Below are 115343 nucleotides of genomic sequence, written 5' to 3' on the forward strand. Positions count from 1 at the left end.
CGGATGGCCACAAGCATGGGTGCGCGTGCACTGGGCCTGGATCGCGTCACCGGAACACTCGAAGCAGGAAAGTCCGCCGACCTGATCGCGGTGCGAACCGACACGCCCAGAATGACGCCGCTGCTCACGGGACCGTTGCTCAATCTTCACCACAACGTAGTACACGCGGTGCAGGGCGGGGATGTCGATCTGACGATGGTGGACGGCCGCATCCTCGTCGACAACGGGCAATTGCAAAGTGCGGACCTGCGTACGCTGATCGATCGTGTCAATCGGCTCACGCCGGGTCTCTTCGAGCGCCGCAGCCGATGGCTTGCAAGCTACGGTGCCGTCAATGCGCTCGGCCGCACAGCAGACGCTCGATGAACGCAAAGTCAAGGAATGCGATGACGCAGGTATTGAACTGACGCAACGCCTCAGCGCATGGGCGACCATTGCCGACGAATAGCCGCGACGGCGTGGGAAATGCTTAAGCTGAGCATTTGCATCGACTGGCCGATACGGACTTCTTCGTCAGTAAGTCGGCGGCGTCACCGCACTAATGATCTCGGCATCGGAATCGCCGACATTGCGAAAACGATGTGGCTCCTGGCTATCGAAGTAGTAGCCGTCGCCGGTGCGCAATACCTTCGTCTCGACGCCGACAGTCACCTCGACTTCGCCGCGCAGAACGATACCGGCTTCCTGCGCGCGATGCGAGAATGCTTCGCCCGTATCGGCACCTGACTTGTAGGTTTCCCGGAGCATGAGAATCGCGCGGTTCGGGTGATTGACACCGAGCATCCGATACGAAATGGAATCGGTGTCGCCGATTTCCACCAGATCGGCCGCCGAGTAAAACGGGGAATACGGCAGCGTTGTCTGAAGTCCGTCGAAAAAGCCGACTAGCGTCGTTCCCAACGCATCCAGCATCGCCGAAAGCGTGTCGACGGCCGGACTGGTCTTGTCCCGCTCGATCAGCGAAATCGTGGCGTGGGACACCCCGGAGCGGGCCGCGAGCTCCCGCACGGTGAGTTTTCTGCGGTTGCGTAACTGCTTCAGGTGCGGGCCTAGTTGCGGCATGTCGGATCTCCTTTCGTCAGCGCAGCATTCTACTGTCGTGCGTGCTCTACGAGAGGAGTTACATCTGCGAGAAGGCCGTGGTGCCGCGGCCATCTCCGTGCACGGTGCGGACTTTGCACCGTGCCGTCCTAGGCTATCGAATTGCGTTCGGGGTCCTGCCCTGAACCGACAGAGTAGTCTCGCTGCGCCGTTGCAGATAAAGCCCCGTCGCCACCAGAATCGCCGTCAGCACGGCCGTCGACGCCAGTTCGCCGCGGAATCCCGGGAAAATCGCCATGGTCACGAACACGCCCAAAATAAAGACGATCGTCAGAATGGTCAGGTACGGAAAGAACCACATCTTGACTTCGAGCGGCTTGCCTTGCGCGAGCAGTTCCCGTCGCATGAACAGTTGCGTCACCGCGATCACGAGGTACATCAACAGGGCAATCGCGCCGCTCGTGGCGAGCAGGAATTCGAACAGCGCCTTGGGCAGCAGGTAATTCGCGGCGAGTGCGGCGAGCGCGACGGCAGCCGTGCAGTAGATCGCATAACGCGGCACGCCTCGCCGGCTTGTGTTCGCGAGGAGGGCGGGGGCGTCGCCGCGCGTCGACAGCGAATACACCATCCGCGATGCCGTGTAGATCGCCGAATTGAGGCAACTGACGACGGCAACGAGTACCACCACGCTCATGATCTGCGGTGCGCCGGGGATGTTCATCGCGCTGAGCGCCGCTTGATACGAGCCTTTCAACAGCCCGGGCGCGTCCCAGGGAACGAGGCAGATCACGACCAGCATCGAGCCGATGTAGAACAGCGAGAGCCGCCAGATCACCGCGCGGATCGCCTTCTTGATGTTGCGACGCGGCTCCGCAGATTCGGCGGCCGCGATGGTCACGACTTCAGTGCCCTGGAAGCTGAACATCGCCGTCAGTAACGCCGCGACGACTGCGACGTAGCCCTTGGGGAAGAATCCGCCGTGTCCGAGGAGATTCGACCAGCCGTGCGTCGACGAGAACGGCAGCAGGCCGAAAATCGCGAGCGTGCCCAATATGATGAACAGCACGATCGACGCGACCTTGATGATCGACAGCACGTACTCGAGCTCGCCGAAATTGTCGACGCTCATGCAGTTGGCGGCGACGAGTGCGAGCGTGATCGCGAATGCCGTGATCCACCCCGGCACGCCGAGCCACGAGCCGAGAATGTTGCCCGCGACGATCGCCTCGATGCCGACGACCAGCACATAGAACCACCAATACAGCCACCCGATCGAGAAGCCAGCCCAGCGTCCGAGCGCACGATCGGCATACGACGAAAAAGAGCCTGTTTCAGGGCTCGCGCAGGCCATCTCCCCCAGCATCTGCATGACGAGCACGACGATCAGCGCAGCGGCGACGTACGCAATGATGACGGCGGGCCCGGCCAGCGCGATCGCGGACGACGAACCGACGAAGAGACCGGCGCCGATGACGCCGCCGATAGAGATCATCGTCACTTGGCGGGGCCTCAGGCCGCGTCCTAATTGTCCCGAGGCGGGTTGCTGGGTGGTTTCCATAAGGGGCGATTATCTCGTGTGCGTTGAATTGGAAGGCAGTGTCTTACGCCGTATTCGCCGTTGGAACCCCAGCTGCGTCGTCGTGAAATTATTGTGAACACGCGCTGCACTACAGGGAGTCGGATTCCATGGCAATCCAGCACGATTGATGGTGTGTCGATGGTTTTGTCCCACAGCAGAGAGCTTCCGACATCTATCGACGCGTTCGCCGCCCCCTCCATGCACAGCGATTGTGCAATTTAAGGGTCTTCCCTGCCTGGCCCATCTGTTCAATAAACTTTCCAGGCTTGTGGTCGGTCCTTGCTCCGGCTCATTGCGGTCGCTAGTCTCCGTGTGATTGCAGCACCGCCGTGCCGCCGCGCGCCGTGATTTTTAGCGTCGCGTCGAGCCGAGATGTAGGGCTCGTGCGCGCTCGCACGGCACGGCAACCAGTCATCCTTGATAACGGAGCATGTATGAAGAACCTGGTCGGCGATGTATCCAGCGCCGCACGAATCCTGCCCGATCTCAACGGCGAAGCGTTGTTCGTCGCACGGGGGAAAGGCGCTTATCTCTGGGACAACCAGGGCAGGCGCTACATCGATACGGCGCTGGGCTTCGGCGCGGTCTTGTTGGGCCATGCGCATTCTGCCGTCGGCGCAAGCGTGATCGATGCACTCCATGACGCACCGGCACCTTCCTGGGCGCACGTGCGGGAGCATGCGGCGGCGCGAGAACTTGCCCGGCACACCGGAGAACTGAGCAAGGTGATCTTTAATAATTCGGGAAGTGAAGCGGTGCATCTGGCCTGCCGTGCGGCTCGAGCGTTTACCGGGCGCAACAGGATTGCGAAGATAGCCGCCGGGTTCGACGGCTGGTTCGACGAGCTCACGCTGGGCAACGTCGCAAGCACAGGCGCGGATTTCGAGGATGGTGCGCGTCCTTCCAGCGATCGGATGACGCTGCTTCGGTTCAACGACTTCGACGACGTCGAGCGACTCTTCTCCGAGCACGACGACATCGCCGCAATCGTCATGGAGCCGATGCTGGCCAACGCGGGGTGTCTGATGGCTGCGCCGGGTTATCTCGAGCATGTCGAGACGGTTGCGCGCAAGCATGGCGCGCTGATCATCGCGGATGAGGTGCTGATGGGCTTCCGTCTGCATGCCGGCCTGAGCAGTCAGCGGCAGGGCCTTCGACCGGATCTGGCGACGGTGGGCAAGGCAATCGGGTCCGGCGTGCCGGTGTCGGCCGTGGTCGGGCGTCCCGAAGTGCTCGAAGCGTTCGAGCAGGGCCGCGTGCTGCGAGGCGGCACATTCTCCGGCAACCCGATGGCCTGCGCGGCGTTGACCAGCACGCTGGCAGCGCTCGATGCAGCGGACTACGCGGCGCTGACCGCCGCGGGCGACGATTTGCGTGCGCATATCGTGCGGGTTTTCGCCGGGCAAGGCATCGTCGTTTCGACGAGTGGGTATGGAACGGTTTTCACGATCTGGCCGGTTGCAGCGGCACCGACGACGTATCGCGAAGCACTGCACGCCGCGTCGAAAACGTTCTCGACCGAACTGCACCTGGTGTTGCGCGAACTCGGCGTGCTGGTGATGCCCTCGCCATTCGGTCGGCTGTATGTGTCGTTCGATCACACGGCCGAGGTCATCGACGAGATGAAGGCGATCTTCGCCGCGGCGGCGGTTCGAATGAAAGCGGCGAAACACGCGGAAGTCGCCGCCGTGTAACACGCATGCGGGGCCGCTCAGCAGCGCGGTCCCGCGTGACGTTCTACCAGGCCGCGGCAGCGAGCTCATCGGCGAAAAAGGCGAGGAATGCCTTGACTCTCGGGCTCGGATGTTTTCGATCCGCATGGATCAGATAGATCGACTCGCGCAACGGCAGTTGATAGTCTGCCAGGAGCGGCACGAGTGTACCGCTGGCCAGATCGGCGCCGATGTGGAAATTCGCGAGTCGCACGATACCTTCCCCGGCCAGGGCAAGATCCCGTAGCAGATCGCCTTGCGTGAAGGACGCACGACACTTCACTGGAACGGTGATGACCTCGTCGTTCTGACGGAACGACCAGCTATTCCACGGGCTCGCGAATGCAAAGTTGAAGCAGCGATGATCGAGCAGATCGGCTGGTATCCGTGGCGCGCCGAATTGCTCGATGTAGCGTGGCGAGGCACAGACGATCCATTCGGCTTCACCGAGGCGATGCGCGACGTGCGACGAATTGGGCAGCATGCCGCTGTGGATTGCGATGTCGACGCCTTGTTCGAGCAGGTCGACATATTGGGCGCCGACCTGCATTTCCACCGACAGGTCCGGATATTGTGCGAGAAATGCGGGGAGTCGTCGCAGAATCCGATGCTTGGCGAAGGTCGCCATCGTATGGATGCGCAATACCCCCGTTACGTTCTGCGGCAGCGCCTCGCCCGCTGATTGCGCTGCTGTCATCGCGCGAATCAGATCGCGCGCGGTAGGCTCGTAGGACAAGCCTTCTTCCGTCAGTTGGTGCGCGTGCGGTCCACGGTAGAACAGCCGCACGTCGAGGCGCTGTTCGAGTTGCCCGATCGCCTTGCTGACGGTGGAGGGCGCCAAATCATGGTCGCGGGCTGCGGCGGAGAAGTTGCCGCTGTCGATTGCCCAGACGAAGATCTGAATTTGCGTGTAGAGGTCCATAGCCATCACCCTACACGAGCAGCGCAATAAATTCGAGGCGACCGTTGCCGGTCGCCATCGAGATTAGCGAATGAACTGCTCGATGTAGTTGTCCGGTAGACCGAGCGTCTTGTAGTGCTTGCGTGCGGCTTCGAGCTTGGTAAAGACATCTTCGTAGCCGACCGCGACTCCTTGCGGATCGACATACGTATAGCCGCCGGTTACATGGAACCAGGTGATCATTTCCGACACACCTTCTGGAACGACTAGCGTGTGCGTCTCGCCGGCCGGCTCGTGTGCATATGAGCCTTCCTCGGCGATCCAGTCGTGCTCCAGATACTGCCAGCGACCCTTCAGTACGATGGCGTGGACCGCGCCGGTATGGCGATGACGCGACAGCACGCCAGCCCGACGGACCCGCAGCAGGTTGACGTAGTAGCCGCCGCTCGTCGACAGCAGCAATGGCTTGAACGAAACGCTCTGGGTCACGGGTACCCAGAGTTCATCGTTTTCGAGCCATTTGTCGAGCACGTTCAGGTGCACGAGATCCGGCGACATGTAGGGGACCTGAGGCAATGCGTACGGGATGGCGAGTTCGTCGGGCTTTTGGGCGAACATGAGTGATTACTCCGTGTGAGGACAAGCTGAATTCCGGCGGCCGAACCGTGGCTCGAAAAGTGTTGCTCGATTCAGGATGCTACGCACGGGAGGTTCCGCCGAACAGCGGCACAGCGGCAAAGGGGGTATTCCGGAGTGGAACAGCGGAACAGCGGTACGCCCGCCTTGATTCGTGACGCGGCCTCCACGAATTTCTGCGTGAACTCTTCAGCAACCGGGCGTTCTCGCATCCGCATCCGCATCCGCATCCGCATCCGCATCCGCATCCGCATCCGCATCCGCATCCGCATCCGCATCCGCGTCCGCGTCCGCGTCCCGCGTCGCGCATGCTAAAGGCGAGGGTTGGCCAGCACGTAAAACAGCCCGGCCGAAAGTGCCATCGTGACGGGTAGCGTCACGATCCAGGTCAGAACGATACGCACCAGCATGCCGCGTTGAACCCCCTGACCGCCCACGGCCATCGTCCCCGCAATGCCCGACGTGATGATGTGTGTGGTGCTGACCGGCAGTCCGGTGACCCCCGCCGTTCCGATCAACAGGGAGCCGACCAGTTCCGCGCTGGCGCCCTGGCCGGGCGTCATGTGCTGTTTGCCGATGCGCTCGCCGAGCGTGCGCACGACCCGCTTGTACCCGACCATGGTGCCGATGCCGAGACAAAGTGCGCTCAACATGCGAACCCAGAGCGGCGCGTATTGGACCGGCAGGCTCATCTGTTTAAGAAGATCGGCGGCCTGTTTCTTGTCGGCCGGCGTCGCGGCTTTGACCTCGCCAACGTGTTTCATCTGCGACACCACCTCGTAGATGGCACCGCGCAACTGGGCGCGCGTTGCGCGCTCTGCGCCGCCCGCCTGGTCCCTGGATTGCAACTCCGACGCCTGTTTCTGCAGCGAAGGCCTGGCGTCGCGCAACATTTCAGCCGCTTGCAGCGCGTGCGGTTTGACGTCGTCGCCATACTTTTCGATCAGCGGAATGGCAACTGCGGCGTGGTCGCTCAATTGCGTCAACTGGCCCGTGGCGTCCGGGTTCAGGGCGTACGCGGCGGGCAGCAGTCCGATGATGGTCAGCATGATGAGGCCGATACTTTTCTGGCCATCGTTCGTGCCGTGGGAAAAACTGACCGAGGTGCACGTAAGGATCAGCAGGCCGCGTAACCACCAGACTGGCGGTTGTCCTTCTTTGGGCGGTTCGAACAGGTGTCCACGGCGTATCACCAGCCGCAACAGCCCGTAGAGGCCGCCGGCCAGCAGAAAGCCGAGAACCGGCGACAACGCGAGCCCTTCGAGCACGGTGACGATCTGCTTCCAGTCCACGCCCTGAACCACGCTACGCGACTTCAGCAGCGCATCGGCGATGGCGACACCGATCAACGCCCCGATGATGCAATGCGAGCTGCTGTTGGGAATGCCGAACGCCCACGTCAGCACGTTCCAGAAGAGGGCCGAGGCGAATATCGATACCAGCATGGGCACGGCGGGGGCGCCGTCGGGCGGCGTCAGCACGTCGGGAGGCAGAATTTCGACCAGCGCATAGGCGACGGCGATGCCGCCCACCATCACGCCGATGAAGTTCAACAGGCCCGACCAGATCACCGCTTGCACGGGTTTGAGGGATTGCGTATAGATAACTGTCGCGACGGCATTCGAGGTGTCGTGAAAGCCATTGGTCGCTTCGAATACCAGGACCATGACGAGGCACACCACCAGCATGCCGACGACGATACTTGAAGACGGAGTGAAGTGAACGAGCATTCGCGCTGCCGCAGTGTCGGAGGGAAAAATCGCGGATGTCGGCCAGTTGCTCCGTGAATGCGAACACTCGATCGTAAGGCTGCTTCATGAAGCTTTTGTTACGGCGAGGCGACGCCATCAGTAAAATACATTACTGCGCCGGCATGCCCAGGCTTGCATACTCGATGCTGCAAGGCCCGGACGCCGGGCGCTGTGTTCGAAACCTGAAGGAGACACCCGTTGACCACCTTCCTCCTACGTAACGGCGCGCTTCTCGATCCCACCCGTCCTGATCTGCTCGAAGGGCACGAGGTTCTGGTCGAAGACGGGTTTGTGCGCGAAGTGTCCGACAAGCCGATCACGAGCCGCAGCGCACAGGTCATCGACGTGAAAGGCAAAACGATCATGCCGGGCCTGATCGACCTGCATGTGCATGTCGTCGCGATCGAATTCAATCTGCCGCGCGTCGCAACCTTGCCCAATGTGCTGGTGACCCTGCGCGCCGTGCCGATCATGCGAGCGATGCTGCGCCGGGGCTTCACCACCGTGCGCGATGCAGGCGGCGCGGGGTATCCGTTCAAGCAGGCGGTGGAGTCGGGACTCGTCGAAGGTCCGCGGCTCTTCGTATCGGGGCGTGCGCTGAGCCAGACCGGCGGTCACGCGGACACGCGCGCGCGCACCGACTATATGCCGCCCGACGCCCCTTGCGGATGCTGCGTGCGGGTCGGCGCGCTGGGCCGCGTCGCGGACGGGGTCGACGAAGTGCGCCGAGCCGTGCGCGAGGAACTGCAGATGGGCGCCGATCAGATCAAGATCATGGCCTCGGGCGGCGTGGCTTCGCCGACCGATCCGGTCGGCGCATTCGGCTACTCCGAAGACGAGATCCGCGCGATCGTAGGCGAAGCCCAGGGCCGCGGCACCTATGTGCTGGCACATGCCTATACGCCGGCGGCGATCGCCCGCGCAGTGCGCTGCGGCGTGCGCACGATCGAACACGGCAATCTGATCGACGACGAAACGGCGCGCCTCGTGGCCGAGCACGGCGCGTACGTCGTGCCGACGCTCGTCACCTACGACGCGCTCGCCAGCGAAGGCGAAAAATACGGCTTGCCGCCCGCCAGCATCGCCAAGATCGCGGACGTGCATGGCGCCGGTCTGCAATCGATCGAAATCATGAGGCGCGCCGGAGTCAAGATGGGCTTCGGCACCGATCTGCTCGGCGAAGCGCAGCGCCTGCAAAGCGACGAGTTCAGGATTCTCGCGGAGGTCATGTCGCCGGCCGAGGTGATCGCGAGCGCAACCCTCATCGGCGCCGAGGTACTCGGTATGCAGGACAAGCTCGGCCGGATCATGCCGGGCGCCCACGCCGATCTGCTGGTGGTGGATGGCAATCCGCTGAAGTCCGTCGATTGCCTGCTCGGCCAGGGCGAGCATATTCCGCTTGTCATGAAAGACGGCCGGCTATTCGTCAACGAACTGGACAGCGCCTGACCGACCGTGACGCACCGTATGACCTCGCATCCGTAGTAGCCCAATGTCCCTACTGGAGCCCGTTCATGTCGATGATTGCCGCCCGTATCGAGCGCTTGCCGTTTTCAGGTTTCCACCGCCGTCTGCTGCTGATGGGCGGCCTCGGCTACACCTTCGACGCGATGGACGCGGCGGTGCTGGCTTTCCTGCTGCCCGTGCTGCGCACCCAATGGGGGCTGACTAGCGTGCAAACGGGTGTGCTGGGAAGCGGCACGTTCATGGGCTATTTCCTCGGCGCGATGCTCGCGGGCATGCTCGGCGATATCATCGGGCGCCGCAAGGTCATGATGTACGCGCTCGTGATTTACTGCGTCGCGTCCGTAGCCAGTGCACTGGCGAACGACTGGGGATTCTTCCTCGCGACACGCATCGTCGCCGGGTTGGGAACGGGTGCTGAAAGCGCGATCGTCGCGCCGTTCCTGTCCGAGTTCGTGGCGCGCCGCTATCGCGGCAGCTTCACGGGGAGCCTCGCGGGGTTCTTCTCCTTCGGTTTCGTGGCGGCGGCGCTGCTCGGCTATCTGGTGATTCCGCTTGCGCCCAATGCGTGGCGCGCCGTCATGCTCATTACCGCGTTGCCGATTCTCATGCTGCTCTGGTGGCGTCGAGCATTACCCGAATCGCCACGCTGGCTCGAAGCGCGCGATCGCCACGCGGAAGCCGACGCGATCGTCACGCAAATGGAGGCGGAGGTGACGCAGGCCGGCGTGCAGCTGGAGCCGCTGCCGCCCGTGCGCGACGCCGCGGTGCCGCTCGCGGCGGGACGGCCATCGATCGTCGCGAACGTCAAAGCGTTGTGGACGGCAAAGCTCGCGCGCGTCACGGCCATGACGTGGCTCATGTGGTTATCCATCACGTTCAGCTACTACGCGTTTTTCACGTGGATTCCGGGCCTGCTGGTGCAGAACGGTATGACGATTACGAGGAGCTTTTCGTATTCGCTCGTGATCTATATCGCGCAGATCCCCGGCTATTTTTCCGGAGCGTGGCTCAACGAGAAAATCGGCCGGCAGGCAACCATCGCCACTTACATGATCCTCGGCGGCGTATCGGCGCTAGGGCTTGCGTTGACGGGCACGGACACCGGCATCATGGTGTCCGGCATTCTGCTGTCGTTCTTCATGAACGGCACTTATGCTGGCGTTTACGCGTATACGCCGGAGGTTTTTCCCACCGACGTGCGCGCCACGGGGACGGGGCTCGCCTCGTCGATTGGCCGACTTGGCGCGATTGCCGCACCGATTCTCGTCGGCTACGTTTATCCGCGGCTCGGTTTCGGCGGAGTCTTCGGCGCGACGACCCTGGTGCTGCTGATCGGCGCGCTGGCGGTGCTCATCATGGGCGTGCCGACGCGCGGAAGGTCGCTGGAAGACATCGCCGCAGGACAAGTCGAGCAGTAAAAAGCACTCCGCTGCCACACCGTATCAGCCGACCCCAACTTCCTTGAGCCGCCCGCGAAAGCGGGCGCACCAACGGACGCACCACGGACGCACAACGGACGCATCAGCGGGCGCACAAGCCCGCAGCACAAGCGTTCCGCCCCTCGCACGTCGTTCGACAAAAGTGCCATTGAATCTCCTTTTTGTGTAGGGACTCGCGTTCCGTCCTCCCCTATTCTTACCCCATCGAGACGACCCGTTGCCGCCGGAGCCTTCAGCCGGCCGCGACGACGACTCATCCACAGGAGAGGATGTTGACCAAGAAAGTCCCGCTCAAGATCGCGATCGCTGAGCATCCGCATACGTCGGCCATTCGTAACGGCTCCATTCCCATCGAAGGGGTGGACGCCGAATTCATCACCGTACAGCCGCAGATCGGCGCGTTTCGCCGGATGGTGCGCGACGTCGAATTCGACGTGTGCGAGTTGGCACCGACTACCTACATCATCGCCCGCGCCTATGGTGCGCCGTTCGTCGGTCTGCCGGTTTTCGTCGTGCGTCGTTTTCACCATGGCGGTCTGCTGGTGCGCCCGGACGCAGGCATCAAGACCCCGAAGGATCTCGAAGGCAAGAAGGTCGGTGTGCGCGCCTATTCGGTGACGACCGGCGTGTGGACGCGTCAGGTGCTGATCGACGAATTCGGTCTCGATTCGTCCAAGGTCACCTGGGTGGTCGACGACGAAGAACACGTCACGCAACTCAAGCTGCCGTCGAACGTCGTGCATGCGCCGGCGGGCAGTTCGCTGGCGGAGATGATGGCGTCGGGCGAATTGTCGGCGGGTTTTGCGGCTGCAGCAGGCATCGGCCGCACCGGCGCGCCGACCGGCGGCTGGAAGGAAGTCGAGGCCGACTATCCCGATCTGTTGCCTGACGCGACCGAACGCGAAGCGGAGTATTTCGCCCGCACCGGCGTTTATCCGATGCACGGCACCATTGTCGTCAAGGACTCGGTGCTCGCGGAACACCCGTGGATCGCGAAGTCGATTTACGACGCCTTCGCGCAGGCCAAGAAGGAGTGGCTGGTGCGTCTCGATGCCGGCGAAGCCACTAGCGCGAGCGACAAGAAGTATCTCGAACTGCGCAAGATCGTCGGACACGATCCGCTGCCGTACGGTCTGCGGGAAAACCTCAAGACGATTGAAACCCTGGAAGCCACCGCGTTCAGGCAAGGCCTCACGCCGCGCCGCATGTCGATTCAGGAATTGTTCGTGGACCCGACACGCTAACTCTGGTGAAGAAGACAAACCATGATTATTGATTGCCACGGCCATTTCACCACCGTCCCCGCTTCGTTTCGCGCCTGGCGCGCCAGGCAGGTGGAGTTTGCCAACGACCCGGCCAACGCACCGTCACGCGACGGCGCTCAGGTGAGCGACGACGAAATTCGTGAAGCGATGGTCAACGGCCAGCTCAAGCTGCAACGCGAACGAGGTAGCGACCTGACGCTGTTCTCGCCGATCGCCGGCCTGATGAGCCATCACCTGGGCAATGAGCGCACCAGCCTGGAATGGGCCGAAGTCTCCAACGACCTCGTGTATCGCGTCACCGAACTTTATCCGGACAACTTCGCGCCGGTCTGCCAGTTGCCGCAATCGCCGGGCGCTGCGCCCGCGAATTCGATTCCCGAGTTGCGGCGCTGCGTCGAGCAGATGGGCTTCGTGGGTTGCAACCTGAACCCGGACCCGAGCGGTGGTTACTGGACCGGCAAGCCGATGACCGATCGCGAGTGGTATCCGGTCTACGAAGCGCTGGTCGATCTGGATGTGCCCGCGATGATTCACGTGGCCGCTTCGTGCAATCCGTGTTTTCACGGCACCGGCGCTCACTATCTCAACGCCGACACCTCAGTGTTCATGCAGCTGTTGCAGTCCGACGTGTTCAAGGATTTTCCGACGCTGCGCCTCGTGATTCCGCACGGCGGCGGCGCGGTGCCTTATCACTGGGGTCGCTATCGCGGCATGTCGCTGGAGATGTGCGAGCGGCCGCTCGAAGGGATGCTCAACAACGTCTTCTTCGACTCCTGCGTCTATCACCAGCCGGGCGTCGAACTGCTGACCAAGGTCATCCCCGCCGACAACGTGCTGTTCGGCTCGGAAATGATCGGTGCTGTGCGCGGCAAGGATCCGGCGACCGGCCAGTATTTCGACGACACCAAGCGCTATATCGACGCATGTACGGCGCTGACCGACGAGGACCGCTACAAGATTTTCGAAGGCAATGCGCGGCGCGTCTACCCGCGACTCGATGCGCGCCTGAAAGCGCGCGGCAAATGACCGGCAACGAGCACCCGCACAGAGACCCTCATGACTTCTTCAATCGTTGATATTCACCCGCACATCATCTCCGACGACGAAAGCCGCTATCCGCCCGCGCCGTTGTTCGGCAAACGCTCGGACTGGTCGAAGGAGCGTCCCACCACGGTCGAGACGCTGATCGCGGCGATGGACCAGGCCGGCGTGGCCAGGGCCGCCGTGGTTCATTCTTCGACCACCTACGGTTTCGACAATAGCTATGTCGTCGACGGCTGCGCGAAATACGCGGATCGTCTGGTGGCGGTGGGCTCCGTCGACGTATTGCAGCCGGATGCCCCGGCGCGCATCCGCGAATGGGTCGGGCTGGGTCTCGGCGGCCTGCGCCTGTTCACCGGCGGCAGCACCAAGGAGTTCGACCCGAGCGAGCTCGACGACCCGCGCGCCTTCCCGGCGTGGGAACTGTGCGCCGAACTCGGCCTGCCGATGTGCATCCAGACGGGCCCCATCGGATTGCCGCAAGTCACGGCGCTGGCGCGGCGCTTCCCGAAGGTGGCGATCATCCTCGATCACCTGGGCCGCCCGGAAGTAGCCGATGGCGCGCCTTATACGGCCGCGCGCAGCCTGTTCGATCTGGCGTCGCTCGAGAACATCTATCTGAAGCTCACGCCGCGCATCTTCGGCGACGTGAAGAAGGAAAAGGCCAGCGCGGAAACATTTTTCCCGCGCGTGGTCGAGGCCTTTGGCGCAAAACGGATGGCGTGGGGTTCGAACTACCCGACCTCGCCCGGCACGCTCACGGAGATTCTCGCCACCGCGCAAACCGGTTTGGCATGTCTGAATGACGAAGACCGCGCATGGATCTTCGGCAAGACCGCGCAGCAGTTGTATCCGGCGCTGGCCTGAGCTTGCGTCGTATGCGCCTGCCACCCGCGTTGCATGCGGATGACAGGCACACAGAATCAATCCAACTACAGAGACAGAAGCACATGGAGACAGGCAAATCTGGACGACCAGGCAACGCCGGACGCTGGGCCGTCCTCGCGCTCCTCGCGGTCGGTGTGTTGATCTCCTTCGTCGATCGCACCAGCATTTCTTCCACGCTGGCGGACGCGGGCTTCGTCAAACATTTTGCGCTGACCAACGTGGATCGCGGCTGGATCAACGCAGCGTTCTTCTGGTCGTATGGCCTGTTTCAGGTGCCGATGGGTTGGGTAGCCGACCGCTACGGCGTGAAATGGCCATACGCGGTGAGCTTCGCGCTGTGGTGCGTGGCCACTGCGTTGATGGGCGCAGTGACCGCGCTGGCGAGCCTCGTCGTGATGCGCCTGATCATCGGCATGGCGGAAGCGATTGTGATTCCCGCGAGCTACCGCTGGATTCGCAACAACTTCGACGAAAGCCAGAACGGTCTTGCCGTCGGCATTCTGGCGATGGGCAACAAGTTCGGTCCTGCGCTCGGTGCACCGGTGGGCGCGTGGTTCATCGTCAACTACTCGTGGCAGATGATGTTCATCGCGACCGGTCTGGTCGGGCTGATCTGGTTGGCGCCGTGGTTGCTGCTGGTGCGCAACGATCTGCCGTCGAAAGCGCAACTCACGGTGGCGAATCGACGCGCGCGCTCGGTCACGCTTGGCAGCATTCTGTCCAGTCCGGTCGTATGGGGCGGCATGATCACCAACTTCTGCTACGGCTACTTCACGTTTTACTGCATGACGTGGATGCCCGCGTATCTGGTCGAGCAACGCAATCTTTCGATTTCGCGCTCGGGGCTTTACACCTTCTTCAGCTTCGCCGGCATCGCGATCGTCGCGGCACTCGCCGGCTGGGCGGCCGACCGGATCATCGCGCGGGGAGCCAATCCGATCCTCGTGCGTAAGGCCTTCACCATCGCCGGCTTCGTGGGCGGCTGCACGGTGCTGCTCGGCGCCTATGCCCATTCGCTCGGGATGGCGCTGTTCTGGAATGTGTTGTCGCTCTCGCTGCTCGGCCTGACCACCGCGAACAACCTGGTGCTGTCGCGTTTGACCTTGATCCCCAAACAGGCGATCGGTCTGGTGACAGGTGTGCAACAGGTGGCCACGAGTCTGGCGGGTGGCGTGGCGGCGAGTCTGTCGGGTTGGCTTCTTCATGTCAGCGGAAGCTACGACCTGCCGATCATGGTGATCCTGGTTTTTCTGCTGATCGGCGCCCTGGCCACGGCGCTCCTGTTCCGTCCCGAATGGGCGCCGAAAGTGACCGAAGCGCAGGGCGAGTGGCGGCGCGCCTAGCAATCACAGCATCAGCCGGCGTGACCGGCTTTGTTGAACACATTAATTTACAGAGAAACCACACATGGCGAAGATTGTATTCGGGATGGCCGTGCCGCACAGCGGCATGCTGGGTCAGGCACCGGAAGACTGGCTGAAGAACGGCGAGCGGGATCGTAACAATCCGGAATTGTGGTTCCGCAATCGGACCTGGACCTACCCGGAACTGGAAGCGCATCGCGAAGCCGCCTTCGAGCCTTTCCTGACGCTCGAGGAACGCACCGCACGTGCTGCTCGCTGCCGCACCGCGCTCGATACGATGGCCGCCGCCTACCGCGCCGCGGACATCGACGTCGCGATCATTCTGGGCAAAGACCAAAAGGAGATCTTCACGGACTTCTCGCCTTCGATCGCCATTTATAGCGGTGCGGACGTGCACAACGGTCCGCCGCAGCGCAGCGTCTACGCGCCGGACCATCACGTTACGCACGAATGCCATCCCAAGCTGGCCAGGTACCTCATCGATCACTTCCAGGGTGAGGGCTTCGATCTGACGGATCTGTTTGCATGGCCCGACAACGTGTGGATGAAGCCGCTGCCCGAGTATCCGGTCGTGCCGCATGCGTATAGCTTCGTCTATCACCAGATCATGGGCGACAACCCGCCGCCGCACGTGCCGGTCATCATGAACTGCTTCTATCCGCCTACGCAGCCCTCGATGTCGCGCTGCATCGAATTCGGCCGCGTGTTGCGCGACGCCATCACGGCGTGGCCCGAAGACGTGCGCGTCGGCATTTTCGCGTCGGGGGGGTTGTCCCACTTCGTCAACGACGAAGAGTTCGATCACAGCATCATCAAGATGCTGGCCGACTACGACTACGACGCCCTCGCCGCGGTGGACGATCGCTCGTACCAGTCGGGCACCTCCGAAATCAAGCTTTACGTGAGCGTGATGAAAGCGGTGCAGGAAACGGGCGCCGAGATGACGCTGGTCGACTACGTGCCCTGCTGGCGCACGCCCGCCGGCACCGGCGAAGGCATGGGATTCATGTACTGGAAAGCCGCCGACTGACCGCGCTTCACACGATCACTGCGGATCACGTCGGCACCCAATCAACGAGAGAGAAAGACCATGAGCGACACTCGCCTGAACAGCATCATTCGCGCGTTCGAATCCGGTAAGCCCGCCTTCACCGCGTTTTCCAAACTGGACAAGCAGAGCGCCATCGAGATGAGCGACGCGCCGTACGACGGCATCGTCTTTGAAATGGAGCACAACCCGTACGACGTATCCGCGCTCGGCGATGCGTTGCAGTACATGCTCAACCGCAAGACGATTGCCGAATCCGGCTCCGTCGCGCCGCGTGTCACGCCGATCGCCCGGATTCCGGCCAATGGCGTGGAAATGAACCAGGCGTTCGCCAAGCAGGTGCTCGATCGCGGTGCGTACGGCGTGGTGTGGCCGCATGTGTCGACGGTGGAGCAGGCTTATAACGCCGTGGCCTCGTGCCGCTACGCCCGGCCGACGAACGCGCCGCTTTACGAGCCCAAGGGCGTACGCGGCGACGGTCCCGCCACGGCGGCGCGTTACTGGGGCTTGAGCATGGCCGACTACTACAGGAAAGCAGACGTGTGGCCGCTCGCTCCGCAAGGTGAAATCCTGGTCGGGCTGATGTGCGAAAGCACCGAGGCGATCGAAAACCTCGACGACATTCTGGCGAATGTGCCCGGCATCGGTTTCATCCTGATCGGCGAGGGCGATCTCAGCCAGCAGCTGGGTTATCCGCGCGACTACGAGCATCCGGTCGTGATCGATGCGATGCGTCAGATCGTCGAGACCTGCCACAAACACAAGGTGGTGGTCGGCAATCCGCACACCACGGCGAAGAATCACGAGCGACTCATCAAGGAAGGCTACCGCTTCCTGATGTCGGCGCCGCAACGCAGCTATGGCGTGGTCGGAGCAGCGCGCGAGATGGCGGGGTACTAAATGAACGGAGCCGAAAGCCTCGTCCAGACGCTCACCGATCAGGGCGTGGACATCTGTTTCGCGAATCCCGGCACGTCGGAGATGCATTTTCTCAAGGCGCTTGAAAATCCGCGCATGCGCAGCGTCCTGTGTCTTTTCGAGGGCGTGTGCACGGGGGCGGCCGACGGCTATTACCGGATGAAGGGCACGCCGGCTTCCACGCTGCTGCATCTCGGGCCAGGGCTCGCGAATGGCCTGGCCAATATCCACAACGCCAGACGGGCGTCGTCGGGGATGGTCAATATCGTGGGCGAGCATTCGGCGTCGCATCTGAAATACGATCCGCCGCTCACGTCGGACATCGAGGGTCTCGCACGGCCGTTGAGTCACTGGGTCCGCCGCGTCGAGTCGCCGCGCGCAGTGGCCTGGGATGTCGCCACTGCGGTGAGTAAGGCAAGCGAACATCCGGGGCAGATTGCGACGCTCATCCTGCCCGGCGATACGTCGTGGCAGGACGCGGGCGAGCAGGTGGCGCTGCCGCGCGCGGTGGCGGAAAAGAAGGTCCCGGATGCTTCGCGTATCGAACACATTGCGCAGGTGTTGCGTTCCGGCGAGCCGGCGCTCATCGTGCTCGCCGGTCACGCGACGCGTGGCCGCGCGCTCGAACTGGCGGGCAAGCTCAAGGCGGCCACCGGCTGTCGCATCGCAACGCAATTCTTCAGCGCGCGCATCGAGCGCGGCGCCGGGCGCGTGACGCTCGAACGCATTCCCTATGCGGTCGGCCAGGCGGTCGAGTATCTGAAGGGCTTCAGGCACATCATTACCGTGGAGACGACCGAGCCGATCGCTTTCTTCAGCTACCCGGACAAGCCGAGCCTTCTCAAGTCGACGGGTACCAGTGTTCATTCGCTGGTCGAGATTGGCGAAGACAGTGCCGTCGGCCTCGAGATGCTCGTCGAGGCGCTCGGCGCGACGAACACGCCCGCTATGCTCCAGCAACGCTCCGATGCCACGCCGCCGACCGGTGCGCTCGGACCCGCCAGCATCGCGCAGGCGCTGGCCGCTGCGTTGCCCGAAGACTGCATTCTCGTCGACGAATCGCTGACCACAGGACGCGAGACGATGGGACTGACGGTCGGCGCGGCGCGTCACGACCTCATCAACAACATGGGCGGCTCGATCGGTTACGGCACGCCGGTGGCGACCGGCGCGGCGCTCGCGTGTCCCGACCGGCGCGTGTTCTGCATGGTCGGCGACGGCAGCGCGATGTACACCATCCAGTCGCTGTGGACGCAGGCTCGCGAGAACCTGAACATCACGACGATCATTTTCGCCAATAACAGCTACGCGATCCTCAAGGCCGAATACGCCAACATGGGCGCGGGCGCGCCGGGTGAGCGGGCGCTGGCCATGATCGATATCGATCGTCCGCGCATCGACTGGCTCGCCATGGCGAAAAGCATGGGCGTGCCCGCCGTCGCCGTGGAAACAGCCGAAGCGTTTCATCTGGCCATGGCCAACTCGGTGCGCGAGTCCGGCCCGTGTCTGATCGAAGTCAGACTGTAAATCTATTCAAAGCACAAGGACGGATACCTATGACAACGACGCTCACTGAGGTGCCGACGCTGCGCACCAACCTCGCCGACTATCCGGTCACGCAGGCGATGAAGGATGGACGGGTCAAATCGGACCTCGTCAATCTCGACTATCGCGGACCGACGCCGGCGCACAACGGCTTCAAGGCGATGGTGCGCGACAACAAGTTCGACGCGGGCGAACTGGCGATCGTCACCTTCCTGCAGGCCAAGGCCTATGGCAAGCCCTATGTGCTGTTGCCGACGCCGATTTCGGGGCGTTTCCAGCATCATTGCGCGGGCTTCAATGTCGACTTCGGCCAGCTCGATCCGAAGGACATAGAAGGCAAGAAGGTCGGCGTTCGCACGTACACGCAGACGACCGCGCTGTGGATTCGCGGCATTCTGCGCCACGAATACGGTGTCGATCTGGATAAGGTGACGTGGATGACGCTCGGCGACGGACATCTCGCCGAGTATCGCGATCCGAATAATTGCGTGCGCTTGCCGGCCGGTTCGTCGATTCCGCAGATGATGCTCGACGGTGAATTGAGCGCGGCCTTGCTAGGCGAAGATATGCCGAAAGACCCGCGCGTGCGAACGCTCGTGCCCGACGCGCAGGCTGCGGCTAAAGACTGGTTCGCGCGCGAAGGCGTAGTGCCGATCAACCATATGTTCGTGGTGCACGAAGACGTGTCGAAGCATCACCCCGAGGTGGTTCGCGAGCTATACCGCATGATCGTCGAAAGCCGCGCGCAGACCGAAGGCGGCGTGCCCGCCATCTTTCCGCCGATCGGACTCGAGGCGAACCGCAAAGGGATTCAACTGGCGATCGACTGGGCGCTGGATCAGAAGATCATTCCGCATCGCCTGTCGGTCGACGAGTTGTTCGACGAGGTGACGGGTAGTCTGGGCTGAGCATTCGCATGAGCGGTCGAGCGGTGTGACCATCGCTCACCTACGAATAATTATTGGAGACATCTAGCTGTGCATCTAACATCGTCTTTGCAGAAGCTGGTGGCGGGCATCGCCATCGGCGGGGCCTGGGTGCTCATCCCCGGCGGCGTCAATGCGGCTACGGAAGGGACCTTGCTGCTCAACCGCGTCGGTCCCGTGACCTCCGAACTCTATGTGTCGAATGCGGACGGCAGCGGCGAACATAAACTGCTGCCGACCGATGGATTCGACTATCACGCTTCGTTCTCGAAAGACGGGCAGTGGATCGTTTTCACCTCGGAGCGCGAAGGCCTCGGTCAGTCGAACATCTATCGCGTGAAGGCGGATGGCACGGGCCTCACGCAACTGACCCACCACATCGCGGTATCCGATGCCGCTGTCGTGTCGCCGGCGAATCCGAACCTCATCGCGTTCGTCTCGTCGCGCCGTGACACGAAGGACTTCGGCACGACGAATATCTGGACGCTGAACATCAAGACCGGCGCGTTGAAGAACGTCACCGGCGCGCTGACTTTCGATCCGGCCAAACCGCACAGCTACTTCAGGCCGTCGTGGTCGCCGGACGGCAAGTGGCTGGCGTTGTCGTCCGATACCGGCAGCGACTGGCGAGGCCACAATCTGCCGGTGGGTTGGGAGCGTACGCAGGAAAGCAGCATCTACATCATCAAGCCCGATGGTTCGGGCTGGAAGAAAATCGCCAGCAATCCGGGCTTCGACGAAGGCTCGCCGTCCTGGTCGCCAGATGGCAAACGCGTGGTGTTTTACGAAACACCGGTTGAGTCGACGTGGGGCGCGCACCGTCCCGAGTTGATCAACAAGGTCAGTTCGCAGGTGATGTCGGTGGATGTGGCGAGCCTCGACAAGACGGCCTTGACGTCCACGCCGGGTTTCAAGGTGTTCCCGCAATATGTCAGCGAGACCAATGTCGCTTATCACGTGAAGGGCGGCGAGACCGAAGGGATCTACACCACGGACGGCACGTTCCGCTCGACCGCCAACTCCGGTATCCGCTCGCCGCGCTATTCGGCGGACGGCACGAAGATGGTCTACGAAAAAATCACGATGCGCCCAGCACATGCCAACGGCACGCCGTTGTTCAGCTTCGATAAGAACTGGAAGTACACCTATATCGACGTGTTCCCGCAACTGTCGGCGGATCGCCAGAAACTGGTGTACACGGAAAAAGCGATGAACTCGTCCATCGCCATCATCAATCCGGATTTTTCCGGCTATACGCGCATTTACGATCCCGTCACCAGCGGTTTGGACGGAGACATGATCAAGAAGGGCTTGGCCGGTGCGTTTCAGCCGACCTGGTCGCCGGATCGGGAATGGGTGGCGTTCGGCGTAGGCGACTGGTTCTTTACGCGCGGCGCGGGTCCGGGACGCATCGCCCGCATCAAGGCCGACGGCAGCATGAACGGTCATGCCGAGTTCCTGACCGATGGTTCGATCAACGCGGGTTTCCCCAGCTATTCGCCGGACGGCAAGAAACTGGTCTATCGCGTATGGAGCCCGAAGGTTCAAGGACTGCGCATTCTGGATCTGGATACGCGCACCACGACCGTGTTGACCACCGAGGCGGACAATTTGCCGGGCTGGTCTCCCGATGGCGGCAGGATCGTATTCACGCGCAAGCAGATCGATCCTACCGATCCGAATAAATTCAACTATGACGTGTTCACCATTAAACCGGACGGCACGGGACTCGCGCGTCTGACGTCGGATGGCTCGAACCAGGGTCACGCAGTCTGGACCTGGGACGGACGCCTCGCGTATAGCTCGGGCACCTATGGTTTCAGGGACGAACTGGCGCTGTACGACAACAGCTTCCAGCCCGATGGCCAGAACTGGGTGATGAATGCGGATGGTTCGGATCAGCACGCGATCACGGACACGCTGTGGGAAGAGGCGATGCCGTTGTACGTGCCGAATCACTAAGGCTGTTGGCGCAGCGGTATCGGAAAGGCGCTGTGCATTCGCACAGCGCCTTTTTTATGACGGGTGGTGTGGGTGGCGACGGGGCGCCAGGTCGTTCACCTTCGGGGCCCATTCCCGCCGGAGCAACACGACCGTGCTCGTTGCGCCGACCAGCAGACACGCGAAGATCGCCATCATCGGCCATGTGTAACTGCCGCCGAGATGGAGCAGCCATCCCGAGAGGCTGGCTGAAATACCGCCCGCGAGGCTTGTCGCAACCTGCTGCAGGCCGGTATTCAAACCGACCGCCTGCCTGGGGATCAAGGTCAGCTTGCACAGCGCGAGGTTGTTCGCGGTAACGAGGCCGAGCAACGAAAGCGAGAGGACATTCCAGAACAACGCCATTCCGGGCGATGGCGTATAGGCGCCGAGCAACACCGTGGTCCCGCCGATAAACCCGGCCACGATGAACGACTTGCGCACGGCAACCGCGTCGTAGCCGCGAGCGATGATGCGATCTGCGGCCCATCCCGCGAGTGCTGCGACGATAGCGATGCCGACAAAACTGAAGAACGTATAGAGCCCGGATTTTTCAAGCGACAGACCGCGTTGCTCGACGAGATACGCGGGCATCCAGGTCATGCAATAGAACGCAAAGTAGCTGTAGCAGAAGTTGTTGATCAGCCCGCCCCAAACGACCGGACTCGCCAGCAGATTTCGCAGCGGCACGGAAGAGGCGCGGTGAATCGCCGCCGCCAGTTCTTCCTTCGACGGATAGTCGTTCCTGACCATCCGCAACCAGGGCACCAGCCAGATCAGGCCGACGAGGCCGGTTGCGATGAACATCACCTTCCACGAATACGTGACGATCATCCACGCCGCGATCGGTGCACCGAGCGCCGGCCCCATTTTGCCGCCGATCGAGAAAATACCGAGGGCGGTGCCTTTCTGTGTTTCCTCGAAGTTGTTGGCGAGGTAGCGATAGGTGGCGGGCACCACGACGGCTTCGGCGACGCCGATCAACAGGCGCATCACGATCAGCGCCGACAGCGTCGTGACCAGACCGGTGGCCGCGGCCGCGATACACCACAGGGCGAAGCAGATCGAGTAAGGCCACTTCACGCCGTAGCGATCGACTAGCCATCCCATCGGCATTTGCACGAGACCGTAGGACCAGAACACGGCCGAGTTGAGCCAGCCACGCTCGACACTGGAGAGCGCAAATTCCCGAATGAAGCTCTTGTCGGCCAGTGCGGAGGAAAGACTCGTGCGGTCGACGAAGGAAATCAGCAGGCCGAGCGCGAGCAGCACGAGAATGCTCCAGGGATTCTCCACCGCCGATCGTTTTAATTGCGCTGTCTCCATGGAGCTCTCTCTGTCGTTTGGTGCGGGAGCTTCGCCGGTTGTCCGAAGAGGCTCCATTGTGGATGAACCGCGTAGGTCGGCGTCGAAAGATGCTACGCGCGGTGGCGGTTCATCTTCAGCAAGGTCGGCCAGCGCGCTCTTCCAGCCACGCAGGGGCGCTCTGGAGCGCGACCGGCCGAAGGAAGCGATCCATCGCCGCGTAGCCGACCGAGGTCGTGAACGGCTGGGTCGACGCGGGCCACGGTCCACCATGCTGCTGGCTGCCCGTCACCGCGACGCCGGTCGGCACGCCGCCGAACAGCACACGCCCCGCGATCTGCGTGGCGCGGCGTGTGATGCGGCGTACGTCGGCAGAGTCGCTTTCCGCGCCCCATAACGTGACCGTCAGGCTGCCGCCGACGGCGGTTAGAACGTCCACGATCTCATCGGCCGAAGTCACGCGCACGAGCAGGCAGGCTGGGCCGAAAATTTCTTCCTGCAAGATGTGGTGGGCAATGAAATGCTTCGCCGTGGTTCGCGCGAGCACCGGTCGCGGCGGCGCGTGATCGTCGCTGGCGGTGTCGCCGCGCAGCAGGGTTTGCACATCGGGCGTGTCTACGAGACGTGCAACGCCCGCATCGAAATTACGTTTCATGGCGGGTGTCAACATGGCATGCGTTTTTTTCGTCTGCAATGCGTCACGTAGTGCGGCTTCGAAGCGGTCGGCGTCCGCGTTGTCGAACAGCACGACCAGACCGGGGCTGGTGCAGACCTGTCCGCTGCCGAACTCGATCGACGCCGCCAGCGTCTGCGCCAGCGCTTCCGCTTCCGCTTGCGCGGCCAGCGCGGACGGCATGGCGATCACCGGGTTGATCGACCCCAGTTCGCCATAGAACGGAATCGGCCGGGGACGCGCGTTTGCCTGTGCCCACAGTGCCGTGCCGCCTTTGAACGATCCCGTGAACGCTATCGCCGCGATGTCGGGATGGCGAACCAGTTCGACACCGACGTCGACGCTCGCGCCTTCGACCATGCCGAGCAAACCATCGGACAAGCCCTGCAGCGCCAGCACCGATTGCGCGAGTTCGAAAACCGCACGCGACAGGCGCGGGTGAGCCGGGTGCGCCTTCACCACCACAGGGCAACCTGCGGCGAGAGCCGAAGCTGTATCGCCGCCCAGAACGGAAAACGCAAACGGGAAGTTGCTTGCCGAGAACATCGCGACGGGTCCGAGCGGAATGCGCACGCGTTTCATGGCAGGGCGGCCGATGGGCGGCGCACCGGCGATGGCTGCATCGTCGGAGAAAACGAAGGCTTGTCCGGACTCGACATGGGCAGCGAAACCGTGAAGCTGGAAACAGGTGCGGTCCAGTTCGCCGTTCAGCCTCGCCGTGCCGAGCGAGGTTTCCTCGTCGCCGAGACGCACTAGCGTCTCGCGATTTTTCAGCAGCACGTCGGCGAGTCCGCGCAGGAGCTTTGCCCTGGTCTGCGCCGACGATTGGGCCCAGTCATCGGCGATTGTCGCGGCTGCCTCGACAGTGGCGTAAATTTGCGCGTTCGTGTGCTCGTGAATCTGCATTGCTACTCCAACGGGAAAGAAGACGAATCGGAAAACCAAAAACGACCATTGGCGACCCGTTCGATGGGTCGCCAATGGTCGCGTTCTGGAGCGTGACTGGCTAGAAGTGAATCTCAGCCATGAACATCGGCGCCGAGGTGATCGTGCCGACCGCCGCGGCAGTCGGCGTGCCGTACATGTGATGCCAGTATTCGTAGCCGAGGCCCGCATACACCGTCCGCGGATGGCCGGCAAACGAGCCAAGATCGGCCAGCAGGGACACGCGGGTGAGGAACTCGGTCGTGGTCTGAACGCCGAAGCCATCTTTGCCTTTGGGCCCGGTCAAGCTGGCAAAGCCACGCACGACGAGTGGCAACGGTCCGACCCGGAACGGAAAGAGCCACGAACTCTCGATATGCCACGCCGTGTTGAAGTGCACATCGACGCCGGTAATGCCGTTGTGATTGCTCTCCGTCCGAAGCCCGGCAGTCAGGTTGAGGAAGCCTCGCGGCAACGCGAATTCGATCGTCGGACCGAACACGATCATCCGGGCACGCTCACCGTAAGCGTCGTTCTTGGTGCCGAATTCATAGCCGGCTGTCAGACCCACGTCGCGAATGATGCCGATGCCAACGGGTCGTCCGAGAATCTTGCCTGCGCTCAACTCGACGCGTCCGACGCTATACACTTCCTGCGCCCCGCCCGAGGACGGACCACCCGCCTCCGGGTTGGCGGAGTTCGATACGAGGTAGTCCACGTTGAATGCGTAACTACCGAATTTGAACCCGCCGGTCGTCGTCAGATAGCCGATGTTCTGCGCGACTTTGTCGGGCACGCCCGGGTAGTGGAAGTCGCTGCCATAGCGATAGCCGATATAGGTGTCGTTCCATGACACGGGCGGCGCGCCGAGGTCCTCGCCCGATTTCAAATCCGGGGCGCTGAGCGGGGCGGCGCTGTTGGTCGGGCTTTGCTGAGTCTGTGCGGGAGCTGAACCGTTAGGCGCGGTGTACACCTCCGCATAACTGAACTGGCTCAAACAGCAGAACATGGCCGCGCCAAGAAGCGGCTTGCGCAAAGCTACTGAAATTTTATTCATGTCTCCGTCCATATGGATTTTTATTTGGGCGTGGTCGTTTCCCGACTCTTCAATGGGCCGCACCGTCGGCAACGGCATGGCTGACTCAGCGCAGCGCACTCTGTTGCGGTGTAAGTCATGGTATGGGATGGCCGAGCGCGTGCCTTTACACAAAAACTAGATTCGCTGGCATTTTTTGCTGAACGGCGCACGGCTACGTCGGCGTGACGTACCTGACGGGAATGCGAAGAAATGGCGCTATGTGAGCGAGCGCGGTGGGTTCGGGCGGCAGAGGTGATTCGGGTGAATCACCTCGTGATTGGAATGGCGTGGCGTTCGCGCAAGCCTGGTTAATACGCGGTGCGCTATTTCGTGCGAGTGGGTTGATCGCGAGCGGTGACGCGGAACTGGCTCGGCGCCTGACCGGTTTCTTTACGGAAGAAGCGCGTGAAGTACGCCGCATCCGAGAAGCCGAGTCCGAAGGCGATCTGCTCGACCGACATCTCTCCGAAGATGAGATTTCGCTTCGCTTCCGTGATGATCCGCGCATGGATCATCTTGGCGGGGCTCTGGCCCGTGGCGGCGGCACACGCCGCGCGCAATTGCACGAGCGACACCGCCATCATCGACGCATACTCCTGCAGCGGCAGGTTCTGCCGGTAGTGCTGATCGATCAGCTCGCGAAACCGGTCTGCCAGACGCACCTCGTTGCGCGTTGCGCCTTCATTGTCGATCGGGTCCAGTTGGGTTCCGCGAACCAGCATGAGGAATAGCGAGGTAAGCAGCGCTTCAGTGGCCACGACGTGGCCGAATGCTTTGGCGGCGAGTTCCTGCTCCAGTTTGCTGACCACACCGAAGAACTCCATTGCGGACTCGGCGGTGGACGAAAGAGGAATCACCCGGGGCGACGCCCACAGCTGGATGAATTCGTGCAGTTTGCCGTTCACTTGTGTCAGATACGCGACCTCGATCGTCACGACCCATCGGTCTACGTCGACCTCGTAGTCGAGACCGTGCACGCATTCGGTGGGAAGCAGCAGTACACAGGGGCCTTCGAACGGCACACTCGACCCTTCGAGGTTCATCACGCCGCGGCCGCTGCGCACGAAGATCACCTGACCATATTCCGGATGCGCGTGCGGCTCGGTTCGCCAGCGGCCCCGGTCGGTCACGTGGCCGATATTCACAAACCACGTGTCCTGTTCCTCAGGACGCTCGACGTACAGACGAACCTTGGGGACCGTTGTCAGCGTCGCTGTGCTGTTTGGGAAGCGCGGATATTTTGTTGTCTCACCGTGTGTCATGACCGTCTCCTTGGCGAGGGTCAACGGCTGGCGTTGACCCCGCTTGAACCATATCGCACCGGTTAGACGGCGGCAAGTTTGCAGCAAGCAAAAAATGCCAGCGAATCGCGTTTTTGTGTAAGGACTCGCGATCCTTACTGAAATATTCTTGTTTCATCGAGGTGGCTGGTCCGACGCCGGTGTCCGCCTCGCTCTCATGCCCTCGCTGGCCCTGATTTGCGCGGGCCCGACACGTCCCGCCCACGCGTGTTTCGAGCACGCGCGTTGAACTGAGTGCCGCCGTTCAAGGCGATTCGCTCAGGAAAATTAGGCATACGAATTTCAAGGAGGATTTCGTCGACTCAAACCCTGAGTAGCGTTGCATTCATAAATAAAAATCGATTCGGAGACGAAATGAAGAAGCTGCTTGCTCTCGCGGCTGGCGTTGCATCGTCGTGCGTTTTTAATGCCGCGTATGCGCAGTCGTCAGTCACGCTCTACGGCATTATCGATAACGGTCTGGAGTATCAGAACGCGGGTGCCGGCGCGGTGGTGCGCGCCGTATCAGGAGGACTATTCGCCAGCCGATATGGCCTGAAGGGCAGCGAGGACATTGGCGGCGGTCTCCGGATCAATTTTCAGCTCGAGCAGGGTTTCTCCGGCGTGACCGGCGCGGCGTCGAATTCCGCTGCCGCTTTTAATCGTCAGGCGTGGGTGGGTGTATCGGGGAATTTCGGTGAAGCGCGTTTCGGGCTGCAAAACACGCCGCAATACATCTTCATGAACCCTGAGCTCGACCCCGTGGCGGTCATGAGCATCGGCTCGCCGATGAATAACTTCAACAGCCTGACCGTGCGTGTCAACAACGCGATTTCTTACTTCACTCCGACGGTCTATGGTTTAAGCGCGCAGTTCATGGTCGCAATGCGCGATACCACGACCAGGCCGACGAACGGAATACAGTTCTACAACGCCGCCGCCCGCTACGTGAACGGGCAGTTTCGCGCGGCGGCCGCCTATGAGCAGGCGGCCAATGCGACCGGTACGTCGATACTCAGGATCTTCAACGCGGGCACGTCGATGGGCGTGGGAGCCGCACGTTTTTATCTCGCATACCACACCGAGCGCCAGACGGACAACAGCGTGAAGCGCGACGTCTATGAAGTGTCGGGGTCTTATTCGTTCACGCCCGCCGATCAGCTTTCACTCATGTACGGCTATGCTCACGACCGCGAAGGGCAGGGCAACAACGCACAGCAAGTGGGTTTGACTTACTCCTACTCGCTTTCGAAACGCACCACACTGTACGGTTCCGCCGGGTTTATCCAGAACCGCCATCAGGCGCACTTCACGCTCAACGGCACGGGGTATGCGGGCATCGCGGTGGCGCCGGGCGCCGACACGCGCGGCGTCACCATCGGCTTGCTGCACCGGTTCTGATGCGTGCGGCGCGCTCACTTCGGGTAAGTCGCAGGTCGCATCGCGCGAGAATGTATGGAAATATATGCGCTCTTTTCTGGTCCCTTTGAAAGCGGCATGATGGTTTCGAGTGCTGCACGGCCACGCATCGCCGAATGGGCCGCCAAGGAGACTTTATGACATACAGCACCGTGGCAAAGCAGTCTGCCCGGTCGGTTCCGAAAGTGAAGCTGGCCAGTGTTCCGAAGGTTCGCTTGTACGTGGAGCGCCCCGAGCAGGAGAACTGGTTCGTGCACGTTGGTCATGTCACCGACCGCGGTCGCTGGCGTACCGAGCCTCATGCGCATCCCGCTTATGGTCAGGTGATTTTCGTGCGCAGCGGGCGCGGGGTGATGAACCTCGAAGGGTCGAGCGTGCCGTTCGAAGGCCCTTGCGCACTGCTGTTGCCGACCGAATGCGTTCACGGTCTCGACTACGAACTCGACGCCGACCGATGGGTCGTGACGATCGAGGTCGCCTACCTCACGCAAGTCAACGCCAAGCTGCGTGAATTCATCTCGCTGTGGGCATCGCCCCGCATGATTCCGCTGTGCGATTCCACCGAGACGGGGGCGGAGTTTTGCGGCTTGATCGAAAGCCTGAAACAGGAAGTCGAGTCCGATGCGCTTGGGCATGTGGTCGGCACGGAAGCGCTCCTGACTAGCGTGTTGCTCATGCTGGTTCGCGAAACACGCCTCGACCACGCCGCGAATGAAAACACCACGCGCAATGATGTTCGAGTGGTCGACCGGTTCCGCAAGCTGATCGACGAACACTACCGTGAAAACCTGCCGCTGCAGGACTATGCGTCGATGATGGCCGTCTCGCTGGTGCAATTGCGCGCCGCGTGCGCTTCCGCCTCGGACCAGAGTCCGACGAAAATGATTCACGCACGGATCATCGCCGAAGCGAAGCGCAACCTCATTTTCGGTGACATGTCCGTGGAGCAGATAGCGTTCTGGCTGGGCTTTGCCGACGCCGCTTACTTCACGCGTTTCTTCCGCCGGGAAGTGGGTCAGGCACCGAGCCAGTTTCGCGTCGCCGCACGGCAACAGCCACATCGCAAAGCCGTGGCGCAGTAAATCAGCCGGTTGCATGTTCGACCGGATAAAAGTGCCAGCGAACCGGAAGATTGTGCAGGGACGCACGGTGACAAATCGAATACGCTTATCACCTACCTTCTGTGTCTCTACGCTAATCGACTATGACCCGGTTGTCCCAGAGAAATAGGTTCGCGCGGTATGGTTCGATAATGGCACTCGTCGTGTCCACGTTGCCGGCCGGCATGGTCGGCACGCCGGTTCGCGCCGCAGCGTTGCCGGTCCCGGTCCCGGCACATACGGAGCTCGTCTACGTCGGCACGATGGATAGCCGGATCGGCGCGCTGCGCTTCGATACGTCCTCGGGCAAGCTGTCGACAATCGGCCCCGTTGCCCAAGGGCTCAAATCGACATGGGTCGCGGCGCATCCCGAGTTGCCCATCCTGTACGCCGTCGACGATGACAGCAGCAAAGAAGGAAGCATCACCGCTTACGCGGTAGATCGTGGCACCGGTGCGCTGAACAAGCTCAACGCATCATTGACCGGTGGCAGGGGAACGACGTATCTGCAATTCGATATTCCGTCGGCGACCTTACTCGGTGCGAACTTCAACAGTGGGTCGGTATCGAGCGTGGCGGTCAATGCAGACGGCAGCATGGGTGCGCTCGTCTCCACGATCGCCGAGACCGGCTCCGGGCCGAACCGGCGGCAGACCAGCGCGCACGCACACAGCGTCGCGATCGATCCGTCGGGCCGCTATGCGCTAGTGCCGGACCTGGGCGCGGATCGCGTCTTCATCTATCGCTTCGATCGAACTACGCACTCGCTGTCGCAAGAACAGGGTGACGCACCACACGCCTTTATTGCGCCGCCGGGCGCGGGCCCTCGCCATCTCACGTTTAGTGCGGATGGTCGGTTCGTTTATCTGCTGACCGAGTTGAGTTCGGAGATCATGGTCTTACGCTGGGACGCAGCCCATGCGCAACTGACGTTCGTGCAAGCGTTGCCGACCAGCAGTGAGACGTTTCAAGGTGCAAAGAGCGGCGCCGAGCTTGCACTGAGCCGCGACGGTCGCTTCGTCTATGTCGAAGACCGCGGCGAGAATGCGCTGGTTGTCTATCGCGTGAACGTCCGATCGGGCGAGCTTTCTCCGATACAGCGTACGTCCTCGGGCGGCGAAAAACCGTGGGGATTCGCGATCGATTCGTCGGGGAAGTGGCTGCTGGTCGCGAATCAGCGTAGCGGGACGGTGAATGTGTTCAGTATCGATCCGGTGACGGGCAAGGTTGCCGATGCCGGGCAATCCGCCGATATCGCGTCGCCGACCAGTATTGCGTTTGTGAAATAAAAAAACCGTCCCGAAGAGGACGGTTTTGTCGGACGAGGGATGCGGCGATGAATGACTAACACGCCGCCGCGCTCTCAATCCTGGAAGTAATTCAACCCCAACGCACCCTTCACCTCGGACACCGTCGCGCCCGCCACTTCGCGTGCCCGCATCGTTCCGCGACGCAGGATCTGCAGCACTTCCGCGCGATCGGCCGAGAACTCGCTGCGGCGCTCGCGAATCGGCGTGAGCAGGGCTTGTAGACGTTCGTTGAGTGCCCGCTTGACCACGCTGTCGCCGAGGCCGCCACGACGATAGTGCGCCTTGAGTTCGTCGACCATCGCCGTATCCGGTTCGAACGCGTCGAGGAACGAAAACACGACATTGCCTTCCACCTGACCCGGATCGCTTACGCGCAGATGGTTCGGGTCGGTGTACATGTTGTTGACGGCCTTGGTGATCTCATCCGGTGTCGAGCCCAACTGGATCGAATTGCCCAGCGACTTGCTCATCTTGGCCTTGCCGTCGATGCCCGGCAAACGCGCGACGTGCGAGAGCACGGCCTCGCATTCCACCAGTACCTGCTGATCGACCGTATTGTTGAAGCGGCGCACGAGTTCGTTGGTCTGCTCGATCATCGGCAACTGGTCGTCGCCGACCGGCACGCGCGTCGCCTTGAATGCGGTGATGTCAGCGGCCTGGCTGACCGGATAGGTCAGGAAGCCAGCGGGAATGTCCCGCTCGAAACCCCGCAGGACGATTTCAGCCTTGATGGTCGGATTGCGTTCGAGACGCGCGACGGTCACGAGGTTGAGCAGGTATTGAGTCAACTCGGCCAGCTCCGGCACCTGCGACTGAATGAAGATCGTCGACTTCGCCGGATCGATACCCACGGCGAGATAGTCGAGCGCCACTTCAATGACATTCTCCGTTACCTTCTGATGCCGGCCGACGTTGTCGGTCATGGCTTGCGCGTCGGCCAGCAGCAGGAACTGCTGTGCTTCGTGCTGAAGCTGCACGCGCGAGCGCAACGAACCGATGTAATGACCGAGATGCAGCGGACCGGTCGTGCGGTCGCCAGTCAGGATGACAGTCTTTTTTTCAGTCTGGTTTGCGTGAGACATGGTCTGATGTTCCGTGTTTGCTAACACCACCAGCCCCGAGCGCAAATGAAAATGCCGCCTGGGCTGGCGGCATCACGTTTTCGATGTACGAGGAGAAACGGGCCGCCGCAGTTAAGCGCGCCACCAACGATGCGGATTCAGCGAGGTTGGTTTCGAGTTCATCGAGCAAGTATACAGTGTGTCGCACCGAGACGGTGGTTTTGCGTCGCTGGCCGCCGGCGGCTTCGCACCCGACGGCCTTATCGGCGTCGTCATTTCAGGCGGCGGGCGGTCAGGGTCAACGGGTTATCGAACAGCCGTCGGTGCGCCAGCCAACCCCTGAAGCTGGACGTCGGCGAATTGACGCGGTAGGCTAGGTCTGCTGGGTGATGTAGTTTGGCTATGCCGTTCAATCGACAACGTGGAGCCGACACATGCAAGTGAGCACGGAAACGCTGGTGGACATGCTGCGGGAAGTCGAAGCCGACGACCCGATTGACTACGCGGACCTGCCATTCGGCGAGCAGGAACTCAGGCGGTTGGTGATGAGTTCCCTCGTCGAGCGTCATCATCAGGTCGAGGCCGGCAACATGGCGGTGTCGGACATTCACGCGCTCTATCTGTTGAGCACGGCAAAACTGGTGCTCGAAAATACGGTGCTTCACGCGCGTTTGCTTCTGCTTCAAGGCCAGCAGATCGACGTGCAAAAGCTGCTGGCGCCGTTCACGCTCAAAGGCAAATCGTAGATTTTCGGCGACGGGAGCCGAGTCGCTCCCGTTTCGCCGAATCGATTATTTAAAAGCTGTCTGCGCCGCTTCGCTCGCCGGCAAGGTGCGAACGATGACGAGTGCGGTCAAAGCCAGGACAGGAAGCAGCAACAGGCTGCCTTCCGGACCGACCGATCCGCCGCTCAGCCAACTCGGCCCGTGAGGCTGGCTCGTCAGCCAGTGTCCAGCCGCCAGTTCGCCGCTATCCGCGACGCCAAACAGAAAGGACTGGCTCCAGTCCCACGCCGCGTGAAAACCCATGGCCCACCACAACGACCCGGTGCGCCAGATCGCCAGGCAGATCACTAGTCCCGCCGCCGCAGCCGCCAGAATGCCGGCGACTGTCTCGGCCGGATTGGCAAAATGCACGAGCGCGAAAACGGCGGACGTGATGAGGGCCGCCTTGACCGGTCGGTTCCTGCGTGCCAGCAGGAAAAAGACATAACCTCGAAACGCCACTTCTTCGCCCAAGGCAACGAGCGCGAACGCGAGCGCCCATAGCAAGGCAAATTGAATGAGCGGTCCAATCTGAATGGCAGATCGCTCGATGGTCACGGCGTGGCAGAGCCAAAGCAGGGCGATTGTCGCCGACATCATCACGACGCCCCAGAACGCGCCTTGTCCAAGGTGCCGCGCCCGATGTGGTGCGGCCAGTCCGTAAGCGAGCCACGAGCGCTTCTCGATCAGGCTCATGACCTTGGTTGCGATAAGCCCCGCAAAGATCAAGGCGAGTTCACCGACAATCATCATGCGAGGCGTGACTTCGGTCGCGACAGGGCGATGGTGATGGAACAGATGAGAGACGAACAACACAACGCCCAGCACCGCCCCGAAGATCAACACGAATAGAAGCGCGGACCATCCCGATCGCAAACCTTCGTTGCCGATCCAGATTCGCTTTATCCGTGCGCGGGTCGAGTGCGTTTGAGGCGCCGATAGTCGATTTGTTTTTAACGGATCGCTTGTGTCGTTCATCAGTTTCCCTGATTGCAATTGGCTGGATTGTCGAATTGCACAACATTGCTTGCGGCGATTTTTATTGTTTCGTCGGCCATGCTCAGAACGAAACGAACGTTACCTATATCGCTCTCGTCAGTCAAACTCGCCGATATTCAATATGAATACCGCTCATACGATGATGAAAACATCTCGCTTGATGAATGAGACCGGGCCTCGCACACTGCGCGCTATTCACTCGAGGATGGCGCATGGCCCGCACACATATATCTGGTTTTCCGCGTATCGGCGCGCATCGCGAACTCAAGTTCGCACAGGAATCTTTCTGGCGCGGCGAGTCTGACGACACCTATCTGCGCAGCGTCGGCAAGGCGCTACGCGCGCGCCATTGGGAACTGCAACGCGCGGCCGGTCTGGATTTCGTGGCGGTCGGCGACTTCGCCTGGTACGACCCGATGCTGAACCTGACGGCTTTGCTCGGTGCGCTGCCGCAGCGATTCGGTTTCGAGCCGGCGACGCTGTCGCTGGCCCAGTATCACGAGCTGGCGCGTGGCAATGCGGCGCAATCGGCGCTCGAAATGACCAAGTGGTTCGACACGAACTATCACTACCTCGTGCCGGAACTCGACGCCGAGACCACCTTCGACGGCGGCGTGGACTGGTTCTTCGACGAGATCGACGAAGCGCTCGCGCTGGGGCTCACGGTCAAGCCGGTGCTGATCGGCCCGATCACGTATTTGTGGCTGTCCAAGAGCCGCGCGGCGGGATTCGATCGGCTGTCCCTGCTGCCGAAGCTCGTTGTCCGTTATCTGCGCATTCTCGACAAGCTGAAAGCGCGTGGCGTCGAGTGGGTGCAACTCGACGAGCCGGCGCTGTGCCTCGATCTCGACGCCGAATGGCTGGAGGCGTTTTCCGGCGTCTACAACGTGCTCTGCGACGAGGGCGTCAATGTGCTGCTGGCGACCTATTTCGGCACGGTTGCCGATCACGCGTCGCGCGTCGCTGGATTGCCGGTGCATGGCGTGCACATCGATCTGGTCCGGGCGCCGCAGCAGCTGCACGCATGGCATTCGGCGCTGCCCGCCGACAAGGTGCTGTCGGTCGGCGTGATCGACGGACGCAACGTCTGGCGCGCCGATCTCGGCGAAATCGCGGGTTCGCTGGAGCGTCTCCACACGCAACGCGGCGAGAGCCTGTGGATCGCGCCGTCGTGCTCGCTAGTCCACGTGCCCGTCACGCTGGCTGCCGAGCGGCGGCTCGACGCCGAACTCAAGTCGTGGCTCGCGTTCGCAACGGAAAAGCTCACGGAGCTCAGCACGCTGGCGCAGGCGTTGCGCGATCCGGCGGCCGCCGAGCCGGCGCTTGCCGCGGCCGATGCCGCACTCGGCTCGCGTCGCGCGTCAGGTGCGGTATTCAACGTGCTGGTGCAGCGGCGCGTCGCCGCTGTGACCGACGCGATGGCCAGTCGCAGGAGTCCGTTCGCCGAACGTAGTCGCGTGCAACGTCATTCGCTCAAACTGCCGCTCCTGCCCACTACGACGATCGGCTCGTTTCCGCAGACGCCGGCGATCCGGCAAGCTCGCGCGGCCTATCGGCGCGGCGATCTGCGGGCGCTCGACTATCTCGAACGGATGCGTGCCGAAACGGCGACCGTGGTGCGCAAGCAGGAAGCACTCGGACTGGACGTGCTGGTGCACGGCGAAGTCGAACGCAACGACATGGTCGAGTTCTTCGCGGATAAGCTGTGGGGATATGCCTTCACCGAAAACGGCTGGGTCCAGAATTACGGCTCGCAATGCGTCAAGCCGCCGATCATTTACGGCGACATCTACCGGCCCGAGCCCATGATCGTGGATGCCGCGTGCCACGCCCAGTCTCTGACCGAGCGGCTCGTGAAAGGCGTGCTGACCGGGCCGGTTACAATGCTCGAATGGTCGTTCGTGCGGGATGATCAGCCGCGCTCGACCACGGCGCTGCAACTGGCGCTGGTGATTCGCGACGAAGTGCTGGACCTCGAGAAGGCCGGCATCCGCATCATCCAGATCGATGAATCCGCCTTTCGCGAAGGACTGCCGCTGCGTCAAGCGGACTGGCCCGCTTACCTCGATTGGGCGACCCGGGCGTTCAGGATTTCGGCGAGCGGCGTCTGCGATGCCACGCAGATTCACACCCATATGTGTTATTCGGAATTCAACGACATTCTGCCGTCGATCGCCGCGCTCGATGCGGACGTCATCACGATTGAAACCTCGCGGTCCTCAATGGAACTGCTCGACGGTTTCGGCGAGTTTGCCTATCCCAACGGAATTGGCCCAGGCGTGTATGACACGCATTCGTCGCGTGTGCCGAGTGTCGACGCGATGCGGCGATTGCTCGAACGCGCCTGCGAGGTGATTCCCGCCGAACGCCTTTGGGTGAATCCCGACTGCGGCCTGAAGACTCGCGCGTGGCCGGAGACCGAGGCCGCCTTGACCAACATGGTGTTGGCCGCCGGCGCACTGCGTCAGAAGCTCGCGACGCAAGCTGACGCAGAACGACAGTAAAACTTTGTCGCGGCGAATCGAAGCGCCACGTCGACAAAACCGGTTTCTTTAACCTGCACGTTGGTGCGCACCGCGTGCCAACGGCTATCTGGCATTCAGTCACTCTCCACCATGAAGTTTCGTCATTTCATCATCACGTCGGCCTTGACCGTTTCGGCATGGCAGATTGCTCAGGCTGCGGACGATTCGTCCTTGCCGCAACCCGAGCAACTTCCGCCGGCGGCCACGTTGCCGAATATCCTCGTCACGGGCGACACGCAGCATCTGCCACAGTCGTTCGATCAACGGTACGCCTCGACCCAGGTTCTGAGCAAGGCGGATCTCGATCGCTTGTCGCCGATCGATCCAGGCATCACCCAGGCGCTCGCCACGCTGCCTGGCGTCACGATTTCGCAGAACGGCGGCCCCGGTTCGACGGCGTCCGTCAGCATTCGCGGTTCGACCGGCAGTCAGGTCGCGGTTTTCATCGACGGTATTCGCGTCGGCTCCGCCACCACGGGCCAGGCCGTATGGGCCGATCTGCCGACTTCCGCGTTCGACCGCGTCGAGGTCATCTCGGGCCCGGCGGCCGCTTCATTCGGTGCGGACGCGGTGGGCGGCGTCGTACAGCTCTTCACGAACCATGCGTCGAACCAGCCGAACCGGACGACGGTGTCGGTGGGCGGCGGCTCGAACAAGACTTTCGACACGCAAATTCGCACGTCGGGCAGTATTTCCAATACGGGTCCGCTTGCAGCGTTGTCGGGTGTGACTTACTCGTTGGGGCTGCACGACTACAACACGGCGGGGATCGATGCGACCCAGCCGGGTGCGTACGGCCACGAAGACGGACGCAATCCGTACCACGCGCAAGATGTGGATGCGCGCCTCGGGTATGCGCGCGACAACTGGTCGATTTCGACCTTCGCGCTTTACCATCGGTCCACGTTCTCTTACGACAACGCAGGCGGCGCGGACCAGCAACTCGATCATCAACTGACGACCGGTGTCGCATTTCACCTGGACATCTCGCCGCAGACGCAGTTCGACCAGTCATTCGGCTATGCCAATGATCGTCAGTTTCTCTACGCAAACGACCCGACCATTCCGACCGATCAGATCGACTCGACACGCCTGAGCACGTCGACCTCGCTGACGCATCAGGAGCAGGGGCACACGCTCTTCAGTCTGCCGCTGTCCGGCGAGACCAAGCTCGCGTACGACTTTTCCCGCGAGCAGGCTTTCCTGCCCGTCGATATTCCGTCGGGGCTGCCGGCTCGCAACGATTCCGCGGTCTCTTTGCATCAGTCGACCACGCTTGGCGCTGTGACGCTTTTCGTGGCGGGTCGCCACGAGATCGTTCAGGGACAGTCGGTGAATACCGGCAATGTCGCGCTGGCGTATGCCATCTCGCCGGTGTACACCGCGCGTCTGTCGTACGGCAACGCGTTCCGCCTGCCGACCTTCAATGACCTGTACTACCCCGGTTACGCGAATCCGAACCTGTTGCCGGAGCGCAGCGATACGGTCGAGGCCGCACTCGATGCCACCACTTCTTTCGGCAATTTCACGGCGGCGGTGTACGACACGCGTTTGCATAACCTCATCACGTACGACTCGACGACCTTTCTGCCTGTGAACGTAGGTCGTGCGCACATTCAGGGCATCGATCTTTCGTACAAGGGCACGCTCGGCCGGTCCACGCCGGTCAGTCTGGCGATCGGCATTCTGAATCCGCAAGACGTCACCGACCAGACCTGGCTGAATCGCCGCCCACGTCAGACCGTGAGCCTGAGCGTCGATCACACATGGGACGAGTTCCATCTGCACGCGCTGAGCACAGGTGTTTCGTTGCTCTACGGCGGATCGACTTACGACGACCAGTTCAATTCGATCTACTTGCCGTCGTACACCAAAGTCGATCTGCGGGCCGCGTATAAGGTCAACTCGCATCTCACCGTGTCGGCGTCCTTGTCGAACCTGTTCAACCGGCAATATGTGACGGCGTACGGTTACAACTCGTTGGGCCGTACGGCATTCGGCAAGCTATCCTATACGTTCTGATCGCTTAGCGACTCGCCAGCTCGATGCCCGGCTCGCAACGAATCGGGAAGTTCACCGAGTTGGCGATATAGCATTTCTCATGCGCCACGTGGTGCAGTTTCTCGGCCAGGTCCCGATCGTCGTTCGCACGAATCGTTACGCGAGGACGCAAGATGATTTCCTTGAATCGTCCTTCCTGAGGGGTGTCGAGCATCGTGCCTGACGCTTCGTCGATGTAACTCAGGACAACGATGCCCGCGTCGGCGCACAGATGCAGGTACCAGAGCTGATGACAGGCGGACGCCGACGCCACCAGCAGATCCTCCGGATTCCAGCGCGCGGCGTCGCCAAGGAACGCAGCGTCCGACGAGCCTGCAATGTCGGGCTTAATGCCGGAGCGAATCGTGTGATCGCGGCCGTAGTCGCGATATCCCGATGTGCCGCTTCCCTTGTTGCCATCCCATTGCACCGACACTTTGTACTTGTGCTCGCCGTAAGCCACGTCACTTCTCCTGGATGTCGAATCCGTTCGGATCCGGTTGTCGTCATTCTGACCGAACAGACAGGGCGAGCTCAACCGTGAGTTCCACGAACTGCTTGATCGATGTTGCGGTAATGACCGCCAGCCTGTCGCGAGTGAAACGCGTGCCTCGCACGGTCGATGACGGTCACTCACCTGAACTCGGCTCGGGACATCGTCGGGCCACTCGTCACGCGAGTCGGGAAGTAATTCAGGCACCTGTCACGTGGAATTCACCTGACCATTTGTGTTTACGTAATAATTGCAGGGCGCATCCATCCGGATCCACCAACCATCAAAATTGCGTAGGTCATGGCTTTCAGCGAACCAAGGTCCTCGTTTTTCCGGTGGGTCGTCTCCTCCGCTCAGAATCTGAGCGCAGACAATCGGCAAATACTACTTGCGAATCTGTTCACGCGAACCGCGTCGATTGTGTTCGCCGCGATTTGCGAAATCAGCGTCTGCGCCACCGCCTACTACCTCTACCCCCGTAGCCTTTACGCTGCGTGGACGGTGGCCGTCGTCGCCTTGCTGGCGCTCCGTCTATTGCTGATCTGGCTGTGTTGCCGGCGCAGCGCCCAAGGTCAGGCGACCCCCACGTCCGCGTTTCTGTTCGCCAGCCTGTTGTGGGCCGCCCTGTTCGGGTTCGGCACGCTGCTGTGCAATATCAGCGGGGATCAAACGCTCTTTTTGCTCGGCAACGTTTGCGCGGTGGGCGTGGTCGGCGGTCTGGCGGGACGCAATGCCGGCACGCCGCGGCTCGTCTTGCTACAGATCATCTTCATTCTCGGACTGCTGGGACTCGGCGCGGCTTTGTCGCCGGGCTCAGGCAAGCTCGTCCTGCTGTTTCAGGCACCGTTCTGCGCCGCCGGCTTTTTCACCGTGGCGCTGCGCAGCAATCGCGACACTGTCGCCTTGCTGCTGACGCGCGAAGCGAGCCATCGGCTCGCGCGTCAGGACAGTCTCACGGGGCTGCCCAACCGCGCGAGCCTCAGCGAACTTCTGCTGGAGCGCACGGAAATGGGCGCATTGCGTCCGGATCAACTGTTCGCTGTGCTGCTGATCGATCTGGACGGCTTCAAGGCTATCAACGACAGTCTCGGCCATGCGGCGGGCGACCAGATTCTTCAGGAAGCGGCAACGCGCCTGCGTGAGGTGCTGCCGAGCGGCGACCTCGTCGGGCGCCTGGCGGGCGACGAGTTCGTCGCCATTTCCGACGGCACCGGTGAGCTTCGCGACGTCCGGCTACTGGCGGACAGCATCGTCAAGGTCCTGGCGCGGCCTTTCGCGCTCAGCGAAGCGCGCGTGCATATCGGCGCGAGCGTGGGCGTGTCGCTCTATCCCGAACACGCGCAAACCGGCCCGCAACTGCTGATCTGCGCCGACCGCGCGTTGTACGCAGTCAAGCGCAGCGGCAAAAGCGCCTTCGCAATTTTCGATGCCGGCAAGCACGTGTCGGACGAAAGTCTGAGCCTGCTGCGCAGCGACCTGGAAGGCGCGCTGCAGTCGTACAGCGGCTTGCGCATGGAGTACCAGCCGATCGTCGACCTCAGCACCGGCGCCGTATGTGGCCGCGAGGCACTGATTCGCTGGAACCATCCGACTCGCGGCGAACTCTCGCCGTCCGCATTCATTCCCACTGCCGAGCGCACCGGCCTCATCCTCGCATTGGGCGAATGGGCGTTGCTGCAATCCTGCAAGGAAGCCGTGACGTGGCGCGACAATGCCACGGTGGCCGTGAACGTCTCGCCGGTGCAGTTGCGCGAAGAATCGTTTGCGTCGGCCGTCTCGGCCATTCTTCGCAAGACCCGGCTGCCGCCCGCGCGTCTGAACATCGAGGTGACGGAAACGGTGCTACTCAACGACGACGTCGTCACCCGGCGCAACATCACGCGACTGCGCGCGTTGGGCATCGGCCTCGCGCTGGACGATTTCGGCACCGGTTTTTCCACGATGTCGACGCTGGTGCGCTTTTCGTTCGATGAGCTCAAGATCGATAGTTCATTCGTCAAGGAATCGGTGCATCGCCGCGAATCGGCGGCGGTGGTGCGCGGGATCGTGGCATTGGCGCGCGAAATCGGCATGCCGACCACGGCTGAAGGTATTGAAACGCAAGAGCAGCTGAATTTCGTGCGCGTCTGCGGTTGCACGCACGCTCAAGGTTTTCTGCTCGGCAAGCCAGTGCAAGGCCACGAGATCGAGCAGATCGAAGAAAGCCTCGCCACGCAATCGGCGGACAAGCTGTAAGCGCGGCGAGCCGGTCGACACGGAGGTCGGGATGGAATCCACTTTGCAATTCCAGTTGAGAATCGGCGTGTCGCCCGAGCTGGCCGATGCGTTGCGCAGCGACCCGTCGTGCGCATCGCAACCGGCGCTGGCCGACCTGCTGCGGCGATATCGCGCGACGCTGAAATGTCAGTACGATGCCTTCGCCGATTACGTGAGCGAAGCGGAGCGACTCGGGACGGAAAACTATCCGCTCTATCAATGGACTCGCCAGACGATCGAGAATCCCGGGAAAAAGGCGAAGTATCTGCAATCCTTCACGATCTATATCGACGGCAACGAGGTTTACGGCAAATCCATCGTCGATGCTCTGGAACCCGAACTATCCGGTCTGATTCGTGAGGATGGCATTAGAAGCGTATCCCGCTTCGACACTAATCCCGCGAACAATCCGCAACCGCCTCAACGCTGAAGTCCAACGCGCGTCGATTCAGCACACGAATCATGCTGTCGGCGTAACGTAATCTCTGTAACGGCGGCCAACCGTCATGCGCCGTTTTACATTTGACGACAAGCCGTTAAGTTCGTGAGACGATGCAAGCTCACTTTTCTGAGGAGCACGATATGGGACTCTTGGACGAAGCAGGAAAGATCGCGGGCGCGTTTGCCGCCGTGGAAGCTGCTGAGAAAGTGGACCCGGGCGCCGGTCTGCTGACGAAGGGCCTTGCCGCTGTCGCCGGTTTCGAAGGCGCAGGCAAACTGGAAGAAATGGTCGAGAAGAAAGACGACCAGAAACAGGAAGACGCCGACAACACCCAGGCCACCGACGATACGAGTCCCCAGGCATAATTGCACGTTCAGCGCCGGGCGTATGGTTCCCATGACGGAATCCATGCGCCGGCAAATCCCGACTGATCCGGCCGATCCCGAAACTTTCCGCAGCGGATCACCCTCCCTCGCAGTCGCCGCCCCGACCTTCAAAATGCATAGACGCGTCGCTCGCACGCCGTCTGCCGCTTTCGTCACATCACGCGCTTTCATCCGGCTGTCATGTCTTCGCGACTAGGATCACGAGTCGTACTTCTGTGTGACGACTCGTGCGGTGTATTCGGGCGTTCGCTCGATGCACTCGCGTCCTTCCATCCCCACAAAAACTCCAGACATGTCGAACAGAAAAAACGCTAAGGCTTCGCCGACCGAGCAGGGCGCTTCCATCGTCTCGCGTCGTGGGTTCTTGAAGTTTGCTGGCGCATCCAGTCTCGCGACGGCGGCGGGCACGCTCTCATCGGCATCGCGGGCCGCGAACGGCGCGCCCGATGGCACACCGGAACAGGTCCATTTGACGTGGGGCAACGATCCGACGCGCGAGGTCATCGTGTCGTGGGCATCGCCCGCGCCGGCGGTCAATCCGCATGTGCGCGTCGCCGCCGCGCGTGGCGCGAAGCGGACGGTGCACGGTATTCAGAGTACATACACGGACGGCATCAACGGCGAGGTGGTGTTTACCTATCATGCCCGTCTGCGCGATCTCGAAGCGGACACGACCTACGAGTACGAAGTCACCGCAGAGAACGACAGCAATGCGGGCCAGCCGTTCAGCGCGAGTTTCCGCACCGCGCCGCGCGGCCGTGCGGCGTTTCGCTTTACGAGCTATGGCGACCTCGCGACGCCGAACACCAATTGGGTCCTGTCGTCGCCGCAAAGCCGCTTTGCGGTGCAGGCCGTCGAACGTTTTCAGCCGTTGTTCCACTTGCTCAACGGCGACCTCTGCTACGCGAATCTGAATCCGCTGCAACAGCCGGAAGTGTGGCGCGACTTTGGCAACAACTGCCAGACGTCGGCATCGAACCGGCCGTGGATGCCCTGTCCCGGCAATCACGAGCTCGAATTCAACAATGGCGAACAGGGTCTCGCGTCGTATCTCGCGCGCTATACGCTGCCCGACAATCACACCCGCTTTCAGGGCCGCTGGTACAGCTTTCGCGTGAGCTCGGTGCTGTTCGTCTCGCTCGACGCGGACGACATCGTCTACCAGGATGCGGCTGCATTCGTCGCGGGGCCGAGCCCGCTGGTTCCCGTGGCAAGCACGGGCAATCCGCCGATCCAGCCGGGCACCTCGCTGTACGTACGCGGATATAGCGATGGCGAGCAGACACGCTGGCTCGAGAACACCCTGCGTCACGCAGCCGCCGATGACGAGGTGGACTGGATCATCGTGCAGATGCATCAGGACGCGCTGAGTTCGTCGAAGACCGGCAATGGCTCGGATAAGGGCTTACGCGAAGCCTGGTTGCCGCTGTTCGATCGCTATGGTGTCGACCTGGTGCTATGCGGCCACGATCACGATTACGAGCGCAGCTATCCGGTGCGCGGCTGCAATCACAACAAGGGCACCGATGTCGCCACGGGCCGGCCGGTCGATACGCTGCAGCCCAAACCGGTGATGTCGGCGGTGTCCTCGGGGGCGTCGACGTTCGATACGAGCCACGGCACGATCCACCTGATTCTCGGCGGTGGCGGCACCAGCGCGCCGCTGGACGTGTATGGCGTGGACATCGGCACGGGCTTGCCGCAGGCGCGCATTTTCACGCGCCCCAATCGTCCGGTAGCGGGCACCACGGCAGGCACTTTCGTGCGCGCCGGCGCCGATGCCGTGGAGGACGCGATCTGGTCCGCGCAACGCGACACCGGCACGGGATACGGCATCGCGGTGTTCGACCACGATCCGGGACACGCGGGCGGCGAAACCACGATAACGATGAACTACTATCACGCCCCCGGTGCGGACCAGACGCCGACGCAGAACTATGAACTGTTCGAAACGATCGAACTGAAGAAGCAACGCCGCGCGTGAGATTCAGGGGGGCGCGAAGCCCCCTTGAATCACCGCTTGTCGACTAGCGGGAGCGTAGCCTCGTGACCCGCATGTTCCGGCAACGACGAGCCGGTCGTGCGTCGTAGATGAGCGACGAACGGCACATCCGGCTTCATGATGAAAGTCAGCAGGACGCCGCAAGCCATCACGCCGATCGACAGCATGAACGTGACATTCCAGTTGCCGAGCCGATCGACGACAAACCCGGCCACTACCGGGCTGACGATCGCCGCTGTGAACCCCGTCCCGCTCATGATGCCGCTCGCCGTGCCCGAGCGGTCGTAGGCCACGTCCATCGGAATCGCCCACATCGGGCCGACATTCATTTCGTTGAAGAACATCGCGGCAGCGAGGAACACCAGCGAATATATCGGATCATGGATCAATACGACGGGGATCAGCGACAGCCCCGTCATCGTCATGCAGAACGCGACGAGATAACTGCGCGCCAGTTTCAGATTGCCGGTTCGACGCAACAGGCGGTCACTCACCAGACCGCCGACCAGATCCCCGAACACGCCGGCGACGAACACGCCCGACGTAAAGATCACCGCCTTCTTGATGTTCAGATGGAAGCTGTGCATGAAGTAGAGCGGCATCCAGTCCAGCATCAGCCAGAGAATCCAGTTGTAGCAGAAGTAGACGGCGGAGACGGGCAACAGGCGTCGGTATAGACGGGCCCAGGTGCCGGGCGCTTCCACCGGACGCACGCGCGGCGGCGGCAGACTTTGGATTTCCTTCTCGGTGATGCGCGGATGATCTGCGGGTTTCTCGGTGTACGTCACGTACCACAGCACGAGCCAGCCAAAGCTCAGCGCGCCGAGCAGATAAAAAGCGAAGCGCCAATCGAAGGCCGTCATGAGCGCAAGCACCAGCATCGGCGCCACGGCATTGCCCAGGCGAGCCGATGAGTGCGTGATGCCCTGCGCCATGCCGCGCTTGTCGCGTCTCACCCACGAAGCCATCGCGCTAGTGGACGCGGGGAACGTGGCGCCCTCACCGAGACCGAGCAGCAGGCGCGCAGCGACGAGCGTGCCGAAGCCGCCCGCGAGCCCCGTCAATGTCGTCGCAATGGCCCAGATCAATGCGCAGGCGATCAAGGTGCGCTTGGCGCCGAAGCGATCGCTGACCCAGCCACCGATGAACTGGAACACGACGTACGGATACGCAAACGCCGAAAAGATGAAGCCGAGTTGCGTATTGCTCAGCCCGAGTTCGGTTTTGAATTGCCCGGCGGCGGTGCTGATGTTGACTCGATCCACGTAGGTGATGAAGTACATCAGGCACAACAACAGGAGGACCATGGTGGTCGCCTTGGGCTGCAGTCGTTTCATGTCTCACTCCACATACTTGTTTGTGTTGTTATTGTTTGGAAGACCCCGAAGTGAACGCGTCTACGGCATCCCTGAAGTTCGCGCTGCCGTAGACGGCTTCGACCAGATCGTCGTCATCGAGTCGCTGCTCGACGACGATGCGACGCAGGCTTTCCTTCACCGCCTTTTGCGTGACCGGCGAAAGCGCCATGAGTCGCTGGGCGAGGGCATGCGCGGCGTCCTGAAGCGAGGCCGACGCGCACACGTCGTACACGAAACCGCAGGCGAGCACTTCGCCAGCCGGAAGATAGTCGGCGAGCAGCAGCATCTTCTTCACGCGCGGCGTGCCGAGCGCCGCCTGTAATCGCGCGATGTTGCGCGACGACAGCGTGTTGGAGAGCGTCTTCGCGATCGGTGCGCCGAAGCGCGAGGTGTCGCTGCACAGCCGGAAATCGCAGGCCGTGGCGAGGGCGAGTCCGCCGCCCACGGCCCAGCCGTCGATGACGGCCAGCGTGGGAATCGCAATACGTTCCACCGTATCGATCACGCGTTCGACGAAGGCCTCGTAGGCAATGCCGTCGCGGCCACTGCGGAAGTCCTTGAAATACGCGATGTCGGTGCCCGAGATAAAGGACTTGCCGCCTGCGCCGCGAAACATGATGCAGCGCACGTCGCGGTTGCGTTCACACTCGGCGATCAGCGCAAGCAGGGACTCGTACATGTCGAGCGTCATCGCGTTGTGCCGCTCGGGCCGGTCGATCACGATTTCTGCCGCGCCCGACGCATGCACCGTGAGCTTCACTAGTTCGCTCATGGCTTCGTCCCTCTGATTTCGGCAAAGATCTCTTCATTGTGTTCGCCCAGAAGCGGGGGGTGACGTCGCACTGTCTGCGGCGTACCCAGCATCTTGACGGGAAAGCCGATGTTCTTGACCTTGCCTTCATTCGGATGATCGATCTCCATGCACATGCGGCGATGCGCGGCGTGCTCGCTCTCGAATGCTTCGGGGTAGGAGAGGATCGGACCGGCCGGAATGCCGGTGGCGAGCATCGCGTCGACCCAGTCGGCGCTGTCGCGTTTCGCGAATTCCTGCTCCAGCACCTCGATCATCGCCTCGCGATTTTTCAGGCGGAGCGACACGGTGGCGTACTCGGCATGATTTGTCAGATCGGGGCGCTGCAACAGCTCGCACAGCTTCGTCCAGAGCTTCTGGTTGGTCGCGCCCATCACGAAGTAGCCGTCGCGGGCCTTCACCGCCTGGTACGGCGCGCTCATCTTGTTGCTGGTGCCGAGCGGCGCCGGCGGCACGCCCGTGCCCCAGTACTCGGACATGTCCCAGATCGAGAAGGCCATGACCGAGTCGAACAGCGAGGCGTCGATATGCTGCCCCTCGCCGGTTTTCTGCGCGCCGATATAGGCCGACAGCAGACCGTACACCGCGAACAGCGCACAACCGATGTCAGCCACCGGCACGCCTGCCTTGACGGGTTTGCCGCCCTTGTAGCCGGTCACGCTCATCACGCCGGACATGGCCTGGGCCATCAGATCGAAGCCCGGCCGCGAGGCCCACGGACCGCTTTGTCCGAAGCCGGAGATGCTGACGTAGACGATCCTGGGATTGATCGCCTTGATTGTTTCGTAGTCGATTTGAAGACGCTGCACGACGCCGGGCCGGTAATTTTCGACGATCACGTCGGCGGTTTTGGCGAGTTCGTAGAAGAACTCGCGGCCTGCCTCGCTCTTCAGGTCGAGCGTGAGCGAACGCTTGTTGCGGTTCATGTTCAGAAAGCCCATGCTGTCGGGGCCTTTCATCTTGAAGCCCATCGCGCCGCGGGTCTGGTCGCCCTCGAGCGGTTCCACCTTGATGACGTCGGCGCCCAGATCGGCCAGTAGCATGCAGGCAAACGGGCCGGCCATGACCTGGCTGACGTCCAGCACGCGGATGCCTTGCAGCGGCAGATGCTTTGATTCGGTCATATCGTGTCTCCTCCTTTGTGCCCCACTGTCGCCTACTGGAAAGGCGGCCGCAAGAATGCGCCGGGCATGTCTGGTTTCGCGCCTCGCGAAACCGGAGGAGACGGATCGACTAGGCGGATTTGCCGAGCAGTTCGGTCACGACGTTGTTCAGGGTCTGCGCCTGGGCGTGTCCGTCGACGCACGAGAGAACGTAGCTGCGCCGATGCCAGTCGCCTTCGAGTTCCGCCGACGCAAGCGTCGCTTCAGGATGAAAACTGCGCAGCACCTCGGGCGGCATGAGGCCGACGCCGAGCCCGTGACGCACCATCGCAAGCATGGTGTCGAAGCCGCTGACGGTGAAATTGCGGGGGAAGAGTCGCCCGCGGCTGCGATACGCGCGCTCCACCGCCGACAACACCGCCGAACCTGTGCCGAGACTGACGATCGGCAGATCGAGAATGGCGTCGATTCCGACGGGTTCGTCGCGGAACTGAAAATGCGGACGGCTATAGATCAGCACGAGCCGGTCTTCCTTGTAAGGCGATTTCGGCAAATCGAGGAAGCCGCTTTTCTTTTCATAGATGCCCACGTCGATCACTTTGTCGCGCAGCAGTTGCTGCACGATCTTGCTGTTTTCCTCGACGATCTTGAGCGAGATGCCTGGGTACTTGTGCTGAATGTCGGAAATCTCGCGAGCCAGAAACTGGATGACGACCGCCTTCGGCGCACCGATGATGATGCGTCCGTCGAGACCCTGATTGAGCGCTTGCGCGTCGCCTTCGAGCCGGTCGATGAGGTTATCGATCTGACGGACGTATTGCAGCAGCTTGGCGCCGGATTCGGTGACCTCGACACCGTGCGGGACGCGTTTGAAGAGTTTCGCGCCGAGTTGTTCCTCCAGATCCGTGACGCGCCGCGATGCGGCGGCCACCGCCAGGCTGAGCTTGTCGGCGGCGCGGGAGATGCTGCCTTCTTCCACGATGGCGAGGATGAGCCGGACGGTGGTGGTGTCGAATTTCAAGGGAACTCCGGGTGGTCGAGGACGAGACGATCCGGCGTCGACATGTCCTTCAGTTCGGGCATGATGAGCGGGTAGCGCGCTTGCATGTTGCGAATCGGCGCCGGTGGTCGCTTCGGCAGCACCGACGACATGAAGGCGATGCGCAGCGTGCCGATCTCGCCGCTCGTTATCAAGAATCATGATAACAAGGTCGAGAAACACGATTGGCGCAATCTCCGCGCATGCGGTGAACGACACGATCGACAACCGCGCTCAGCAACTCGCACGCGGGCGCGGGTAGCGGTGCGCGGCTCCCGCTGCCAGATTGTCAGGCGCCGGCGCTCGCCAGCTTTCTCGCATCCCCTTGAACGGCCGTTTTCCGACTAGACTGGATAACACTCCGGTTCGGCGCAAATCCCCTCGTCCTGAAGCAAAAGACCGTCCTCAACGAAGACAACATCGACGTCGATGCCGACGGGCACAGGCGCGAGCCGCCCCCTCTCGATCGAATCGACCCGATCGCGGACGTCCGCGTCGGCGACAAGCATGGCGAGATCGGCCAAGCCGTCAGCTGGCTGGAACAGATCGACCCCGGCACGCATCGCCGGATCAAGGGCCTGCGGCTCGTCACCGCATACGGTATTGCAGCTGCCTTGGGGACCTTGCAGGACGTCACACACAACTTGCCCGGCGCCATGTCGGTCGGCTCGCTGGCGGGAGGTTTCGCGCTCTGGGCCAGCGTCTCCGAAGCGCGCATCCAACGCAACGAGTCGAGCCGCGATCTGGCGTGCCTCTGCGCCGCCGCCGCATTGGGCGCGGCGATGTTCGTCGGACTCTCGCCGCTATTGCACACTATTGCCCGAGCCGGCCCCGAATTGACGCTGGTGACGGGCGCTTTCCTCGTCGGCTACCTGAAGCGCTTCGGCGTGCTGGGCGCGGGAATCGGCTCGCAGATTTTCATCGGACAACTGCTGGCTTATGGCGCGCATCTGGGCGCGGTCGATCTGCCGGCGATCGGCGTCGCTGGTCTGATCGCGATGCTGGCGTCGATCGTTCCGCGCGTGCTGAGCGGTCCGGCTGAACATCCCGCTGTGACGATGCTTTCGCCGCTCGACGTGCCGGATCGCTGGCGACTCCCGGCCGAACTCATCATGGGCCTGCAGGCGGCCGGCGGCGCGCTGATCGTCGTCGCGCTCAACGAGACGATCGGGCTGAAGGAATCGGCATGGGCGGTGACGGCCTGCACGTATGTCGTCGCCGGCTCCGCGAGCGGCACGGCGGCGCGGGTGCGTCGACGGATTGTCGGCACGCTGGTCGGCGTGCCCCTTGGCCTGGCCTGTTTGCCGCTCGTCGAGCATGCGCCGCTGCTGGCGTGGGCCGCTGCGGCCCTTGCCATGATCATCTACGCGATGGCCTTGCCCGATCGCTACGATATCGCCTGCGCGGCATTCGCTTTCACGCTGATCGTGACATTGGCGATCGGCGGCGTTCACTCGATTTCGCTGCTCGGCGCACGCGCGTGGGAGACCCTGCTCGGAGGCACGCTCGGGCTGGCGGCAGCCACCTTTATTTTTCCGCTGCGCCCCAGAAGAAGTGGCTAAGCCAAGGTTCATGATCCCGCGACAAACAGCCGTCTGGACGAATCTGCGAGCGCTGCGGACGCACAGCTATAATCGCGCTCGACCTTGCTCCAGGAAATTTGACTCGTGAAAAAGATCGCTGCGTTTGCGCTCGTTGCGCTTGTACTCAATGCTTGCTCATCGCCGGAAAAAGAGGCGGAGCAAGCTCAGGCATTCCAGCACAACGAAACCGGCCTCGCCGCTGCCCAGCGCAATGCAACCGTCGATTGCGGTCCGGCCAATTGCGACGCGGCCTGGGCATTGACGAAGCGCTATATCGAGCAGCATTCGGACACCGCCATCACGAACGCGGATGCGGTCGCCATCGACACCGACGTGCCAGGTCGCTCCGGCAAGGTGGCGTTTTCGGCGACCCGCGCAGCGAAAGGTTCGGGCGCGACGCTCACGCTCTTTGCGCAGTGCCGCGGCATGTACGGACAGGACAACGCGCAAGGCTCCGACTACGACGATTGCGCCGGGAAGATCATCAAGACGCAGAACGGCTACGTGGCGTTTCTCAAATCGCACGTGTCCGGTCAGTAAGCGCACGACCCAGGCGCGCTCACTCCTCGCATTTCACGGCCGTGCGCGGCACGGCGATGATCACGGGATACTTTGTCCCATGGTCGAGTTCCACGCGAGCCACCACGGCCATCATCGCATTGTCGATATCGTCGTACACGCTGACTTCTTCGCGGCTCAGGTTCGTGACGCCGGTGCAGCCGGAGGCACGGCCGTCGTCGGAGATTTTGCATTGGAACGGGTTGTCCGCGACGTAGCGGTATTTGTCGCGGTCGGGCGTCGCCAGGTATTCACGCACACTCTGCGTCGACCCGCCGACGCCGGTGACATACCCGATCGCGCACTGCAGTTTGGGCGCATCGCCGCCGGCTGTCTGAGCGGTCGCGGCCGAACTCGCGGCCGCCAGAAGCGCGGCGAGTGTCGATGCAAGAAGAAGTTTCATGGCGCCGTTCACGGTTGTCGGATCGAAGTGCTGAATTCTAAAGGCATCTCGCCGAACGGGTGCGAAAGCCCGGCAGGATGCGATCGTCTTCGAACCGTCGTCTCGCGTCTTCGCACGCCAATCGAAGACGCGAGCGCTGCCCTTACCGCCAGGGCGCCATCGCCTGGAAAACCCCGTCGCGCCTGACTAGTGCGTGCAGCAGCGCCGCCGCCAGGTGAACCACGATCAACGCGAAGAAGCACAGCGCCAGGATGCGATGCGCGTTCCAGAGCAAGGTGTGCAGACCATCGCTATGCGGCAGGATCGACGGCAGATGAAAGCCGAACACCACGACCGGATAGTCCGCCGCCGACAGCATGCCCCAACCAATCAGCGGCAGGCCGATCATCAACAGATAGAACGCGAGATGCGAGAGATGGGCGGCGAGTTTCATCGGTTCCGGCATCGACGCGGGTAGCGGCGGCGCACCGCGCGTCAACCTCACGACCAGACGAATCAGCGCCAGCACCAGAATCACGATGCCCAGCGGCTTGTGAATCGAGACCAGCGAAAGATAATCCGGACCAATGGTCGACACCATTCCCACTCCGATGAACAGCATCGCCAGAATGCAGATCGCCATGATCCAGTGAAGCGCCCGCTGCAGCGGTGTGAAGCGATTGTGGATCGGGGTCATGGCGTGGCTCCTCCTGCCGGGTGGCGCGGATAGTCCTGGGCCTCGGCGGTGCGCCGGTCGAACGAGACGGCATAGGCGGCTGAGCGCGCGGCGGGAAACGGATCGTCCGATACGTGCATGCCGGAGGGCAACACGGTGGGATCGAAGTTGAGATCGCGGCATGGTCCGTCGGCCTCGGGTTCGATAGCGTTGACCACCAGCGTGCCCGCTTCCACCTTGCGTCGGTCGTCAGGCCAGGCTTTCGTGGGGTCCGCCGTCGGGTCGCCTGGATTGGCGACCGTGACGACCAGCGTCCATCGTTGCGGCCCGCTCTGCACCCGCTGCACGATATCCGTATCGAGGAAATCGTCGCCGCGCGCCTTCAACTGGTCGTGCGGGATGGACTCGGGTTGCGCGGCCGGCACGAAGGACCAGCGCACGGCCTGGTCCTGTCCCGCTGCGTTCGTAAAGATGAAGCTATTGAGGCTGTTGTATCGCTCCTGTGCGAACGATCCGGTCCATGGCGCGCTGCCGGCCCACGCGACGAACGCGCCGAACTCCGGATGCGCGGCGGCGAAGTTCTTCATGGCGTCCGGGTCGCTCTTGTCGGCCGAGGCCTGCAGCAGGCCATAGAAGGCTTGCGGCGTGGAGACCGCGAAGATGGGCGCGTCGATCATGGCCGTGCGCCATTCGCTGCCGTCCGGCGCGACGATGCGCAGACTGAGGCCGCGGACTCGCACCGTGGCGTCCGGCGCTTTGGGGTCGGCCGTGGCGAGGTTGAAACGTCCGGTGACCGGGAAGGAGCCCGCCGCAAGCATCGGTGCCTTGGAGAGCGCCGCTGCCGCGCCATTCGATTCGAAGCTGCCGGTAAAGCAGACGCCCTTGGCGTGATTACGCCGGAAGCCGAGCGCCGGGCCGCCCGGCGGCGCCAGCCCGTTGACGATCTTGGCTGGCGTCAGGCGTCCCGGTGAAAGCCAGCCGGCCGTGTAGGCGAAGGCCGCGACCAGCGCGACCACGACCACAGCGATCAGTACCAGCGAACGGGCGGTGGACGCGGAGGAAGTCGGTCTGTCGGCCATCGATCTCTCCGATCTTTGATTCGGTTGAGTTGAAATCTAGCAGGGTGGCGACAATAGTGCCATCGATCGACGCAGCGTGCTCAGTGGATGCCAGGCGTTACGGGGAGCACCACCGCTGCCGAGTGGCGGCCATTCTTGCGCAGCATGTAGCCGATGATGCTGCGTTTCTCGCCGCCGGCAGCGAACAGACGCGTGTCGATCGAGCAGCGCATGGGGACGATCCGCTCAACAAGCCCCGGCGCTGTTTTTTGCACTTCTTCAGGATGGCGTCGGCAAAGACCGTCCCAACCCGCCTGCTAAACTCGTCGCGTTTCCGATCTCACTGTCTTCGACCAAGCCAATCATGAAAAGCAGTTCAAAAGGTGGCCTCGTCTATTCCACCGATGGCGGCCGCATGTGTCCCGAATGCCGGCAAGTGCTCGCGCAATGTACTTGCAAGGCAGCGGCAAAGACAGCACCGGCGGGCGATGGCGTGGTGCGCGTGTCGCGCGAGACGAAAGGGCGGGGCGGCAAGAGCGTCACGCTCGTCAGGGGCCTGGCGCTCGATCCTCTCGCCCTCGCCGTGCTGGGCAAGCAGTTACGCACGGCATGCGGTTCCGGCGGGACGGTTAAGGATGGCGTTATCGAAGTGCAAGGCGAGCATTGCGAGCGGATCATCGAAGCGCTCAGGAAGCATGGCCACAACGCCAAGCGGGCCGGAGGTTAAGGCGCCGCCCGGTTCTCCTGTACGCGCAGTGGGTGTGCCGTCGCCGACCATGGCGGCGGCAAGGCGCTCACATCAGATCCGGCCGCGGCGGCGGTGTGCGTCGGATCTGCCGCGCGAGCGTATCGCGATAGATGCCCGGCACCGCAGCAAGTTCAGCCGGCGTGCCTTGCTGAACGACTCGGCCGCGATTGAGCACGACGATGCGGTCGAAGCTTTGCAGCGTCGAGAGCCGATGCGCGATGGCCACGACCGTGCGGTTTTTCATCAGCCGGTCGAGGGCTGCCTGAATGGCGATTTCCGATCCCGTGTCGAGCGCCGAGGTCGCTTCGTCGAGCAGCAGAATCGGCGAATCCTTGAGAATGGCGCGTGCAATCGCGATGCGCTGACGTTGCCCGCCAGACAATTTCGCCCCGCGGTCGCCGGCAATCGTGTTCAGACCTTCCGGTAGCGCCGCGATGAAATCCAGGCAGTGCGCGTCTTCACACGCGCGGCGGACGTCGTCCTCGTTTGCATCCGGGCAACCGTAGCGAATGTTTTCCAGCAGCGAGCGGTGCAACAGCGTCACGTCTTGTGGAACGATCGACATGGCGGCTTGCAAACTTTGCACGGTCACGTGCGCAATGTCCTGGCCCGAAATCCGCACGCAGCCCGAACCCGGTTCGTAGAAGTGTTGAAGCAGCGCGAGCACCGTCGATTTGCCCGCGCCGGACGGCCCGACCAGACCGACGCGCTCACCGGCCTCGATATGCAGATTCAGACTGCTGAGCACGGGGCGCCGCCCCGGGTACGCGAAGGTCACGTTTTCGAAATCCACGGTGGCGTGGCGCATTTCGAGCGGGGTGGCTTTGGTGGGCTCGGGCATCGCATGCGGGATCAGCAGCGTCTCGGAGGCTTCGCCGAGCCGGGCGACGTGCTGGGTCAGTTCGACGAAGGCCACGGCGATGTCGCGCGAACCGTGCAGGATCGAGAACCCGAGCGAGCCGATCAAAACGACGTCACCGGTCGTCGCGCGATCGATGCTCCACAGCCAGACGGTCCACCCGAGCACGCCGGCGGAAAGAATCGACGTCGCGATCGCGTGCATCAACCGCAGCTTTTCGAGGTACAGCAAACTGCGTTTGCGCGCGCTGTTCTCGGCGGCGAGATGGTCGTCGAACCGCCGTCGCTCCGTCAAGACCGCGCTGAACGCCCGCACCAGCCCCATATTGCCGATCACGTCGACAAGCTCGCCGTCCACCGAGGCCGCCTGTTTGGCGAACGCTTCGTGCCGCGATGTGCCCCGGCGCGCCAGCAGGAACAGGCAGAAAGCGAGCACCGCCGAGATGCCGACCAGCGTCAGACTCATCGGAATACTGACGGCTGCCACCATCACGATGGCGCCGACCACGGTCAGCGTCGGCGGCAAGGCGGTCCATGCGATGGTGTTTTCCAGCACGTACACCGCGTTGGCCGTGGCGGAGATGCGGCTCGACAGCACGCCCGGTTGTTTGTCGGAGAAGAACGAGGGCGCGTGGCCGGCCAGATAGTCGAACATTTCCCGGCGAATATCGCCGGTCACCGCCACGAAGGTGCGCGCCGAGCGCCATCCTGCGACGCGCCAGAAGAGGTTGTCGGCGAGGATCAGCGCGACGAGTACGACGAATGCCCGCACCACGCGCTCCGGATGCGCGCGGCCGGTGGGCAGCGAGTCGATCAGATTGCGGATGCCGTATTGCGAAGCCAGCGCACAGGCTACCGCAGCCACGACGCTCAACAGAACGACCGTATGCGCGAGCTTATGGCGCGCCACGTAACGCCAGATCAGACGAATCGGATGCCCTGCGTAGCGCGACAGCGCACGGGAGCGCCGCCGTCTGCGCACGCGGCCGGCCCGGCTGGTATCGCCGTCATCCACGAGATCCATGGCACCTTCTCCCAATCGATGGAGTCGGGCGTCCATGCTGTCGATCCCGCGAATGCAGGCGTCAGTTGAGAGGTCCGGCTTGCGGTTCACGCAAGCGGCGTGCCTTCACGTCGCTTCAGATCGATTGCCAGAGTGTGGGACAAGAACGCCGGAATTGATACTCCGCCCGTTTGGTTGCTAACCTGCCAGAAGCGCTGCAAAAAACGATAGGAGACGCCGGAATGCGGTATTCGGATGAGGAGCACGACGCCTACGCAAATGCGTTCGAGCGTGACGGCATGGTCGTGCTGAAGCAGCATTTCCCAAAGACCACGCTTGCCAGGTGGCGCAAGGCATTCGATCACCTGCTCGCGGAGCGGCTGCAAGACAACGCCACTGCGGTACGCGGCGCCAACCGGCACTACATCACGCTGCCGTTTGCCGGCCTGTTTGCGGACGAAAGCATCTTCTGCGATGCCGACGTGCTCGCTATCGTCGAACGGGTGGCGGGCGACGATCCCACTCTGTGCCAACTCGCGACGGACACGCCGCTACGCGGCTCGACCTACCAGGACGTGCACCGCGACACCCCCGCGCTGTTCGACGGCCTGCCGGAAACGCCTTCATTTCAACTCGCGGTGAATTTCCCGCTGTGCGACGTGACGCTCGAGAACGGCCCGTTCGAGACCACGATCGGCACTCACCGGATGAACGCCGAGGAAGCGCGGCAAGCCTACGAGTCGGGCCAGCGTCCATTGCAAGCCGTCCCGATGGAGTTGGGCGACGTGATGATTCGCGACGTCAGGGCGCTGCATCGAGGCACGCCGAACGACACCGACTCGCCGCGCCCGATGGTGGTGATCGGCTATAGCAGGAGTTGGTATTTCAGGCCGGAGGTACATATCGACGTGCCGCGCGCCGTGTATTCGGCGCTGAGTCCACGGGCAAAGCGGCTGCTTCGGCATATGCCGCAGGTCGACGACGCGGTTCAGGGCGGCGAAAGTTACCTCGAATTCGCTTACTGACCGACGTGTGAGCGTAGCCATATAGCGTCCTACAGCAGGCCACGTTGGTCAATAGAGAGCTGTGCTCAATTGCTCAGGACTAACCCTCGTCAGATACTGAAAGTATCGTCCCATCGCTCGATAAGTCATGGCAACGCCAACGATGAGCGCCGATCAGCGTGCACGGGACTAAAGGGGGCCTCAAATGGCAAGCGACGATCTTGCTGTACTCGTGGGCGTCGGAATTCTCGCACTGTCCTGCCTGGTCGTGTGCGCCGTTTATGTATACCTGGGCAGTGAGAGGCACCGCAACCGGTGGCGGCAATTCGAACATCCTAAAAGCGCCGCGCCGGCGATCCGCCACATTGAAGAACCGATTCCGGTCGACGAGGTGATCATGGGCACGCAACTCAGCTACCGCTGCAGAACCTCGCTGTATCGCGCTTCCGTCAGCACGGCGCGCGGTCAAAGCATGGTGTTCCTGACCGCCGACAGCCGCGAGGACGCGCGCCAGCGCGCCGCCGCGGCGCTGGCCGCGATCCACGGTGTCGCCGCTCAGGACGTTTCGCTGTGCAACCTGGCGTCGTTCCACGAACTGCTCGACGTCGGCGTGAGCGAGGACGAGGACCTGCGGATATTCGAGGTCGCCTGGAAAGGTGCGGATGTCAGCGCGTGGGCCGAACACCCGCTGTTCCTAACCGACGACGCCAGCCTGCTGGGCAAATGGGCCGAGTTGTACGCAGACCTCGCGCGCGAGCTGGCGGTCGGTGTCATCGAGCGCGCCCAGGGTTCGTGAAGCTAGTGTAATTGCGGTATCTTTCGCGCTCCATCAATTGCTGGGCAGCGGGCCGCCACTGCCTGATAGAGACCGCATGAGTACTGTTCGACTGAGCCGTGTGACCCGCGCCGACGCGGCCGATCTGATCGCCGCGAATCGCGCGAGTCAGGACTATCACCTGCCTTGGGTCACATCGTTTACCGATCAGGCGGGCTTCGACAGCTGGTTCGCGCGCTGTCTGACGGGGCCCAACGTCGGCATGGTCGCGCGCGAGGCGGTCTCTGACCAGGTGGCGGGCGTCGTCAATTTCAGCGAGATCGTGGGCGGCATTTTTCAGAACGCGTATCTCGGCTACTACGGCATGGCGGGCTTCAGCCGCCGCGGCCTGATGACAGGTGCCGTGCGTGCAGCCATCGCGTACGGGTTCCAGGAGCTTGGGTTGCATCGGATCGAGGCCAACATCCAGCCCGAGAATACGGCGTCTGTCGCTCTGGTGCGCCGCTTGGGCTTTCAGAAAGAAGGCTTTTCACGCGGTTATTTGCGTATCAACGGCCAATGGCGCGATCACGAGCGGTGGGCGCTGCTGGCCGACGAGCACGACGAGCCAGCAGCGCGCGAAGCGAGTTGAGCCGGCGCCCATCGCCGCCAGCCGCTCACGCCCCTGCCGACGCCTCCAGTTCCGCCAAACGCTTGCGCAACAGACGATCCTCCTGAAACCGGCTGGTCTCATCGCGAATCACCGCGACGATGGCGGTCAGTTCCTGTTGCGGCGAATGCAGCAACGCGACGGTGAACGCAATCGACATCGAGCGGCCGTCCTTGTCTACGGCGGGAACGCGCAGCACGTCGTTGCCGTAGCGAGTCTCGCCGGTTGCCATGGTCTTGTGATACCCGTCCCAATGACGGCCGCGCAAACGCTCGGGAATGATCAGATCGAGCGACTGGCCGAGCGCTTCGTCGGATGTGAAGCCGAACATGCGCTGGGCAGCGGGATTCCAGAAGGTGATGCTGCCGGCCGCATCGGAGATGATGATGGCGTCGCCAATCGCGTTGGCGAGTTGCTGGAAGTCGATTGCGCTCTGCATGGCTCCCCCGAATTTAAATCCACAGTGGCTTGAGATGGAATGGAAGACGGCGCCACGCGTGGCGCCGTCTTCGCAGGTCAACGCTCGACAACCCGTGCTGCGGTCAAACGATTAAACCGCTTTCATTTCGCGCAGATTGAAGATGTCCTGCTTGCTATAGCCAAGGCTCGCGAGCACTTCGTCCGTATGCTCGCCGAGCAGCGGCGACGCCGTCACTTCCGGCTTCATATCCGAGAACTTGATCGGGCTGCCGACGGTCAGGTACGAGCCGCGCTTCTTATGCGGCACTTCGACGATCGTCCCGCTCGCGCGCAACGACGGATCGTTGGCCAGTTCTTTCATCGTCAGCACCGGCGCGCACGGAATGTCGAACTTGCGCAGGATGTCGACCGCTTCGAACTTGGTCTTGTCGGCGAGCCAGCCTTCGATTGTCGCGAAGATTTCGAAGATATGCGGTTGGCGCGCTTCGGCCGTCTTGTAGGCGGGATCTTCGATCCACTCCGGCTTGCCGAGCGCCTTGCAGATCGGCTCCCATGCATGGCCCTGAATCGTGAAGTAGATGTAGGCGTTCGGGTCCGTCTCCCAGCCTTTGCACTTGAGCACCCAGCCCGGCTGACCACCGCCGCCCGCATTGCCGCCGCGCGGCACCACGTCGCTGAATTCGCCGTGCGGATACTGCGGATATTCCTCGAGATAACCCACGCGTTCGAGCCGCTGCTGGTCGCGCAGCTTCACGCGGCAGAGATTCAGCACGCTGTCCTGCATCGACACGGCGACTTTCTGCCCCTTGCCGGTTTTGTCACGTCCGATCAGGGCGGTCAGGATGCCGATTGCCAGATGCATGCCGGTGTTGCTGTCGCCGAGCGCGGCGGCGCTGATGGTCGGCGGGCCGTCCCAGAAGCCGGTGGTGGAGGCCGCGCCGCCCGCGCATTGGGCGACGTTTTCGTACACCTTCAGGTCGTCGTAATGGTGGCCGTCGCTGAAGCCCTTGACCGAGGCGACGATCATCTTCGGATTGAGTTCGTTCAGACGCTCCCATGAAAAGCCCATGCGGTCCAGCGCACCCGGACCGAAATTCTCCACCAGCACGTCGGATTCGCGGATCAGTTTTTCGAGCACTTCCTTGCCTTCGGGCTTTTTCGTGTCCAGCGTCAGCGACTTCTTGTTGCTGTTGAGCATGGTGAAATACAGCGCATCCGCGTCGGGAATGTCGCGCAACTGGTTGCGCGTCACGTCGCCCGAGCCCGGCCGTTCGACCTTGATGACGTCGGCGCCGAACCAGGCGAGCAACTGCGTGCACGCCGGACCCGCCTGAACGTGCGTGAAGTCGATGATCTTGATGCCTTCAAGAGGTTTGGTCATGTTGAACGCTCCGTGGTCGGTTAGATTACTTTTTCATTGCCGCGCTTTGCGGATTCAGATTGGTCAGGCGACCGCTTTCGGTGCCGGCGGCTTCATCGATGACGGCGTTGATCAAGGTCGGCTTGCCGGATGCAATTGCTTCGAGCAGTGCCTTCGTCAGTTCTTCCGGCGTGGTCGCGTGGTGGCCGACGCCGCCGAAGGCCTCGATCATCTTGTCGTAGCGCGCGCCCTTCACGAACACGGTCGGCGCCACATCCTTGCCGCCCGTCGGGTTCACGTCGGTGCCGCGATACACGCCGTTGTTGTTGAACACGATGGTGCAGACCGGCAAGTCGTAACGGCAGATGGTTTCGAGTTCCATGCCGCTGAAGCCGAACGCGCTGTCGCCTTCGATGGCGACCACCGGCTTGCCGCTCGTCACCGCCGCGCCGATCGCGAAACCCATGCCGATGCCCATGATTCCCCACGTGCCCGAATCGAAACGCTTACGCGGCTCATACATGTCGATGATGCTGCGCGCGTAGTCGAGCGTGTTCGCCCCTTCGTTGACGACGTTGATGTCCGGGCGCGTCTTCAGCACGTCGCGAATCGCGCGCAAGGCGCTGTGGAAATTCATCGGGGACGGGTTCTTGTCGAGCGTCGCGGCCATCTTGGCGAGGTTCGTCTTCTTGCGCTCGGCGATTGCGCCGGTCCATTCCGCATTCGGTTTCGCGAAGCCCGCATCGAGACCGGCGCGCAGCGCCGCCACGCACGATCCGATATCGCCGATCACCGGCGCGGCGATCGCGACGTTGCTGTCGATTTCGGTCGGCGAGATATCGACCTGGACGAAACGCTTCGGCTCGGCGCCCCACGTCTTGCCCTTGCCGTGCGCCAACAGCCAGTTCAGACGCGCGCCGATCAGCACGACCACGTCGGCTTCCTGCAGCACGAACGAGCGCGCGGCCGACGCCGATTGCTCGTGCGTGTCGGGCAACAGACCCTTGGCCATCGACATCGGCAGATACGGAATACCGCTTTGCTCGACGAATGCACGAATCTCCGCGTCGGCCTGCGCGTAGGCCGCGCCTTTGCCGAGCAGGATCAGCGGACGCCTGGCGCTCTTCAGCACGTCGATGGCGCGCGTGACCGATTCGGGCGCCGGCAACTGACGCGGTGCGGCGTCGACCACGCGGATCAACGATTGTTGTGCCTTCACGGCGTCCATCGTTTGTGCGAGGAGCTTGGCCGGCAAGTCCAGATACACGCCGCCGGGGCGTCCCGACACGGCGGCGCGGATCGCCCGCGCCACGCCGACACCGATATCTTCCGCATGCAGCACGCGGTATGCAGCCTTCGCATACGGTTTCGCCGCATTCAACTGATCCATTTCCTCGTAGTCGCCTTGCTGCAGGTCGACGATTTCACGCTCGCTCGAACCGCTGATGAGGATCATCGGGAAGCAATTGGTGGTCGCGTTGGCGAGCGCAGTCAGGCCGTTCAGGAAACCCGGCGCCGACACCGTCAGGCAGATACCGGGCTTTTGCGTCATGAAACCGGAAATGGCCGCCGCGTTGCCCGCATGCTGCTCGTGACGAAAGCCGATGAAACGCATGCCCTCCGCTTGCGCGAGGCGCGCGAGGTCGGTGATCGGAATGCCGACCAGTCCAAAGATGGTGCTGATGTCGTTCAGTTTCAGCGCATCGATGACGAGGTGGAAACCGTCGGTCGTCCCGGTGGCCGGTTGGGTCTGCGTGTCTTTTGCCGTGTGGCTGTCGGCTTCTGCCATGACGTCTCTCCTTGGTAGCGGGGCGTTGTGAGTTTCGTGCCTGAGCGGGGCGCTCAGGTTGCGACTTGTTTGCGATTCAGTTTCATTCAGGCGATCCGGACGAGGCTTGTAGGCGCGGTTCGGCGATGGCCGCGCCGGCCGGCGCGCCCGACTGTTCGATCCAGCGTTTTCTCATGGGGGCGAGGATGAATTTCGCCGACACCGCGGCCGCAATCGAGACCACGGCCGCCGAGATGAAGACCGTGCCCCAGCCGCCGTTGGCAGACAGCACCGAGGCGATCGGCACCAGCATCGAAGCCGTGCCTTTCGCGGTGTAGAGCGTGCCTGCGTTGGCGGCGGCGTATTTGCTGCCGAAGGTGTCGGCGCAGGTGGCCGGGAAGATCGAGAAGATTTCGCCCCAGCAGAGGAACACGGCGGCAGCGAAGAACATGAAGGCGTAAGGGTTGTGGCCGAACTGCATGAGCCCGAGCAGCGCGACGCCTTCGCCGAGAAAGATCATGAACATCGTGTTTTCACGGCCGATGCGGTCCGACAGGAAACCGCACAACGGCCGCGTGAAGCCGTTGCACAGGTTGTCGATGGAGAGCGTCATCGTAAGCAGCGGCAGCGTGACGCCCAGCAGGTTTACCGGCATTTTGGCGAAGCCGTATTCCCTGGCGATCGGCCCGAGCTGAGCGGTTGCGATGATGCCGCCCGCCGCGACGAACACGAACATCAGATACAGCACCCAGAAGAGCGGCGAGCGGATCATCTCGCCGGGGGTGTAGTCGATCTTGCTGGCCACCACGCGTTTCGCAGCGACGACGTTGACGGGCGGTTTCGGCCGCGTCATGAAGGTAGCGAGCAGCAGGATGCACACGCCCTGGAAAATGCCGAAGAACATGAAAGTGTGCTCGTAGCCCGAACGCTGGATCATGTTGGCGATGGGAATCACCGTGACGGCTGCGCCGGCGCCGAAGCCGGCTGCGGTCAAACCGGCTGCGAGGCCGCGCTTGTCCGGAAACCACTTGAGGGCCGTGCCGACGCAGGTGCCATACACGCAGCCGGCGCCGATCCCGGCGATGACGGCCGCGGCATACAGTTCGGCGAGGCTGCTGGCATGCGCGTCGATGATCCAGCCGAGCGCCGCACAGACCGCACCGCCGATCACCACCGGGCGCGGCCCGAATTTGTCGACCAGCCAGCCTTCAACGGGCACGAGCCACGTTTCGGTGACGATGAAAATCGTGAATGCCGTCTGGATCGCCGCTTGACCCCAGTGGTGAGCGTTGTCCATCGGAATCACGAAGAGGGTCCACGCGTACTGCAGATTCGCGACGAGCCCCATGCAGACGATGCCGATCGTCAACTGAATCCAGCGGTGATGCCAGAATGCCGTACCGTCTCGCGCGGATACGTTCGAACGTTCCATGCTGCGTCTCCTGAAGATTCCGTTCGCGCTCGTACGGCACGTTGGACTGACGTGATCGAATCGCCTCGCTGCGCGTGCTGCTGCGGCAACGAAACGCCAATGGTCGGCCAGAGGAACTTGCACCTACGACAAGCCGGACGGCGTTTCTCGTGAAGTGCGTGAGGAGATGCTGAGCGAGAACAGCAATAAGGGAAAGTTAAAACATTTTATGGTTTGCATTCGGCATCCCTAATAGATAGGGTTTGCCTTTAAGGGTCTTGCCGATATTGGCTGCAGGCGTCACACGAGTCCGGTTGCCTGCACGAGCAGGAACAGGCCGCCGCCCATTGCAATTGCACCGGTCGCATGCGCAACGCGTCGACCGTCGGGTGCGAGACGTTCGGCGGTAATGGCCACCGTAACCAGCAGCATGGCGCGCCAATCCATTACGCCGACTACCAGCAGGATCGCGGTCAGGCCGGCGCAGCAGGAGAGGCAATGTAGACCGAGGCGCAGGCCGTGCCGCCACGCTGTGCGGGTGGCGGCATCCTTGAGCGATAAGCGGCAGCATGCAAGACGGCGCGCCTTCCACTCGCTGAACTGAAGTGCGCCGGCCGCCGTGACGACGAGTCCGCCTGCGATCGGAATGGCCCGCGCCGCAGCCGCAACATGCAGATCGACTGCCGCCAGTGCGACGCCGGTCGCGAAGACGACGACGCCGAGCGCGGTCCACACGGCGAAGTAGCCCGCACAGATCCACGCGGTGAACGCGGCGACGCTTCTGCCTCCCCATGCGGCAAGTACCGATTCGCGATAGCGCCATAGCATCGGCACGAACGATGGCAGCATCATCGCCACCATCATGACGATCCACATGTCGAGGAACGACGCCGCGACACCGGGCCACGTCTGTCCGCAGGCGCGCAGCCACACCATCGACAAGCTCCAGCCGCCGGGCATCGGCACCGCGCCCATCGCCGACATGGACATACTGCCCAGGAGCGTGAGCGCGGCGCTGGCCGTGAAAACCAGCGCGGCCACGCCGAGAAAGACGTGGTGCCGAACCTCGGGTCGCGAGGCTTCCGGTTCGGCCGCGGCGCGTTCCGTGTCGACTAGCGGGTTCATCTTTCTTCCCGTTGATCGTATTCGTCGTGACGGCGCCACCAGATGCCCGTTTCGTTGCGCCCCCTGGGCGCACGGTCCAGCCACTGGTACATGCCCCACAAGGCGTCTACGCCGCGCGCGTAGGTCGAGTAGGTGTGATAGACCACGCCGTCTTCGATCACGAAGGCGCTCATGCCCGGACGGTCGCGCGAGTAAGTAGCCGCGTCGGTGCCCGACATGGCCGCGAATTCGGCGACGGGCGGCGGCACCGGCGTCACGTCCATCGCGTGGCCGCCGCGCACGAAGTTGTATTCGATGTCCCCTGCACGCTGTTGTTCTTCGGTAAACGACACGTTGAAATCGAAGTTGAAGTCGCCGCCCGACGACGATGCCCACGGGAACGTCCATCCCATACGCCGCTTGTAGGCCTGCAATTTGCCGAGCGGCGCGCGCGACACCGCCGACAGCGTGACATCGTGGTTCGCGAGATGCACGGCGGAGCCGTTGAAGCCGTCCGCTACCGCCGAGCAGGACGGGCAACCCGCCTTGTAGTCGGGTCCGAACATGAAGTGGTAGACGAGCAACTGCGAACGTCCTTTGAAAAGGTCCGCGAGCGAGGCGCTGCCGTCGTCGGTTTCGAACCGGTAGTTCTTGTCGACCCGAACCCATGGCAAGGCCTGACGTTGCCGAACCACTTCGTCGCTGCGCCGCGTCAATGCCTTTTCTTCGTCGAGCAGCGCGCGCCGCGCGGCGAGCCATTCTTCACGTGTGCCGGTTGTGTGCGTCGTCATGATGAATTTCTCCGTTGATTGTCCTTCGTCGTCCGATCGATTTCGAAAGTGACGTCGCGAACGGGTTGATGACCGTGCTAGATTAGTGCGGGACATCCAACGGGTGGGAGTGACAAGTGTGGCGGGATTCGGCTGACTCATGGACTCGCTGATCGCGGCGGCGGCGCGTGCGCTCGCGGCGGGCGATCCGCTCGGCGCGTTGAACCGCGTTGCCTTACGCGACGACGCGGCCGCGCTCGCGTTGCGCGGCACGGCGATGGCGCAACTCGGCGATTTCGAGCGGGCCAGGGCTTTGATGCGAAGCGCGGCGCGCGCTTTCGGTCCGAGCGAGGCCGTGGCGCGTGCGCGGTGCGTGGTTGCCGAAGCTGAAATCGCACTGGCTTCGCGCAATCTCGGCTGGCCGGAGAAAACGCTGGACGCCGCGCGTGCGACGCTCGAAGCCCATGGCGACCGCGCGAATGCCGCGCATGCGCGCTATCTCGAAGCGCGGCGTCTTCTGTTGCTCGGCCGTTTGAAGGAAGTCGAGCAGAAGCTCGCAGCACAAAACACCGCACGGCTCGCACCTGCCTTGCAAGCGGCCCATGAACTGGTCGTAGCCGGCTGTGCGTTGCGGCGTCTGCAGACGCAGGCGGCCCGCGCCGCGCTCGTTCGTGCCGGACATGCGGCGCGTCGAGCTGGTATTCCGGCGTTGATGGCGGAGGTTCAAAGCGCCGCGCGTCTGCTCAACGCTCCGGCGGCGCGTCTGATTGCCAGCGGCGAAGAACGTCCGCTATTGCTCGACGAGGTCGAAGCATTGCTGGCATCGCCGGCGTTCATCGTCGATGCGTGCCGCTATGTCGTGCGTGACGCGGGCACGACGGTGTCGCTGGCGAGCCGGCCGATATTGTTCGCGATAGCGCGAACGCTGGCGGAAGCATGGCCCGACGACGTACCGAGAGACGCGTTGGTGGCTCGTGCGTTCCGCGCGAAGCGCGCCGATGAATCGCATCGCGCGCGGCTGCGTGTCGAGATCGGGCGGCTTCGTACGGCACTTGCAGCGGTTGCCGGCGTGAGCGCGACCCAGCGCGGTTTTGCGCTCCTGCCGCAGCGCGCCGGCGAAGTGGTGGTGCTGGCTCGACCCGTGGAGAGCGAGCACGCGGAACTGCTCGCCTTCCTCGCAGATGGCGAGTCATGGTCGAGTTCGGCGCTCGCCCTGGTGCTCGGCGCGAGCCAGCGCACCGTGCAGCGTGCGCTCGATTCGCTCGCTGTGGCGGGCAAGGTGCAATCGTTCGGCCAGGGGCGGGCGCGCCGCTGGGTCACGCCGCCCATGCCGGGATTCGCGACGGCTTTGTTACTCCCCACGCCAGTTTTCAGCGATTAGGATGGCAGCATGAACCGATCGACAGCGAAAATCATCCGTGAATACGGGCCCTTTCCGGGTGTCCAGAAAGTGGGCGGGGTCACCTACGACGGCCAGCACGTCTGGATCGCCGCCGGCGACAAGCTGAACGCTTTCGATGCGGCGAGCGGCGCGACACGGTGTTCGTTCGAGATGGTCGCCGAGGCCGGCACCGCCTTCGACGGCGAACACCTGTTCCAGATCTCCGACGGCCGCATCCAGAAGCTCGATCCCAAAACCGGCCATGTGCTCGCGACGATTCCAGCGCCTGGTGGCGGTGGCGATTCGGGGCTCACATGGGCTGAGGGCACACTGTGGGTCGGTCAGCATCCGCAGCGAAAGATCTATCAGATCGATCCCGAGACGGGTGCCGTGCTTCGCGTCATCGAGTCCAATCGCTTCGTGACCGGCGTCACGTGGGTCGACGGTGAGCTGTGGCACGGCACCTGGGAAAACGACGCCAGCGAATTGCGGCACATCGATCCTCGCACGGGTGAGGTGCTGGAGAGCGTGGAGATGCCGGTTGGCGTGGGCGTGTCGGGGCTCGAGTCCGATGGCGGCGAGCGCTTCTTCTGCGGTGGCGGCAACAGCGGCAAGGTGCGGGTCGTGCAGCGGCCTCATCGCGAAGCGGGGGATGGAGCCGAGATGCCGGTCGACTCGACGAGCGAGTGAGCGTAGCGGTGCAGTTGCCGCTCAGCCGTCTCACCTCACATCACATCAGTCAGTCGAAGGCCGCTGCGTCTGCTCACGCTGAATGCGCTGCTGTTCGGCAATCGCCTGTTGCAACGCGTCGCGCGAGATCACATGGCGCGCAACCATGTAATCGCCGATGCGGCCGTCGCGGTCGGGCCGATAGCTTTTCAACGCGGCTTCGAATGCGGCGCGTGTGACGAGCCCTAGCTCGATCAGCAGGTCGCCGATCAGCGGCACGCCGCGCAACGCGCCTGCGGGCGGCGTGGGGCGCTCGTCGGCGTCGCCCGCATTGGCCAGCAAGGGCTGGGCGACGTCGCGCAGCAAGCGCAGGCCGTTGGCCACCTCGCCTTCGCGCACGATATGCACGGTGACCGTATGGCCGGTGAGTGCATGCAGTTCGTCGAGCGCCTGGTCGGCGGGCAGGCTTGCGGCCACGAAGATCATATGACTGTTTTCGTCGACACCTTGCGGGAGCACGCGCAGCCGTACCAGCGCGTCGATCGGCACGGCGTCGCGCGAGCTTTGCAGCAAGGCGGCGTCGAATTTGCCACGTGGCAAATCGGCCTGAAATGCAATCGCCTCGGCGAGCGTTTCCTCGTCGAGCCAGCCACGCGCCATCAGCACACGGCCGAGCGGCGCTTCACGCGCATGCTGATCGCTGAGTGCGAGTTCGAGCTTGCGCTGATCGATCGCCTGCCACGACAGCAGCAGTTCGCCGAGATTCTGGCGCGTGTTGCGCAGCCCGTCGGCGCTCGGGAAGTCGTGCATCGTCTTGTCCCACGCCAGCCGCTTGCCGGTCACGAGATGCACGAGAAACAGCCGCCACGCGCGAAACACCGCGAGAAAATTGATGAAGTTGCCGATCACCATGCGCGGAATCGCGAGGATGCCATGCTCCCAGCCGTACAGCCGCGTCGTGAAGATCACGCGTTGAATCACGCGCAGTGCGAGCGACACGAAGTTGGCCGCAAGCAGGAACTGCGTCCATTTCGAATCGATGAAGGGCGACGGAAACAGGTTCGGCGTCAGCCCGATCAGCGACGCCACCGCGAACAAAAGAAACTGCAGGACGAGCAGATAAGCCAGCATGCCGACGAAGGCCGTGACTACGCCTTTGCGGTCGCGCAACAGCAGGTAGCGGTTGGCAATCGTGCCGCTCCAGCCGGTTTGCTGCCAGCCTTGCAAGCCGATGCCGAGGGTCCAGCGGGCGCGTTGCCGGTACGCGGTGCGCAGGGTGTCGGGGAAAAATTCGCGCACGCACAGCGGCATGGTCACGGTGATCTCGCGCTCGGGGCCCAGTCCAAACCACGAACGGCGTCGCGTGGAGAATTGCACGGGAAAGCGCGGAAAGATGGACTGCATGCCGAGCTTGCTGATGCGTGCGCCGACGTCGTAGTCCTCGGTGAGGCTTTCGGTGTTGAACGGCTGGCTGCCGGTTTCCTCGACCAGCGCGAGCATCGCACGGCGCGAGAAGCAGGTGCCGACGCCCGCTGACGGCACCGAGCCGGCGAGGCTTTCGCGAACCACCAGATCCTTCGCGTGCCACTCCGCGAACTCGTCCATGTAAGTGCCGGCCACCAGTTCATACCAGTCGCGTTCGAGCGAGGCGACCGGCAACTGGATCATGTCCTTGCGCGGCAGCAGATAGTTGAAAAACTTGAGTTCGACGGGATGCAGCACGTCCTCGCTGTCGTGCATGACGACGCCGGCGAACTCGGTGCCCGCTTCGAACTCGTAGCGCAGAATGGCCTGCACGATCCAGTTCAGACAGTCGGCCTTGCAGGTGGGACCATCGTGCGGCACCTCGACGCGGTGCAGATGCTTGTAGCGATGTCGCATGCGTTCCACTTCGGCGATCGTGGCGGCGTCGTTCTGATACGTGCCCACGAACACCGTGTAGGCGCGATAGTCGAGTACCCGCACCATGTCTTCGATCATCGCGGCGATCACGTCGTGCTCCTGCCACGCGGGGATCATGATCGCGATCGGCTGCTCTTCACGCTGGTCGAGTTGGGCGATGGTCAGCGGCTTGTACTGTCGCGCGACGGTGAAGTGCCGGACCGCTTCGCGAATCCAGTACCACAGGTCGATGAACAGATCGTCCAGGCTCGACAGCAGGATGATCGCGGCGACCACCGTCGCGACCTGCTCGAGCGTCTGGTAATACTGCGCGAGCAGGACGCTGCCATACCATTTCAGCGTGGCGAGGATCACGGCTTGGTCCGGTTCTTACGGCGCGAGCGCTGCGCGAACAGGATCAGGAGGATCAGCAGGAGCAGCAGCACGGCGGGGATGCCCCAGCGTGCCCAGTGATGTGTAACCCACTGCGTGCTCGATTCGCCGGCGCTCAGGTCATCGGGGTGCACGGTGTCGAACTGCTTGAGTACGCCGGTCGAGTCCACCACGGCGATATCGCCGCGTGAGAGTTGCAACTTGTCGGTGAGCACCGGCGCGTCGCCAGTCGAACGATAGACGATACCGCTCTGCTCGCCCGATTGCGCGACACTCACCACCGCCAGTTTGCTCAGGCCGGAGACGTCGATCAGCTTGTCGCCGCCGGCCGAGGTCAGCATCAGGTGATTGTTCGAGAATTCGACGTGGTTCTTTTCATCGGCGAGCGGCACGTCCGCCGCGAGGAAAGGACCAGCGGGGCGCGCGTCGGCACCGTCGGCGGCGACCGAGAACCTGGCGGGCAGCGGCGCGATGCCGGCGGCGCCCGTGAGCGTGGCGAGGCGCGGCACGCTGTGCACCGCGTCGTCGAGATAGGCGCGCGGCACGATCACCGTGGCCGACGAAGCATAGCGCGCGGCCATGCCGACGAAGTCGTTGTCGGGTGTGCCCTTGGCGAGCTTCAGAAAACTGCTCGGCAAGACCGACACCGGATACGACTGACGTGCCTGGCAACCGGCGTCCGGCTGGCGGCGGAAGGTCACGCGCAGATCGTTGGTGCGGGCGAGGGCGTAACGCGGAATCGGCAGTTCGAGCCGTTGACGGCGGCCGTCCACGTCGAGCAGCTTCGCGCCGATCATTACGTCGTTGAAGTAGACGGTGGCGGTCGCGCGGCCGTCGGACAGCGTCGGCGAAGCGGCGAGATCGAGCACGACTTCCTGCGGCAACTGGCCGTTGCCCGAGGCCGCGGCCATGTCGAAGCTCGTTTCCCATGAGGCCGTGTCGTGCACATCGATACTGCGTGGCTGGCCGCCGAGATCGGCGAGCGGAATCATGTCGCCGTGCGTGCGTGCGCCCGGATCGATCTGATGCACGACGACGCGGTTCGACACATCGATCGGTCGCCAGCCGCGTGCAAGCACGGCGGCGCCTTCGTTGTCGCCGATCACGATCACCGCGCGTCCGCCCAGATGCGCGACGCGCGCTTCGCCCGCCGCGAGCGGCGCGGCCACGGGTTCGATGGCATGGCTGCGCCACGCGTCGAAATTGCCAAGCGCGTCGGGCGCGGCCGTGGCGACTTGTGCGCGCAAGGCGTCGATGGCGGCGCTTAGCGCGGCTCGCAAAGGTTGATCCGCGACCACCACGTCGGGTCCGAAGACCGCACGCGGCGCGAGCGCGAGCACCGCGCCGAGTTCTGCCGGGTTCGCGATCGCGTGTTTGCCACCGCTGGCGAGCGCCGCAAAGGCGGGGAGGCTTTGCAGTGCCGTGGGCACGTCGACGCCGCTCAGGTCGACGGTCGAGCCCACGGTCGGCACGGTCTGCATCACGGGACGTTTGCCGTCGCGTTGCAACAGTGCATTGGTGCGCCATGCGGTATCGAGCGATGCGGCGTCGAGTTTCTGTCCCGCGATGGCCAGCACCGGCGCATAGGGCAGCGCGCTCCATGCGGTGCGCAGGTCGTGCACGTCGGCGGGATTGAAGCGGTACGACAGACGCGTGCTCGGATCGACGCGCAGCAGATTGCCGATCGCGGTCTGATCGGTGCAGACGTTGTCGTTGATCACCGAGGCGAAGCCGAGACCGAGCCGCACATAACCGGCGGCACGCGGCGCGCCGTCCACGCCGAGGCTCAGCGAGGTGTCACCGTTGGCTTGCGTGAACGAACGCGACAGCACCGGCGAGCCGTCGAGCGACAGCAGCATGGTGGTACGGCCGCCGTCGCCGCGCACATAGGCGCCGTCGAATTGCAGCGTGGCGTCGGTGATCGGCACGTCGGCCGGCACCGGCAGGAAGAATTCGCGACGTGTGTCGGGCGCGGTGAGCGACACACTGCTAAGCAAACCGAGTTCCTTCAGGCTCACGACGCGCGTTTCGATTCTGCCCTGGCTCAACTGACTGAAAGCGCCCGACACGTCCGCAGCAGCGGCATGAGAGAGCGTGGTCCACAACGCGAAGACAAACGCAAACACGGTATGCGGCCCGCGCGGCCGGAAGGCTCGCATCATGGGCGTCGTGTCTCATAGGGAACCGTCGAGCGGCAGCGGCATTGAGCGTCTGGCGTCGTACCCAGATTCGATCGAATTCTTCTTGTCATCGGCGCGTTGTTTTGATTTATAACGCATCGGATTCTAATCAGTCGAATAGCGACCTTTATTTATAAAAAATGTAAAAAAACTTAACCGGGAAAATTTCCCAGAGAAGCGCCTTCAACCTTGCTTCGTATCGGAATTAACTGCCATGGAAGGGGATATTGGAAGGCATATTTTCGATGAACATTTTTTAATTCGTTTCATTGTGAAACGGTAAATGTATTTGCATGCAGGGCATATTAAAGCGTGTGGCTTCGCTTTCAACCATTGCGATTGTCTGCTCCGCTTCTTCCGCATCGTCGACCGATTCACTGGTACGACTCACGGGTCGAAGTCGGAACCCGTTAGCGCGTGTGTTGGGAGGATATCTATCTTGTGATCGCGCAACAAACCGGCTAAATTGCAGCATCGCGTTAGATAAGCTCTTGTGAATGCCGCGTAGATTACCTCCACTGAATGCCCTGCGCGCCTTCGAGGCCGCTGGCCGCCTGGGCAGTTTCAAGGACGCGGCGGCCGAGTTGCACGTCACGCACGGTGCGGTGAGCCAGCAGGTGCGTCTGTTCGAGGAGTGGCTAAACGCGCCGCTGTTCGAACGGCACAACCGGCGAGTGGTGCTCACGCCCGCGGCCAAGGTCTATCTCGAGCAAATCGGCCCGTTGCTCGAACGCCTCTCGCAGGTCACCGGGAGTTATGGCGTGGCCGCGAACGTTTCACGCACGCTGACGGTGAATGCGCCCGCGACCTTCACGCTGCGCTGGCTGGTGCCGAGACTCGCGTCGTTTCGCTTTGAGTATCCCGACGTCGATGTGAAAGTGGAAACCTCCAACGAACCTGTGGAGAGTTTGCGAGAGACCTACGACATCATCATCCGCGGCGGCCCGGATACGTTTTACGGCTACACCATGCGGGCGTTTCTCTCCGAAGAGCGAATCCCGGTGTGCAGTCCGGCGCTGTTGCAGCGTCTCCCACTGCGCACGCCGGACGATCTCCGGCAGCACACGCTGCTGCACACGTCGAGCCTTCCGCGCCTCTGGGGAGACTGGCTGGCGCAGGCGCAGATCGGCACGCTGCGGCCGGCCGCAGCATTGACCTTCGACCATTTCTTTCTGACCTTGCAGGCGGCCATCGACGGTATCGGTATTGCCATGGGCCCCACTGCGCTGGTATCCGACGATCTCGCCGCGGGCCGGTTGCTCGCGCCGTTTGCCGGGCCGCGTCTGCCGTCGCGCAGCTATTGCACCTATGTCGCGGACGACAAATCCAATGATGAACTCGTCGTGCTGTTTCGCGCGTGGCTCGAGCGGTCACCATGAAATCAATTCGTGAAGATTCCTCCATGAAAATCGCACGTGCTTTCTTCGACGAACTCAACGAGCACTTCTTGCGGCTTCATCGCGCGGAAGGCGAACTGTACTGGTCGACTCATACCGGTCAGAGCGACGAGCACGAGGCGCTGGCCGAGGCATCGCTAGCCCGTAAGATGTTCGTGGCCGATGCGCCGCGTCTGACGCAGACGCGCGAGCATTTGGCCAGACTTCAGGTCATGGATCAATCGGCCGAGCGCGATGCACTGGTCAGCGGTCTGCGGGGCTGGCTCGCCGTCTTCGAAGCCAATGCCATCGGCACTGCACGCGCAGCCGATCTGCTGTCTGAACTCATCAGGACAGACGCCGATTTTTTCGCGCGACGGCAAGCGTACAAGATGGGCCACATCGGTTCCCAAGGTCGCCGGGAGGACGCCACGCCGGCGGCGCTCAGAAGCAACATGGCGAGCCACCCGGACGAAGCCGCCCGCAAGAGTTCGCACGATGCGCTGCATGGGCTCGAGCATTGGGTGCTCGACAACGGTTTCATCGACATCGTGGCAAAGCGCAACGCGCTGGCGCGAGAACTAGGCTACCGCAACTTCTTCGAATACCGTCTGAAGGCGAATAGCGGTATTACCCCAAAACAATTGTTCGCCGTGTTCGATGCATTCGAAGCGAGCACGCGGGACGCACATCGACAATCCCTGGATCGACTCGTACGTGAACACGGCGAGGACGCTCTGTTGCCTCACAATCTGATGTTCAGAGTGCGAGGAAATGCGTCGCAGCACGACGATGTCTATTTTCCGTTCGACAAAGCGCTGGAGCGTTGGGCCGAATCGTTCCGGCGCATGGGCGTTTCATTTCGCGGCGCGCGGCTCCAGATCGATCTGCTGGACCGGCAAGGCAAATTTCCGACCGGCTTTTGCATGGCGCCCACGCCGGGCTATCGTGACGATCGCAGCGGCTGGATTGCGGCCGACGTGCGCTTCACATCCACTGCGCGTCCGCAGCAACCCGGCGCGGGACTACGGGGCCTCAAGGTGTTGTTTCACGAAGCGGGCCACGCCGCGCATTTCTCGAACGTGGCGTTGAATTCGCCGTGCTTTTCGCATGAATTCGCGCCGAGTTCGCCGGCCTTGCTCGAAACCCAGGCGAAGTTTTTCGATGCGCTCCCATCGGACCCGTGCTGGTTGAAACGTTACGCAACCGACACCGACGGCAAGCCGATGCCCGAGGAAATGATCCGCGCGCGCCTCGAGGCGGCCCAGACATTTTTGGCCTACACGGAACGGCGCGACCTCGTGCCGACTTATTTCGAATGGGCGCTGTACGACATGGAAGATGCCGAACGCACGCCCGCGGCGGTGGTCGAACTTGCCCGGTCGGTCACGAAGCGCATCCTCGGCATCGAAGGCCACACCGACTATGTGCTGGCCTTGCCGCATCCGATCTATCACGATATCGCGGTCTACTACCACGGCTATCTGCTAGCCAAGATGGCGGCGGCGCAAACCCGCGCGTATCTGATGCGTACGCTGGGCCATATCGTCGACAACCCGGAAGTGGGGCGCCTGCTTGCTCGACACTACTGGGCACCCGGCAATAGCGTGACGCTCGATCAGAGCTTGCTGGCCTTGACGGGTGAACCGTTGAACGTGGCCTATCTGGCTGCTGAATGCAATCGATCGGGTGCGCAAGCATGGGCGCTCGCACTCGATGCATTTAAACGAAGCGAGCATCTGCCGACACCGACGGAGCCGCTCGACCTCGCCGCATCGATTGCAATCGTTCATGGCGCGCAACGGATCGCGAGCAATGACGAATCGCTCCCCGACCTGTACGCGGGATTCGAACGATGGATCCGTGGCTAGTCTCCATCCAGGATGTCGGTCGCTTTATGGCTGTGGCCCACGCCTCCGATCAGGACTCGAGTGTTGCCGGATATACCTGAAAAATGTCCCGCTCAGGCGTGCAAGACCAGTTTTTGCACCCGCCAGTTGAGCAGTTCCGCGACGAAAAGGACGTCCTCCTTCGGACACGCCATCTGGTGAATCCAGCCGAACTGCTTCGGCTGCTTGCCGGCTTTGCCGAGCACGCCGAGCACCTTGCCGTCCAGCGTCATCTTGTAGATGCGGCCGGGGAAGGCGTCGGCGCTATATAGCACCTGGTTCGGCCCGGGCGAAATGCAGATGGCCCACGGCGAGCCCGGCGCGAAAGTGCCGGCAGCGATCGCCGCTTCGTCGGGCATGTTGCCGATGGCGGGGCGCGCGTCAGATGGCACCGGCACGTCGATCGTAAATTGCCGCAGGAACGTGCCTTCCGTATCGAAGACCTGGATGCGCCGGTTGCTGCGGTCGGCGACATAGATGTTGTCGTGGGCATCGAGCGCGATGCTGTGGGGCGTATGAAACTGGCCCGGTCCGGTGCCGCGCTCGCCCCACGACTTGACCCAGTTGCCGTCGCGATCCACTTTGGCGACCCGCGAGTTGATATAGCCGTCGCTGATGTACGTGTTGCCCGCGACGTCCCACGCCACGTCCGTGACCTGGCGAAAGCGGCCGGGTTCGGCGGGCAGCGGTGGATTGGGGTGTTTGAGCGGACCGGTTTCTTCGTCGGCAGCCTCCTGTTTGCGGCCGAACACCATCGCGACGCGTGCGTCGGGCGTGAATTTGATCACCATGTCGGAGCCTTTGTCCGTCACCCAGATGTTGTCCTGGCGGTCCACCTTGACCGAGTGCGCGAACGACCACGCATACAGGTTGTGGCCGATCTCGCGAACGAATCGTCCATCGGGTGCGAATTCGAGGAGTTGCGCGGCGGCTGCGCCATAGGCCGGCCCGATCGAATTGCCGCGCGAGAGCACGAAGATGTGTCCATGCGAATTCAGTGCGACGCCCGAGCACTCGCCGAAATACATGTCTTTGGGCAAATGAACGGGATTCGCAACCGAGTCGTAAGGGATGGTGGGAACGCTTTGATCGTCCGCGAAAGCCGACGGTATCGCGAGCCCGGCGGCCGTGCCCGCGATGAGGTTCAGGAAGGTACGGCGGCTCATTACCCGGTGCTCGGCGGTGCCACAGCACGGGCACAACGACTCGTAGTGCGCGCTCATTTGCTGTCTCCTGTTCGTTATGACATGTCCCGTTTCGAGGTGCGACTTATACGGACATGCAGAGCCCATCGTAGTGCACAAAACGGCGGCCCGCTCGGGCGTCTGTGGGCGCATGCGGGCTGGATCGCGCGCTCCCGTCGGCATCTGGTATCGGCCGCGACACTTTTTCGACATGCGAGTGCCGTAACGTCGGAGGTTTGCGACGGCAAACCGTCGCGCATCCGATCCCCGACCGACCTAGTGAGAGAGGCCAGCATGGCGGCGAAGCGCGAGTCGACGAAGACCAGGGTAAAAGACAGCAGCGAGAAAGTAAAACGAAAAGCGCCGGACGCCGTGACGGAGCCGCGTGCCCTCGCGCATCCAGTGTTCGCGCAGCCCCAGCCGACCGCCGATCCGACCGTGTTTCGCGTGCCCCATCCCTCGGACGATGCGGCCTACAAGGAGATCGACAAGCTCAATGCCGAGCACAAGCTTTTTCCGCTGCCATTTCCTCCACCGCGCGGCGGGACCGAGCCACAACTGTCGTTGCTCGACGTGTTCGGCGGCAACGCGGACGCTATCTCCCGGATAACGGCCGCGGGTCAACTGGTTTTTCATGCTTTGGGCGATTGCGGCAGTACCAAAGGCCCCACCACGCAGAACGAAGTCGCCGACAAACTGACGGCCGACTTTACCGAAGCGGATGCCGCGGAAATCCCGCAGTTTGCATTACTGCTCGGAGACGTGGTCTATAGCTTCGGCGAGGGCAAGTACTACTACGATCAGTTTTACGAGCCCTATCGGGACTATCCGGCGCCGATCCTCGCCTGTGCGGGCAATCACGACGGCATGATTTCACCCGAGGCGCACGCCACGAGTCTGGCCGCGTTCCTGCGAAACTTCTGCGCCGCAACTTTCGTGGTGACGCCGGAAGCCGGTGGCTTGTCCCGCACCGCGCAGATCCAGCCTGGCGTGTTCTTCACGTTCGATGCGCCCTTCGTGCGCGTGCTGGTGATTTACAGCAACACGCTCGAAGACCCGGGTGTGATTTCCGATCCACGTATCGGACGCAGCCAACTCGACTATCTCGATGCCGCACTCAAACGCGTGAAGGCGGAAAAGTTTGCCGGCGCGTTGTTGATTGCGGATCATCATCCGCCGTATTGCGCGGGCGGCCACGGGTCGAGCACCGCGATGCTGGCGCAGATCGATGAAATTTGCGAAGCCAACGGCGTCTGGCCGCACGCGTTTCTGTCCGGTCATGCGCATAACTATCAGCGCTTCACACGGACGCGTGGGGCTGACGGGTCGCAGATTCCGTATCTCGTGTGCGGCAACGGCGGTCATGGCCTGATCAAACTCGCCGCCCACGGCGCGCCCGCCATTCGCGCGCCGCAGATCGTGCAGGCCGCATCGGCGAATAGCGATCAGGTCGTGCTCGAGAACTACGACGACACCAACTATGGCTATCTGCGCATCGTGGCGACGACGTCGCAACTGCGCATCGAATACCACTCGGCCTCGGACGGTCTGGCGACGAAGGCGCCGAACGACTACGTGACGGTCGACCTCGACGGCCGGAAGATCGTTCACTTCGAAGCAGCGGACCTGGGCCAGCCCGCTGCGGCAAAACAGATCCGCGCATTGCTGGCGCGCTAGTGCGCACGGGTTGGCTTGTGACGACGAAAAGAACTCGCGCACTCCATGAATAAAGCGCGCAACGGCCATGCCGGGGACCTTCTTTTGACGAAACCGCTTGCGCTCGGCGCAACCCTGCTGCTCGCCATGATCGGTGTCGGCCTCGCCGTCGGCGCACCGTTCCTGCTGGATTTTCACGCGACGCTAAACGGACTTCGGGCCGCGCCGCTTCGGCTGATCGTCGTACTGGCCGCGAGTGCGTTGGTGAGCGCGGCCGCCAAGGCGGGCAAGCTGCAGTTGATGCAAACGGCCCTCGGCGTACGCGTCAGATTCCGGCGCACGCTGGCGATGACCTTCGTGACCGACGCGGCGTTTCTCAGTTCCCCGTTCGGCGCAGCGGGATATGGCGTGAATCTCGGCCTGTTACAGCGCGCCGGCGCTTCGTGGACGCAAGCGACCACCGTCGTCAGTGGCGACCAGGCGCTCGATCTCGCATTTTTTGCCGTAGCCGTGCCGGTCTCGCTGGTGTCATGTATCGGACTGCTCGAACCGCTCATGCCTCACGTGTCCTTGCCGATCGTCGCGGGCGTGTCGCTCGGTGCATTGGCCCTGACCGGCGGGCTATGGTCGATGCGCCGCAAGCTCACGACTACGGCTCATAGTGCGATGCGGCGGTCCGGCCTGAAAAGCGGCCAGCCCGCCCGCTGGCGCGCGTTCTTTGCCGGCGTGCGCCGTCAATGGCTCGATCTGCTCACAGGGCCGCGTTGGCGGCTCGGCGCACTGTTGCTTCTGACGATCACGCAATGGCTGCTTCGTTACGGCGTGCTGTGGTTCATCCTGCTCGACCAGGGCTATGCGTTGCCGCCCGGCTTCGTTGTCGCGGTCCAGGCGCTGGTGTTGCACGCGGCGCTGTGGACCGGCATTCCGGCTGGCGGCGGAGGCGGTGACCTCGGTCTGGCCGCCGCGTTTTCAGCGTGGGTACCGCGTGCGGCCATCGGCACCGCGCTCGTGCTCTGGCGGTTCGCCACGCTGTTTTGCCCGCTGGTTTTGGGCGGTGCCGGTCTGGTTGCGCTGGCGCTGGCAGGCGTGCGACCGCGTACCTGAATGTCAGGCGGGGTCACGGCTCGCGGATGCGCGTCAGATCATTGCGGACCCTCTGGCGCACCTTTCATTCGCGTCGCGAACGAGACCCGTCCGTGATTGATCCGCAGGCGCAGCAATCTGACCGTCTGCGAAATCAAGGCCAGCGGGTAAACCGCGCGCAGCAGATCGGCAATCATCCGCCATTCGGCACGGATGCCGCGCCAGTACCCTAGCTTTTCCGTCTTGCGCGCCTGCGTGACGTGCGGCCAATGCGTGACCGCGACCCGCAGGCCTTGCTCGATGATCAGCCGGTTCATGAATACTTCGATGCCGAAGCGCGGCAGTGCGCGAATCTGGCTCAACGCCGCATGCAGCAGGTCTTTGCGGACGACACGCTCGCCGGAAACGAAGTCGAGACCGATGGCGCGAAACAGTGCCAGGCTGTTCTGCCGCAAGCTGATACTGACATCGGCTCGGCCTTTGAGCACGGGCGCCGCCAGCGCGCTGATGTGCTCGGCAGCGAGGCCTTTGAGGTCCGCATCCAGCAGCATGAGCAACTCGCCTTGAGCGATGGCGATGCCGTCCACCATGGCCGCGCTTTTGCCGCCGTTCGCGGCGCGCGTAATCAGGCGCACCGAGGGGTATTGCTTGACGACCTCGACGGTGCCGTCGTCAGAGCCGTCGTCCACGACGATGATCTCGCCCAAGGCGGGATGCGCGGTAGCGACGGTCAGCACCTTGCCGATGCGCGGCGCTTCGTTGTAAGCGCAGATGATGCATGAAATGAACGGGGCACCGCGAGCTGGGGAGACGGCTGTCATAGGGTATTGAAAGGCGCGCCTGGAAGGCGCGATGAGAAGGGCCCGGCCTATGACGATGGCGAAGGCCCAGGCGCGAGCACGTGAGTTGCCGCTCGATCATAGCCGGGCGCTCGAGATGATTTTGTGAAACCGGCGCAGATCCCGAGCGGGGCGGCGCGCGCGTCGGCATGCTACGCTGCTCGAACTCTTAACCTCAGCAAAGGAGATTCTGATGAGCAAGGCGTATTGGGTAACCGCATATCGCGCGATCAAAGACCCGTCGAAGCTGGCCGCCTACGCGCAGCTGGCGGCGCCCGCGATTGCGGCCGCCGGTGGCAAGTTTGTCGTGCGAGGCGCGGCGGACGAGGTGCGCGAGCAGGGCTTGAAGGAGCGCGTGGTCGTCATCGAGTTTGCGAGTTTCGAAGCGGCTGTCGGCGCCTACGAAAGCGATGCTTACAAGAAGGCACTGGAAGCGCTGAGCGACGGCGCCGAGCGCGATCTGCGCATTGTTCGCGGCGTGGAATAACACCGGTCAGTCAACGGCAACGGCCGCCTGTCAGGGCGGCCGCTGTCTGTGAGGGGCGCGGCACGTTCCATGTGCCGCGTTGGCAACGAACTACTTCACCGCGCCGAGCGCCAGTCCCTTCACGAGGAAGCGCTGCAACCAGGCGAACACGATCGACACCGGCAAGGTCGCGCACAGCGTCGCGGCCATCACCAGATGCCATTCGACCACGTATTTCCCCGCCACCATATCGGTCACCTGCACGGTGAGCGTCTTGTTCTCGGGCGAGCGGATCAGCGTGTAGACCACCGCAAACTCGTTCCATGCATTGATGAACGTGAAGATCGCCGTGACGACGATCGCGGGCACCGCGAGCGGCAGGAACACCTTGAATACGGCCCTGGTCCGCCCGCACCCTTCGAGCCACGCCGACTCTTCGAGATCGCGCGGCACCGTCTGAAAGTACGACGACAGCATCCATACCGCGAAGGCGATATTGAAAGCCGCATACGACACGATCACGCCGATCTTCGAATCGACGAGGTTGCCGTCGCCATAAGGAATCATCGCGGCCAGCCGGAACAGGCCGACCACCAGCAGGATCGGCGACAACATCTGCGTGACGAGCAGAAACTGCCGATACAGACCGCGTCCGCGAAACGGGAAACGCGCCAGTGCATACGCGGCGGGCAAGCTCACGGCCAGCGCCAACGCGGTCGAGAGCAAACTGATTACCGTGCTGTTGCGCAAGGCCACGCCGAAGTTCGCGGCCACCCACATGTCGGCGAAATTGCTCCACTGCCAGTGCACGGGCAACCAGCGCGCCGGGTAGACAAAGATTTCGGTGGCCGGTTTCAATGCCGTGAACAGCATCACGGCAAACGGAAACAGGACCGCCACGATCAGCGGCGACAGCGCGAGCCAGCACCACAGCGTGCGCTTCATCTTGATGCTCAGACTCATGACGGATCTCCTTCTTTCGCGGGCTGCAGGCGCAGATAGGCGATCGAGAAAACGAACAGCATGACGAGCATGATCAGTGAGACGGCGGCGGCTTCGCCGGGGCGTCCCAGTCTGAAACCCAGCTCGTAGAGATACGTGACGAGAATATGCGTGCCGTTGTCGGGGCCGCCCTGGGTCATGACCCAGATGATCGGAAACGAGTTGAACACGTAAATCACGTTCAGCAGAATCGTCATGTTGATGAACGGCCGCAACAGCGGCATGGTCAACTGGCGAAACTGCTGCCAGGCGCTCGCGCCGTCCATGCGTGCGGCTTCGTAGATATCGCCCGGCACGGAAGACAAGCCGCCCAGCAGAATCGTCACCGTGAAGGGGATCGACACCAGAATGCCGACGGCGATCTCCACCGGAAAAGCCAGTTCGGGGGTGGCCAGCCAGTGAATCGGTCCATGGATCAGGCCGAGCCGCTGCAACGAGACGTTGACCATGCCGTAGTCGTCGTTGAAGGCCCAGCGCCAGACCACGGCGGTCATGGTCAGCGAGACGGACCACGGCAACATCACGATCGTGCGCGCGACGCCCCGGCCATAAAAGTCCTGGTTCAGCACCAGCGCGACCGGCACCGAAATCAGCACCGTGCCGCCCACCACGAAAATGGTCCAGATCACCGTGCGTTTAGCCGCGGCAAGGAAGGCCGGGTCGGTGAAAATCGTATAGAAGTTCTGCAGACCGGTGAAATCGCGAATCGCACCGAAACGCGAGACCTCGTGCAGCGACTGCCACACGATGTTGAAAATCGGATAGCTGATGATGAAAAGCGCCAGTACCAGACTCGGCACAATCAGCAACCAGGGCGCTTGCAGGCGCGAAGAAGCGGAACGGCTCATGCGTGCTCGATCGTAAGACGCGTGCGCGCTCGTGAGCGCGACGTGTCGGGATGGGCCGGATAGTGCATTACGACCGAAACGCGCACCGCCTTTGAAACGGCGGCGCGCGTTGCGGGTTCAGCAAACTACAGGATCAATGACCCAGCGACTTGTTCGCTTGCGTGGCCGCCGCGTTCAGTGCGTCGGCCGGCTGCGCCTTGTTCAGGTAGATCGATTGCATTGCGTCGGTCACGGCCTTTGCGGTGTCTTCCCAGCCGGTTACGGTCGGGGCGAAATGCGCGGTCGGCAGCAGGGCGACGAAAGCCTTCGTATCCGGATCGTTGAATGCCGGGTCGGTCGCTTCAGCCTTGGTGGTCGGCAGGAAGCCTTCCGTTTTGGTGAACTCGACGCGCGGTTCCTTCGTGAACAGATAGTCGAGGAACTTCCAGGCCGACTTCTTCACCTTCGAGTTCTTGAACATCACGATCGAGTCGGTGACGGCGTAAGTGGCGTGCGTGGTGCCCATCGGGATCGGATCGATGCCGTACTTCAGGTTCGGCGCTTCTTTCTTGATCTGCTTGGACAGGAACGGTGCCGAGATCACCATCGCCACGCGGCCCTGCTTGAACAGGTTCTGCACGTCTTCACGGCTGTAGCCGGTCACGCCCGGTTGCGTCAGGCCCTGGTCGATCATCGACTTGTAGAGCGTGGCCGCCTTGATACCGGCCGGCGAATTGAACGCCGCCTTGCCGTCCTTGCCTACCACGTCGCCGCCATTGGTCCACAGCGCGTAGTAGTAGTAGACGTCCGTTTCGATTTCCTTGCCTTGCAGACCGAAGCCGGCAATGCCTTGCGCCTTCAGCTTCTTCGACGCGTCGATCACGTCGTTCCACGTTTTCGGACCGTCCGGATAGCCGACCTTCGCGAGCAGATCCTTGTTGTAGTACAGCGCGCGAGCCGAAGCCGCGATCGGCAGACCGTAGACCTTGCCGTTGATTTCACCCGGCGCGAGGAACGGGCCGATGAAGCGGCTCTTGAAACTCGCGTCCATGTAGCCGTCCAGCGGTTCGGCCACGTCGTCCTTCACGAAGTCGAGCAGCCAGCGCGTGCCGACGATTGCGAGGTCGGCGTTGGCGCCGCCCGAGATGTCCGTCTGCAATTTCTGTTGCAGCGTGTCCCAGTTCACGTCTTCGATCTTGATGGTCGTGCCGGGGTTGGCCTTCTCGAAGTTGCGGGCCATTTTTTCGAAGTACGGCGCAGTCGCATCGCTGTAGTGCGCGACGGTGACGCGGACCGTGTCGGCGTGAGCCGCGACGGCGATACCTGCAAACGCGAGCGCCACGGCAACTTTGCCGAGCGCGAGGGAAGCACGGGCATGCAACGACATTTCTCTCTCTCCTGGGGTGTCTGCTGCCGTCGCCGGCCGCTTGGGGTTGAATTGTTTGAAAAAATCCTACATGACGCAAAATAGCTTGTCACGTAGGGTCTGCCATATTTTTTCTCAGCCCGTTTTGTGCATAAGATGCTGTAAAGCAGGGATATTCTGCGTAACGCGAAGTCATGGATACCCAATCTTCGTGATGACTAGACAACTGCGAGGGCGCGGCTTTGTAGGAAATTTACAGGCTATCCGGTGCAATCGACGAGGCTTACAAGCGGGGCGGACATGAATCGTGTGGTGTTGGTAACGGGCGCATGCGGCGGGATCGGCAGCGTGTTGTGCAGGCGCTTCGTGGAGCAGGGCGACACCGTGCTGGCGCTCGACCTCGACGCGGCCGCGCTCGACCTCCTGGTCGCGCAACTCGGCGAGGCGCACGTCACGCCGATTGCCGTTGATCTGGGCGACGCCGCCGCCGTGCAGCAAGCCGTCGCTGCCGCAGTCAGGACGCATGGACCGGTGGACGTGCTCGTCGCCAACGCAGGCGCGGCGCTGGGTCTGACGCTCGCCAGGACGGATGCCGCGAGCTGGCAGCGTGACATCCATCTGAATCTGAACGGCACGTATCACACGGTGGAAGCGGTGCGTGCGTCGATGATCGAACGCAAGCAGGGCGTGCTGGTGTTGATCGGCTCGGTGAACGGCATGGCCGCGCTCGGTCATCCGGCGTATAGCGCGGCGAAGGCCGGTTTGATCAGCTATACGAAGGCGCTGGCCGTCGAACTCGGCCGTTATGGCATTCGCGCCAACATCGTGTGTCCGGGTACGGTGAAGACGCAAGCCTGGCAAGCGCGTGTCGACAAGAATCCGCAGGTCTTCGAAGACCTCAAGAAATGGTATCCGTTGCGCGATTTCGCGACGCCCGACGACATCGCCGACGCGGTGCTGTTTCTCGCGTCGCCGATGGCGCGTGTGATCACCGGCGTCGCGCTGCCGGTGGACGGCGGCCTGATGGCCGGCAACCGTTTGATGGCGGAAGAACTGACGCTCGAATCGCTCTAAGGCGCCGCGTACGCAACAAAAAACCGATCGACTCAACGAAGCAAGACGATGAGGACAGCATGGCAGCAGTGCAACTGAGCGGCATCTTCAAACGCTATGGCGACACGCAAGTGGTGCACGGCATCGATCTCGACATCGACGACGGCGAGTTCGTCGTGCTGGTCGGGCCGTCGGGCTGCGGCAAGAGCACGCTGATGCGCATGGTGGCGGGACTCGAGGAGATCAGCGGCGGCGATCTGATGATCGGCGGCACGCGCGCGAACAGCCTTGCGCCGCAGCAGCGCAATATCTCCATGGTGTTCCAGAGCTACGCGCTCTATCCGCATCTGTCGGTCTACGAAAACATTGCGTTCGGGCCGCGTATTCGCAAGGAAACGTCGGCGAGTTTCAAACCGCGCATCGAAGCCGCCGCGAAGATGCTGAACCTCGGCGGCTATCTGGATCGCCTGCCGCGCGCGCTGTCGGGCGGTCAACGGCAACGGGTGGCAATGGGCCGCGCGGTGGTGCGCGAGCCGTCGCTGTTCCTGTTCGACGAACCGCTGTCCAATCTCGACGCCAAGCTACGCGTGCAGATGCGCACGGAAATCAAGGCGCTGCATCAGCGCTTGAAAAACACCGTGATCTACGTCACGCACGATCAGATCGAAGCGATGACCATGGCCGATCGCATCGTCGTGATGAACGCGGGGCGTATCGAGCAGATCGGTCGTCCGCTGGAGCTGTACGACCATCCGGCGAATCTGTTCGTGGCGAGCTTCCTCGGTTCGCCGTCGATGAATTTTGCCGATGGCGTGGCCGCCAGCCGCGCGCAAGGACAGGGTCTCGCGCTGAAACTCGCCGATGGTGGCGAGATCGTGCTGGAAGGCGTGACGGCTTCGGCGACGGTGGGCGCGAAGGTCACCCTCGGCGTGCGGCCGGAACATATCGAAACCATGACCGCAACGCCCGACGCCACGATGGAGATCGAAGTGGTCGAGCCGACCGGGGCAGAGACGCATCTGTACGGCAAAGTTGGCGGCAGCACCTGGTGCGTGACGACTCGCCAGCGCTCGAAATTCGAACCCGGTCAGCGCGTGACGTTGCGGCTGCCGGCCGAGCATATTCATCTGTTCGATACGGAGAGTGGACGCAGGCTGGTCTGAACCGCGTGTCGCGGCTCGAGATCGATCGAGGTTGAGTCGAGCTGGCCTGGCGCGAAGCGACGGGTCGGGAAGCGCTTTTAAGGAACACCGGGTGTCCGCACCGAACTTGATTCCCCACATCCGCGGCGCGCTGGCTGGTTTGCGGCCCGCCGAGCGCAAGGTCGCCGATATGGTGCTGAGCGACGTCGACTTCGCGATGCGCGCCAGCATCACCGAACTCGCTCAGCGTGCGGACGTGTCCGAGCCGTCCGTCACACGGTTTTGCCGGGCGATCGGGGCGCATGGTCTACGCGACTTCAAGATGCTGCTCGCGCAAAGCGTGGCGGGCGGCGTGCCCTATGCGTCGACGGCCGTGGCACGCGACGACGACGTTCAGACCTTGATGGACAAGGTCGGGGAAGCGGCCATCGATGGTATTACGCATGCGCGTGGTGCGTTGGACCCGGCGGTGGTCGAGAGCGCGATTGCGGCGCTGTCGAGCGCGCAGCGAGTGTTTTTCTTCGGCGTGGGGTCGGGCTCGGGGCTGGTGGCGCAGGATGCGGCGCTGCGCTTTCTGCGGCTCGATATTGCGTCGACCGCTTTTACGGATGGCCATCTTCAACGGCTTTATGCCGGGCTGATGGAGCCGGGCGATGTGGCTTTCGCCATCTCACATTCGGGCCGCAGCGTCGAAGTGAACGAAAGCATCCAGATCGCCAAGGAGCGCGGCGCGACGACGATCGCATTGACCAATGTGGGCTCGCGGCTCGCGTGGCTGGTGGATATTCCGCTGCTGTTGCGCGTGCCGAGTCCGATCGATCCGAATACGCCGGGTGTGTCGCGGCTCGTGCATCTGTGCATCATGGACGCGCTGGCGATCGGGGTGGCGCTTAAAGCGAGGCCGAAGACGCTGGAGAAGATGCGCAATGCGAAGGCGCGCCTGGCGTCGCACGAGGGGGAGTCGGCGGGGTCGTGACTAGGGGTTATTTTCGTCGGAGAACGCGTTCGTCACCGCCCTAACGATTTGCGCTCCTAGCTCCGGCCGCTCGTCGAAAAGCGGATAGCGTTTGCGCAGGCTGTTGGACACGCTATTCCCGTTCTGCCTGACGCTGCGGATGATGCTGTCGAGGTCGTTGTCAGGTGCTTCGAGAAAATCTTTGATAGCTCGCCGCGCTTTGTCGTTGGAGTGCAGAAAACGTGCTTCGGTGCGCATTTCGTGCGTTAGCGTGGCGTCGATCACGTCCGCCAGATAGTGGACGTGTGCCGTGAGATCCGGGTAGCGCCACGCGGGCAACGCGTCGTCGTAGGCGCGAAAGTGCAGGTTGTATTCCACGCCGTCTTCCGCGGTTTCGTTCTTGCCGAAGGTGTACTGGTCCGCGTAGTGTTTCATCAGAGGCCGCGAAAAGCGTTCCAGCACCTTGTCGTAGGCGGCACGGTCACGCGTGCTGTGTGTGATCGTTGCAGACACGGGCAGGATGATCGGCGCGGATATGGCACCGTCGCGCCGCAGAATGTCGTTGATCAGGAAGCGCGAGATACGGCCGTTTCCGTCGGCCATGGGATGGACATAAACGAAGCCGAATGATGCCACCGCGGCGCGGGCAATGGGCGCACCACCGCGCGTTCGCTCCAGAAAGCGGCTAAGGCCTGCCAGCATCGCTTCGATCTGTTGCCAATGCGGCGCGATGTAGTCGACGACCGGTTGATAGCGCGCGACATGCCCCACATACACCGGCGAGCGGCGTATGCCGTAGCGCAGGGCCGACTGGCCAAGGATGCCGCGCTGCAGGACGTCCAGCGTCCTGGCGTCGAACGGATTGGCATGTTGGCCGCATTCGCTTTCCATAACCGCGGCGAAGCGGCGGATGCGGTCTTCGCTGTCCTGCTCATGTTCGATCAGAAAACTCGCGCGACTTTCCTTGACCGTCAACCAGACGGCGCTACGCAGGATCAGGTCGATGCCGTAGTCCGCCTCGAGCTCTGCAAGCGGAGCGGAAAGGTCATAGCTTTCGGCGTGTCTAACTGCGTCGGTTCGTCGAATCACGGGGCAGAAATCGCGATTGCCCGGCAGATTGTCGCGTACACGCCAGCGCGGATTGTTTTCCGGAGCGCCGACAATGAAATGCTCGGCGTTCAACGCATCGACGTAATTTCCGCGAGAGACACCGGGTGCGTTCAGCGGCTGCGGCATCAGCCATTCGTAAAAAAAGCAGGCGCGGCGCGCATAGGCACCCGTGGGTTCCCGAGCGATCCATGCTTCCAGTTCGGTGCGTACTGACGGTAATGCGTAGAGTCGCGCGAGGAATTCCAGATGAATCCCCTCGTGCCTGAAAGCGAAGGTCAGGTTATCGGTCAGGCTGGCGGTCGGACGGTAGGGTTCAGGGTAGATTTCCTTCCGGATATCGCCGTCGGTGGAAGTCGAGCGCGCGCGGCCGATTTCGCTTTGAATGGCAAACGGATGCACCGGCGCGACGCCGTACTCGTTGGACAGCCATTGATAACCGATGTGCGGCATGTTTTCTCCGTCCGACTGCTGAATGAAAGGCTTTCGGCGGACACATTTCGCCAGGTTTCGCTTACTCGTCGCTCAAAACGATTATAAGAGGCTTGTTTTTGAACAAAACGATTATACGACCCTTGGCTATAATTTTGATTATTTGGCTCTCAAAACGATTACAAAAGACCGATTTTACAAAAATTTGATTATCTGAGTCTCGCGTTGGCGGCGAAGACTCAACCGGCCACCATCCATCCAAACCGCCGCGACAACCTCGACACCGCGGCGCGCAGCGTCTGCGCCGGCCCGCCGTCCAGGTCACTATCGAAGCTGCCGCTCGGCCCCATCAACGCCAGCACCAGGCAAATACTGCCCGTGTGATCCAGCACCGGTGCCGCCAGCGTATTGATCCCTGGCACAGGGCGGCTCAAAGCCGTGTCGATGCCCGCAGCACGAATTTTCGCGAGGCGCTGCGCATAGGGTTCAGGGTCTACCGAATCCACTCCCGCCAGCCGCAAGTGATCCTGCGCCAGCAAGCCCTCGCGCACATCGTCGGCGACGTAAGCGGAAAACACTCGGCCGATCGCCGTATTCACCAGCGACATCACCGTGCCGACCCGCAAGCTCACATGCAGCGGCCGCGCCGATTCCTCCAGGCGCACGACGGTCGGCCCAAGCGGACCGAGCACCGCCATCGCCACACTCATCCCTGTCGACACCGCCAGTTCCACGATTTCAGGCTCGGCTTCACGCGTCGGCGAGAGGCGCTGCAAACCGATCAAGCCGAGTTCGAGCGCAAGCGGGCCGGCTTCGAAGCAGCCCGACGCATCGCGATCGAGCAAGCCGATTTTCAGCAGACTGACCAGATGCGGAAACGCCTTGGCCGCCGGCATGCCGGCGGCGGCGGCGAGATCGCGCAAGCTCAGCGGTCGATCCGCGGCGACGAGTGCGGCCAGCAACTCGCCGGTGTTATCGAGCGATTGGATGCCGCGCTGCGGTTTCGCATCGACGGAGCCGGAAGTAAATGTGTCGGAAGAATCGGTCACGGTGCGGAAGACGCTGACAAGGAAGTGGCTGCCGCCAACTCAATACCGATGTCGCGCGCCGCAGCCAGAAGGGTGCGCGCGATCGGACCATCGGCACTCACGTCGATCGCGCCAGTCGAGCCGATCACGGTCAACGCGAGCGACAAGCGACCGTGGGCGTCCAGCACCGGCGCGCTCAAACTGCTGATGCCGGGGCTCGGTGTATCGACGCTGCATTCCAGGCCGCGCGCACGGATCGCGTTCAAGGTGGCGTCGAAGGCGGTCAATTCATTGGGTGGCGTCATCGCGCGATTGGCCGCGTCTGCCTGGTTGGCCCACATACCGGCCACCGCCTCAGGCGGCAGAAATGCGCAAAACACGCGTCCCGTCGAAGTCGCCGGCAACGACATCACCGTGCCCACATGCAGATTAACGTGCAGCGGAAAGCCCGCATGCTCGTAGCGGACGATGGTCGGCCCTTGCGGCCCGGCAATACAGATCGCAACGGAAAAGCCGATCGCTTCGGCCAGCGCCGCGACGCGCGGCACGGCGGCGCGAAAAGCCGGCTGATTCTCCAGATGCAGCAACCCGAGCCGCAGCGACAGCGGACCGGGCTCATAGCGGCCCGACAGTTCGTCGCGCTTGATCAGACCGAGCCGGCTCAGGCTCACCAGATAGGCGTGCGCCTGTCCCGGCGCGATCTGCGCGGCGTTGGCAAGGTCGGACAGCGCCAGCGGCGTGCGCGCCTGCGCGAGCGCCAGCAGCACGCGGCCGCTCACCTCGACGCTCTGGATGCCGCGCTGGGTCTTGCCGCCTTCCGCCTTTTCGCTGTCGCCCGCGCCTTTGCCCGTGGCCGGCTTCGCTGTTTTGCCCACGACTGCGCTCGTCCGTAAAAAGGGGTCCATGTTAACCGATGGCCTGCGCCGACAACCGTGTCCGCCTTTCCCATCCTAAGCGTTTAGAAATTTGCGTATAGCGATACATTTCGCTATTGACAAATAAACTGAGGCGGCCATAAGATGCATTCACCCCGACACACCGGCGCAGTCACAGAGTCAGAACGGGGCGAGACAATCCTCCAATACCGTCAGGTCGCGCAATCGTTGCGCCGCCGGCCGTCTCGCCTCACGTCCAATTTTTGAGGGAGACAAGCATGGCAAAAGCATTCGCATCCCAGGCCGACCTGGAAGTCAAGAAAGTCACGTGGACCAAGCTGTCCGACAACGCCTACGCGTACACCGCTGAAGGCGATCCGAACTCGGGCGTGATCATCGGCGACGACGGCGTGCTGATCGTCGACACCACCGCCACGCCGGCCATGGCGCAAGACCTCATCGCGAAGATTCGCAGCGTCACCGACAAGCCGATCAAATACGTCGTGCTCTCGCATTACCACGCGGTGCGTGTGCTCGGCGCCTCGGCGTATTTCGAAGAAGGCGCACAGGAAGTGATCGCGAGCCGCGGCACCTACGAGATGATCGTCGAGCGCGGCGAAGCGGACATGAAGTCGGAGATCGAACGCTTCCCGCGTCTGTTTGCCGGCGTCGAAACGGTGCCGGGCCTGACGTGGCCGACGCTCGTGTTCGAAAAGGAAATGACGCTGTTCCTCGGCAAGCTGGAAGTGCGTATCGCGCATCTGGGCGCGGGTCATACGATGGGCGACACGGTGGTGTGGCTGCCGTCGCAGAAGGTGTTGTTCTCCGGCGATCTGGTCGAGTACGACGCGGCCTGCTATTGCGGCGATGCCCAACTCGAACAATGGCCGGCCACGCTGGAAGCGCTGCGCGCGCTGAAGGCCGACAAGCTGGTGCCGGGCCGTGGCCCCGCGCTGACCACGCCGGAAGACGTGAACAAGGGCCTCGATTACACCAAAGACTTCGTCACCACGCTGCTGCAGCAAGGCCGTGAAGCGGTAGAGCAGAAGCTCGATCTGAAAGCCGCGATGGCGCACACGCGCAAGGCCATGGACCCGAAATTCGGTCACGTGTTCATCTACGAGCATTGCCTGCCGTTCGATGTGTCGCGCGCTTTCGACGAGGCGAGTGGTCTCACGCATCCGCGTATCTGGACGGCGCAACGCGACAAGGACATGTGGGACGCGCTGCAAGCCTGACCCGCATAGCCGCACAGCAAAACAGCGACGCAGAGCAGAGATGGACGGAGACACAAGATGAGCATCAATTACCAGACGCTGTCGTTCGATTACCAGCCGTGCCGCGAACAAAGCGGTGAGGGCGGCGCGGAGCAGGCGGCCCATCCCGTGATCGTGGTCGGCGCGGGACCGGTGGGCCTCGCTACCGCGATCGATATCGCGCAGCAGGGCGTGCCGGTCGTGCTGGTCGACGACGATTGTTCGTTGTCCACGGGTTCGCGGGCAATCTGTTTCTCGAAGCGCTCGCTGGACATTTTCGATCGTCTGGGATGCGGGCAGCGGATGGTGGACAAGGGCATCAGCTGGAATGTCGGCAAGGTGTTCCTGAAAGATGAACTCGTGTACTCGTTCAATCTGCAGCCGGAAGCCGGTCATAACCGGCCGGCGTTCATCAACCTGCAGCAGTATTACGTCGAAGGTTTTCTGCTCGAACGCGCGCGGGAAATGCCGAATCTTGAGATCCGCTGGAAGAGCAAGGTGGTCGGCATTCAGCAGAGCGGCACGCCGGGCTCGGCCGACGCAAGCGTGACGTTGGCGATCGACACGCCGCATGGTCAATATCCGTTACGCGGCCGCTATGTGGTGGCCGCCGACGGCTCGCGCAGTCCGATCCGCAATCTGCTGGGGCTCGACAGCAAGGGTGTCACGTTCAAAGACCGCTTCCTGATCGCCGACGTCAAAATGGAAGCGGACTTTCCGACCGAACGCTGGTTCTGGTTCGATCCGCCGTTTCATCCGAATCAATCGGTGTTGCTGCATCGTCAGCCGGATAACGTGTGGCGAATCGACTTTCAATTGGGCTGGGATGCCGACCCGGTGCTGGAGAAAACGCCGGAGCGGGTGATTCCGCGTGTGCGTGCGCTGCTCGGGCCGGATGCAAAGTTCGAACTCGAATGGGTCAGTGTCTATACGTTTTCGTGTTTGCGCATGGAGCGCTTCCGGCATGGCAACGTGCTGTTCGCCGGCGATTCCGCGCATGGCGTGTCGCCGTTCGGCGCGCGCGGTGCGAATAGCGGCGTGCAGGACGCAGAGAACCTCGCGTGGAAGCTGGCGATGGTGCTCGAAGGCAAGGCGTCCGACGCGTTACTCGACACCTATGCCGCCGAACGTGAATTTGCCGCGGACGAGAACATTCGCAATTCCACCCGTTCCACCGATTTCATCACACCGAAGAGCCCCGTCAGCCGAGTGTTTCGCGACGCGGTGCTGAAGCTCTCGCGCCATCATCCGTTTGCGCGGCAGTTGACGAATAGCGGCCGCTTATCCGTGCCCGCGGTGCTGCGTGATTCTCCGCTGAATACACCGGACGGCGACGACTACGAAGGTGCGATGGTACCGGGTGCATCGTGCGTCGATGCGCCTGTGCAACTCGACGCACAACCTGCCTGGCTGTTGCAGCAACTCGGTCAGCAATTCACCGGTGTGCTGTTCTGCGGCGAGCACGGTATCGATCAGACGACGCGGGCTGCGCTGCAAGCGCTGAGCGAAGGACCGATTCCGCTGAAGCTGGTGGTGGTGACAAGCGGTGTGGCAAGAAGTGTCGATGCCGCCTCCGCGAAAATCATCCACGACGCGCAAGGTCTCGCCGGCACGCGCTATGACGCCAAACCCGGCACGTTCTATCTGATCCGGCCCGACCAGCACGTCTGTGCGCGTTGGCGGCAAGTCGACGCGGCCGGTGTAATCGAGGCATTGAAGCGTGCGTTGTGCGTGGCAGGCACAGCCTGAAGACGAGAGCCGTTCGCACAGCACGAGCCAGAAATACCAGCGACGCGCAGGAGACAAACATGGCACTGAACACTCAACCGAATTTCGCCCGCCCCGACGATTTCTACGAGGCGCTGATCGACATGCATCGCGATCTGGACGACGCGCAGAGCCAGTCGGCCAACGCGCAACTGATCCTCTTGCTCGCCAACCATATCGGCGATCACGCTACGCTGCTCGAAGCTCTGCACCATGCGCGTGAGGGTGCAGCGGACGCTTCGATGCGACGCACGGAGCCGCATCCGCTGGCAGCTTAAGTCACGCCAGAGCCAAGCCTCAGCGTAAAGAGAGTAAGCACGGGTGGCCATTCGAGCCAACCGTGATTCAACGCGGCCGCATGGGGCTCGATACCCTCGCATGCGGTTCCACTAGCAGACATGCAAGCGGCGCAACAAGACGCCGGACCCGACAGGTCCGTTGGACCTTCACGTTTGGAGATAAACGATGAGCCAATCCCTCGCCCCCGCACTCGAGCCGGGCGCCGCCGCTGGCGCCCACGACGACCAGTTGTATCGCAAAGTGTCGCTACGGATCATTCCGTTTCTGTTTCTCTGTTACGTGGTGTCGTTTCTCGATCGCATCAACATCGGCTTCGCGCAATTGCAGATGAAGCACGATCTGGGTTTCAGCGACGCGATGTACGGTCTCGGCGCGGCTGTCTTCTACGTTGGCTATGTGCTTTGCGAAGTACCGAGCAATATGCTGCTCGCGCGTTTTGGCGCGCGCCGCACCTTCACGCGGATCATGCTCCTGTGGGGCATCGCATCGGTCTGCATGATGCTGGTGTCGAAGCCCACGCATTTTTATCTGCTGCGCTTCATGCTCGGCGTGTTCGAAGCGGGCTTCTTTCCCGGCATCGTGTTGTACCTGACGTACTGGTATCCGGCGCGGCGGCGCGCGGCCGTGCTGTCGATTTTCTTTGCGGGCGTCGCGGTGGCGGGGGTGCTCGGTGGGCTCGTCTCCGGCTGGATCATGCGCGATATGGGCGGTGTGCTGGGCATGTTCGGCTGGCAGTGGATGTTCGTGATCGAAGGCGCGCCCGCGATCGTGCTCGGTCTACTCGCCGCGTTCTATCTGGTGGACGGCCCGCAGCACGCCGGCTGGCTGAGCGTGCAGGAGAAGGCGCAACTGATCGCGCAACGCGACGAAGACCGCCGCCCGTCCGCCGACGCGCATTCGTCACGCTCGTTCGTACAGGCGTTGCGCAACCCGCGCGTCTATCTGTTTGCGTTCATCTATTTCTCGTTGACCTGCGCCTCGTTGACGCTGAACTTCTGGATGCCGCTCATGATTCGCGATTTCGGTGTGCACGACGTCGTCGCGATCAGCCTTTACACCGTGATACCGAATGCGGTCGGCGCGGTGGGACTGATTCTGATCGCGCGTCATTCGGACCGCCGTGGCGAACGTCGCCGGCATTTCGCTGTGTGCACGATCGGCGGCGGCGTGGCGCTTTCGCTTTTGACGCTGCATCTAAGCAGCTTTCCCGCGATGCTGGCGATTCTTTCGCTGGCAGCTGTCTTGATCTTCGCCGCTTTGCCGATCTTCTGGACGGTGCCGTCGGGCTATCTGTCCGGCACCGCAGCGGCGGCGGGGATTGCGCTGATCAGCAGCATCGGTATCACGAGCGGGATCGTGAGTCCGTGGGTCATCGGTTTGATCAAGACGCATACCGGCAGCATGGACCACGCGCTTTATCTGTTGACGGCTTTGCTGTTCGTAAGCGGTGTCGCCTTGTTGATCGGTGTGCCGAGGGACGCGCAACACATCTGAACAAGTGTGTCGCTGCGGGTGGGATATCGGGTAGAGTCGCGCTTATCCTGTGCGACCGCAGGTCGATACTCCAAAGCTTCTCCATGCATTCCATCGAGCCCGTTCCACTACCGCACGACGGCCCGCCCGATATTTCGTTGTGGCGGGTCGATGTCGATTTCAATGCCTCGCTCGATAGCGCGACTTTCGCGTCGCTCGGCGACGATGAACGCGAGCGGGCTCGCGCCTTTCGTCGTCACGAGGACGCGCTACGTTTTGCCAGCGTGCGTGCCGCATTGCGCGAGCAACTTGCGCGGCGTCTGTCTATCGCGCCGCGTGCGCTGCGCTTCATGCTCGACGCAAACCGTCGTCCCCGTCTTGTTGAATTGGCGCGCCCGGATTTCAACGTATCGCATGCAGGCGCGCACGGTTTGATCGCGATGTCATCGCAGCGGCACGTCGGTGTCGATATCGAACAGCATAGCGAGCGATTCGATTGGCGTTCGATTGTGAAATTGACGCTCGATCCGGGCGAGACGGCGTGGATCGAAACGTTGGACGCGTCGCGGCAAGCCGCTGCGTTTTACGACGCGTGGGTCGCGAAGGAGGCGCTCGTCAAGACGACCGGCGTAGGCATTGCGCGTGGATTGCAGCACTTGACGGTGCTGCCACGCGAGGGCGTGAGCGCGGCGCTACGCGATCCGATACCCGACGACATGCTCGAAGTCACCGCGCAATGGATCGCAGCCCCACAAGCGTACGCCGCATGTCTGGCGTGGTCGTTGGTGACATTCAACGGCTAGGTCTTTCGGGGCAGCGTGATGATTTTCACGCGCCCGCTCATGTCGCCGCCGGTCCAAACGCCAGAGACTTCGGCCAGCCAAACGTATGCACCCGATTGAAGGGCTGCGCGAGCGCGACCGCAGCGCGAATCTGACCGGCCATCGGCAGATCCAGAACATGCCAGTGACCCTGCTCCGCGAGATCGAATGCGCAAGCGGTGGTGTTGCTCATCAGCAGATTCGCGTCGATGTCGACGGGTGCATAACGCAAGGCGTTGCATAGGCTGCCGTAGCGTGCACGCCGTCGCGCACCTGCGGGTGTCTCGTCCGGCGCCGCGCCTGGTGACGGCACGGCCACACTCAGACCGAGCGTCACCGACGCGACGCCGATCACGATCCAGATGCCGCCATAGGCGATATCGATCGTGATGCCGCGGCCGTCGCGGGGATGACGCGCGCGTAGTTTCTCGTTGCCGTCGTCCTGCAGGTCGACGTCACGTGGCGCGCATTCGAACAGATTGCCGACGATCCAGCGCACCACCACCCGCGCGCTGATAAAGCGTTTGCGCAGCGCGGCGTTCGGATGCAGGCGCGCGCGTTCGCGCTCGGTTTTCGATAGCCAGCTATCGCCTTCCTGCACCGGCACCGGTAGCCACTCGCAGCGGAATCGCCACAAATGCAGATCGCCCGCGCGCGGCGCGCTCAGGTTGCGCGGATAGTTGCGCGTGAGCGAATGCGAGATGAAAACCGGCGCGACCGTCGCGTCGGCAGCGTGAGCGGGCTGAGCGAGGTGCACGGCGCGCTGGGCGAGTGCCGGCTCAGCTACGGATGTCTCGATGCTGTTGCGCGCCGGCGAAAGTGCCGGCGTCGCCAGTTCCAATTCCAGTGGCATCGGCTGGCTTCCTCAATGCATGTAGGTGACGCGGCGTGCGTGCACGTCGAGTTCCACGCCGGCGTCCAGCAGGTCGATGGCAAACCAGCGAATCAGCTTCAGCACACCGCTGACCGCCGGCGCGGGCAGCCACTCGTTGAGCATCCGTAACGCGGCCCCGCTATGCGTTTTCTGCAGCAACGCGATGGTCTGCAGGATCACCGCTTCGTCCTTGCCGAGATCGCTTGCACAACGGCAACGCATGTCGAGCGGACGATACGACACGTGCATCAGCGAGCGCATCAGCAAGTCGAAATGTTCGATGCCGTCCTGCCGCAAGCCGATGCCGTTCAGGACGTCGCGCCAATGACCGCTGCCGCGAGCGGTTTCGCACGCCGGCCGCAGCCACGTGCGGACAGCGGTGAGAACGGTGCGATCGGGCGCGTCGGCGGTATCCACCGGATGATCGTCGATCAGTTCGGGGCGGCTGCTGTGTTGAGAGCGGAAGTTCATCGATGCTCCTGAATGGACAGGGTCCAAAGCGTCGCGCCGAAACTGATGGGACGGTGCGGCGGGTGTTCTGTGAATGACATGGGCCTCATGATGATCGAATTTCTGCATAAATGCAAATCATTCGCATTTACGGGCAGGTAAAGACAGCCCGCGATTAGCTGCACATAACGCGGCACCCCGTGAACCATTGCGCGGAAGGGCGATGGAATCGCGCATTTAACGCAACTAACTGTCGAGCCCGGGCGACACCTCCGGCTATCATGGCGAAGCGCCAAGGCCAACCGTCCCGCGACGGCAGGCCTGCATCACCGTCCACCGACCCTAACCCATGCCGACAAAATCATTCGACGCCGCACCGGTCTCCCAAGCCCCGGAAGCGGCGCACCGCCTGCCTACGCTGGTCCTTGCCGCCGCGCTATCGTTGGGCAGCGCGATCGCGCTGGGGCTCGCCCGCTTCGCCTACGCCTTATTGTTGCCGTCGATGAAACTCGACCTCGGCTGGAGCTTCGCCCAGGCCGGCGCGATGAATACGGCCAACGCGCTGGGCTATCTGCTCGGCGCGCTGGCGTTTCCGCGACTGGCGCGCCGCTGGTCCGCTGGCGCATTGTTCGGCGCCGGCTGCGCGGCGACCGCCGTCTTGATGGCGGTAAGCGGCCTGCTCGCCGACACGCATTCGCTGCTGACCTTGCGCGTGATCACCGGCGCGAGCAGTGCGGCGATTTTCATCAGCGGCGGCGTGCTGGCGGCGCGGCTTGCGTCGGCAAGGCCGCACGACGCCGGGTTGATCCTCGGGTTGTATTACGGCGGCACGGGTTGGGGCATCGTGGTGTCGTCGATCCTCGTTCCGGTGGCGATCGCCGACGTCACGCACGGCTGGCAATTCGCCTGGTTCGCCCTCGCGGCGGCCTGCGCCGTCTTTGCTGCGGTGGCAATCGTCGCGGCGCGCAAGATCGAGCGTAGCCAGGGCAGCGCGCCGTCAACGGCGCAGGCGGCCGCCGTTTCCGATGCACCCCGCTGGCCGCGTTTCGCGCCGGCGTTGCTGGGCTACGGCCTGTTCGGCGTCGGCTATATCGGCTACATGACGTTCATCGTCGCGCTGCTGCGCAATGCGGGCATGAGCGCAACGGTCGTGACGAGTTTCTATCTGTTGCTCGGTGCGGCGACCGTGGTTTCAGCGCGCGTGTGGTCCGGACTGCTCGACCGCATGCGCGGCGGCCAGGCGCTGGCCGTGCTCAATGCCTTGCTCGCCATCGCGACGCTGTTGCCCGCGCTGTTCACGCAGCCGTGGGTGGCATTCGTATCTGGCGTGCTGTTCGGCGCGACGTTCCTGTCGGCGGTGGCGTCGACCACGGCCTTCGTGCGCCACAATCTGCCCGCGAGTCATTGGGCCAAGGGGATCAGCGCGTTCACGATCGTCTTTGCGTTCGGCCAGATCGTCGGGCCGATGGCGATCGGTTGGGTGTCGGACGGCGCGGGTCTGGCGCGCGGGTTGGTGTACTCCGCGCTGTTGCTGGTGGCCGGCGCCGTGTTGGCCGCTTGCCAGAAGCCGCTGCGTCCGCAGTAAGGGCGCGCGGCTGCGGATGCAGGAAAGCGCGCACAGTTCGCTCTCATACCTGTACTGACGGGATGCTCTTCATACACCGCAGCGCGAACATCGAGCGACTGTGCCGGATGCCCGCGATCTTGTATAACTTCTCGCGCAGAAAGCGTTCGTAACCGGCGGTGCCGTCCACCGCCACTTTGACCAGATAGTCGTAATCGCCCGACACCAGGTAAGCCTCGAGCACTTCGGTGAGCGTCGCCAGTTCCGCGCCGAAGCGGGCGAGGGCGTCGTCGTCGTGGCGGTCGAGCGTGACCTCGAGCAGGACCACATCCGCGAAGCCGAGCTTCTGCTGGTCCAGCAACGCCACGTAGCCGCGGATATAGCCCTCCGTTTCCAGCTGACGCGTGCGATTCCAACACGCCGTAGTCGACATGCCGACCAGTTCCGCCAACTCGGCATTGCTGAGGCGGGCGTTTTTCTGCAACTCGCGGAGGATCTTGCGATCCTGGTTGTCGAGTGGCCGGCTTCGGGTAGTCATCGCAGATCCTGAACATTATTCTGGAGAAGCTAATTTTAACGGAATAGTGTCCCGAACTGGGCAATCGTCGACATCGCTTTAGGAAGCTTATCCAGCGTGGCTCCGGGTATATTTTCAGGGTGCATTCGTGTCCGGGACAACTGTCCGGGTCGCAGCCTTCGAGCCTGCGGCTTTGTGTGGCCACAAGCTGCCATCGGGTGTCTCGCCGCCTTCACAGGAAAGCGGCACGCGGGCGAATTCCAGCGCCACCCGCGCCGGAAGACGCGCTCGCCGGGCACGGATGCATGTCCTCAACCGGATGTTCTGGCGCCGCTTCGCCACTTCGCCGCTCAGCCCAACCCGCCCCGCGCGATCTATCGTTCAATGGGAAGTTTGCCGTTCGGCATGCACGCTGACGGCGTCCGTGACGTGCAGTAGAAACGCCAGGGGCGACGTCCGGAAGCCGGCGTCGCCCATGTGTGTGGGAAAGGATTAGTGAAAAACGAGGTACAGGATGACCAGTACGATCAACGGGACGCCGAGCAGCCAGCCGAGAAGGTAAGGCATGATGTGATCTCCTTTCGTATCGAAGTTTGAATACGAAGTTGATTGAGCATCCCGTGTGCCTGACCCTCCGGAATCTTTCAAAGTGCTGCCGTTTGTGCACCCGCACCACACGCGAAAGTCCCGTGTTTTAAGGCAAATTCTCGCGTAACACGATACTGAACTGCACTGGCTTGACGTCGTTCATCGCATCGCGCTTCCCGCGCACGTTACGGAAAATCCGCAAACAATTGCCGACCATGGCCTGCGGCGTTTGTGTGATCAATGCATCCATGGTGCCGTCGATCAGCAACGCGCGGGTATCCGGCGTCAAGCCGTGACCGACGAACAGAATCTTCTGTTCTGAGCGCGCTTCGACGATGGCCCGTGCAACGCCGTCCGAACCGCCGCCGCTGTTGTAGATGCCGGCAAGGTCGGGATGCTGCTCCAGCAGCTTGCGCGTCTGCCTGTAATTGCGTTCGCTGTCGTCATGTCCTTCGCGCAAGCCGATGACACGTACCTGCGGAAAGGTCGATTCGATCAGATGCAGAAAACCGATCTCGCGCTCTTCATGTCCGCGATAGTTCAAGCTGCCGGCCAGCATCGCGATCTTGCCGTGCGGTCGCGGCCCCATGAAGCGCCCTAGCAGCAAAGCCGCCGTACGTCCCGCCGAACGATTGTCGATGCCGACATACGCTAGCCGCCGCGCATTCGACAAATCCGAAATCAACGTGATTGCCGGTACGCCGCGATCCGCAAGCGCATTCACGGCATCGCGCACTACGGGGTGTTCGAGCGCCATGAACACCACGCCATCCGCCCGCTGTCCGTAATGCAGCAGACGGTCGGCAAGTTCCTTCGGGTTGAAACTCTCCACATAGTGCACGCGCATTTCATGTCCAACGCGTTCCATTGAGCGTGGGTGAAATCGATGTAATCGCCGAGCATGTGCAGATAGCGATTGGTGCCCGCCGGCAGGAGAAACGCGATGCGCATGGGTTTCGATGCCGGCGCGGCGGGAACAGTCGGACTCAACAAGTACCCGAGTTGCGCGGCAGCCTGGAGCACACGTTGCGCCGTGACGGCGCGCACGCCTTCACGCGCATTGAGCACGCGATCGACCGTGGCTGTCGATACGCCGGCGGCGCGCGCGATGTCGGGAATGCGCGCGCGTGCAGCGTCGATGAGGTGAACCGGTTCGGACATGGCAGTCCTTCGCAGAGGGAAGTCCATCAAAAAACATCAGATTCACGGTTTGACAGCGCTTGCTTCGCACGCCTAGTCTTGCACCTATCACGCGGCGACTCAACACCAGCGACGGCAAATCAAGGCGTTGTCAGCGACCGATGATGGTTTTTGATGGATTGGACAGGCACATCAATTATAAGCAAGGAGACGCTCAAATGACCAACCTCGCGAGACGCACTCTGCTGCGCGCCGCTGCAGCCGTTCCAGTGGCCGGCGCGCTCGGATTTCCGGCAATTGTGCGCGCGGCGTCCGGACCGGAGTTCGTGTTCAAGTACGGCAACAACTTGCCGCTCACGCATCCGCTGAACGTGCGCTCGCAGGAAGCGGCGAATCAGATCCGCGAGGCGTCGAAAGGGCGCATGGAGATCCGGATATTCCCTAACAACCAGCTGGGCGGCGACACCGATATGCTCGCGCAGGTGCGCAGCGGCGGCATCGAAATGTTCACGCCCTCGGCGCTGGTGGTGTCGACGCTCGCGCCGTCGGTGGCGATCAATGCAGTGGGTTTTGCCTTCAGCGACTACAACCAGGTGTGGAGCGCGATGGACGGCAAGCTCGGCGCGTACGTGCGCGCGGCGATGCAGAAAGCCGGACTCGAATCGTTCGAGAAGATGTGGGACAACGGCTTTCGTCAGACCACTACCAGCACCGGACCGATCACCGGCGCGCAGAACATGCGCGGCTTGAAGATTCGCGTGCCCGTGAGTCCGCTCAGTATCGACATGTTCAAAGGTCTGGGTGCCGCGCCAACGAGCCTGCAATTCAGCGAGGTCTATTCGTCGCTGCAAACCCATATCGTCGATGCGCAGGAAAACCCGCTGCCGATCGTGCAGGTCGCGAAACTCTACGAAGTGCAGAAGTACTGCTCGCTGACCAATCACATGTGGGACGGCTACTGGTTCGTGCTGAACCCGCGCGCGTGGCAGCGTCTGCCGAAAGACCTGCAGGGCATCGCCAGCGACGCGTTCAATCAATCGGCGCTCAGGCAGCGTGAAGACGTGCGCAAGCTCAACGACGCGGCCGTCGCCGATCTGCAAAGCAAGGGTCTCGCGATCAACCGTCCGGCGCCCGACACATTCCGTGCGGCCTTGCGTCAAGCGGGCTTCTACGCCGAGTGGAAGAACAAGTTCGGCAATCAGGCGTGGGATCTGCTCGAACAGTCGGTCGGTAAATTGGCGTGAGCGCGTCTCGCGCACGCGTGCAGGATGAGCGCGGCGAGCGGCCGCGAGGAGGCAGCGGGATGTCGAATCATGCATTGAATCCGGCGGAGGCGGCGGTGTCGCCGTTGCACGCGGCGAGTCTGCCGCGACGCTGGCTGAGAAGCTTCGATCGCGGTCTGATCGCGCTGGTCGAAGTGTGCGCGGCGGCGCTGCTGGCGGTGGAAATCGTCGTCATGTTTGCCGGCGTGGTGTGCCGCTATGTGCTGCATCAGCCGCTCGTGTGGTCGGATGAACTGGCGGGCATGCTGTTTCTGTGGCTCGCCATGCTCGGCGCCGTGCTTGCCTTGCGGCGCGGCGAACATATGCGGATGACTGCGCTGGTGAGCCGCCTGTCGCCGCAGCGGCGCGCTTTCGTCGATACGCTGGCAATCGCCGCCTCCATCGCGTTGCTCGCGCTGCTGGTCGCGCCGGCGTACGACTATGCGTCCGGCGAGATGGCCATCGTGACGCCCGCCTTGCAGGTCAGCAACGCGTGGCGTGCACTTGCTCTGCCGATCGGCGCGGTGCTGATGCTGCTGGTCGGCGTGATTCGGCTCGCCCAGGTGAGCCGCGTGCGCGACGTGCTGATCGCGCTGGCCATCGCTGCCGTGCTCGGCGCGATCGTGGTGTTTGCCGGCCCGTGGTTCCAGACGCTCGGCAAAACCAACCTCGTGATCTTCTTTGTCGGCGTGGTGGCCATCGGCATTTTCTCAGGCGTGCCGATCGGCTTTTCGTTCGCGCTCGCGACCTTTGGTTATCTCGGTCTCTCCACCTTCACGCCGCTCGAAGTAGTGGTCGGCCGCATGGACGAGGGCATGTCGCATCTCGTGCTGCTTGCCGTGCCGCTGTTCGTCTTCCTCGGCTTGCTGATCGAAATGACGGGGATGGCGCGCGCGATGATCGAATTTCTCGCGAGTCTCGTCGGTCATGTACACGGCGGCCTGTCGTTCGTGCTGATCGGCGCGATGTATCTGGTGTCCGGCATCTCGGGCTCGAAAGTAGCGGACATGGCGGCCATCGCGCCCGTGCTGTTTCCCGAGATGAAAAAGCGCGGCGCCTCCGAGGGCGATCTGGTCGCGCTGCTCGCCACCACCGGCGCGCAAAGCGAAACCATCCCGCCGAGCATTGTGCTCATCACGATCGGTTCGGTCACGGGCCTGTCGATTTCCGCGCTCTTCACGGCGGGCATGTTGCCAGGCGCGGTGCTCGCGCTGATTCTGTGCGTCGTGGTGTGGTGGCGTTATCGCAAGGAGGATCTGAGCGGCGCGCAGCGTTTCAGCAAGCGCCAGATCGGCCGGCTTTTCATCGTTTCGCTGCCGGCGCTCGCGCTGCCCTTCGTGATCCGCATGGCCGTGGTCGAAGGTGTGGCGACGGCCACCGAAGTGTCGACCATCGGCATCGCGTATTCGATGCTGATCGGCCTGCTGGTCTATCGGCGCTTCGAATGGCGCCGCCTGGGGCGCATGCTGGTGGATGCGGCGACGCTCTCCGGCGCGATCCTGTTCATCATCGGTTGCGCGACGGCGATGGCCTGGGCGCTCACGCAATCCGGCTTCTCGCAAGACCTCGCGCAACTGATGGGGTCGATGCCCGGCGGCGCTTACGGGTTTCTCGCGGTATCGATCGTCGTCTTCGTCATGCTCGGTAGCGTCCTCGAAGGGATCCCCGCAATCGTGTTGTTCGGGCCGCTGCTGTTTCCGATTGCGCGGCTCGCGGGCGTCCACGAGGTGCACTACGCCATCGTCGTGATCCTCTCGATGGGCGTGGGTCTATTTTCGCCGCCGTTCGGTGTCGGCTACTACTCGGCGTGTGCGATCAGCAAGGTCAATCCCGATGCCGGCATTGGTCCGATCGTCGGCTACATGGGCGCGTTGATCGTCGGGCTGTTGCTGGTCGCGGCGATTCCCTGGATCTCTATCGGTTTTCTCTGAAGTTTCGTTTCCGGTTCGGCATTCGGGCGCTGCGTTCACGCTGCGCCGGGGCGTCGCTCGTCCTTCAAATCCTGCGGCATGGGGAGAGTTTCATGAGTCGTTTCTTTGGCGAAATTCGTCAGGCTGGCTATGTGGTGCGCGATATCGAAGCCGCCATGGACTACTGGAGCCGCGTGCTCGGCGTGGGCCCGTGGTTTTATAACGAGCGTGTGCCGATCGAAAACTACACGTATCGCGGGCAGTCTTACGAGGTGCATAACTCGGTGGCGCTCGCCAACTCGGGTCCCTTGCAGGTGGAGCTGATCCAGACGCGTAACGATGCGCCGTCGATGTACCGCGACTTTCTCACTGCGGGCCACACCGGGCTGCAGCACAACGCGTACTGGACCACCTCGTTCGACGACGACCTCGCGCGCCTGCAGGAGCAGGGCTTCAAGGTCGCGATGAGCGGCGAGGTGGGCCGCAACGGCCGCTTCGTCTACTTCGACACGGAGAATCACCCCGGCACGGTGATCGAGTTGTCGGAGATCGCCGGGCCAAAAGGCAAGCTGTTCGACATGATCTATACGGCGTCGCGCGAGTGGGACGGCAGTGAGCCCGTGCGCCGCTTTCCCGATCTGACCACGTTATGAACACGACACTTCGGCACGTCGGCCCAGACGACGCCACGCTGCAAGCCGACTATCTGATCGAGACGCCGCTCGATCCCGCGCGCGTGGCTGACATCATGGCCGGCGAGCAATCGAGCGGCACCTTCGTGCGAGTGGCCAACGAATCCGACGCGCTGCGAGCCCGCAGTCGCGCAAACGTGCTGCGTATCGAAGAACTCGAAGCCGCGACGCGTCCGAGTTTGCCGAGCGCGTGGCTCTCGCGTTCGGACACTCCCGGCCCCTGGCGGCGCGCGCGCGTCACGCTGTCGTTTCCGCTGGCCAACATCGACGCGAATCTGCCGACGCTCGCCGCGACTGTCGCCGGCAATCTTTACGACCTCGGTGAAGTGACCGGCATGCGTCTGTTGTCGCTGCGGTTGCCGGCTTCGTATCGCGCGCGTTTCGAACTGCCGCGTCACGGCGTGGCCGGCACGCGCGCGTTGACGCAGGTCGCGGATCGACCTTTGATCGGCACGATCATCAAGCCGAACGTCGGGCTGAGCGCGGGCGAAACGGCTGCGCTGGTGCGCCAGTTGTGCGAGGCAGGCGTCGACTTCATCAAGGACGATGAAGTGTGCGCCAATCCCGCGCACGCGCCGCTTGCGGAGCGCGTGCGCGCGGTGATGGCCGAAGTGCGCGGCTATCGCGAACGCAGCGGCCGGCCGGTGATGGTCGCGTTCAACATTACCGACGACCTCGATGCCATGCGTGGTCACGCAGATTTCGTCGAGAAAGAGGGTGGCAGTTGTGTGATGGCGAGCATCAACTGGTGCGGCTTTTCCGCGATCCAGACGCTGCGACGTGCCACGCCCCTCGTCCTGCATGCGCATCGAAATGGCTACGGCATGATGTCGCGCGATCCGTCGCTCGGCATGTCTTTTCAGGCGTATCAGACGCTATGGCGCCTGACGGGCGTCGACCATATGCACGTGCATGGTCTCGGCGGGAAATTCGCACAGAGCGACACCGAAGTGATCGAGTCGGCGCGCGATTGTGCGACGCCGCTCACCGCCGATCATGCCGACACGGTGATGCCGGCGTTTTCATCGGGCCAGTGGGCCGGCACGGTGCCGGCGACATTCGAAGCGGTGCACTCCACCGACCTGCTATTCATGTCGGGCGGCGGCATTCTCGCGCATCCCGATGGACCGGCGGCGGGCGTCACGAGCGTGCGCCAGGCCTGGGCCGCCGTGCAGTCCGGTAGTTCGCTCACGGCATTCGCGCAACACATGCCGGAATTGCGACGCGCACTGGCATTCTTCGGCGGCCACCCGTGAGCACGACTCTGCGCAGCGAACCATCTGGCCATCACGCGCCCGATTACGCGTTCTACGGCGACGACTTTACCGGCGCGACCGACACGCTCGCGCATCTGGCCCGCGCCGGTTTGCGCACCATGCTGTTCTTCGCGCCACCCGACGCCGCGCGCCTTTCGACGTTGGGCCAACTCGACGCGCTCGGCGTGGCGGGCGCTGCCCGCACGATGTCGAACGAGGCGCAGCAACATGAGCTTGCCCGCGTGGGCGCCGCATTGGCCGCGCTTGGCGCGCGCGTGATGCACTATAAGGTCTGCTCGACGTTCGACAGCGCGCCGCATGTCGGCAGTATCGGCGTGGCGATTCGGACTTTGCGTGAGTATTGCGGGAGTGAATTCGTCGCGGTGGTCGGCGGACAACCGGACTTGCGTCGCTATTGCTTATTCGGCGAGCTGTTTGCCGCAGCGGGCGCGGACGACGACGCGCGGGCCATCTACCGCATCGACCGTCATCCGACGATGAGCCGTCATCCCGTGACGCCGATGAACGAAGCAGACCTGCGTGTGCATTTGCAGCGCCAGGGTCTGGACAATATTCAATCGATCGACTGGCGATGCTACGCGGCGGGCGACGACGCATTGCAATCCGAGGTCAGCCGACGACTCGATTCGAAACCCGACGCCTTGTTGTTCGATGTGCTGGACGACTCGCATCTGAGAATGATCGGCCGGGTAATCGCGCATCGTTCGGCCACCTCGGCGCCGCTCCTCGTTGTGGGCGCAAGCAGCGTAGCGCGCGCCTATGCGTTGGCACGGATGGACACGCCTGCCGTCGAGTCCGGGACGGCAGCGTTGTCGTGTGTTCCGCTGGCGCCCGCGCGCGGTCCGGTGTTCGTGCTGGCAGGCAGCCTCTCGCCGCTGACCGAAGTGCAGATCGCAGCCGCGCGTTCTTATCTGCGTGTCGAACTGGACCCGCAGAAAATGACCGGCGCGAACGCCACCGACTATCTGGCCACACGCCTCGCCGCGATTGCGGGGCCGCTGCGCGATGGCCGCAATGTGCTGGCCTTCACGACACGTCGCCCGGCGCAAATCAGGGTAGCAGAGCGCGCACTGCCGCAACTCGCGCACGCGTGTGCGTCTTTGTTGCAACAGGTGCTGGCAACGGTGAAGCTGCACCGCATCGGCATTGCAGGCGGCGACACTTCGAGCATCGCCGTGCGCTCGCTCGATGCGTGGGGCTTGTCGTATTTCGCGCCGCTGTCGGCGGGTGTGACCGTGTGCCGCCTTCATGCGGATCGTGCGGAGCTGAACGGGATGGAGATCATGCTCAAGGGCGGCCAGATGGGCGGCCCCGAGCTATTCGAACAGCTTCTCGCGGGCCATCAGCACGGCGAAGCTGGCAACGTCTAACCGTTGTCGGCGAAACCGGGGTACAAGGTCATGCCGCCGTCGACGAACAAGGTCGTGCCCACGACATAGTCGCTTTCATCGGACGCCAGCCAGACGGCGGCTTTGCCGATATCCTCGGCTTCACCGACGCGGCCATAGGGAATCAGTTGCAATAATTTCTTGAGCGCGGTTTCCGTATCCCACGCGTCCTTGTTGATCGGCGTGCGGATCGCGCCCGGCGCGATCGAATTGACGCGTATGCGCTCCGGCGCGACTTCCTGCGCGAGAGACTTCATGAACATCTGAATGCCGCCTTTGGACGCGGCGTAATTGACGTGTCCGGCCCACGGAATCACCTCGTGTACCGAGCTCATACAAATGATTTTGCCGAGCGCTTTCGAGATCGCTCGCGGACCACGTCGGCGGAATTCTTTCACTGCGGCTTGTGCGCTGAGGAATTGGCCTGTTAGATTGGTGGCCAGCACCGTCTGCCAATCTTCCAGCGTCATGTCGGCGAACGCGGCATCTTTTTGTACGCCCGAATTCGCGATGACGATGTCGACCGTCTCGAAGCGCTCACGGCAGGCATCGAACAGGTGTTCAACCTGAGCGGGATCGGATACGTCGGCTTGCACGGCGAGCGCGGCGCCGCCGCCTTGCACGATTTCGTCAGCGAGCTTCTCCGCCGCTTCGGCATGCGAATGATAATTCAGCACCACCGCAGCGCCTGCTTCCGCCAACGATCGTGCGACGCCATAGCCGATGCCGGAACTGGCACCCGTCACCAGCGCGACCTGATTCTCGAGTAACTTTTCCATCGGTTTTCCTGTCGTGACAAATTCAATCGGCTGTCGGTCATCCACATGACGAGGCCGCCGGATATCGGGCATTGAAATGCTTCGATATCCGGCGGCCGCCCCGGTCAGACAGCATGACCCGGTGTGGCGAACCGCCAGCGGTTCGCTCTGAAACGCGTCGGCTATATGACGCCGACGACCAGCAGGACGATCACCACAATCACCACGATGCCGAGACCGCCGGTAGGCGCATAACCCCACGAACGGCTATGCGGCCACGTCGGAAACGCGCCGATGAGGAGAAGGATCAGCACAATCAGAAGAATAGTTCCCAACATATTAATGACCTCCGCTTGGTTGACAGGACCTGCCTTTACGACAGCCACGCTATATCCGTCTTGCGACGAACCTGCGAAAAGCAATATCGATGCTCTCATTTAGCAAACGGTGTGCCCAGGCGTTAGCCACGCATGGAAGCTGTTTGAAACAGAGCGGTGTCCGGTCATACAGCCATGGCGCGCGCCGCATTCATACGCGATGTCACGAGATCCGCCGCCAGAGCGACGACGAGCGCGCTTGCACCACAGGTAAAAATCAGCGCGTAATCGTTGTGTGAATGTGAGAAGAGATACGAGTAGCCATAGCCGCCGAGCGCCTGGAAGAGCGCGAATGCGGTCGTCGCCCGACTCCATGCGGCGCGTTGCTCCGTGTGATCGTGAGGCATGAGTTCGTGAATGCGGCCTAAAACCAGCGGCACGATGCCCACGGTGAACACGCCGAGAATCACTGTCGCCGTGGCCAACGCCCATGCATTGCCCGAGAGCGCGAGCAGCGCAACGGCGGTTGCCTGCAGAAACAGCGCAACACGATACGCCTTGCCGAAGCCGATGCGATGAGCCACGTTTGCACAAATCACCGGACCCAGAATCGCGGCAAGGCCATACAACACCCAGTAGTGCGCGCCGATCGCCGCGCCTTGTCCGAGGCCGCGCGCCACGTAGTCGACTAACAGCACCATCGCCGGCACGATTCCGAGTGCGTTGGCCGCGTACTGCGCGTACAGCACACGCAACGTCAGTCCGTGATGGCGCGCGCCGGGATGTTCGCCGGCCGGCACGAGCGGCACGGGCGGGTTGGACGACGGCCAGCCGAACCAGCTCACCACGGTCAGCACCAGCGCCACGACGCCAAGTCCGATCCACGTAGTCTGCAGACCATAGTGCAGCAATTGCGGAATCAGCGTGCCCGATGCCGCGATGCCGAGTCCCAGACCGAGAAAGATCATGCCGCTGACGAAGCCGCGACGCGCAGCGGGAATGTGCGGAAGAATCGACGTTGCCACTAGCACCATGATTGCGCCGCCGGAAATGCCCGACAGTAGGCGCCAGGTGAAGAACCAGCCGATCGACAGCGGAAACGCGCAGGCGAAGAACGCGGCGGTGACGACCGTCATCAGAATGCGCAACGCGGTGCGATTCGAGAGCGCCGCTGCCAGCGGCCGGCCGATCAATGCGCCGGCCAGATAGCCGGCAAAATTCGCCGCGCCAAGCGTCACCGCTTGCGACGACGTGAACCAGTGTGCCTGGATGAGTGAAGGAATCAAAGGCGTGTACGCAAAGCGCGCGAGGCCGATGGCGACAAGACTCCCGCACAGGCCGGCGAGCATGGCGAAGCGCGCGCGGGCATCGAGTGAAACGGGCTTGGCCGAGTCTAAAGAGGCAGGTGTTGCGGACATGACGATTCCTTTACCGGCGCGCGCAGGGTAGCGTCGCCGGATATCGGTGAAAAAAGAAGGCGTGCGCCCGTGCGGACGCGAGGCTCAGATGCCGGTGTCTTGCACCGGTAGCGGCGGCAGGCCGAGCAGTGACAGCGCCGGCGCGACTGCGCTGGTGAGCAGCGCATGCTGCGGACTCGCCCGCGCGAGCACACGCACGCCGATCAAGGTGGCGAGCAGGTGGGTGGCGACATCGTCGGCGGCGACCTGAACGGCGATTTCGCCGCTGTCTTGACCCGCTTCGAGGCAGCGCCTGAAAAACGCGCGGATTTCCTCGAGTTCGACGGCGACGGTAGCGCGAAACGCTTCATCGTCCGATGAAACTTCCAGCGCCGAATTGACTAGCATGCAGCCGCGTTTGTCCGGGTCGGCGAGCGACCGTTCGATGATTTCGTGAAAGAACGCCGTGATGCGCTGTGCGGGCGACAGCGTCTGTTCCAGCCGGCTGATACGCGCGCGCACCGTGGTGTCGATGTAGTACTCCAGCGCGCGCAGATATAAACCGCGTTTGTCGCCGAATGCGTTGTAGAGGCTCGGTTGCGTGAGGCCGGTCGATTTGACCAGCTCGCGCGTGGAGGTTGCCTCGTAGCCTTTATTCCAGAAGGCCGCGCTAGCTGCTTCGAGCACTTGTTGCTCGTCGAATCCGCGGGGTCGTGCCATGAGAGTGTCCTTCGTGCGTGAACGCGCATCATTCTGTATCAATCGATATAGAAATGGATTATATATCGATTGATACAGAACGCAAGCGGTTTGGAAGGATGCGGCAGACCCGGTCTGGCAGCGCTTCGAACTCAGACTTCGAGAATCCGGAATCGCCGCAGGGTGTCGATCTGAAACTGCAGGCAACACGCCCGGTATTCGCGGCACACGCTCTCGGCCGTCGCGCCGTCACCGGCGCGGATCGCGTCGACGATCTCGCGGTGCCGCGCGGCCGGCAGGTCGGCTAATGCGGTCAGGCGTAGTGTCAGGTCGCGGACGCGGCGAATCTGGTCCCAGCACTCGTTCACGATCTGCGTGAGCCGCGGGTTCCCGCCCAGTTTCAGCAGGTGCGAATAAAAGGCTTCGTCGGCGATGGCCCAGGCATCGAGGTCGTTCCTGCTGTCCGCGCGATCCATCGCATTGCAGGCCTGATCGAAGGGCGCGAGGTCTTTGACGCGCAGATTCGCCGCCGCGACGACGCCCGCCGCCGTGGCTTCGAGACTGGTTTGCACCTGGTTGATTTCTTCGATATCCGCGAGCGAAACCTGGCGCACGCGAATGCCGTGACGCGGCACGATCTGCAGCAGGTTTTCCTTCTGCAGTCGAACCAGCGCCTCGCGCACGGGCGTGCGGCTCACGCCGAACAGACTCACCAGGTCGCGTTCGAGCAACTGCATGCCAGGACGAAACTCGTTGCTGAGAATTTTGGTGCGCAGCTGGAGGTACACCGAATCGGTGGATTTTTCGCGCAGCGTGGTCATGTGTTTCTGTCTCGCCGACGGGTTGAAGGCGATTCTGCCACGCTGACGCGAAAGAGGGGATGAGTTTTATAACCTGCACCTGCCGGCGAGATCCCTCATTCCCGCCGTGCCGGATTGCCAGTTAATATTGGAAATGGAAATGGCCCCGCCGCAAATCCTGAAGCTTGACCTACCTGTCCCACACTTCATCCGGCAAGGGTAAGCCCGCCAGATCCTGAGCCGTCAACGGACGGTCCACGCTCACGCCTTCATTCTCGAGCATCAGCATCACTTGCCGCGTATGCTGCGCGCTATGCCATGCGGTGCGTTCGAGTACTTCGTGCATGGGACGTCGTCCGTAATAAGTCGGCACGTCGTAGCCGAGCGTGCGATCCGTTTCGTTCCGCCACCACGTACCCAGGCGAGCCCGCACCGTTTCGCCCCACGCGGCGATCTGCTCCGGGCCCCATTCGACGGGCGGCACTTCGTCGAATCCTTCGAAACGTAATTCGATTTGCTGGGCCGCCTCGATCCCCATCTCGGCGACGCGGAACACGTGAAAAGTCAGTCCGGCCGGCGTGCGGTTGCGATTACGGAACGGCTCGCGGAATGCCGCGCCGCTGAATTGCCGGGCATAGCGCGCGTTCGATTCAAGCACGAGTTCGAGGCGGCTGACCAGTTCCGCCGGCGGCAGCGGCGTCATGATCTTCGTCTTCAAATCGAGAAACTTGATCACGTCGTTGATCGACTGACAAAACGTGTACCGGGAGCCGAGCGATACCACGGGTACGCTACGCGCGCCCAAGGCGTCCAGTTGCTCGCGCCCGGCAGGATCGTTGTGTACGTCGATCGATTCGAACTCGATGCCCTGTTTCGTCAGAAATTCCTTGGTGCGCAGACACGACGAACAACCGGGCTGCCAGAACACCTTGATCTTCGCGGGGGTTGCTGTTTGCATCGCTAGCTCCTTCTCTGTTGATGCCATTGTCGCCAGGGCCGCGGACGATGCAAAGCATTGCTTGACCATGCCGTCATCGCGAGCCACGATGGCGGGACGTAGTGGAGTGCTTTCTCTTATTCTGCGTACAGGCGCTTTGCTGAAACCCAATTCGCTGCGGGACGTCATGGCGACACTCGATCCGCTTTCGCTCAGGCTTTTCGTCAGCGTTGCTCAAGCCGGTACCATCGCGGCCGCGGCGGAACGCGAACATATCGCGGCAGCAGCCATCAGCAAGCGCATCAGCGAAATCGAGGCGACGCTGGGCGTGGCGCTTTTGCGGCGCACCAACAAGGGCGTGATGCCGACCGCAGCGGGGGAGCGCCTCGTCACGCTGGCGCATCGCGCGCTGCACGAACTCGACGACATCGCCGTGCAAATGCGCGACTACGCCAACGGCGTCGGCGGCTTGATACGGCTGGCGGCCAATGTCTCGTCGGTGGTGCAGTTTCTGCCGCGCGAAGTTCAGGCGTTTGCGGCGCAACATCCGCGCATCCAGATCCAGTTCGAAGAAAAAGCGAGTACGGGTGTGGTGAAAGCTGTCGCGGACAACGCCGCCGACATCGGCGTTTTCACTGCGGTGCCACACGGCTACGACCTGCAAACCTTCCCTTATCACCGCGATTGCCTGACGCTCGTGACGCCGGCCGATCATGCGCTCGCGCACCACGAAACCATTGCGTTCGCGGATACGCTCGACTTCGAGTACGTCGGCTTGCCGCCCGATACAGCGATCAGTCAGCAACTTGCGCGGGCGGCGCATGCAAGAGGCAGGCCGGTCAATTTGCGCATTCAGGTCACCGGCTACGACGCGCAATGTCTGATGATTGCCGCGGGACTCGGGCTCGGCGTCATGCCGCGCGCCGTCGCGCAGCAGCAGGCGGCCAGACTCGGGCTTGCGCTGGTCGAGCTCACGGACGCCTGGGCCGAGCGCGATCTGTTGCTGGCCGTGCGCTCGCTGGACGCATTGCCAGTTGCGTGCCGCATGCTCGTCGCGCATTTGCGCGGCACGTGAGACGCCAACTGCGTAGCGTTGTACTGGATTAAGCGTTTCCCTTCATGTCGTTGCGCTTTGCAGGGTGCTAGCATCGAAACGTTCGCGCCACCTGGAGAACCGTCGTGCCAAAACTCAAATCGGCCGCACCATCCGAAGCGCGCAACGGCAATTCCTCGCAACAAGCCTACGAAAGTCTCAGGCAAAAAATCATCGAAAGCGAGTTGATGCCGGGCTCCTATCTGCTGGAGCAGGAACTCGCGCTGATGCTCGGCGTGAGCCGTACGCCGATTCGCGAAGCGGCGATCCGCTTGCAGGGCGAGGGGCTCGTCGAGATCGTGCCTCGCCATGGCATCCGCATCGTGCCGACCTCGGTATCCGATATCAGTCACATCTATCAGGTGTTGATCAGCCTCGAGTCGACGGCGGCCGCTCTCGTGGCCGCGCGCAGCGCCGTGGACCTCAGCCCGCTCGACAACGCCTGCCAGCAGATGACCGACGCACTCGCCGCGCACGACATGCAGGCGTGGGCCAGCGCCGACGAAGCCTTCCACGAAGCGCTGGTTCACCTCGGCGGCAATGCGCGCCTCGCGCAGGTCGTGACGAATTGCCGCGACCAGGTGCATCGCGTACGCCGCTTCACGCAACAGCTGCGGCCTCATCCTCAACCGAAAAAATCGATTGCTGAGCATTACGAAATCATCGACGCAATCCGTCGCGGCGATGCAGCGCGCGCGAGCCGTTTGTATCGCCTGCATCGCGAGCGCGGTTGGCGTGAGCAGACTGCGGTGCTGCAGCAACATGGCATCCAGCACGCGTAAAAGCTGAGGATTGTGTGTCGTCGGACGGGTAAACCCAGCCGATTTTCGCGTGCGATGTTCTGTACTTTTAACGATTTAATGCATACATTAACTTACACAGTGATCGGGCAAAGACAATTTGTCGAGCTCGCTTGCTGACCCGTCGCCGGCGTCACGACGCGCGGCGACACAACGAAAATGACGGGCACTCACCGTCATCGTGGATGGAGACAAACCACATGAACGCGATTCGCAATGTCGTGCGGGGTATCTGCCTGAGCGCGACGCTGACGCTTGCGAGCGTCGCAGCCCACGCCAGTTCGCTGACGGTGACACATTGGGGCGACGGCATGTACGGCGTGCCGTTTGCGGTTGCTTTGGACAAAGGCTTCTTCAAGGAGGAAAAAGTCGACGTCACCGGTTTCATCACGTCGGAAGGCGGCGGGACCAGTATCCGCAACGCGATGGCGTCCGACATTCCGTACGGTGAGGTCGCGCTGCCGGCCGCTATTGCCGCAGTGAAACAAGGCGTCGATCTGACGATCGTGCACGGCGGCGTGCAAAGTCTCGGCGACCTCGTGTGGGTCGAGTTGAAGAACGGTTCGATCACCAACATCAAACAGATGAAGGGCAAGACGATCGGCTACAGCAGCCCCAAATCGACAACCGACATGATCTCCACGATCGCACTCGACCGCGTCGGCTTGCTCGGTCAGGTGCAACGCAAACCGGTGGGCAGTTCGAGCGGCATGCTCACTTCGCTCCAGCAAGGCGCGATCGACGTCGGCTACATGACCGAACCATCCTATAGCGCAAAGAAAGACGGCCTACGTATTGCATTTCGCTCGAACGACGTCGTGCCGAATGAAACGCAGACCGTCGGCATCGTCCGAACCGACTATCTGAAGGCACACCCCGAGGTGATCCGCGGCATCATTGCGGCGCGTCGCAAGGCGGTGATCTACATGGCGGCGCATCGCGCCGAGGCCGCGCAGATTCTCGCCAGGGAGTACAAGTTGGATCCTGCAGTGGCGGCTTCCTCGATCAACAACGTGCTCGACGCCGATCCGAAGTACTGGAGCGAAGGCAGCTTCGACTACAAGAGCATGGACGAAGTGCTGAAGGGTCTCGTGTTGGTCAAGGCGATTCCCGAAGGACCATTCGAGTGGTCGAAGATCGTCGATGAGTCGATGCTGCCGGCCGATCTGCGTAGCAAGAAGTGAGGTCGAGATGAGCGCGCTATCCCGTCACAAAGCCAATATTTCCGTTGTCGCTCCGAGTGCGCTGTCGCCCGACGGCAAGCGCATTCAAGCAACGCTCACCGACGTTACCCGCATTTATCCCGGCATGGACGGCAAGCCGCCGTTTCATGCGCTCGGACCGGTGAGCCTTGAATTGCGCGCTGGCGAGTTCTTCTCCGTGGTGGGTCCGTCGGGTTGCGGCAAGTCCACGCTGCTCGACGTGCTGGCCGGTCTGAACCCGGCCAGCGGCGGGTCGGTGACGTTCGAAGGCAAGCCAGTCGGTGCGGAAGTGCCGGATGGTGTAGCGGTAGTGTTTCAGGAGGACGCGAGTTTTCCCTGGCTCAATGTTTTCGACAACGCCGCGTTCGCCGCGCGGCAGGCCGGCGTGGCCGAAACGGAAGTGCGCGAACGGGTCGATCATGCGCTCTCTTTCATGGGACTCAAATCGTTTGCCACGGCGTATCCGGCGCAACTGTCGGGCGGCATGCGGCAACGGGTTTGCATCGCGCGTGCGATGGTGGTGCGCCCACGTCTGATGTTGCTCGACGAACCGTTCGGCGCGCTCGATCAGCAAACGCGTCTGCTGATGGGCGACGAAACGTTGAAGCTATGGCGCGATACCGGTGCGACCATCCTGCTCATTACTCACTCGATCGACGAAGCCGTGCTGCTGTCCGACCGTATCGGCGTGATGTCGGCGTGCCCCGGTCGTTTCATCAAGACCATCGACACCAACTGGCCGCGCATGCGCGACAGCACGACTGCGCTCGACACGCGTTTTGGCGAATTGACCGCGCAAGTGTGGGGCTTGCTGCGCGAGGAAGCCCTCAAAGCGCTCGGGAGCCAGCAATGAATGCGGCCGCGCGTTGGCGAATCGGTCTGGTGGTCGGGCTGATCGTGCTACTGGAGATCGCGTGCCGCGCGGCGTGGATCAATCCCGTCTCGTTCATTCCGCCCTCGCGGATGATCGTCAGTGCGGTGCAGTTGCTGCTGTCCGGTCAGTACACCACGGACATTCTGCAGACGCTCGGGAGCGCCTTGCTCGCTGTGGCGCTGGCGGTGGTGGTCGGTTTCGTCGGCGGTGTGTTGTTGTTCCGCTTGCCACGCGTGCGCCGGGTGCTCGATCCACTGTTGTTGTCGTATTACGCGGTGCCCGTATTCGTGCTGTATCCGATTCTGATCGTCTTGCTCGGTTTGAATCGCTGGCCGCTGGTCGGCATCGGTTTTCTGTTCGCGGTGGTCGCGATGGCGGTCAATACGCTCAATGGTCTCGAGCGCGTG

Annotated in this window: 103 protein-coding genes and 2 pseudogenes (2 of these 105 only partly in view); 56 read left to right on the forward strand and 49 right to left on the reverse strand. The window is 62.6% G+C overall.

The features are described 5' to 3' along the window. A protein-coding gene (locus FQ705_RS08470) for an amidohydrolase (protein ID WP_260854417.1) crosses the window boundary here: on the forward strand, window positions 1-366 show its 3' portion. The gene continues 939 nt to the left of window position 1, outside the view; the window shows 366 of its 1305 coding nt (coding positions 940-1305); its start codon lies beyond the left edge, outside the window; its stop codon occupies window positions 364-366. Between the two features lie 147 nt (window positions 367-513). Here FQ705_RS08470 and FQ705_RS08475 read toward each other — a convergent pair whose 3' ends face one another. Next, window positions 514-1062, reverse strand: coding sequence for a cupin domain-containing protein (locus FQ705_RS08475; RefSeq protein ID WP_144139567.1), 549 nt, complete (start codon window positions 1060-1062; stop codon window positions 514-516). A 133-nt stretch (window positions 1063-1195) separates the two neighbouring features. Next, window positions 1196-2599 carry an amino acid permease gene (locus FQ705_RS08480; protein ID WP_144139570.1) on the reverse strand — a complete coding sequence of 468 codons (1404 nt, stop codon included), beginning with the start codon at window positions 2597-2599 and terminating at the stop codon, window positions 1196-1198. Between the two features lie 455 nt (window positions 2600-3054). Here FQ705_RS08480 and FQ705_RS08485 point away from each other — a divergent pair, with 455 nt between their 5' ends. Beyond that, window positions 3055-4314 carry an aminotransferase class III-fold pyridoxal phosphate-dependent enzyme gene (locus tag FQ705_RS08485; RefSeq protein ID WP_144139573.1) on the forward strand — a complete coding sequence of 420 codons (1260 nt, stop codon included), beginning with the start codon at window positions 3055-3057 and terminating at the stop codon, window positions 4312-4314. A 43-nt stretch (window positions 4315-4357) separates the two neighbouring features. On the opposite strand, the gene FQ705_RS08490 is transcribed toward FQ705_RS08485, so the two are convergent. Together FQ705_RS08490 and FQ705_RS08495 are read right to left on the reverse strand one after the other, a co-directional pair. Next, window positions 4358-5254 carry a LysR family transcriptional regulator gene (locus FQ705_RS08490; RefSeq protein ID WP_144139576.1) on the reverse strand — a complete coding sequence of 299 codons (897 nt, stop codon included), beginning with the start codon at window positions 5252-5254 and terminating at the stop codon, window positions 4358-4360. Between the two features lie 63 nt (window positions 5255-5317). Beyond that, window positions 5318-5851, reverse strand: coding sequence for a 2,4'-dihydroxyacetophenone dioxygenase family protein (locus tag FQ705_RS08495; RefSeq protein ID WP_144139579.1), 534 nt, complete (start codon window positions 5849-5851; stop codon window positions 5318-5320). Window positions 5852-5986: 135 nt separating this feature from the next. Between FQ705_RS08495 and FQ705_RS34020 the strand changes: the two genes are divergently transcribed. Continuing rightward, window positions 5987-6184 (forward strand): hypothetical protein, encoded by a 198-nt coding sequence (locus tag FQ705_RS34020; RefSeq protein WP_186307812.1) that lies wholly within the window; start codon window positions 5987-5989, stop codon window positions 6182-6184. Here the strand turns inward: FQ705_RS34020 and FQ705_RS08505 are convergent. After that, window positions 6181-7599 (reverse strand): inorganic phosphate transporter, encoded by a 1419-nt coding sequence (locus tag FQ705_RS08505; protein WP_144139581.1) that lies wholly within the window; start codon window positions 7597-7599, stop codon window positions 6181-6183. The two genes, FQ705_RS34020 and FQ705_RS08505, sit on opposite strands and share 4 nt — an antisense overlap. Before the next feature lie 219 nt (window positions 7600-7818). On the opposite strand from FQ705_RS08505, the gene FQ705_RS08510 reads away from it, so the two are divergent. The 11 genes from FQ705_RS08510 to FQ705_RS08560 all read left to right on the forward strand — a co-directional run bounded on the left by FQ705_RS08510 (window position 7819) and on the right by FQ705_RS08560 (window position 21483). Continuing rightward, on the forward strand, window positions 7819-9069 hold the full coding sequence (locus tag FQ705_RS08510) for a metal-dependent hydrolase family protein (RefSeq protein WP_144139584.1): 1251 nt from the start codon (window positions 7819-7821) through the stop codon (window positions 9067-9069). Window positions 9070-9134: 65 nt separating this feature from the next. After that, window positions 9135-10505 carry an MFS transporter gene (locus FQ705_RS08515; RefSeq protein WP_144139586.1) on the forward strand — a complete coding sequence of 457 codons (1371 nt, stop codon included), beginning with the start codon at window positions 9135-9137 and terminating at the stop codon, window positions 10503-10505. 290 nt (window positions 10506-10795) lie between these two features. After that, entirely contained in the window at window positions 10796-11770 is a 975-nt protein-coding gene (locus FQ705_RS08520) for an ABC transporter substrate-binding protein (protein WP_144139589.1), read from the forward strand. 21 nt (window positions 11771-11791) lie between these two features. Beyond that, window positions 11792-12817: an amidohydrolase family protein gene (locus FQ705_RS08525; protein ID WP_144139591.1), complete on the forward strand. Its 1026-nt coding sequence runs from the start codon at window positions 11792-11794 to the stop codon at window positions 12815-12817. 30 nt (window positions 12818-12847) lie between these two features. After that, the gene (locus tag FQ705_RS08530; protein WP_144139594.1) at window positions 12848-13699 is read left to right on the forward strand and encodes an amidohydrolase family protein; all 852 of its coding nucleotides are present in this window, start codon (window positions 12848-12850) and stop codon (window positions 13697-13699) included. Between the two features lie 83 nt (window positions 13700-13782). After that, window positions 13783-15063: an MFS transporter gene (locus FQ705_RS08535; protein ID WP_144139597.1), complete on the forward strand. Its 1281-nt coding sequence runs from the start codon at window positions 13783-13785 to the stop codon at window positions 15061-15063. Between the two features lie 64 nt (window positions 15064-15127). After that, window positions 15128-16114 carry a protocatechuate 3,4-dioxygenase gene (locus FQ705_RS08540; protein ID WP_144139600.1) on the forward strand — a complete coding sequence of 329 codons (987 nt, stop codon included), beginning with the start codon at window positions 15128-15130 and terminating at the stop codon, window positions 16112-16114. 60 nt (window positions 16115-16174) lie between these two features. Further along, window positions 16175-17032, forward strand: a complete 858-nt coding sequence (locus FQ705_RS08545; RefSeq protein WP_144139603.1) for an HpcH/HpaI aldolase family protein — start codon at window positions 16175-16177, stop codon at window positions 17030-17032. Next, window positions 17033-18577: an acetolactate synthase large subunit gene (locus FQ705_RS08550; protein WP_144139606.1), complete on the forward strand. Its 1545-nt coding sequence runs from the start codon at window positions 17033-17035 to the stop codon at window positions 18575-18577. Between the two features lie 29 nt (window positions 18578-18606). Next, complete coding sequence (locus tag FQ705_RS08555; RefSeq protein WP_144139609.1) at window positions 18607-19503, forward strand: phosphate ABC transporter substrate-binding protein; 897 nt, start codon at window positions 18607-18609, stop codon at window positions 19501-19503. 69 nt (window positions 19504-19572) lie between these two features. Beyond that, window positions 19573-21483: a PD40 domain-containing protein gene (locus tag FQ705_RS08560; RefSeq protein ID WP_144139612.1), complete on the forward strand. Its 1911-nt coding sequence runs from the start codon at window positions 19573-19575 to the stop codon at window positions 21481-21483. Between the two features lie 54 nt (window positions 21484-21537). On the opposite strand, the gene FQ705_RS08565 is transcribed toward FQ705_RS08560, so the two are convergent. The 4 genes from FQ705_RS08565 to FQ705_RS08580 all read right to left on the reverse strand — a co-directional run bounded on the left by FQ705_RS08565 (window position 21538) and on the right by FQ705_RS08580 (window position 26743). After that, window positions 21538-22827 (reverse strand): MFS transporter, encoded by a 1290-nt coding sequence (locus FQ705_RS08565; protein WP_144139615.1) that lies wholly within the window; start codon window positions 22825-22827, stop codon window positions 21538-21540. Between the two features lie 115 nt (window positions 22828-22942). Then, window positions 22943-24385, reverse strand: coding sequence for an aldehyde dehydrogenase (NADP(+)) (locus FQ705_RS08570; protein WP_144139618.1), 1443 nt, complete (start codon window positions 24383-24385; stop codon window positions 22943-22945). Between the two features lie 100 nt (window positions 24386-24485). Then, on the reverse strand, window positions 24486-25460 hold the full coding sequence (locus FQ705_RS08575; protein WP_260854420.1) for a hypothetical protein: 975 nt from the start codon (window positions 25458-25460) through the stop codon (window positions 24486-24488). Between the two features lie 344 nt (window positions 25461-25804). Next, window positions 25805-26743: a helix-turn-helix domain-containing protein gene (locus FQ705_RS08580; protein WP_144139624.1), complete on the reverse strand. Its 939-nt coding sequence runs from the start codon at window positions 26741-26743 to the stop codon at window positions 25805-25807. Between the two features lie 393 nt (window positions 26744-27136). Between FQ705_RS08580 and FQ705_RS08585 the strand changes: the two genes are divergently transcribed. From FQ705_RS08585 to FQ705_RS08595, 3 genes are all read left to right on the forward strand, one after another. Then, window positions 27137-28162 (forward strand): porin, encoded by a 1026-nt coding sequence (locus tag FQ705_RS08585; RefSeq protein ID WP_144139627.1) that lies wholly within the window; start codon window positions 27137-27139, stop codon window positions 28160-28162. Between the two features lie 155 nt (window positions 28163-28317). Continuing rightward, a complete protein-coding gene (locus FQ705_RS08590) occupies window positions 28318-29262 on the forward strand; it encodes a helix-turn-helix domain-containing protein (RefSeq protein ID WP_186307813.1) in 945 nt (314 codons plus the stop codon). A gap of 170 nt (window positions 29263-29432) precedes the next feature. Continuing rightward, entirely contained in the window at window positions 29433-30569 is a 1137-nt protein-coding gene (locus FQ705_RS08595; RefSeq protein ID WP_144139633.1) for a lactonase family protein, read from the forward strand. Window positions 30570-30643: 74 nt separating this feature from the next. Here the strand turns inward: FQ705_RS08595 and trpS are convergent, their stop codons facing one another. Beyond that, complete coding sequence (gene trpS / locus FQ705_RS08600) at window positions 30644-31672, reverse strand: tryptophan--tRNA ligase (RefSeq protein WP_144139636.1); 1029 nt, start codon at window positions 31670-31672, stop codon at window positions 30644-30646. A gap of 413 nt (window positions 31673-32085) precedes the next feature. Here trpS and FQ705_RS08605 point away from each other — a divergent pair, with 413 nt between their 5' ends. Beyond that, a complete protein-coding gene (locus FQ705_RS08605; RefSeq protein WP_144139639.1) occupies window positions 32086-32397 on the forward strand; it encodes a hypothetical protein in 312 nt (103 codons plus the stop codon). Between the two features lie 45 nt (window positions 32398-32442). On the opposite strand, the gene FQ705_RS08610 is transcribed toward FQ705_RS08605, so the two are convergent. After that, on the reverse strand, window positions 32443-33168 hold the full coding sequence (locus tag FQ705_RS08610) for a CPBP family intramembrane glutamic endopeptidase (protein WP_260854421.1): 726 nt from the start codon (window positions 33166-33168) through the stop codon (window positions 32443-32445). 458 nt (window positions 33169-33626) lie between these two features. On the opposite strand from FQ705_RS08610, the gene metE reads away from it, so the two are divergent. Then, window positions 33627-35918, forward strand: a complete 2292-nt coding sequence (gene metE / locus FQ705_RS08615) for a 5-methyltetrahydropteroyltriglutamate--homocysteine S-methyltransferase (protein WP_144139645.1) — start codon at window positions 33627-33629, stop codon at window positions 35916-35918. A 111-nt stretch (window positions 35919-36029) separates the two neighbouring features. After that, window positions 36030-37961 (forward strand): TonB-dependent receptor domain-containing protein, encoded by a 1932-nt coding sequence (locus FQ705_RS08620; RefSeq protein WP_144139648.1) that lies wholly within the window; start codon window positions 36030-36032, stop codon window positions 37959-37961. 4 nt (window positions 37962-37965) lie between these two features. Here FQ705_RS08620 and FQ705_RS08625 read toward each other — a convergent pair whose 3' ends face one another. Further along, a complete protein-coding gene (locus FQ705_RS08625) occupies window positions 37966-38442 on the reverse strand; it encodes an OsmC family protein (protein WP_144139650.1) in 477 nt (158 codons plus the stop codon). Between the two features lie 330 nt (window positions 38443-38772). On the opposite strand from FQ705_RS08625, the gene FQ705_RS08630 reads away from it, so the two are divergent. The 4 genes from FQ705_RS08630 (at window position 38773) to FQ705_RS08645 (ending at window position 43540) form a co-directional block, all read left to right on the forward strand. After that, window positions 38773-40707 (forward strand): putative bifunctional diguanylate cyclase/phosphodiesterase, encoded by a 1935-nt coding sequence (locus FQ705_RS08630; protein ID WP_144139653.1) that lies wholly within the window; start codon window positions 38773-38775, stop codon window positions 40705-40707. Between the two features lie 31 nt (window positions 40708-40738). Then, window positions 40739-41158 carry a hypothetical protein gene (locus FQ705_RS08635; protein WP_144139656.1) on the forward strand — a complete coding sequence of 140 codons (420 nt, stop codon included), beginning with the start codon at window positions 40739-40741 and terminating at the stop codon, window positions 41156-41158. Between the two features lie 152 nt (window positions 41159-41310). Further along, window positions 41311-41535 carry a hypothetical protein gene (locus FQ705_RS08640; RefSeq protein ID WP_144139659.1) on the forward strand — a complete coding sequence of 75 codons (225 nt, stop codon included), beginning with the start codon at window positions 41311-41313 and terminating at the stop codon, window positions 41533-41535. Between the two features lie 313 nt (window positions 41536-41848). Then, window positions 41849-43540 carry a purple acid phosphatase family protein gene (locus tag FQ705_RS08645; RefSeq protein ID WP_144139662.1) on the forward strand — a complete coding sequence of 564 codons (1692 nt, stop codon included), beginning with the start codon at window positions 41849-41851 and terminating at the stop codon, window positions 43538-43540. 29 nt (window positions 43541-43569) lie between these two features. Here FQ705_RS08645 and FQ705_RS08650 read toward each other — a convergent pair whose 3' ends face one another. The 6 genes and pseudogenes from FQ705_RS08650 to FQ705_RS08675 form a co-directional block, all read right to left on the reverse strand. Further along, window positions 43570-44895 carry an MFS transporter gene (locus FQ705_RS08650; RefSeq protein ID WP_144139665.1) on the reverse strand — a complete coding sequence of 442 codons (1326 nt, stop codon included), beginning with the start codon at window positions 44893-44895 and terminating at the stop codon, window positions 43570-43572. A 28-nt stretch (window positions 44896-44923) separates the two neighbouring features. Further along, a complete protein-coding gene (locus tag FQ705_RS08655) occupies window positions 44924-45688 on the reverse strand; it encodes an enoyl-CoA hydratase (protein ID WP_144139668.1) in 765 nt (254 codons plus the stop codon). Beyond that, the gene (locus tag FQ705_RS08660; RefSeq protein WP_144139672.1) at window positions 45685-46851 is read right to left on the reverse strand and encodes a CaiB/BaiF CoA transferase family protein; all 1167 of its coding nucleotides are present in this window, start codon (window positions 46849-46851) and stop codon (window positions 45685-45687) included. Before FQ705_RS08660 ends, FQ705_RS08655 begins: the two co-directional genes overlap by 4 nt. Window positions 46852-46960: 109 nt before the next feature. Then, the gene (locus tag FQ705_RS08665) at window positions 46961-47851 is read right to left on the reverse strand and encodes a LysR family transcriptional regulator (RefSeq protein WP_144139675.1); all 891 of its coding nucleotides are present in this window, start codon (window positions 47849-47851) and stop codon (window positions 46961-46963) included. Window positions 47852-47874: 23 nt separating this feature from the next. Next, window positions 47875-48024 (reverse strand): annotated as a pseudogene (locus tag FQ705_RS08670) (LysR family transcriptional regulator); the annotation flags it as partial. Between the two features lie 189 nt (window positions 48025-48213). After that, complete coding sequence (locus FQ705_RS08675; protein WP_144139678.1) at window positions 48214-48432, reverse strand: hypothetical protein; 219 nt, start codon at window positions 48430-48432, stop codon at window positions 48214-48216. Between FQ705_RS08675 and FQ705_RS08680 the strand changes: the two genes are divergently transcribed. Both FQ705_RS08680 and FQ705_RS08685 read left to right on the forward strand, forming a co-directional pair. Further along, on the forward strand, window positions 48340-49431 hold the full coding sequence (locus FQ705_RS08680; RefSeq protein ID WP_144139680.1) for an FUSC family protein: 1092 nt from the start codon (window positions 48340-48342) through the stop codon (window positions 49429-49431). The two genes, FQ705_RS08675 and FQ705_RS08680, sit on opposite strands and share 93 nt — an antisense overlap. Before the next feature lie 105 nt (window positions 49432-49536). Beyond that, complete coding sequence (locus tag FQ705_RS08685; RefSeq protein ID WP_144139683.1) at window positions 49537-49992, forward strand: hypothetical protein; 456 nt, start codon at window positions 49537-49539, stop codon at window positions 49990-49992. A 19-nt stretch (window positions 49993-50011) separates the two neighbouring features. Here FQ705_RS08685 and FQ705_RS08690 read toward each other — a convergent pair whose 3' ends face one another. The 4 genes from FQ705_RS08690 to FQ705_RS34445 all read right to left on the reverse strand — a co-directional run bounded on the left by FQ705_RS08690 (window position 50012) and on the right by FQ705_RS34445 (window position 52359). Next, a complete protein-coding gene (locus tag FQ705_RS08690; protein WP_144139686.1) occupies window positions 50012-50413 on the reverse strand; it encodes a hypothetical protein in 402 nt (133 codons plus the stop codon). Window positions 50414-50555: 142 nt separating this feature from the next. Continuing rightward, a complete protein-coding gene (locus FQ705_RS08695) occupies window positions 50556-51089 on the reverse strand; it encodes a cytochrome b (RefSeq protein ID WP_144139689.1) in 534 nt (177 codons plus the stop codon). Further along, window positions 51086-52147: a catalase family peroxidase gene (locus FQ705_RS08700; protein WP_144139692.1), complete on the reverse strand. Its 1062-nt coding sequence runs from the start codon at window positions 52145-52147 to the stop codon at window positions 51086-51088. Before FQ705_RS08700 ends, FQ705_RS08695 begins: the two co-directional genes overlap by 4 nt. An 80-nt stretch (window positions 52148-52227) precedes the next feature. Further along, window positions 52228-52359 carry a hypothetical protein gene (locus tag FQ705_RS34445; protein ID WP_260854422.1) on the reverse strand — a complete coding sequence of 44 codons (132 nt, stop codon included), beginning with the start codon at window positions 52357-52359 and terminating at the stop codon, window positions 52228-52230. A 131-nt stretch (window positions 52360-52490) separates the two neighbouring features. Here FQ705_RS34445 and FQ705_RS08705 point away from each other — a divergent pair, with 131 nt between their 5' ends. Further along, on the forward strand, window positions 52491-52853 hold the full coding sequence (locus tag FQ705_RS08705; RefSeq protein WP_144139695.1) for a translation initiation factor Sui1: 363 nt from the start codon (window positions 52491-52493) through the stop codon (window positions 52851-52853). A gap of 67 nt (window positions 52854-52920) precedes the next feature. Here the strand turns inward: FQ705_RS08705 and FQ705_RS08710 are convergent, their stop codons facing one another. Then, window positions 52921-54756 (reverse strand): ABC transporter ATP-binding protein, encoded by a 1836-nt coding sequence (locus FQ705_RS08710; RefSeq protein WP_144139697.1) that lies wholly within the window; start codon window positions 54754-54756, stop codon window positions 52921-52923. 221 nt (window positions 54757-54977) lie between these two features. On the opposite strand from FQ705_RS08710, the gene FQ705_RS08715 reads away from it, so the two are divergent. From FQ705_RS08715 to FQ705_RS08725, 3 genes are all read left to right on the forward strand, one after another. Further along, window positions 54978-55760 (forward strand): phytanoyl-CoA dioxygenase family protein, encoded by a 783-nt coding sequence (locus FQ705_RS08715; RefSeq protein WP_144139700.1) that lies wholly within the window; start codon window positions 54978-54980, stop codon window positions 55758-55760. A 184-nt stretch (window positions 55761-55944) separates the two neighbouring features. Then, window positions 55945-56535, forward strand: a complete 591-nt coding sequence (locus FQ705_RS08720) for a hypothetical protein (RefSeq protein ID WP_144139703.1) — start codon at window positions 55945-55947, stop codon at window positions 56533-56535. A 76-nt stretch (window positions 56536-56611) separates the two neighbouring features. Next, window positions 56612-57145, forward strand: coding sequence for a GNAT family N-acetyltransferase (locus tag FQ705_RS08725; RefSeq protein ID WP_144139705.1), 534 nt, complete (start codon window positions 56612-56614; stop codon window positions 57143-57145). A gap of 25 nt (window positions 57146-57170) precedes the next feature. Here FQ705_RS08725 and FQ705_RS08730 read toward each other — a convergent pair whose 3' ends face one another. The 6 genes from FQ705_RS08730 to FQ705_RS08755 form a co-directional block, all read right to left on the reverse strand. Beyond that, the gene (locus FQ705_RS08730) at window positions 57171-57602 is read right to left on the reverse strand and encodes a PAS domain S-box protein (RefSeq protein WP_144139709.1); all 432 of its coding nucleotides are present in this window, start codon (window positions 57600-57602) and stop codon (window positions 57171-57173) included. Window positions 57603-57713: 111 nt separating this feature from the next. Next, on the reverse strand, window positions 57714-58964 hold the full coding sequence (gene frc / locus FQ705_RS08735) for a formyl-CoA transferase (protein ID WP_144139712.1): 1251 nt from the start codon (window positions 58962-58964) through the stop codon (window positions 57714-57716). Between the two features lie 25 nt (window positions 58965-58989). Then, a complete protein-coding gene (gene oxc, locus FQ705_RS08740) occupies window positions 58990-60732 on the reverse strand; it encodes an oxalyl-CoA decarboxylase (protein WP_144139715.1) in 1743 nt (580 codons plus the stop codon). A gap of 82 nt (window positions 60733-60814) precedes the next feature. Further along, window positions 60815-62143, reverse strand: a complete 1329-nt coding sequence (oxlT, locus tag FQ705_RS08745) for an oxalate/formate MFS antiporter (protein WP_144139718.1) — start codon at window positions 62141-62143, stop codon at window positions 60815-60817. Between the two features lie 279 nt (window positions 62144-62422). Continuing rightward, window positions 62423-63247 carry a DUF2182 domain-containing protein gene (locus FQ705_RS08750; RefSeq protein WP_144139722.1) on the reverse strand — a complete coding sequence of 275 codons (825 nt, stop codon included), beginning with the start codon at window positions 63245-63247 and terminating at the stop codon, window positions 62423-62425. Further along, window positions 63244-64017 (reverse strand): DUF899 domain-containing protein, encoded by a 774-nt coding sequence (locus FQ705_RS08755; RefSeq protein WP_144139725.1) that lies wholly within the window; start codon window positions 64015-64017, stop codon window positions 63244-63246. Before FQ705_RS08755 ends, FQ705_RS08750 begins: the two co-directional genes overlap by 4 nt. 139 nt (window positions 64018-64156) lie before the next feature. On the opposite strand from FQ705_RS08755, the gene FQ705_RS08760 reads away from it, so the two are divergent. Continuing rightward, complete coding sequence (locus tag FQ705_RS08760; RefSeq protein WP_144139728.1) at window positions 64157-65377, forward strand: helix-turn-helix domain-containing protein; 1221 nt, start codon at window positions 64157-64159, stop codon at window positions 65375-65377. Window positions 65378-65386: 9 nt separating this feature from the next. Continuing rightward, window positions 65387-66067 (forward strand): DUF5074 domain-containing protein, encoded by a 681-nt coding sequence (locus FQ705_RS08765; RefSeq protein WP_144139731.1) that lies wholly within the window; start codon window positions 65387-65389, stop codon window positions 66065-66067. Window positions 66068-66112: 45 nt separating this feature from the next. On the opposite strand, the gene FQ705_RS08770 is transcribed toward FQ705_RS08765, so the two are convergent. Then, the gene (locus FQ705_RS08770) at window positions 66113-68302 is read right to left on the reverse strand and encodes a glycosyl transferase family protein (RefSeq protein WP_144139734.1); all 2190 of its coding nucleotides are present in this window, start codon (window positions 68300-68302) and stop codon (window positions 66113-66115) included. Continuing rightward, window positions 68299-70482, reverse strand: a complete 2184-nt coding sequence (locus FQ705_RS08775) for a cellulose biosynthesis cyclic di-GMP-binding regulatory protein BcsB (protein ID WP_144139736.1) — start codon at window positions 70480-70482, stop codon at window positions 68299-68301. Before FQ705_RS08775 ends, FQ705_RS08770 begins: the two co-directional genes overlap by 4 nt. A 515-nt stretch (window positions 70483-70997) precedes the next feature. Here FQ705_RS08775 and gcvA point away from each other — a divergent pair. Continuing rightward, window positions 70998-71879, forward strand: coding sequence for a transcriptional regulator GcvA (gcvA, locus tag FQ705_RS08780; protein WP_144139739.1), 882 nt, complete (start codon window positions 70998-71000; stop codon window positions 71877-71879). Window positions 71880-71902: 23 nt separating this feature from the next. Further along, entirely contained in the window at window positions 71903-73747 is a 1845-nt protein-coding gene (locus FQ705_RS08785; RefSeq protein ID WP_186307814.1) for a M3 family metallopeptidase, read from the forward strand. 92 nt (window positions 73748-73839) lie between these two features. Here the strand turns inward: FQ705_RS08785 and FQ705_RS08790 are convergent, their stop codons facing one another. After that, entirely contained in the window at window positions 73840-74988 is a 1149-nt protein-coding gene (locus FQ705_RS08790; protein WP_144139744.1) for a peptidyl-alpha-hydroxyglycine alpha-amidating lyase family protein, read from the reverse strand. A 255-nt stretch (window positions 74989-75243) separates the two neighbouring features. Between FQ705_RS08790 and FQ705_RS08795 the strand changes: the two genes are divergently transcribed. Together FQ705_RS08795 and FQ705_RS08800 are read left to right on the forward strand one after the other, a co-directional pair. Beyond that, window positions 75244-76626, forward strand: coding sequence for a metallophosphoesterase family protein (locus FQ705_RS08795; RefSeq protein WP_144139746.1), 1383 nt, complete (start codon window positions 75244-75246; stop codon window positions 76624-76626). A gap of 84 nt (window positions 76627-76710) precedes the next feature. Further along, window positions 76711-77709: a YbhN family protein gene (locus tag FQ705_RS08800; RefSeq protein WP_186307815.1), complete on the forward strand. Its 999-nt coding sequence runs from the start codon at window positions 76711-76713 to the stop codon at window positions 77707-77709. Between the two features lie 38 nt (window positions 77710-77747). Here FQ705_RS08800 and FQ705_RS08805 read toward each other — a convergent pair whose 3' ends face one another. Then, complete coding sequence (locus FQ705_RS08805; protein ID WP_144139751.1) at window positions 77748-78509, reverse strand: glycosyltransferase family 2 protein; 762 nt, start codon at window positions 78507-78509, stop codon at window positions 77748-77750. A 211-nt stretch (window positions 78510-78720) separates the two neighbouring features. Between FQ705_RS08805 and FQ705_RS08810 the strand changes: the two genes are divergently transcribed. Beyond that, entirely contained in the window at window positions 78721-79014 is a 294-nt protein-coding gene (locus FQ705_RS08810) for a DUF1330 domain-containing protein (protein ID WP_144139754.1), read from the forward strand. 90 nt (window positions 79015-79104) lie between these two features. Here FQ705_RS08810 and FQ705_RS08815 read toward each other — a convergent pair whose 3' ends face one another. From FQ705_RS08815 to FQ705_RS08825, 3 genes are all read right to left on the reverse strand, one after another. Continuing rightward, the gene (locus tag FQ705_RS08815) at window positions 79105-79956 is read right to left on the reverse strand and encodes a carbohydrate ABC transporter permease (RefSeq protein ID WP_144139757.1); all 852 of its coding nucleotides are present in this window, start codon (window positions 79954-79956) and stop codon (window positions 79105-79107) included. Continuing rightward, window positions 79953-80843, reverse strand: coding sequence for a carbohydrate ABC transporter permease (locus FQ705_RS08820; RefSeq protein WP_144139760.1), 891 nt, complete (start codon window positions 80841-80843; stop codon window positions 79953-79955). Before FQ705_RS08820 ends, FQ705_RS08815 begins: the two co-directional genes overlap by 4 nt. Before the next feature lie 133 nt (window positions 80844-80976). After that, window positions 80977-82209, reverse strand: a complete 1233-nt coding sequence (locus tag FQ705_RS08825) for an ABC transporter substrate-binding protein (RefSeq protein ID WP_144139763.1) — start codon at window positions 82207-82209, stop codon at window positions 80977-80979. A gap of 279 nt (window positions 82210-82488) precedes the next feature. Here FQ705_RS08825 and FQ705_RS08830 point away from each other — a divergent pair, with 279 nt between their 5' ends. The 3 genes from FQ705_RS08830 (at window position 82489) to FQ705_RS08840 (ending at window position 85359) form a co-directional block, all read left to right on the forward strand. Beyond that, the gene (locus tag FQ705_RS08830; protein ID WP_144139766.1) at window positions 82489-83262 is read left to right on the forward strand and encodes an SDR family oxidoreductase; all 774 of its coding nucleotides are present in this window, start codon (window positions 82489-82491) and stop codon (window positions 83260-83262) included. Between the two features lie 59 nt (window positions 83263-83321). Beyond that, the gene (locus FQ705_RS08835; protein ID WP_144139769.1) at window positions 83322-84404 is read left to right on the forward strand and encodes an ABC transporter ATP-binding protein; all 1083 of its coding nucleotides are present in this window, start codon (window positions 83322-83324) and stop codon (window positions 84402-84404) included. Between the two features lie 91 nt (window positions 84405-84495). After that, window positions 84496-85359, forward strand: a complete 864-nt coding sequence (locus FQ705_RS08840) for a MurR/RpiR family transcriptional regulator (protein ID WP_144139771.1) — start codon at window positions 84496-84498, stop codon at window positions 85357-85359. Here the strand turns inward: FQ705_RS08840 and FQ705_RS08845 are convergent, their stop codons facing one another. The 3 genes from FQ705_RS08845 to FQ705_RS08855 form a co-directional block, all read right to left on the reverse strand. Beyond that, a complete protein-coding gene (locus tag FQ705_RS08845; protein ID WP_144139774.1) occupies window positions 85360-86898 on the reverse strand; it encodes a Fic family protein in 1539 nt (512 codons plus the stop codon). A 218-nt stretch (window positions 86899-87116) separates the two neighbouring features. Continuing rightward, window positions 87117-87926, reverse strand: coding sequence for an IclR family transcriptional regulator (locus FQ705_RS08850; protein ID WP_144139776.1), 810 nt, complete (start codon window positions 87924-87926; stop codon window positions 87117-87119). Continuing rightward, window positions 87923-88810, reverse strand: a complete 888-nt coding sequence (locus FQ705_RS08855) for an IclR family transcriptional regulator (RefSeq protein ID WP_144139779.1) — start codon at window positions 88808-88810, stop codon at window positions 87923-87925. Before FQ705_RS08855 ends, FQ705_RS08850 begins: the two co-directional genes overlap by 4 nt. 248 nt (window positions 88811-89058) lie before the next feature. Between FQ705_RS08855 and FQ705_RS08860 the strand changes: the two genes are divergently transcribed. The 5 genes from FQ705_RS08860 (at window position 89059) to FQ705_RS08880 (ending at window position 94379) form a co-directional block, all read left to right on the forward strand. After that, the gene (locus FQ705_RS08860; protein WP_144139782.1) at window positions 89059-90018 is read left to right on the forward strand and encodes an MBL fold metallo-hydrolase; all 960 of its coding nucleotides are present in this window, start codon (window positions 89059-89061) and stop codon (window positions 90016-90018) included. Between the two features lie 57 nt (window positions 90019-90075). After that, window positions 90076-91785 (forward strand): FAD-dependent oxidoreductase, encoded by a 1710-nt coding sequence (locus FQ705_RS08865; RefSeq protein WP_144139785.1) that lies wholly within the window; start codon window positions 90076-90078, stop codon window positions 91783-91785. Window positions 91786-91844: 59 nt separating this feature from the next. Beyond that, entirely contained in the window at window positions 91845-92081 is a 237-nt protein-coding gene (locus tag FQ705_RS08870; RefSeq protein ID WP_144139789.1) for a DUF2783 domain-containing protein, read from the forward strand. 187 nt (window positions 92082-92268) lie between these two features. Continuing rightward, window positions 92269-93597 (forward strand): MFS transporter, encoded by a 1329-nt coding sequence (locus FQ705_RS08875; RefSeq protein ID WP_144139792.1) that lies wholly within the window; start codon window positions 92269-92271, stop codon window positions 93595-93597. Window positions 93598-93680: 83 nt separating this feature from the next. Then, window positions 93681-94379, forward strand: coding sequence for a 4'-phosphopantetheinyl transferase family protein (locus FQ705_RS08880; RefSeq protein WP_144139795.1), 699 nt, complete (start codon window positions 93681-93683; stop codon window positions 94377-94379). Window positions 94380-94416: 37 nt separating this feature from the next. On the opposite strand, the gene FQ705_RS08885 is transcribed toward FQ705_RS08880, so the two are convergent. Further along, complete coding sequence (locus FQ705_RS08885) at window positions 94417-95250, reverse strand: hypothetical protein (RefSeq protein WP_144139798.1); 834 nt, start codon at window positions 95248-95250, stop codon at window positions 94417-94419. 12 nt (window positions 95251-95262) lie between these two features. Beyond that, window positions 95263-95742, reverse strand: a complete 480-nt coding sequence (locus FQ705_RS08890) for a hypothetical protein (protein ID WP_144139800.1) — start codon at window positions 95740-95742, stop codon at window positions 95263-95265. Between the two features lie 328 nt (window positions 95743-96070). Between FQ705_RS08890 and FQ705_RS08895 the strand changes: the two genes are divergently transcribed. After that, complete coding sequence (locus tag FQ705_RS08895) at window positions 96071-97306, forward strand: YbfB/YjiJ family MFS transporter (protein ID WP_144139803.1); 1236 nt, start codon at window positions 96071-96073, stop codon at window positions 97304-97306. Between the two features lie 43 nt (window positions 97307-97349). On the opposite strand, the gene FQ705_RS08900 is transcribed toward FQ705_RS08895, so the two are convergent. Then, on the reverse strand, window positions 97350-97823 hold the full coding sequence (locus tag FQ705_RS08900; RefSeq protein ID WP_144139806.1) for an Lrp/AsnC family transcriptional regulator: 474 nt from the start codon (window positions 97821-97823) through the stop codon (window positions 97350-97352). Between the two features lie 673 nt (window positions 97824-98496). Continuing rightward, window positions 98497-99551, reverse strand: a pseudogene (locus FQ705_RS08905) (LacI family DNA-binding transcriptional regulator). A gap of 197 nt (window positions 99552-99748) precedes the next feature. On the opposite strand from FQ705_RS08905, the gene FQ705_RS08910 reads away from it, so the two are divergent. The 5 genes from FQ705_RS08910 to FQ705_RS08930 all read left to right on the forward strand — a co-directional run bounded on the left by FQ705_RS08910 (window position 99749) and on the right by FQ705_RS08930 (window position 106041). Next, on the forward strand, window positions 99749-100774 hold the full coding sequence (locus tag FQ705_RS08910; RefSeq protein ID WP_144139808.1) for a TRAP transporter substrate-binding protein: 1026 nt from the start codon (window positions 99749-99751) through the stop codon (window positions 100772-100774). A gap of 59 nt (window positions 100775-100833) precedes the next feature. Beyond that, window positions 100834-102723 (forward strand): TRAP transporter large permease subunit, encoded by a 1890-nt coding sequence (locus FQ705_RS08915; RefSeq protein WP_144139811.1) that lies wholly within the window; start codon window positions 100834-100836, stop codon window positions 102721-102723. 92 nt (window positions 102724-102815) lie between these two features. Then, complete coding sequence (locus FQ705_RS08920; RefSeq protein WP_144139814.1) at window positions 102816-103355, forward strand: VOC family protein; 540 nt, start codon at window positions 102816-102818, stop codon at window positions 103353-103355. After that, complete coding sequence (locus tag FQ705_RS08925) at window positions 103352-104650, forward strand: ribulose-bisphosphate carboxylase large subunit family protein (protein WP_144139817.1); 1299 nt, start codon at window positions 103352-103354, stop codon at window positions 104648-104650. The genes FQ705_RS08920 and FQ705_RS08925 overlap by 4 nt, the downstream gene beginning before the upstream one ends. Further along, window positions 104647-106041, forward strand: a complete 1395-nt coding sequence (locus FQ705_RS08930) for a four-carbon acid sugar kinase family protein (protein ID WP_186307816.1) — start codon at window positions 104647-104649, stop codon at window positions 106039-106041. The genes FQ705_RS08925 and FQ705_RS08930 overlap by 4 nt, the downstream gene beginning before the upstream one ends. On the opposite strand, the gene FQ705_RS08935 is transcribed toward FQ705_RS08930, so the two are convergent. The 6 genes from FQ705_RS08935 to FQ705_RS08960 form a co-directional block, all read right to left on the reverse strand. Next, entirely contained in the window at window positions 106038-106838 is an 801-nt protein-coding gene (locus FQ705_RS08935; protein WP_144139820.1) for an SDR family oxidoreductase, read from the reverse strand. The genes FQ705_RS08930 and FQ705_RS08935 overlap by 4 nt on opposite strands. A gap of 161 nt (window positions 106839-106999) precedes the next feature. Then, window positions 107000-107155 (reverse strand): DUF3309 family protein, encoded by a 156-nt coding sequence (locus FQ705_RS08940; RefSeq protein ID WP_144139823.1) that lies wholly within the window; start codon window positions 107153-107155, stop codon window positions 107000-107002. A gap of 164 nt (window positions 107156-107319) precedes the next feature. Further along, window positions 107320-108552: a YbfB/YjiJ family MFS transporter gene (locus tag FQ705_RS08945; protein ID WP_144139826.1), complete on the reverse strand. Its 1233-nt coding sequence runs from the start codon at window positions 108550-108552 to the stop codon at window positions 107320-107322. Window positions 108553-108636: 84 nt separating this feature from the next. Further along, complete coding sequence (locus FQ705_RS08950) at window positions 108637-109251, reverse strand: TetR/AcrR family transcriptional regulator (RefSeq protein WP_144139829.1); 615 nt, start codon at window positions 109249-109251, stop codon at window positions 108637-108639. Window positions 109252-109382: 131 nt separating this feature from the next. Beyond that, on the reverse strand, window positions 109383-110051 hold the full coding sequence (locus FQ705_RS08955; protein WP_144139832.1) for a GntR family transcriptional regulator: 669 nt from the start codon (window positions 110049-110051) through the stop codon (window positions 109383-109385). A gap of 169 nt (window positions 110052-110220) precedes the next feature. Next, entirely contained in the window at window positions 110221-110988 is a 768-nt protein-coding gene (locus FQ705_RS08960) for a glutaredoxin domain-containing protein (RefSeq protein WP_144139835.1), read from the reverse strand. 166 nt (window positions 110989-111154) lie between these two features. Between FQ705_RS08960 and FQ705_RS08965 the strand changes: the two genes are divergently transcribed. The 5 genes from FQ705_RS08965 to FQ705_RS08985 form a co-directional block, all read left to right on the forward strand. Next, a complete protein-coding gene (locus tag FQ705_RS08965; RefSeq protein ID WP_144139837.1) occupies window positions 111155-112042 on the forward strand; it encodes a LysR substrate-binding domain-containing protein in 888 nt (295 codons plus the stop codon). Between the two features lie 104 nt (window positions 112043-112146). Further along, window positions 112147-112842 carry a GntR family transcriptional regulator gene (locus FQ705_RS08970; protein WP_260854423.1) on the forward strand — a complete coding sequence of 232 codons (696 nt, stop codon included), beginning with the start codon at window positions 112147-112149 and terminating at the stop codon, window positions 112840-112842. Between the two features lie 218 nt (window positions 112843-113060). Beyond that, the gene (locus tag FQ705_RS08975; RefSeq protein ID WP_144139840.1) at window positions 113061-114044 is read left to right on the forward strand and encodes an ABC transporter substrate-binding protein; all 984 of its coding nucleotides are present in this window, start codon (window positions 113061-113063) and stop codon (window positions 114042-114044) included. A 7-nt stretch (window positions 114045-114051) separates the two neighbouring features. Further along, window positions 114052-114915, forward strand: a complete 864-nt coding sequence (locus FQ705_RS08980) for an ABC transporter ATP-binding protein (protein ID WP_144139842.1) — start codon at window positions 114052-114054, stop codon at window positions 114913-114915. Then, window positions 114912-115343, forward strand: the 5' portion of a protein-coding gene (locus FQ705_RS08985) for an ABC transporter permease (protein ID WP_144139845.1). It continues 327 nt past the right edge of the window; only the first 432 of its 759 coding nucleotides appear in the window; the start codon lies at window positions 114912-114914; the stop codon falls past the right edge of the window. The genes FQ705_RS08980 and FQ705_RS08985 overlap by 4 nt, the downstream gene beginning before the upstream one ends.

It is taken from the genome of Paraburkholderia sp. BCC1884, assembly GCF_900996225.1.
Lineage (GTDB): Bacteria > Pseudomonadota > Gammaproteobacteria > Burkholderiales > Burkholderiaceae > Paraburkholderia.

Excerpts from the sequence above, each read along its gene's own strand:
- FQ705_RS08475 (WP_144139567.1), bottom strand. The coding sequence starts at position 1,062 with ATGCCGCAACTAGGCCCGCACCTGAAGCAGTTACGCAACCGCAGAAAA.
- FQ705_RS08480 (WP_144139570.1), bottom strand. The coding sequence starts at position 2,599 with ATGGAAACCACCCAGCAACCCGCCTCGGGACAATTAGGACGCGGCCTG.
- FQ705_RS08485 (WP_144139573.1), top strand. The coding sequence starts at position 3,055 with ATGAAGAACCTGGTCGGCGATGTATCCAGCGCCGCACGAATCCTGCCC.
- FQ705_RS08490 (WP_144139576.1), bottom strand. The coding sequence starts at position 5,254 with ATGGACCTCTACACGCAAATTCAGATCTTCGTCTGGGCAATCGACAGC.
- FQ705_RS08495 (WP_144139579.1), bottom strand. The coding sequence starts at position 5,851 with ATGTTCGCCCAAAAGCCCGACGAACTCGCCATCCCGTACGCATTGCCT.
- FQ705_RS08505 (WP_144139581.1), bottom strand. The coding sequence starts at position 7,599 with ATGCTCGTTCACTTCACTCCGTCTTCAAGTATCGTCGTCGGCATGCTG.
- FQ705_RS08515 (WP_144139586.1), top strand. The coding sequence starts at position 9,135 with ATGTCGATGATTGCCGCCCGTATCGAGCGCTTGCCGTTTTCAGGTTTC.
- FQ705_RS08520 (WP_144139589.1), top strand. The coding sequence starts at position 10,796 with ATGTTGACCAAGAAAGTCCCGCTCAAGATCGCGATCGCTGAGCATCCG.
- FQ705_RS08525 (WP_144139591.1), top strand. The coding sequence starts at position 11,792 with ATGATTATTGATTGCCACGGCCATTTCACCACCGTCCCCGCTTCGTTT.
- FQ705_RS08530 (WP_144139594.1), top strand. The coding sequence starts at position 12,848 with ATGACTTCTTCAATCGTTGATATTCACCCGCACATCATCTCCGACGAC.
- FQ705_RS08535 (WP_144139597.1), top strand. The coding sequence starts at position 13,783 with ATGGAGACAGGCAAATCTGGACGACCAGGCAACGCCGGACGCTGGGCC.
- FQ705_RS08540 (WP_144139600.1), top strand. The coding sequence starts at position 15,128 with ATGGCGAAGATTGTATTCGGGATGGCCGTGCCGCACAGCGGCATGCTG.
- FQ705_RS08545 (WP_144139603.1), top strand. The coding sequence starts at position 16,175 with ATGAGCGACACTCGCCTGAACAGCATCATTCGCGCGTTCGAATCCGGT.
- FQ705_RS08550 (WP_144139606.1), top strand. The coding sequence starts at position 17,033 with ATGAACGGAGCCGAAAGCCTCGTCCAGACGCTCACCGATCAGGGCGTG.
- FQ705_RS08555 (WP_144139609.1), top strand. The coding sequence starts at position 18,607 with ATGACAACGACGCTCACTGAGGTGCCGACGCTGCGCACCAACCTCGCC.
- FQ705_RS08565 (WP_144139615.1), bottom strand. The coding sequence starts at position 22,827 with ATGGAGACAGCGCAATTAAAACGATCGGCGGTGGAGAATCCCTGGAGC.
- FQ705_RS08570 (WP_144139618.1), bottom strand. The coding sequence starts at position 24,385 with ATGCAGATTCACGAGCACACGAACGCGCAAATTTACGCCACTGTCGAG.
- FQ705_RS08575 (WP_260854420.1), bottom strand. The coding sequence starts at position 25,460 with ATGAATAAAATTTCAGTAGCTTTGCGCAAGCCGCTTCTTGGCGCGGCC.
- FQ705_RS08580 (WP_144139624.1), bottom strand. The coding sequence starts at position 26,743 with ATGACACACGGTGAGACAACAAAATATCCGCGCTTCCCAAACAGCACA.
- FQ705_RS08585 (WP_144139627.1), top strand. The coding sequence starts at position 27,137 with ATGAAGAAGCTGCTTGCTCTCGCGGCTGGCGTTGCATCGTCGTGCGTT.
- FQ705_RS08590 (WP_186307813.1), top strand. The coding sequence starts at position 28,318 with ATGACATACAGCACCGTGGCAAAGCAGTCTGCCCGGTCGGTTCCGAAA.
- FQ705_RS08595 (WP_144139633.1), top strand. The coding sequence starts at position 29,433 with ATGGCACTCGTCGTGTCCACGTTGCCGGCCGGCATGGTCGGCACGCCG.
- trpS (WP_144139636.1), bottom strand. The coding sequence starts at position 31,672 with ATGTCTCACGCAAACCAGACTGAAAAAAAGACTGTCATCCTGACTGGC.
- FQ705_RS08605 (WP_144139639.1), top strand. The coding sequence starts at position 32,086 with ATGCAAGTGAGCACGGAAACGCTGGTGGACATGCTGCGGGAAGTCGAA.
- FQ705_RS08610 (WP_260854421.1), bottom strand. The coding sequence starts at position 33,168 with ATGATGATTGTCGGTGAACTCGCCTTGATCTTTGCGGGGCTTATCGCA.
- metE (WP_144139645.1), top strand. The coding sequence starts at position 33,627 with ATGGCCCGCACACATATATCTGGTTTTCCGCGTATCGGCGCGCATCGC.
- FQ705_RS08620 (WP_144139648.1), top strand. The coding sequence starts at position 36,030 with ATGAAGTTTCGTCATTTCATCATCACGTCGGCCTTGACCGTTTCGGCA.
- FQ705_RS08630 (WP_144139653.1), top strand. The coding sequence starts at position 38,773 with ATGGCTTTCAGCGAACCAAGGTCCTCGTTTTTCCGGTGGGTCGTCTCC.
- FQ705_RS08635 (WP_144139656.1), top strand. The coding sequence starts at position 40,739 with ATGGAATCCACTTTGCAATTCCAGTTGAGAATCGGCGTGTCGCCCGAG.
- FQ705_RS08640 (WP_144139659.1), top strand. The coding sequence starts at position 41,311 with ATGGGACTCTTGGACGAAGCAGGAAAGATCGCGGGCGCGTTTGCCGCC.
- FQ705_RS08645 (WP_144139662.1), top strand. The coding sequence starts at position 41,849 with ATGTCGAACAGAAAAAACGCTAAGGCTTCGCCGACCGAGCAGGGCGCT.
- FQ705_RS08650 (WP_144139665.1), bottom strand. The coding sequence starts at position 44,895 with ATGAAACGACTGCAGCCCAAGGCGACCACCATGGTCCTCCTGTTGTTG.
- FQ705_RS08655 (WP_144139668.1), bottom strand. The coding sequence starts at position 45,688 with ATGAGCGAACTAGTGAAGCTCACGGTGCATGCGTCGGGCGCGGCAGAA.
- FQ705_RS08660 (WP_144139672.1), bottom strand. The coding sequence starts at position 46,851 with ATGACCGAATCAAAGCATCTGCCGCTGCAAGGCATCCGCGTGCTGGAC.
- FQ705_RS08675 (WP_144139678.1), bottom strand. The coding sequence starts at position 48,432 with ATGCGTGCCGGGGTCGATCTGTTCCAGCCAGCTGACGGCTTGGCCGAT.
- FQ705_RS08690 (WP_144139686.1), bottom strand. The coding sequence starts at position 50,413 with ATGAAACTTCTTCTTGCATCGACACTCGCCGCGCTTCTGGCGGCCGCG.
- FQ705_RS08695 (WP_144139689.1), bottom strand. The coding sequence starts at position 51,089 with ATGACCCCGATCCACAATCGCTTCACACCGCTGCAGCGGGCGCTTCAC.
- FQ705_RS08700 (WP_144139692.1), bottom strand. The coding sequence starts at position 52,147 with ATGGCCGACAGACCGACTTCCTCCGCGTCCACCGCCCGTTCGCTGGTA.
- FQ705_RS34445 (WP_260854422.1), bottom strand. The coding sequence starts at position 52,359 with ATGCGCTGCTCGATCGACACGCGTCTGTTCGCTGCCGGCGGCGAGAAA.
- FQ705_RS08705 (WP_144139695.1), top strand. The coding sequence starts at position 52,491 with ATGAAAAGCAGTTCAAAAGGTGGCCTCGTCTATTCCACCGATGGCGGC.
- FQ705_RS08710 (WP_144139697.1), bottom strand. The coding sequence starts at position 54,756 with ATGGATCTCGTGGATGACGGCGATACCAGCCGGGCCGGCCGCGTGCGC.
- FQ705_RS08715 (WP_144139700.1), top strand. The coding sequence starts at position 54,978 with ATGCGGTATTCGGATGAGGAGCACGACGCCTACGCAAATGCGTTCGAG.
- FQ705_RS08720 (WP_144139703.1), top strand. The coding sequence starts at position 55,945 with ATGGCAAGCGACGATCTTGCTGTACTCGTGGGCGTCGGAATTCTCGCA.
- FQ705_RS08725 (WP_144139705.1), top strand. The coding sequence starts at position 56,612 with ATGAGTACTGTTCGACTGAGCCGTGTGACCCGCGCCGACGCGGCCGAT.
- FQ705_RS08730 (WP_144139709.1), bottom strand. The coding sequence starts at position 57,602 with ATGCAGAGCGCAATCGACTTCCAGCAACTCGCCAACGCGATTGGCGAC.
- frc (WP_144139712.1), bottom strand. The coding sequence starts at position 58,964 with ATGACCAAACCTCTTGAAGGCATCAAGATCATCGACTTCACGCACGTT.
- oxc (WP_144139715.1), bottom strand. The coding sequence starts at position 60,732 with ATGGCAGAAGCCGACAGCCACACGGCAAAAGACACGCAGACCCAACCG.
- oxlT (WP_144139718.1), bottom strand. The coding sequence starts at position 62,143 with ATGGAACGTTCGAACGTATCCGCGCGAGACGGTACGGCATTCTGGCAT.
- FQ705_RS08750 (WP_144139722.1), bottom strand. The coding sequence starts at position 63,247 with ATGAACCCGCTAGTCGACACGGAACGCGCCGCGGCCGAACCGGAAGCC.
- FQ705_RS08755 (WP_144139725.1), bottom strand. The coding sequence starts at position 64,017 with ATGACGACGCACACAACCGGCACACGTGAAGAATGGCTCGCCGCGCGG.
- FQ705_RS08760 (WP_144139728.1), top strand. The coding sequence starts at position 64,157 with ATGGACTCGCTGATCGCGGCGGCGGCGCGTGCGCTCGCGGCGGGCGAT.
- FQ705_RS08765 (WP_144139731.1), top strand. The coding sequence starts at position 65,387 with ATGAACCGATCGACAGCGAAAATCATCCGTGAATACGGGCCCTTTCCG.
- FQ705_RS08775 (WP_144139736.1), bottom strand. The coding sequence starts at position 70,482 with ATGATGCGAGCCTTCCGGCCGCGCGGGCCGCATACCGTGTTTGCGTTT.
- gcvA (WP_144139739.1), top strand. The coding sequence starts at position 70,998 with ATGCCGCGTAGATTACCTCCACTGAATGCCCTGCGCGCCTTCGAGGCC.
- FQ705_RS08785 (WP_186307814.1), top strand. The coding sequence starts at position 71,903 with ATGAAAATCGCACGTGCTTTCTTCGACGAACTCAACGAGCACTTCTTG.
- FQ705_RS08790 (WP_144139744.1), bottom strand. The coding sequence starts at position 74,988 with ATGAGCGCGCACTACGAGTCGTTGTGCCCGTGCTGTGGCACCGCCGAG.
- FQ705_RS08795 (WP_144139746.1), top strand. The coding sequence starts at position 75,244 with ATGGCGGCGAAGCGCGAGTCGACGAAGACCAGGGTAAAAGACAGCAGC.
- FQ705_RS08805 (WP_144139751.1), bottom strand. The coding sequence starts at position 78,509 with ATGACAGCCGTCTCCCCAGCTCGCGGTGCCCCGTTCATTTCATGCATC.
- FQ705_RS08810 (WP_144139754.1), top strand. The coding sequence starts at position 78,721 with ATGAGCAAGGCGTATTGGGTAACCGCATATCGCGCGATCAAAGACCCG.
- FQ705_RS08815 (WP_144139757.1), bottom strand. The coding sequence starts at position 79,956 with ATGAGTCTGAGCATCAAGATGAAGCGCACGCTGTGGTGCTGGCTCGCG.
- FQ705_RS08820 (WP_144139760.1), bottom strand. The coding sequence starts at position 80,843 with ATGAGCCGTTCCGCTTCTTCGCGCCTGCAAGCGCCCTGGTTGCTGATT.
- FQ705_RS08825 (WP_144139763.1), bottom strand. The coding sequence starts at position 82,209 with ATGTCGTTGCATGCCCGTGCTTCCCTCGCGCTCGGCAAAGTTGCCGTG.
- FQ705_RS08830 (WP_144139766.1), top strand. The coding sequence starts at position 82,489 with ATGAATCGTGTGGTGTTGGTAACGGGCGCATGCGGCGGGATCGGCAGC.
- FQ705_RS08835 (WP_144139769.1), top strand. The coding sequence starts at position 83,322 with ATGGCAGCAGTGCAACTGAGCGGCATCTTCAAACGCTATGGCGACACG.
- FQ705_RS08845 (WP_144139774.1), bottom strand. The coding sequence starts at position 86,898 with ATGCCGCACATCGGTTATCAATGGCTGTCCAACGAGTACGGCGTCGCG.
- FQ705_RS08855 (WP_144139779.1), bottom strand. The coding sequence starts at position 88,810 with ATGGACCCCTTTTTACGGACGAGCGCAGTCGTGGGCAAAACAGCGAAG.
- FQ705_RS08860 (WP_144139782.1), top strand. The coding sequence starts at position 89,059 with ATGGCAAAAGCATTCGCATCCCAGGCCGACCTGGAAGTCAAGAAAGTC.
- FQ705_RS08865 (WP_144139785.1), top strand. The coding sequence starts at position 90,076 with ATGAGCATCAATTACCAGACGCTGTCGTTCGATTACCAGCCGTGCCGC.
- FQ705_RS08870 (WP_144139789.1), top strand. The coding sequence starts at position 91,845 with ATGGCACTGAACACTCAACCGAATTTCGCCCGCCCCGACGATTTCTAC.
- FQ705_RS08875 (WP_144139792.1), top strand. The coding sequence starts at position 92,269 with ATGAGCCAATCCCTCGCCCCCGCACTCGAGCCGGGCGCCGCCGCTGGC.
- FQ705_RS08880 (WP_144139795.1), top strand. The coding sequence starts at position 93,681 with ATGCATTCCATCGAGCCCGTTCCACTACCGCACGACGGCCCGCCCGAT.
- FQ705_RS08885 (WP_144139798.1), bottom strand. The coding sequence starts at position 95,250 with ATGCCACTGGAATTGGAACTGGCGACGCCGGCACTTTCGCCGGCGCGC.
- FQ705_RS08890 (WP_144139800.1), bottom strand. The coding sequence starts at position 95,742 with ATGAACTTCCGCTCTCAACACAGCAGCCGCCCCGAACTGATCGACGAT.
- FQ705_RS08895 (WP_144139803.1), top strand. The coding sequence starts at position 96,071 with ATGCCGACAAAATCATTCGACGCCGCACCGGTCTCCCAAGCCCCGGAA.
- FQ705_RS08900 (WP_144139806.1), bottom strand. The coding sequence starts at position 97,823 with ATGACTACCCGAAGCCGGCCACTCGACAACCAGGATCGCAAGATCCTC.
- FQ705_RS08910 (WP_144139808.1), top strand. The coding sequence starts at position 99,749 with ATGACCAACCTCGCGAGACGCACTCTGCTGCGCGCCGCTGCAGCCGTT.
- FQ705_RS08915 (WP_144139811.1), top strand. The coding sequence starts at position 100,834 with ATGTCGAATCATGCATTGAATCCGGCGGAGGCGGCGGTGTCGCCGTTG.
- FQ705_RS08920 (WP_144139814.1), top strand. The coding sequence starts at position 102,816 with ATGAGTCGTTTCTTTGGCGAAATTCGTCAGGCTGGCTATGTGGTGCGC.
- FQ705_RS08925 (WP_144139817.1), top strand. The coding sequence starts at position 103,352 with ATGAACACGACACTTCGGCACGTCGGCCCAGACGACGCCACGCTGCAA.
- FQ705_RS08935 (WP_144139820.1), bottom strand. The coding sequence starts at position 106,838 with ATGGAAAAGTTACTCGAGAATCAGGTCGCGCTGGTGACGGGTGCCAGT.
- FQ705_RS08940 (WP_144139823.1), bottom strand. The coding sequence starts at position 107,155 with ATGTTGGGAACTATTCTTCTGATTGTGCTGATCCTTCTCCTCATCGGC.
- FQ705_RS08945 (WP_144139826.1), bottom strand. The coding sequence starts at position 108,552 with ATGTCCGCAACACCTGCCTCTTTAGACTCGGCCAAGCCCGTTTCACTC.
- FQ705_RS08950 (WP_144139829.1), bottom strand. The coding sequence starts at position 109,251 with ATGGCACGACCCCGCGGATTCGACGAGCAACAAGTGCTCGAAGCAGCT.
- FQ705_RS08955 (WP_144139832.1), bottom strand. The coding sequence starts at position 110,051 with ATGACCACGCTGCGCGAAAAATCCACCGATTCGGTGTACCTCCAGCTG.
- FQ705_RS08960 (WP_144139835.1), bottom strand. The coding sequence starts at position 110,988 with ATGCAAACAGCAACCCCCGCGAAGATCAAGGTGTTCTGGCAGCCCGGT.
- FQ705_RS08965 (WP_144139837.1), top strand. The coding sequence starts at position 111,155 with ATGGCGACACTCGATCCGCTTTCGCTCAGGCTTTTCGTCAGCGTTGCT.
- FQ705_RS08975 (WP_144139840.1), top strand. The coding sequence starts at position 113,061 with ATGAACGCGATTCGCAATGTCGTGCGGGGTATCTGCCTGAGCGCGACG.
- FQ705_RS08980 (WP_144139842.1), top strand. The coding sequence starts at position 114,052 with ATGAGCGCGCTATCCCGTCACAAAGCCAATATTTCCGTTGTCGCTCCG.